Raw genomic sequence first — 107165 nt, forward strand, 5'->3', positions numbered from 1 at the left:
GGTCGGGCCGTAGCAGAGCGCCGGGACCCGGTCGTAGAGGGCGTGCACGCGGGTATCGAGGTAGGAGGGTGACGTGAAGCTCTGCAGCGGCGAACCGATCGCCCGCGCGTGGGCGCGGCCGAGCACGGCCTCGGCCTCGGAGCCCGCCTCCAGCACGTAGCCCTCGACGAAGAAGCCGTTGAAGACCACGCGCGGCGGATTGTTGGCCAGGAACGGGTCGCTACGGGCGAAGCGCGACACCGCCGCCTCGATCTCGGCGGCGGCCTGGGCGGCGGTCACGCCCGGATAGAGCGCGATGCGGCATTGGATCCGGCACCAGGCCGGGACCGAGGAGGCCCAGTCGCCGCCCTCGATCTTGCCGATATTGAGATTGATCGGGTGGTCCTCGTTCTCGAAATGTGGGTGCGCGCTCGTCTCGGCGTTCCAGCGGGCCTCGACCTCCCGGAGCGCGCCGATCACCCGGTAGGTGGCGTCGATGGCGTTGGCGCCCGCCCCCATCTCGCGGACGTGGACCGGCACGCCCCGGACCTCCACGGCGAACCAGAGCACGCCGGTATTGGCGCGCACGAGCTTCTCGTCCTCGGGCTCGGGGATCAGCACGGCGTCGGCCCGGTAGCCGCGCAGATGGGTCATCAGCGCGCCGTTGCCGGTCGATTCCTCCTCGACCACCGACTGCACCGTCACGGAGGCCGCCGGCTGCAGGCCGAGGCGGGCCAGGGCGTCGAGGGCGAACAGGTTCGCGGCGTGTCCCGCCTTCATGTCGCCGGCCCCGCGGCCGTATAGCCAGTCGCCCTCGACTACCGGGTCGAAGGGCCGATGGGTCCAGAGATCGAGCGGGCCGGTCGGCACCACGTCGACATGCGCCTGCAGGATCAGCGAGTGCCCGGTCTCGGTGTTCGGGCGGTGGTGGCAGACGACGATCGGCGCGTCCGAATGGAGGGCGTCATCGATCTTGGAGCCCCCCGGATGCGCCGCGATGGCGGGGCGGTCCATGGCGAAGCGCTCGGTCGCGTAGCCCCGGGCGCGGAATTGCGCGAAGACGTAATCCTGGCAGGCATGCTCCGCGCCCCGCAGGGAGGCGAACCGGACCAGAGCCTGCGTGTGGGCGACCTGATCGGCAAAGCCCTCCGCCACGGACGCTTCGATCTCGGCGGCGAGGGTGGGGTCGAGGGCCATGGGAACTCCGAACCGTCTGTGGCCGAAGGAGGCCCCCGGGCTCGGGCCACTGTCAACCGGCGGTCGGTGAGGCATGGTCCGTGCCGTCAGGCCGGGAAGGCCGCGCGGATCTGCTCGGCAAACCGCATGAACGCCGCGCTCGGCTGGCTGTCCCTGCGGTGGACCAGCAGGGTCTGGGCATGTCCGTCGCCATCCGGAAGCGGATGGACCGATACGCGCCCGGCGCGGCGGGCGGGCTCCGCGACGACGCGCGGGATCAACGTCACGCCCAATCCGGCGGCCACGCAGCCGAGGATGCCGTCGAGGGTCCCGAATTCCATGCGGCGGACATGCACGAGGCCCTGCCGGGCCAGAAAGTCCTCCAGGCGCCTCCGGTACGTGCAGCCGGCCCGGAACACGAGCACCTTCGCCTCCCGCGCGCGGCCCAACCGGTCGAGCAGCGCCGCCGGGTCGCCGACGGCCGGATGCGCCACCAGCACCAGGTCCTCCGTGAGCACCGGGATCGCGACGAGGTCGGCCTGCATGACCGGGCCGGCGACGAAAGCCCCTTCGAGGACCCTGTCGAGAACCCGGGCGATCAGCTGCTCCGTCGGGCCGGTCTCCAGCTCGATGTCCACCTCCGGGTGGCGGGCGGCGAAGGCGGCGAGCGGACCGGGCAGGCGCAGGGCCGCGGTCGTCTCCATGGCGCCGATCCGCAGCGGTCCGCGCGGCTCGCCCTCGGAGAGCAGCGCATGCCGCGCCTCCGACAGCAGCCGCCCGACCTGGATCGCGTAGGGCAGGAGCCGCTCTCCGGCCCGGGTCAGCGTCACCCCACGGCTGCCGCGGTGGAAGAGCGGCACCTGCAGGGCCTGCTCCAGCGCCCGGATCCGCCCGGTGACGTTCGACTGCACGGTGTTGAGCCGGGCCGCCGCGCGCCCGATGCCGCCGGTCTCGGCGACGGCGGCGAAGAACATCAGGTCGGTGCTGTTCATGCCATCTGCTTTCGCGATGACATCCTTCTGAAGGAATCATTTTTTCTGCGTCAAGCGGGTCGATAAGCCTGAGATCCCGTCGGCGGCGCCGCGTGCGCGACCGAGGGTCGAGCCGGATGCGAAGCGGGGAGGGACCATGGCTCTGAGGACACGACTCACCGAGGCCTTCGGGCTGCGCCATCCGGTCGTGCTGGCCCCCATGGACCCGGCATCGGGCGGGGCCCTGGCTGCGGCCGTGAGCGCGGCCGGCGGACTCGGGCTGATCGGCGGCGGCTACGGCGATCACGACCGGCTCCAGCGGGAGTTCGCCGCCGCCGGCAACCAACGGGTCGGCTGCGGCTTCATCACGTGGTCCATGGCCCGGGACCCGTCGCTCCTCGACGCGGCGCTCGCCCGCGCCCCCGCCGCCCTGATGCTCTCCTTCGCCGATCCCGCCCCCTTCGCCGCGCGGATCCGGGCGGCCGGCGTGCCCCTGATCTGCCAGGTTCACACCCTCGCGCATGCCCGGCGCGCCCTGGAGGTCGGTGCGGCCGTCGTGGTCGCCCAGGGGACGGAGGCTGGCGGCCACGGGCTCGCCGCGCGCGGGACGATGGCCTTCGTGCCCGTCGTCGCCGATCTGATCGCCCGGGAGCACCCGGAGACCCTGCTGCTGGCGGCGGGCGGCATCGCCGATGGCCGCGGTCTCGCCGCGGCCCTGGCCCTCGGGGCCGACGGGGTGCTCCTGGGCACGCGGTTCTGGGCGACCCGGGAGGCCCTGATCCACCCGGCCGCGAAGCAGCGGGTGCTCGCCGCGACCGGCGACGACACGGTGCGCACGCGGGTCTACGACATCGCCCGGCAGCGGCCCTGGCCGGCATCCTATACCGGCCGGCTCCTGCGCAACGCCTTCATCGACACCTGGCACGGCCGCGAGGACGCGCTTCACGCGGCCGCCGCCGAGCGGCGACGGGACGTGGAGGAGGCCGACGCGGCGGGCGATTACGATGTCGCCAACGTCACGGTCGGGGAGGCCGTCGGGCTGATCGAGGATCTGCCCGGGGCCGGCGACGTGGTGCGGCGGATCGCCGACGAGGCGGAGGCCGCGATCCGCCGCAGCGCCGGCCTCATGGCGGCGCCGTGACGGCCTCGGCAAAGCGTGACTACGCAGGGCCGGAGCCGGCCGGAACCTCGGCGTTGCCAACGGCTTAGCGTGACGGCAAACCGCCGCGGTTGTTCACGCCGGAGTCGTCCATGCGTATCGGTCTGATCTCGGTCCTGTCCGGCCTGCTCCTGTGGAGCGCGACCCCAGGCGCAGCCCGTGCGGATGTGGTCGTGAACGTCGACAAGACCACCCAGCGCATGGAGGTCTCGGTCAACGGCCAGCCGCGTTATTCCTGGCCCGTTTCCACCGGCGTCGCGAGCTACGACACCCCGTCCGGCTCCTACCGGCCCTTCCGGATGGAGCGGACGCATTTCTCGAAGGAGTGGGACGACGCCCCCATGCCCTTCGCGATGTTCTTCACCACCCAGGGCCACGCCATTCACGGCACCAACCATGTCCGCAGCCTCGGGCGTGCGGCCTCGCATGGCTGCGTGCGCCTGTCGGTGCGCAACGCCGCGACCCTGTTCAACCTCGTCAAGGCCGAGGGCGTGGGCCGGACGCGGGTCGTGATCGAGGGCGCGGACGTCCCGATGGCGGATCGGGGCCAGCGGGGGACGCGCGTCGCCCGCCGCCGCAACCCCTATCAGCCGGACGATCTGCTGGCGGACAACGATCAGATGGGCCGCCGGTCCCTGCCGGCGTATTATCGTCCCGCCGGGTCCGGCTACGCGCCGGCAACCGTCTACGGATACCCGGCCGAGACCGACGGGATGGACGGCTGGTAGCCCGGCCTCGGACGGCATCGTCCAGGCACGATCGTCATGCGCGGCCGCCGCGACCCATTGCCGAGAGCGTGATGCCGGCCTAGCTCCTGCGCGGCCATCAGAGCCCCTCGCGGCCGATGCTGCGATTTCAGACGGACGGAGACACCCCCAAGATGCCCTTCGCTTTCTGCCGCTCCCTCCCCTTTGCCGCCCTGGCGCTCGCGGCGGCCACCGTGCCGGGTTACGCCCTCGAGGTGACGCGCTCGGCCGACATCGCCGCGCCCCCGGCCAAGGTCTGGCAGACCATCGGCGAGTTCTGCGGCATCGGCGACTGGCATCCCGCCATCGAGAAGTGCGTCCTGTCCGATAAGGACGGCATGAAGGTCCGCACCCTCAGCCTGAAGGGCGGCGGCACCATCAAGGAGGAGCAGGTCTCCCGGGACGACAAGGTGATGAGCTACACCTACACGATCCTGGAGAGCCCGCTGCCGGTCTCGGACTACAAGTCCACGCTCTCGGTCGCCCCCGCGGAATCCGGCTCCAAGGTGACCTGGACCGGGACCTTCAACGCCAAGGGCGCGCCGGACACGGTCGCCAAGGACGCGATCCAGGGCATCTACGATTCCGGCCTGAAGGCGATCTCCGAGAAAGCGAAGTAGGCTCCGTCACGATTCAGAGCGCGCTGCCGGACCCGGTCGTCGGCAGCGCGCGCCAACCTCTTCTGAAGACAGCCTGTTTCGCGGTCTCGACCCTGACCGTCCGCCCGCCGCGCCCGATCGGCCTGCGGCCGAGGCGATTGACCCACTGCCAAGCTCGGCTCACAACCCCGGCGGCGCAGCCCGTGCGCCCCAACAGGATGACAGCCGTGCCCGCGTCCCGTCGATCGATGCGTCTCAGCCTCGCCGCCCTCGCCGTCGCGGCGTTGGGCGCCTGTCAGCAGCGCGCTGCGCCCGCGGTCTCCGAGCCCTCGCCCGTCATTCCGGCCCCGATCGTCCTGCCGACGGGCAGCGGCTGCGGCCCTGAGATCGCCCGGACCAAGGCGATCGTCGACAGCGACGTGGCCACCGGCAATCTCAACAAGCCCGTGGGCGACCGCTTCGGCGCCGACCTCGCCCAAGCCGCGGCGGAATGCGCGGCCGGCAAGTCCGGCGAAGCCCTGCACCTGCTCGCCGCCGCCAAGAGCCGGTATGGCTATCGCTGAGCGGACGCGGCCGGTCCGACCCGCTCGCGCAGGATCGGCCGCATCCCCTTGACGGGCTGAGCTTTGCGGCATCCCGAGCGGTTCCGACCCGCCCCCATCCGGAAGCGGCGTAGCGTTGCCGAGCCTGCACGAAGGGCCGTCCAGCCGGCCACGCCGCTTTCTGCAGGCCGCCGTCGCGGCCGTGGATGCGGGTGTGTTCGCACGGGGGTGCGGTCCGGAACGTAAACCGCGCCGGCGCGGATGCCAGAGTCCGGCTAGATCACGAAGAGCAGGTTCAGTCCGGCCCGCCGAAACCCTTCCTCGGCGATCTTCAGATCGAGCCCATAGGACGCGATGTCGTCCGCGACTGGGTCGAGGGTCGGCGCCCGGTGCTGGTGCAGGTGCTTGATGTAGCTGTGGCAGGTCGTGCAGGTCTCGACCTGGACGTCCTTCGAGACCTCGTCGAGGCCGTAATAGCTGACGCCCTCGCCGTCGCCGCAGGCGGTGCAGCGGATCCGGACGTGATTCCAATACGTGCCGCAGAGCGAGCAGCTTAGGTAACGCGCCTTGTCGGCCGGGGTCCAGGCGACGATGACGCTCGCCACAGGCGCGCCGCCGCAGCAGGGGCAGACCCCGTCGGCCACGGGCTTCAGGGTCTTCGTGTCGAGCCGCGCAGCCTGCTCGGCAAGACGGACCTGCAGGGCCGCCGAGACGAACACGCATTCGGCGATCCGGTCCACCGGCAGCGCCCCCTCGAAGACCTGGAGGGCCAGATCGAGGCGATCCTCCCGGGACGCCGCGCGCAGGCTCTCGCGCGCCGCGACCGAGGCCTCAGGCACCGTCGTGAGGTCGAGTTCGGCGAGCAGCGCCAGGAGCCCGTCGTCGAACCCCTGGTCCGCCTCGAGGCTATGCCGCGACAGGGGCGGCATGCCGTGCTCGCTCCGCAGCGCCAGATCGGAGGCCTCTGGAAGCGATGCCGGCGGCCCCTTCGCCTGGATCACGGCCTGAGCCCGGGCGACCTCGGCGACGAACCGGAGATAGGCCTCCATCGGATGCCCGGGGGCCGCCTCGAGAAGGCGCGCGGACCGGTCGGCGAACAGCCGTGCGGGATCGGGCAGGCGGACGAAGGGCACCGACCCGGAGATCCCGATCTTGTCGGGATCGGGCTTCAGCTCGCTGAAATCCCGGCGGCGGGGGCTCGTCGCGGGTGCTGCGGTCGGCGTCTCGTCCGCGGCCGGACCCGCGGATTTCCGCTTGAAGAAACGGGCCAAGGCTCAGGATCCGCGCTTGTCCACCGAACCCCGGCGGCCCGTGCCGCCGGCCATCTGACGGAACCACTTGCGGTGATGGCGGTAGGCCCAGCCGCCCGTGACCGTGCCGCGGACCATCGCCCGGCCGGTGCCGCGGACCCAGATGCCGGCGTAGATGTGCACCACGATGATCGCGATGGCGATCACCGCGGCGAGGGAGTGGGCCAGGAGCGCCCAGCGCTGGGTCTCGATGGAGGTGAGGCCGCCGAAATAGGTGTTCCAGATCACGAGCCCGGTGACGAACATCACGCCGATCAGCGCGGTCTGCCCCCAGAACACGCCCTTCTGTCCGGCATTGTACTTGCCGAGCTCCGGGAGCCGGTCCTCACGGTTGGTGACCACGTCGCCGATATGCTTCGTCCACTCGACATCGTCCTTGTTGGGGATGTTGAGCTTCCAGAAGCGCACGAACAGGAAGAAGAAGCTGACCGCCAGCGCCACGCCGAACCAGGGATGGATCGCCCGGGTCGCCTGCCCGCCGCCGAACAGGCCGGTGAGCGAGAACAGGTAGGGCGTGAACATCGCCAGGCCCGACAGGGTCAGCAGCGTGAACAGGATCGCGGTGATCCAGTGGTTCACGCGCTGCACGCCGGTGTAGCGCGGGACGTACAGCACCTCCGTCGCCTCGGACTTGGCGTGGTGCAGGGGGCGGGGATCGCCGTCCCGGATGTCGCGGTGGATCGTCATCGACCTTCACTCGCCTGATGCGGCGCCGGCCCCGCATCGCGGCGGAGGGGGCTCTCTGAAACTCAAGATAGGGGCTGTCGGCCCCGCCGTCTTCGATTCCCCGATCCCTGCGTCGTCGGAGGGGACCGCGGATCTCCTCGCCCCTTCGGGAGAGGGCGTCCGTCGCGTTGCCCGGGCCGCAGAGCGACCCGGGCTTGGTCTCAGTGCGGCCGGGCCTCGTCGCCGCCGGTCTCCCGGCGCTTGGCCTCGTCGTATTCGACCGCCTCTTCCTCCTCTTCGGGCACGACCTCGTTGGGGCCGGCCGTCACGTAGTGGAAGAAGCCCGCCACCGCGGCGAAGCCCATGGCGGCGAGACCGAACACCTTGGCTCCGCCCTTCCAGAAGGCGACGAGCGGCGAGATCTTCGGGTCGTTCGGCAGACCGGCGTAGAGGCTCGGCTGGTCGGCGTGGTGCAGCACGTACATGACGTGCGTGCCGCCGACGCCGGCCGGGTCGTAGAGGCCGGCATGCGCGAAGCCGCGCGACTTCAGATCCTCGACGCGGTCATGCGCCTGGTCGATCATGGCCTGCTTGGTGCCGAACATGATCGAGCCGGTCGGGCAGGCCTTGGCGCAGGCCGGAGCCTGACCCACCGCCACCCGGTCCGAGCACAGGGTGCACTTGTACGCCTTGTGGTCGGTCTGGCTGATGCGCGGGATGTTGAAGGGGCAACCCTTCACGCAATAGCCGCAGCCGATGCAGTTCTCCTCGATGAAGTCGACGATGCCGTTGGAGTACTGCACGATGGCGCCGGGGGACGGGCAGGCCTTCAGGCAGCCCGGCTCGGTGCAGTGCATGCAGCCGTCCTTGCGGATCAGCCATTCGAGGTTCTGGGTCTCGGGGTTCTCGTACTCGGTGAACCGCATCAGGGTCCACGACTTCGGGGTGAGGTCGTGGGGATTCTGATACGTGCCCGTGTTGACGCCGATATCGTCGCGGAGGTCGTTCCACTCCTCGCAGGCCGATTGGCAGGCCTTGCAGCCGATGCACTTCGACACGTCGATGAGCTTGGCGACCTCCACCTGGCGGCGGATCTCCGGCGGCGTCTCCGTGGAGGCGGAACGCTGGCGGATGTCGAGGGAGCTGTAGTCAGCCATGATTCAGCTCCCCTTACGCGACGGCATCGGACGGAGGCGTGGTCGGCTCGATATTCACGAGCCAAGCCTTGAACTCCGGCGTCTCGGTGTTCGCGTCGCCCACGACCGGCGTGAGCGAGTTCGGGTGCCATCCTTTCTTGGTGTGGCCCATGAAGCCCCAGTGCTGCGGGATGCCGACGACATGGACCGGCTTGCCGTCGCAGATCAGCGGCTTGATGCGCTTCGTCACCACGGCCTTCGCCTTCAGGGAGCCGCGCTTCGACCAGACGCGGACCCAGCCGCCCTTGGCGATGCCCTTCTCCTTGGCGAGTTCCTCCGAGATCTCCACGAAGGCCTCCGGCTGGAGGATCGCGTTGATCCGGGCGTGCTTGGTCCAGCCGTGGAAGTGCTCGGTCAGGCGGTAGCTCGTCGCCGCGTAGGGGAAGTCCTTCGCATCGCCGAGATCGGCCAGGTCGTCCTTGAAGATGCGGGCCGCGGGCGCGCCCTTGATCTTCGGGAAGGCGACGTTCTGCACCGGGGACTCGAAGGGCTCGTAGTGCGTCGGGAACGGCCCGTCGCGCATGAGTCCGCGGGTCCACAGGCGGGCGACGCCCTCCTGGTTGAGGATGAACGGACCGACGCCCTTATCGGGGGCGACGGTGACGCCGTAATCCGGCACGTCGAAGCCGATCCACTGCTTGCCGTTCCACTCGATGAGCTTCTTCTTCTCCGACCACGGACGACCCTCGGGGTCGCACGAGGCGCGGTTGTAGAGCACGCGCCGGTTGGCCGGCCACGCGAAGGCCCAGTTGGGCGCGATGCCGCGATCGCCGGGATCGGTGTTGTCCCGGCGGGCCATCATGTTGCCCTTCTCGGTGTAGCAGCCCGAGTAGATCCAGCAGCCGCAGGCCGTGGTGCCGTCGTCCTTGAGCTGGGCGAAGCCGTCGACCTGCTTGCCCGCCGGGATGACGGTCCCGTTGAGATCCGGCGTCGGCGCGAGCGTGTAGCCGTTGAGCTCGCGGGCGAGCTCCGTGGGCGTCGGCGACTCGGCGATCGCGTAGTCCCACTTCAGATTGACGATCGGGTCGGAGAAGGCCCCGCCGTCCTTCTTGTAGGCTCCGCGGATGCGCAGGAAGATTTCCGACATGATTTCGATGTCGGAGCGGCACTCACCCGGCGCGTCCTGGGCCTGCCAGTGCCATTGCAGCCACCGGCTGGAGTTCGACAGCGAGCCTTCCTCCTCCACGAACAGGGTGGTCGGCAGTTCGAACACCTCGGTCTGGATCTTGGTCGGATCGACGTCGTTGTACTCGCCGTGGTTCTCCCAGAACCGCGCCGTCTCGGTCTTGAGCGGATCCATCACCACCAAGAATTTCATCTTGGAGAAGGCTTCCGTCATCTTGGCGCGGTTCGGGAACGACAGCAGGGGGTTGAAGCCCTGGATGACGTAGCCGGTCATCTTGCCCTGCTTGGCGAGCTCGAACCCACGCAGCACGTCGTAGGTCGGCACGTCGAGCTTGGGCAGGTAGTCGTAGGCCCAGTCGTTCTCTTTCTGGGCCTTGTCGCCCCACATCGCCTTCTGGAACGAGACGAAGAACTTGTTGTAGTTCTGCCAGTAGCTCGTCTGCCCCGGGCGCAGCGGCTTGAACTGCCGCTTGGCGATGTAGCTCCCGTAGTCGGGCTCCTTCTCCACGGGGATGTTCAGATAGCCGGGGATGAGATTGCTCATCAGCCCGATATCGGTCAGCCCCTGGATGTTGGAGTGGCCGCGCAGGGCGTTCATGCCACCGCCCAGCATGCCGATGTTGCCCAGCAGCGTCTGCACGATGCACATCGAGCGGATGTTCTGCGAGCCCTTGGAATGGTGCGTCCAGCCGAGCGCGTAGAGCGACGTCATCACCCGGTCGGGCGCGGCCGTCGTGGCGATCAGCTCGCAGACCTTGAGGAAGGTCTCCTTGGGCGAGCCGCAGATCTTCTCCACCATCTCGGGCGTGTAGAGCGCCACGTGCTTCTTCAGCAGCTGCATGACGCAGCGCGGGTGCTGCAGCGTCTCGTCGACCACAGCGTAGCCGTCGGGACCGATCTCGTAGTCCCAGGTGGTCTTGTCGTAGTCGCGCTTGTCCGCGTCGTAGCCCGCGAACAGACCCTCGCTGAAGTCGTAGCCCTCGCGGACCACGTACCCGGCGTTGGTGTAGGCGGAGACGTAGCGGTGCTGCAGCTTGTCGTTGTCGAGCAGGTACTTGGCCACGCCCGACAGGAACGCGATGTCGGTCCCCTGCCGGATCGGGCAGTAGAGATCGGCCACCGACGCCGTGCGGGTGAAGCGCGGATCGACGACGATCAGCTTGGCGTTGTTATGGGCCTTCGCCTCGACGACCCACTTGAAGCCGCAGGGGTGAGCCTCGGCGGCATTGCCGCCCATCACGGTGATCACGTCCGCGTGCTTGATGTCCATCCAGAGGTTGGTCATCGCACCGCGTCCGAAGGAGGGCGCCAAACTGGCGACCGACGGACCGTGTCAAACCCTGGCCTGATTGTCGAAGACCAGGGCCCCCATGCTTCGGACGGTCTTGTAGGTCAGCCACGCCGTCTCGTTGGTCGTGGCCGAGGCCGCCAGGAATCCGGTCGTGGTCCAGCGGTTGACCGTGAGATCGCCGTTCTTGGCCACGAAGTTCTTGTCGCGGTCCTCCTTCATGAGCTTCGCGATCCGGTCGAGGGCGAAGTCCCAGGAGACGCGCTTGAACTCCGAGGAGCCCGGGGCGCGATGAAGCGGGTACTTGGTCCGGGTCTCGGCGTGCACGAAGTCGAGGAGCGCCGAGCCCTTGGGGCAGAGCGTGCCGCGGTTGATCGGATGATCGGGGTCACCCTCGATGTGCATCACCGAGGAGCGCGCGTTCTTCGAGCGATCGCCCAGGCTGTACAGGATGACGCCACACGCGACCGAGCAATACGGGCACGTGTTGCGGGTCTCGCGCATCTGCGCGAGCTTGAAGGGCCGCACCGCGGCGGCCATAGCGGGCTCGAGTCCCCCGAACCCGAGGGCACCCAGCGAGCCGCCCGCGAGGCCGGCGCCGGCCCCCTTGAGCAGGCCACGCCTTGAGACCTGGACAGTCATCTCCGCCTCACAGAAAAGCGATCTGGTATAATTCCAGGGTGTCCCAAAAAAGCCCGCGCGAGGCAAGTGCGGTTGCGTGACACAGCAAGTCCCTGTGTCTCGGACGAAGCACCACGTTCGTCCGAGCCGGTATCATCCTGCCGAGAAACGATTTCTTTACTTGCTGGGGATCGCCGGATTCATCCCCGAGGGGCTCGCCGTGCGGTGCTCCAGGGGAGCCTGCGGCTCCGTGGCGGACGAGCCGCCGGGATTGGCCTGCGGAACCGGGCGGTTGGCGTTTTCCTTGGTCGATTGGCCGCCCGGGTCGGGCGCATCCTTGGCGGCCGATTGCTCGCGGGGAACCGGCGCCTGGCTCCAGCCGTCCTGGGCGCTGCGGGATTTGTCGCCCATCGCGTCGACACCCTTGATCTCGCCCGGCTTGGTCTGCGCGAGGCACGGGGTGCCGACCGTCACCGCCCCGAGGAGCACCAGCATCATCAGGGGAATCGAGCGAGGCAAGGGACGTCTCCGGGGAACGGGCAGGGGGATGCGCGGGCAACGTGCCCTGCACCGCCCCAGTTCCGGCCTGCGACACCGCCCCTCCGAGAGGCCGCCGGATCGGACGACCCGTCGATGCGCCGGCGTCGGTGACGGCTCCTTAACCACGCCCTGCAACGCTGCGTGCTGGCAGGTGCGAGGATCGCCCCATCATGTCGAAGCCGCATCCGGAGCGCGCCTCCGAACTCGAACAGATTCCAGACGCAGCGCCGCTCCCCCCCGGCGTCCGCCGCCATCTCGGCCAGACGCTGCGCACGCTCTATACCGAGACGCTCTCGGCCCCCGTCGACGAGCGCCTCAAGGCCCTGATCGCCCAGCTCAGCAAGCCGAAGCGCTGACGCGGCCCGCCACCGGCGCGATCGCCGGATATCCGGATGGGGCAGGGCGGTAAAATCGCGCCGCACCGCCCGCGCCTCACGCCTCCCGGGCCGAGGCCCACTCAAGTGCGCCAGCGCACATAAGATTGTTCGTTCTGAGAAACCCGATCCGGCATTGCGATTCTTCTCCTGTCGCGGAGATCCGGAGAAGATCCATGCGTTCTGGCGGCCTACTGCGCTGATCCGCCTTGCATTCCGGCCGACGACGCCGTTCCTGAGCGAGCGATGCCATCCCGCGTGTCCGCGTCCGAGGCTTGACTTCGTTCGGTAAAAAGAACGATTTCCGGCCTCTGGGGATGCAGGTCCCCTGGATCGCAATCGCGCATGGCGGGGGATCGGACGTGATGAAGAACGCTGCAGGTCGCGGCCGGATGGCCCGGGCGATCGGGTTCTCCCTGCTGGCGGGTGCCGGCCTGTGGGCCTGCGTGCTGCCGGCCGCGGCCGAGACCGCGCTCCTCAACGTCTCGTACGATCCGACCCGCGAGCTCTATCGGGAGATCAACGCCGCCTTCGCGGAGGAGTGGAAGGCGAAGACCGGCGAAGCGATCACGATACGGGCCTCGCATGGCGGGTCGGGGGCGCAGGCGCGCACGGTGATCGACGGCGTCGACGCCGACGTGGTCACCCTCGGCATCCCGTCCGACATCGACGCGATCGCCAAGCTCACGCACAAGATCCCGGAAGATTGGCGCAGCAAGCTGCCCAACACCGCCACGCCCTACACCTCGACGGTGGTGTTCCTCGTCCGCAAGGGCAACCCGAAGGGCATCAAGGACTGGGCCGACCTGATCAAGCCCGACGTCAAGGTGATCACCCCGAACCCGAAGACGTCCGCCGGCGGGCGCTGGAACTTCCTCGCCGCCTGGGGCTACGCCTACGGGACCGACAAGGACGCCGCCAAGGCCGACGCCTTCGTCGGGCAGGTCTACAAGAACGTCCCGGTGCTCGACACCGGCGCCCGCGGCTCGACGGTGACCTTCGCCCAGCGCGGGCTCGGCGACGTGCTCCCCACCTGGGAGAACGAGGCCTACCTCGTGCTCCAGGAATTCGGGGCCGACAAGTTCGACATCGTCTCGCCGCCGAGCTCGATCTACGCCGAGCCGCCGGTGGCCCTCGTGGCGGTCAACGCCGAGCGGAAGGGCACCACCAAGGCCGCGCAGGCCTATCTCGACTTCCTCTACACCGACCGCGCCCAGGCGATCTTCGCCAAGCACCATTACCGGCCGATCCGCCGGGAGGCGGCCGCCCAGGCCGACCTCGCACAGCTGCCCGACATCAAGCTGTTCAAGATCGAGGATCTCCAGGGCTCCTGGGACGAGATCCAGAAGCGGAACTTCGATGCCGGAGGTCTGTTCGATCGGCTGAGCCGGGCCGGCCGCTGAAGGGCGCATCATGGTCGAGACGCACCGCCCCCGATGGACATTCCGTCGGCCGAGCGTGATCCCGGGCTTCGGGATCAGCTTCGGCTACACCCTGACCTGCCTTGGGCTGATCGTGCTCCTGCCGCTCGCCGGGCTGGTGGTGAAGGCGTCGGGGCTGGGCCTGTCCGGTATCTGGGACGTCGCCACCGACCCGCGGGTGGCGAGCGCCCTGCGGATCAGCTTCGGCGTCTCGGCGCTCGCGGCCCTCGTGGCCTCGACCTTCGGCTTCCTCGTGGCCTGGGTTCTGACCCGCTACCGCTTCCCCGGCCGCAAGCTGGTCGACGCGGCGGTCGACCTGCCCTTCGCGCTGCCGACCGCGGTCGCCGGTATCGCGCTCGCCTCGCTCTACGCGCCGGACGGGCTGCTCGGCGCGCCCCTCGCACGCCTCGGCATCCAGGCGGCCTACACGCCGTTGGGCATCTTCATCGCCATGGTGTTCATCGGCCTGCCCTTCGCCGTGCGGACCGTCCAGCCGCTGATCGCCGAAATCGACAAGGAGATCGAAGAGGCCTCCGCGACCCTCGGGGCGACGCGGTTCGCCACCCTGACCAGGGTCGTGCTGCCGCCGCTGATTCCGGCCGTGCTCACCGGCTTCGCCCTGGCCTTCGCCCGGGGCGTCGGCGAGTACGGCTCGATCATCTTCATCGCCGGCAACCTGCCCTACGTGTCGGAAATCGCGCCGCTGCTGATCGTCATCAAGCTCTCCGAGTTCGATTACGGGGGCGCGGCGGCCATCGCCACGATCATGCTCGGCATCTCGTTCCTGACGCTGCTGGCCATCAACCTGATCCAGGCCTGGTCACGGAGGCGGTTCGGCTATGTCTGAGATCTTCTCGCCCGCCTTCGTGCCGGCCACCAAGCAGGGTCCGGTCGCCTCCGAGGGAGCCGCGACCCGCACGGTCCTGATCGGGATCGCGGTTGCGTTCCTGGCGCTGTTCCTTGTTCTGCCGCTGTTCGCGGTCTTCATCCAGGCCTTCTCGAAGGGGCTCGGAGCCTTCCTGGACGCGTTCCGCGAGCCCGACGCCTGGAGCGCGATCCGCCTGACGCTCACGGTGGCGGCGATCGCGGTGCCGTTCAACGTGGTGTTCGGGCTGGCGGCCTCCTGGGCGATCGCCAAGTTCGAGTTCCCCGGCAAATCGCTGCTGATCACCCTGATCGACCTGCCGTTCTCGGTCTCGCCAGTGGTCTCGGGGATGATCTACGTGCTGCTGTTCGGCTCGCAGGGCCTGTTCGGCTCCTGGCTGATCGATCACGGCATCCAGATCCTGTTCGCGCTGCCGGGGATCGTGCTCGCCACAGTGTTCGTGACCTTCCCGTTCGTCGCCCGCGAGCTGATCCCGCTGATGCAGGAGCAGGGCACCGCCGAGGAAGAGGCGGCGCTGACGCTCGGCGCCTCGGGCCTGCACGCGTTCCGCACGGTGACGCTGCCCAATATCCGCTGGGGCCTGCTCTACAGCGTGCTCCTCTGCAATGCCCGGGCGATGGGCGAATTCGGCGCGGTGTCGGTGGTGTCGGGCCACATCCGCGGCCTGACCAACACCATCCCACTCCACGTGGAGATCCTCTATAATGAGTACAACTTCGTCGCCGCATTCGCCGTCGCTTCGCTCCTCGCCGTCCTTGCCCTCATCACCCTCGTCCTCAAATCCGTCCTCGAATGGCGCTTCGCGGGGGAGCTCGCGGGCGGCCGGTCTCACTGACCGGCCCTCCACGGCCATCCGGGTCGAGAACGTCTCGAAGACCTTCGACACGGCCGCGGTGCTGCACGACCTCTCCCTCGACGTGCGGGCGGGCGAGCTGATCGGATTGCTGGGCCCCTCGGGCTCGGGCAAGACGACGCTGCTGCGGATCATCGCCGGCCTCGACGCGCCGGACAGAGGACGCATCCTGTTCGGGGACGACGACGCGACCGGGCTCGCCGTGCAGGAGCGCGCGGTGGGCTTCGTGTTCCAGCACTACGCCCTGTTCAAGCACATGAGCGTGGCCGACAACATCGCCTACGGCCTGAACGCGCGCCGCCGGGCCGACCGGCCGGCCAAGGCCGAGATCAAGCGCCGGGTCGGCGACCTCCTCGACCTGATCCGGCTCTCGGGCTTCGGCGACCGCTACCCGTCGCAGCTCTCCGGCGGCCAGCGCCAGCGGGTGGCGCTCGCCCGGGCGCTCGCCGTCGAGCCGCGGGTCCTCCTGCTGGACGAGCCCTTCGGCGCCCTGGATGCCCAGGTCCGCAAGGACCTGCGCCGCTGGCTGCGCGAGATCCACGACCGCACCGGCCAGACCACGATCTTCGTCACACACGACCAGGACGAGGCCCTGGAGCTGTCGGACCGCGTGGCGGTGCTCGACCGCGGGCGGCTGGAGCAGGTGGGCACTCCCGACGAGGTGCAGGAGAACCCGGCCTCCGCCACCGTGATGAAGTTCCTCGGCGATTCCGTCGAGGTGGAGGCCATCGCCGAGGGCGGCCGGGTGCTGGTCCGGGGCCGGGAGACGCCGGTTGCGGCGCCGGCCGGGACCATCGGTCCGGTCAAGCTCTACGTCCGGCCCTGGCAGTTGCAGCTCGCCGAGCCCGAGGCCGCGCATCTCTCCGGCACCGTGCGCAGCTCGTACCGGACGCAAGGGCGTCAGCGGATCGAGGTGGTCGATGCCGAGGGGCGCGTGCTGGCCGTGGAGGATTTCGACGGGGTCCGCTACGCGGCTGGGCACCCGGTGGGCCTGCGGATCAACGGCGGCCACGTGTTCGGGTGACGCTCGCCAGCGGCAACGCAGCATCCTAGGCTCCCGACCATGACCGTACCGAGTCGCGAACCCGCACCCGATGTCCTGGCCGCCATCGGCCAGACACCGCTGATCCGCCTGCGCCGGGCCTCCGAGGCGACCGGCTGCGACATCTACGGCAAGGCCGAGTTCCTCAATCCCGGCCTGTCGGTGAAGGACCGCGCGGCGCTCTCCATCGTGCAGGACGCGGAGGCGAAGGGCCTGATCCGGCCGGGCGGCACCATCGTGGAGGGCACCGCCGGCAATACCGGCATCGGCCTCGCCCTGGTGGCTTCCGTGCGCGGCTATCGGACCCTGATCGTCATCCCGGTCACGCAGTCCGAGGAGAAGAAGCAGACCCTGCGGCTCGCGGGTGCCCGGCTGGTGGAAGTCCCGGCCGTGCCCTTCGCCAATCCGAACAATTACGTCCATGTCGCACGGCGGCTGGCCGAAAAGCTCGCCGCCACCGAGCCGGCGGGCGCCTTCTTCGCCGACCAGTTCGACAACGTCGCCAACCGGCAGGCCCATGTGGAGGGCACCGGCCCGGAAATCTGGGCGCAGACCGGCGGCCGGGTCGACGGCTTCGTCTGCGCGGCCGGGACCGGCGGCACGCTGGCCGGCACCGCGGAGGCTTTGCGCGCTCGCAACCCGCAGGTGCGGATCGCGCTGTCCGATCCGGAGGGTTCGGCCCTCTACGCGCATTACACGACCGGGACCCTGAAGGCCGAGGGCAGCTCGATCACCGAGGGGATCGGCCAGGGGCGCATCACCCGGAACCTCGAAGGCTTCACCCCCGATCACGCCTTCCGGATCCCGGACCGCGAAGCCCTCGACATCGTCTTCGGGCTGATGCGGGAGGAGGGGCTGTCGCTGGGCGGCTCGTCGGGCATCAACGTCGCCGGGGCGATCCGGCTGGCCCGGGAACTCGGGCCCGGCCACACCATCGTGACGATCCTGTGCGACGGGGCGGCCCGTTACGCCTCGAAGCTGTTCAACCCGGCCTTCCTCACCGAGCGCAATCTGCCGGTACCGGGCTGGCTCGACGCCCCGCAGGATCCCCTGCCGGACTGGCACGCCTGAGCCGCGGGACCGCATCCGGACTTTTCCGCATAAAAGCGTAGCTTGGCGTTGAACGGAACGGAATGTCGCAGCGTTTGAACGGTCACGCTCGCACCAGCGCGACCGTCCGGAGAACGCGACCGATGTCCCTCGTCACCATTCTGCTCATCATCCTGATCATCCTGGCCTTCGGCGGCGGCGGCTTCCTCGGCGGCGGTGCGTATCGCGGACCCGGCTTCGGCCTGGGCGGCATCCTCCTGATCGTGCTGATCGTCCTGCTGGCGACCGGGCGGCTGTAAGGCGGCCCTCTCCGCCTGGACGGACGCGCGCCGGCCTGCCGACGCTCCGTCCGCTCAGGCCAGCGGGCGGGCGCAGGTCCGTCAGCCGGCCGGCGGCCGTCCCGGCAGCGCGCCGGCTAGCGGCAGGTGATCGCCACCACCGCCGGCGCGGCCGCGGCCGGTCCGCTCTCCGGCCGCGGTGCGGCCGCGGGAAGACCTTGCGCGGCCAGGAAGGCGGCCACCGCCCGCGCCGGCACCAGCGGCAGGCGCGCGGGCGGGACCACCCCGGCGACGCGGCGCGGCGCCGAGGGATAGCGGGCCACGAGGCCGACGAGCCTGCCCGCGCGGTCGAGCACCGGCGCGCCGCCGGAGCCGGGCTGGAGCGCCGCGATCACATCGTCCCCGCGCGCCTCGCCGGGAGCGGCCAGGATCCCATCGGGACTCGGCGCGAGGGTGATCAGGTTGTCCTCGCCGGCGACGGACTCGGTCCGGATTGCGGGCCGGAACGGGGCGGGGGCGCCTTGTACCTCGAGAAGCGCGAGGCCGGCCGGATCGGTGGCGAGCACACGCGCCGGCGCCGACCCGATCTGGGGCTGTGCGCACCCATCCAGCACGGCGGCGGCGGTCAGCACGCGTCCTGGCGCCACCACGAGGCCAGCGCCCGTAGCCGGAGCGGACGACAGGCTCGCCGGCCTCAGGGGCGCGGGGGCCTGCGGCTGGGGCACCGGATTGCCGGCGGCGCGGGTGGTCCCCACTGGCGTCCCGGGGCTTGCCGGCATCTGCGCGGCGGGCGCTGCGGCGGGGTCCGGAAACGGCACGAAGGCATTCGCCACGGCGATGACGAGCCGGCCGACCTCCGGCGCGAGGGTGCGGTCGTAGCCGAACAGGAAGCCGCGGACTCCCTCCGGACCGGACGCATAGCGGATATAGGACAATCCCGGCCCGGTCTCGGCGGTGACCACCACGGTGTCCGGCCGCCGCAGCTTGTAGGTCACCTTGCGGCCGGGGAGCGGCGCGGTGGCCTTCTCGAAGAGGGAATCCAGGGTCTCGGTCCCGGGCGGGAAGGCGCGGGATTCCAGGGTCACGCGCCCGTCCTGGCTCTGCCAGCGGGTTCCGGAGGGGAGGGCGGTGCGCTTCGCCAGCAGGCGCTCCGGCACCCCCAACAGGGCGCCACTCCCGGAATCGACCGCGACGCGGAAGCGCGCCGCGTTCCGCGCGGCGGCACCGGCGGCCAGCAGCGCGGACCGGCCGTGGGGATCGAGGGCATCGGCTCCCCCGGTCCGGGCGCCGTAGGCGTTGAGCGCCTCGAAGGTCCGGCGCCCGAAGGCTCCCGACACCACGGCGTTGAAGTCGCCGGTCCAGACCAGGGCGTCCTGGACCGCCTTGCGGTCGGCCTCCGGCAGGGCCTCGAAGGTCGCCTTCGCCGCCTCGAAGGCGGGATCGGCGGGAGCCCCGGCAACCGGCGCCGGCCTCGGCGCGGTGCGGGCCGGGACCGGCCGGTCCTGAGCCTGAACCGGCCCAAGGCCGAGGGCGATCAGGATCGCGAGCGGTGTCACGCGCCGGGAGCGGCCGCGCGAGGCGCCCGGGAGCCGACACCGCGACGCATCACCCGAATCCATCGCCGCCCCCCGACCCCCGTCGTCGCGATCCTGGCAGAGGCCGCAGCGGCAGGCCAGACCAATCCGTCTCCGGCCACCGTGCGTCCGGGGCGACGATGCGCTAAAGGGCAGATGTCCGGTCCTGGGCGGCGGCCGGATTCCCGGATCGGTCGTCCGGCCATGCGATGCCGTCACGGTTCGACGCGGAGCCCGGCATGAGCGACACGAACACCACCTTCAAGAAGGCGCCCAAGCGCAAGGCCGCCAAGGGCAAGAGCATCAGCGTCTCTCCGGAGATGCGGCAGGCCTATGCCGACCTGATCCAGGAGCGCGCGGAGAAACAGGAAGTCTATGGCCGCCACCTGCCGCAGGATGAGACGCGCCGCCGGTAGCCGGAGGCCGGCCCAGGAATGCGGCGTCGCCGCGATTCGTCCGGGCGGGCGATAGCGGGGCGTCCGGTTCAGACGCCGGATCCAGGCCGCACCGGCAGCCGCCGACCGACCCGGTAAGGCCGTCCATTCAGCGCTTGCGCACGAATTCGGTGCGCAGGACCAAGCCCTTGATGGTGTCGTGGCGGCAATCGATCTCGTGCGGATCGTCCGTGAGCCGGATCGACCGGATGACCGTGCCCTGCTTGAGGGTCTGGTTCGCGCCCTTGACCTTCAGATCCTTGATCAGCGTGACCGAATCGCCGTCGGCGAGGGCGTTGCCGGCCGCGTCGCGGACCGCCGCCTTCTCGGGGGGCGCGGCCGCGGACCCGGGCGGGAGCCATTCGCCCGTCGCCGCGTCGTAGACGTAGGCCTCGTCGTCGTTCACAGCCGTACCCCGGGTTCGGATCGGGGCCGGGTCCTGTCAGGATCTCGTGGGCCCGTCATCCGCGCGCGTCCCGGCACACCGAACCGGTCGCCGAATCGGCGCGGGACGCCGCGAGCTTAGCCGATCGGGCCGGCCCCGCGCGAGAGCGGCGGGCCGGCCCGACGGAGTGCCTTACCGCTTCAGCGGGCCGGCCTCGATCACGTCCTCGACCGTGCGCAAGCCGGCGCGCGGGGAGTTGACGAGGCAGGCCATGTTGCCCGGCGGGTGCTGGTTCTTCCACATCTTGGTGTGGGCCTGGGGGATCTTGTCCCAGGGGAAGACCTCGCTCATGCACGGGTCGATCCGCTGGTCGAGCACGAACTGGTTCGCCGCCGAAGCCTGCTTGAGGTGGGCGAAGTGCGAGCCCTGGATGCGCTTCTGCCGCATCCAGACGTAGCGGGCGTCGAAGGTGATGTTGAAGCCGGTCGTGCCGGCGCAGAACACCACCATGCCGCCGCGCTTCACCACCAGCGCCGAGACCGGGAAGGTCGCCTCGCCGGGATGCTCGAACACGATGTCGACATCCTGCTTGCCGGTGATGTCCCAGATCGCCTTGCCGAACTTCCGCGCCTCCTTGGTCCAGGCGTGGAACTCGGGGCTGTTCACCTTCGGTAGCTGCCCCCAGCAGTCGAAGTCCTTGCGGTTGATGACGCCCTTGGCGCCGAGGCTCATCACGTAGTCGCGCTTCGACTCGTCCGAGATCACCGCGATGGCGTTGGCGCCCGACGCCGCGCAGAGCTGCACGCCGAACACGCCCAGGCCGCCCGAGGCGCCCCAGATCAGCACGTTCTGGCCCGGCCGGACCGTGTGCGGCGCGTGGCCGAACAGCATGCGGTAGGCGGTGGCCAGCGTGAGCGTGTAGCAGGCCGCCTCCTCCCAGGTGAGGTGCTTCGGCCGGTGCATCAGCTGGCGCGACTGCACCCGGCAGAACTGCGCGAAGGAGCCGTCCCCGGTCTCGTAGCCCCAGATCCGCTGGGTCGGCGAGAACATCGGGTCGCCGCCGTTGCACTCCTCGTCGTCGCCGTCGTCCTGGTTGCAGTGGACGATGACCTCGTCGCCGACCTTCCAGCGCTTCACCTTGGCGCCGACCTTCCAGACGATGCCGGAGGCGTCGGAGCCGGCGATGTGGTACTCGCCCTTGTGCACGTCGAAGGGCGAGATCGGCTCGCCGAGGCCGGCCCAGACGCCGTTGTAGTTCACGCCCGCGGCCATGACGTAGACCAGCACCTCGTCGTCGCCGATCTCCCAGACCGGCAGCACTTCGAGCTGGTGGGACTGTTCCGGCGGCCCGTGCCGCTCGCGCCGGATCGCCCAGGCATACATCTTGGCCGGCACATGACCCAGCGGCGGGATTTCACCCATCTCGTAGAGGTCCTTGACCTCCCCGCCCGTCGGACTGATCGCAGCGCTCGCCGCCATCTCGCTCTCCTCTCGTCCCGCGTGTTTCTCACGGCCGCGGTTCTCCATCGCGCTATAGCGGTGATGCCGGAGGCGTCCAAGTGGGCCGAAAGTCGAAACCCGATGGTTTCCGACACGAAAAAGGCGTCGGCACAGGGCGGGCAGCCACGTATTCAAAATCGGCTTTCCGGCAGACCAAGTATTATTCGCCCCTCGCCATGACGGCGCCGGTCCCGAGACCTTGCGCGGCGGCGCCACCGCGGGCCTGTGCTGCTCCCGGGTGCCCCGCAAGCCTCGCCAGCTCTAAGTCATTGTTCTGACGCGTTCTCTCGCGCCAGACCAAAGGCCGCTCCTGCGAAGAACAGTTCAGGTAGACTTTATACCAGCAGCGACGATGCTGATCGGGATCGGCGCGGGACGCCATCCGTGACCGGATGGGACAGGGTCCTGCGGGGAGATCCCGCGTCGCCGCCTTCAAATCCCGCTGTTCCGGCGGGCAAGTTTTTTCATGGGCCGCGGAGGCCCGCGGGAGGCGTCTTGCACTTCCGTCCCGGATGACGCGTGCCCAAGCCTTCGCTACGGTGTCCGCAAGGCCGCGCCCAGCGCGGATACAAAGATGACACGGAGGCGAGGAATGGGCGCGAGCGTCGCCGAGACCAAGAGCGACAAGTCGAGCCGCGACAAGCCCTGGATCATCCGCACCTATGCGGGGCACTCGACCGCGGCGGAGTCCAACAAGCTCTATCGGGGCAACCTCGCCAAGGGCCAGACCGGCCTGTCGGTGGCCTTCGACCTGCCGACCCAGACCGGCTACGACCCCGACCACGAACTCTCCCGCGGCGAGGTCGGCAAGGTCGGCGTCTCGATCGCGCATCTCGGCGACATGCGGACCCTGTTCCAGGACATCCCGCTCGCCCAGATGAACACCTCGATGACCATCAACGCCACGGCCCCGTGGCTGCTGGCGCTCTACCTCGCGGTGGCCGAGGAGCAGGGGGCGCCGCTCGCCGCCCTCCAGGGCACGACCCAGAACGACATCATCAAGGAATACCTGTCGCGCGGGACCTACGTGTTCCCGCCCGCACCGTCCCTCCGGCTCACCAAGGACGTGATCCTGTTCACGACCAAGAACGTGCCGAAGTGGAACCCGATGAACGTCTGCTCCTACCACCTGCAGGAGGCGGGGGCGACGCCGGTCCAGGAGCTGTCCTACGCGCTGGCCATCGCCATCGCGGTGCTCGACACCGTGCGGGACGATCCCGAATTCGACGCCGCGAGTTTCTCCGATGTCTTCGGACGGATCTCGTTCTTCGTGAATGCAGGGCTCCGGTTCGTCACCGAGATCTGCAAGATGCGGGCGTTCTCGGAACTCTGGGACGAGATCGCCCAGGAGCGCTACGGCATCGACGACCCGAAGAAGCGCATCTTCCGCTACGGCGTGCAGGTGAACTCCCTCGGACTCACCGAGCAGCAGCCGGAGAACAACGTCCACCGCATCCTCATCGAGATGCTGGCGGTGACGCTCTCCAAGCGCGCCCGCGCCCGCGCGGTGCAGCTGCCGGCCTGGAACGAGGCCCTCGGCCTGCCGCGCCCCTGGGACCAGCAATGGTCCATGCGGATGCAGCAGATCCTGGCCTTCGAGACCGACCTGCTGGAATACGACGACATCTTCGACGGCAGCCACGTGATCGAGGCCAAGGTCGAGGCGCTGAAGGCGCAGACCCGGGCCGAGCTGGAGCGGATCGGCGGCATCGGCGGCGCCGTCGCCGCGGTGGAAACCGGGGCGCTCAAGCGCGCGCTGGTCGAATCGAACGCCCGGCGGATCTCGGCCATCGAGGCCGGCGAGCAGATCGTGGTCGGCGTCAACAAGTGGCAGCAGGGCGAGCCCTCGCCGCTCACCGCCGGGGAGGGGGCAATCTTCTCCGTCTCCGAGACCGTGGAGATGGAGGCCCAGACACGCATCCGCGAATGGCGCGGTCGCCGCGACGCGAACGCGGTCGGTCAGGCCCTCGACGCCCTGGAGCAGGCGGCGCGCTCCGGCGCCAACATCATGCCCCCCTCCATCGAGGCCGCGAAGGCCGGCGTGACCACCGGCGAATGGGGCGCGCGCCTGCGGGACGTCTTCGGCGAGTACCGGGCGCCCACCGGCGTCACCCTCGAGACGGTCTCCAGCGGCGCGGCCGAGGACGCCAAGCTCCTGATCGCCGATCTCGGCGAGCGCCTCGGCGAGACGCCCAAGCTCGTCGTCGGCAAGCCCGGCCTCGACGGGCACTCCAACGGCGCCGAGCAGATCGCGCTCCGCGCGCGGGATGTCGGCTTCGACGTCACCTATGACGGCATCCGCCAGACACCGGCCGAGATCGTCGCGAAGGCCAAGGAGACCGGTGCCCACGTGGTCGGCCTGTCGATCCTGTCGGGCTCCCACGTGCCGCTGGTGCGGGAGGTCCGTGCCAAGATGCGCGAGGCAGGGCTCGACCACATCCCGGTGGTGGTCGGCGGCATCATCTCGCCCGAGGATGAGCTGGTTCTCAAGAACATGGGCGTCCGCGCCGTCTACACGCCCAAGGACTACGCCATCGACCAGATCATGGTCGGGCTCGCCAAGGTCGTGGAGAAGGGTCTGGAGCGCCGGGACGGCCCATCGGACCAGCCGCGTGCGGAGGCTCAAGTCTACTGAGACGCGGCGGCATTAAAGTTGAATCAATAGCTGCCATATCTCAAACAAGTTTAACCGTTTCCGCATCATGATGTCCTCGGTCCCCTTTCGGGACCGAGGAAGAAGCGACATGCGCCCTGGCATCTCGATCGCGGCCAAGCTCGGATTCTGCCTCGCCGCACTGGCTGTCCTGATCGCCGCGACGAGCGGCCTCTCCCTGACGGAACTGCGCAGCGTCAACGCCACCGCGGCGGAACTCCGCGACGTGCGCGTGCCGGCGACCGACGCGCTCGGCCGGATCGGCGTCATCATCATGCGGCAGCGGGTCAACGGCGGGCGGTTGATCACCGCCGACACGCCGGAGTTGCGGACCGAGGTCGCGGCCACGATCGCCAAACGCGACGGACAGCTCGCCGCGCAGTTCGCCCGCTACGAGGCGCAGCCGCTCACGCAGACTGAGCGCGACGCCTACGCGGCCCTCCGGCGCCAGCTGGACGCCTACAGGGCGTTGCAGACGGAAGCCCTGGACAAGGCTTCCTCCGGCGACATCGCCGGAGGCCAGCGGATCTACAACACCACGATGTCGACCGGCATCAATGGGGTTCTGGCCGAATGGGACCGGCTGGTCGACCTGAACGCCGCCGGCTCGCAGGCGAGCGGCGCGCGGATCGAGGCGACCTACGCGGCCGCCAACCGAAACATGCTGGTGCTCGCCGCGCTCGCGCTGTTCGTCGCGCTGGGCGCCATGGTGCTGGTGCTGCGCGGCGTCAGCCGGCCGCTGCGGGCGATCGCGGCGGCGACCCAGCGCCTCGCCGCGGGCGACGCGGAAGTGGGGATCCCGGGCCAGGGCCGGCGGGACGAGATCGGAGCCCTGGCCGGCTCCGTGCTGGTGTTCCGCGACAACCTCGTCCGCTCGCGCGCCCTGGAGGCGGAGACGGCGCTGGCCCGCGCGGATGCCGAGACGCAGCGCCGGACCGCGACCCGTGCCATGGCCGACGCCTTCGAGCAGGCGGTGGGCGGCATCGTCGGCGGCGTGTCGGCGGCGGCCACCGAGCTGGAGGCCACCGCCCGGTCGCTGACCGGTAGCGCGTCGGATGCCGCCGGGCAGTCCGGCACCGTCGCGGCCGCCGCCAGCGAGGCCGCCGCCAACGTCAACACCGTCGCGGCGGCCGCCGAGGAACTGGGCTCGTCCGTGCAGGAGATCAGCCGTCAGGTCAGCGGCTCGGCGGAACTGGCGCGGGTCGCCGTCGCGGAGGCGACCAGCACGGTGGCGCTGGTGCACGATCTCAGCGCGGCGGCCGCGAAGGTCGGCGACGTGGTGGCGCTGATCTCCGGGATCGCCGCCCAGACCAACCTTCTGGCGCTCAACGCCACGATCGAGGCCGCCCGGGCCGGCACCGCCGGACGCGGCTTCGCGGTGGTGGCGTCCGAGGTGAAGGCGCTCGCCGAACAGACCGCCCGGGCCACCGAGGAGATCACCGGCCAGATCGGGCGGATCCAGTCCTCCACCGGGCAGGCCGCGTCGGCGATCGACGGGATCGGCCGACGGATCCGCGAGATCGACGACGTGGCCTCGAGCATCGCGGCAGCCGTGGAGCAGCAGGGTGCGGCCACCCAGGAGATCGTCCGCAACGTCGCCGAGGCCGCGGTCGGCACCGGCGCGGTGACCGGGACGATCGCGAGCCTTGCCCACTCCGCCGAAGAGACCGGTGCGGCCGCCGCCCAGGTTCTCGGGGCCGCATGCGAGATGTCGCGTCAGTCTGAGCATCTGGGGGCCGAGGTCGCGCGCTTCCTCGCCACGGTGCGGGCGGCCTAGGGCGCCCCCCTGACGGTTGGGCGGCAGATCGCGTAGGACGGCGCCATGCCGTCCGAAATGCCGTCCGCCCTGCCCACGATCCTGCTGCTGGCGGTTCCCCTTGCCGCCGCCCTCTCGGCGGGCCTGATCCTGCGCCTGCGCCCGCTGCTGCAGCGATACGCCCTGGCCCGGCCGAATGCCCGCTCGAGCCACACCGTGCCGACCCCGCAGGGGGGCGGAATCGCCGTGGTCACGGCGTTCGTCACGATCTCGGGCCTGCTGATCGCGGCGCCGGAGATCGGAGGCCGTCCGGACTGGATCTGGCTTTCCGGCTGCGCCCTGGCCCTGGCGCTCCTCGGTGCGGTGGACGACATCCGGCCGCTGCCGGCCGCGCTGCGGCTCGCCGTGCAGGCTCTGGTGGTCGGCCTGCTGGTCTGGCACGTGGACGGGCGCTTGCTGCCCGGTCTGCCACTCTGGCTGGAGCGCGGCCTCGCGCTGCTGGCGGGCCTGTGGTTCGTCAACCTGACGAACTTCATGGACGGGCTCGACTGGATGACGGTGGCGGAGATCGTCCCGGTGGCGGGCGCGCTCCTACTGTTCGGCCTCGCCGGGCGCCTGCCGCCGCTGCCGACGCTGGTTGCGGCGAGCCTCCTGGGGGCGGTGCTCGGCTTCGCGCCGTTCAACCGGCCGGTCGCAAAGCTCTTCCTCGGGGATGTCGGCTCGCTGCCGATCGGGCTCGTCACCGCCTGGCTGCTGTGCCAGCTGGCCCTGGCGGGCGGCCTCGCCGCGGCCCTGCTGCTGCCGCTCGTCTATCTCGCCGATGCCAGCCTGACCCTCGGCGCCCGGGCGGCGCGGGGCGAGCGGGTCTGGGAAGCCCATCGCGGTCACCATTACCAGCGGGCCACCGTCAACGGGCTCAGCGTCCCCGGCGTGGTGGGCCGGGTGTTTGCGGCCAATCTCGCCCTGGCGGCGCTCGCCGCCGCGACCTTGCTTTGGCCGTCCTGGCCGGTCACGCTCGCCGCCCTGGCAGCCGGGCTCGCCCTGGTCGCCGCCCTGCTCCGCCGCTTCGCCCGCGCCCCGGCGCCGGCCCCAGCCGAAGGTGCCGCTCAGCCGTGACCGGACTCATCGCGCTCACCGGGGCGACCGGCTTCATCGGCCGGCATCTGCTCGCCGACCTCACCGCGCGCGGCTACCGGGTCCGCGTGCTGCTGCGCCGGCCGACGAGCGTGCCGGAGGGCGCCGCGAGCGCGGTGGTCGGCGACCTGACGCGCCCGATCAACATGGCGGCGGCCCTCAGCGGCGTCGACGCGGTGGTGCACTCGGCGGGCCTCGCCCACGCCAACCTCGGCCCGACGCCGTCGGGCGCCCCGGAGGACGATTACCGGACGCTCAACACCGAGGCGACGCGCAAGCTCGCGGAGGCGGCGGCGCGCGCGAAGGTGCGCCGCTTCGTGTTCCTGTCCTCGATCCGCGCCCAGGTCGGGGCGAGCGCACCGGGCGTGGTCGGGGAGGGCGATCCGCCCCGGCCCACCGACGCCTACGGCCGCTCCAAGCTGGAGGCCGAACGAGCGCTCGCCGAGACCGGGCTGGACTGGGTCGCCCTGCGCCCGGTCCTCGTCTACGGGGCGGGCGTGAAGGGCAACATGGCCGCCCTGCTGCGGCTGGCGCGCAGCCCCTATCCGCTGCCGCTGGGCGGCCTCGCGGCGCGGCGCTCGCTGATCTCCCTGGAGAGCCTGTCGGGCGCCGTGGACGCGGCGCTGGCAGCGCCCGGCCCCCTGAACCGCGCCCTCATCGCCGCCGACCCGGATCCGCTCAGCCTGCCCGAGATGATCGCGTCCCTCCGCCAGGGCCTCGGCCGCGGCCCGGGCCTCGTCCCGGTGCCGGCCGGGCTCATCAAGCTGGCCTGCCGGCTGACCGGCCGGGACACGCAGTTCGCCCGCGTCGCCGAGGGGCTCGTCGCCCACGCCGACGGCCTCGCGGCCCTCGGCTGGAGGCCGGCCGGGCCGACCCGCGACGGACTCGCCCGGCTGGCCCGCGACGGCGGCTGACGGCGCGGGCCAAGCTCAGCCGCCCGCGTAGATGTCGGTGATCGTGCCGAGCAGCGACAGGGCGTCCGCCTTCGAGCGCTGGAAGGCGTTGCGGCCCACGATCGAGCCGAAGCCGCCGCCCGCCTGGATGGCGCGGATCTCGTCGAGGAAGGGAGCCTCCTCGGCGTGGGCACCGCCGGAGAAGATCACGATCCGCCGGCCGTTGAAGGCGCATTGCACCACGTGGCGGACGCGCTCGGCCACGGTGCCGATCGGGATGCCGGTGGCTTCGTAGACCTTCTTGGCCGCCGGCTGCTCGATATGGGCGGTGGGCAGCTTCACCTTGATGATGTGCGCGCCGAGCTGCGCGGCGATCTGCGCCGCGTAGCCGATGACGTCGATGGCGGTCTCGCCCGCCTTCGACAGGGCCGAGCCGCGGGCGTAGGACCAGATCACCACGGCGAGCCCGACGCTCTTGGCCTCTTCGGCGATCGCCCGAATCTGACCGTACATGGCGTTGCGGTGGGCGGAGCCCGGATAGATCGTGAAGCCGACGGCGCAGGCACCGAGCCGCAGGGCGTCCGCCACCGAGCCGGTGATCGCCTGCTCGGGATCGTCCTCGTCGGCCAGGAGGTCGTGGTCGTTGAGCTTGAGGATCAAGGGGATGCGCCCGGCATAGTCCCGCGCCCCCGCCTCCAGGAAGCCGAGCGGCGCCGCGTAGGCGTTGCACCCCGCCGCCAGGGCCAACTCGAAATGGTACAGCGGGTCGTAGGCTGGCGGATTCGGGCCGAAGCTGCGGGCGGGGCCGTGCTCGAAACCCTGGTCCACCGGCAGGATCAGCATCTTGCCGGTGCCGCCGAGCTTTCCGTGCTCCAGCATCCGGGCGAGGTTGGCGAGCGTCCCGGGGCTGTCGGCCCCGTACCACGACAGGATCTCGGTGACGCGGTGGGATCGGTCCATCGGGCAGACTCCTGGTCGGGCAGACTCCTGGTCGGAGACCGTCGCGCCGCATGCCGTGCCACGCCGTGCCATGCCGTGCCGTGCGCGGACGGCCCGCCTTCGGAACGGGGCGGGCAAATCCGAGGTTCCCGCACGCGGCGCTTTCGGCTAACCGGATGGGGAGATGGGCGCCAGGAATCCGGTGGCTCAAAGCCCCGGGATCGGCCCAGAGATTCGCATCAGAGGTTCGCTTATGCGCAGGCTGATCCTGTTGCGGCACGCGAAGTCCGACCGTCCGCCGGGCGTGGCGGACCACGAGCGCCCGCTCAATGCCCGCGGCCGGCGGGCGGCCCCGGCGGTGGGCGCCCACCTCGCGCGGGAAGGCCTCTGCCCGGATCTCGCCCTGGTCTCGACCGCTGCACGGACGCGCGAGACCTGGGAGGCGATGGCGGCCACGCTCGGCAATCCCGAGACGCGCTGGCGGCCCGAGATCTACGAGGCGCCGGCGCAGCGGATCCTCGCGGTGATCCGGGAGGCGCCCGACACCGCCGGCACGGTGATCGTCGTCGGCCACAATCCGGGACTCGGCGACCTCGCGGCGGGTCTGGCGGGGGCGGGGCCGCGGGCGGCGCGGGACCGCCTCGCCCTGGAATTCCCGACCGCGGCCTACGCGGTGATCGACTTCGCGGGCGACCTCTGGGCCGAGGTCGCGCCGGGCCGGGGACGCCTGGAGCGGTTCGTGCGCCCGCGGGACATCGACCCGGATCTGGCCGGCTGACGCCTCAGGCGACCGGCACCGCGACTGCGTGCGCCTCGACCTCGGCGTGGCTCGGCAGGGGCGAGCCCGGCACGAAGGCCTCGAAGGCCGCCCAGAAATCCTGCCGGATCGCGTCCCGCTCGGTGAGGATCTCGTGCCGGGAATCCGGCAGGACCAGGATATGGCCGGCCTTCAAACGGGCCGCGAAGCGCTCGGTGTCCGGCGTGCCGCAAACCGGGTCGGCCCCCGCCGCGACGATCAGGGTCGGCAGCGTGATCCGCGGCGCCGCCCGCGGGTCGCGCAGGCGCGCCATCGCGCGGAACGCCTCGGCGAGCCACGCGATCGTCGGATCGCCGACCGCGCCGGCGCCGACCTCCCGGGCCGCCGCGGCATTGCGGGCGTAGCGGACCGGATCCCGCGACAGCCTGTTGCCGGCGAAGGGGTTGGTGGCGATCGAGACCGGCTTGCCGAGCGGGATGTACCGGCTCCCGAGGCCCAGACGGTGCAGGCCCTGCGACAGCAGCGCGGCGCCGGCCGGCCAGCGGATCATCCGGATCGACAGCATCGGGGCCACGGTCACCAGCCGCCGGAACGGCAGCCAGCCGTCCAGGGCGCCCAGGAGAGCGACGCATCCGCCCATGGAATGCGCGAGGCCGACATGGGGCTCGGGCATCAGGGGCACCAGGACGGTCTCGGCCACGGCCCGCAGGTCGAGGCGGTAATCGTCGAACCGGGCGACGTGGCCCTTGTGGGGATTGTCCACCCGCCGGTCCGACTCGCCCTGGCCGCGCCAGTCGAAGGCGACGACCGCGAAGCCCCGCGCCCGCAGCTCGTGGATCGTCTCGTAGTACTTCTCGATGAACTCGGCCCGGCCCTGGAGCAGGCAGACCGTACCCCGGCAGGTGCGCGCCGTCGTCTGCCAGTAGGCCGCCCGCAGGGTGCAATCGTCGCGCGTGCCGACCGCGATCAGCGTGCCGCCCGGCGGGACCGGATTGTCGGGCGTGCTGCGCAGGGTCAGGAGCGGCGGCTCGCGCCCGGTACCACCGTCGAAGCGTCTCACTGGCCTCACCTCAGCGCGTCCGTGCACCGCCCGCTGCACCCGCGGACCGTAGCGAAAAAATTGCGATTCCTGCCATCGCCCGGGGTCTTGAAGGGCGATTTTCCCCCTCCGATATCTCGTCTGTGCCGGCCGTCAGGCGGCACGAAAGACGGGTCCGGCCCATCGGGCGGACCGGAATTGCATGTTGCTCACACGAGGATATGTCATGCGTCAGTTCGATCTCGCTCCCCTGTACCGTTCCACCGTCGGCTTCGACCGCCTGTTTTCCGCCCTCGACCAGTTCGCGAGCGCCGAGGCGGCCCCGACCTATCCGCCTTACAACATCGAGCGGACCGGCGAGAATGCCTACCGCATCACCGTCGCGGTCGCCGGCTTCACCGAGTCCGACCTGTCGATCGAGGTGCGGGAGAACGCCCTCACGCTGAAGGGCGAGCGCAAGGCCGAGGGCAGGGCGGAGTTCCTGCACCAGGGCATCGCGGCCCGCGCCTTCGAGCGCCGGTTCCAGCTCGCCGACCACGTCCAGGTGACGGGTGCGGCGCTCGAGAACGGCCTCCTCCACATCGACCTCGTCCGCGAGGTTCCGGAGGCGAAGAAGCCCCGCCGCATCGAGATCGCCACGGCGGCGCGCCCGAGCGCCCCGGTGATCGAGGGCGATGTCCGCAAGGACGCGGTCCCGCAGGCCGCCTGATCCCGCGCCCGCGCGGAACCGTCAGGTTGATGGAGCGCCCCGGCCCCGGCCGGGGCGCTTTCTTGCGCGGGCTGTCATAATGGCGTGTGCCCTTCGTGCTCTGTGTCGGATTCGACGGTGCACGGACGCGCACCCGGAGTGAACCCGACCATGGTCGCCAATCTCGCCCGCGGAGCCTACAGCGCGCTCGGAACCGGCTGGCACAAGGGCGTGCAATGGGGAGTCGGCGCGCCGATCGCGAAGCTGCGCCGCCGGTCGATGCCGCTCCCGGGCGTCGAGGGGGCGAACGGAATCGCCGATCTCCTCTCGGCCGAGCGGGCTATCCGCCTGCCGGAGCCGTTCGAGGGGCGCAGCCTCGGCCGCATCGGCAGCCTGGAGGTGCGGCTGGCGACGCGGAAATCCGAGATCCGGCGGGCGCAGCGGCTGCGCTACAAGGTCTTCTACGAGGAGATGTCGGCGGTGCCCTCCGGGCTCGCCGCCCTGTCCCGGCGCGACGTCGACAGCTACGACGCGGTCTGCGATCACCTCCTCGTCCTCGACCATGCCGCCCCGAAGCGGAAGAAGCCCTTCGTCGAGCCGCGTCCGAAGGTCGTCGGCACCTACCGGTTGCTGCGCGGCGCGGTGGCCGAGCGGCATACCGGCTTCTATTCCGAGAGCGAGTACGACCTCGCACCGCTGCTGGCCGCCCAGGGGCATCGGCGGCTCCTGGAACTCGGCCGTTCCTGCGTGCTCAAGCCGTACCGGAGCAAGCGCACTGTCGAGCTGCTCTGGCAGGGGATCTACGCCTACGTCCTGCACCACAAGATCGACGCGCTGATCGGCTGCGCCAGCCTGGAGGGCACCGATCCGGACCGGCTGGCCCTGCCGCTCGCCTTCCTGCACCACCATGCCCGCGCGCCGGAGGGCTGGCGGGCCCGGGCGCTGCCGAAGCGTGCCGTGGCGATGGACCGGATGCCGAAGGAGGCCGTGGACACGAAGGCCGCGCTTCACGCCCTGCCGCCGCTGATCAAGGGCTACCTGCGCCTCGGCGCGACCTTCGGCGACGGCGCGGTGATCGACCACCAGTTCGGCACGACGGACGTGTTCGTGACGCTGCCGGTGGAGGTGATCGGCGCGCGCTACCGGGGCCATTTCGCGCCGGCCGGGTGAGGGGCCGGCGCGGCCCGAGGCCGTCATCCAGCCATCCCTCCTCATCCTGAGGTGCGGACGCGCAGCGGCCGCCTCGAAGGAGACGTCCAGCCAGCCGCGCGATCCCTGGAGCCCGCCTTCGGGCCCGCGTCGCGGTCACCTCAGGATGAGGGGAGTTGTCGGGAGCAACGAACCCTTCGGCCCCGTCCCTACAGATCCCCCAGCGCCAGCTGACCCTGGTTGCGCGCCTTCGGCGGCGCGGCCTTACGCTCCTTGGCCCGTGCGGAGGCGGCGCGGGCAACGGGCGGCTTCTTGGGCTTCGGGTCGCCGCGCATCCGGGCGACCGCCTTGTCGCGGGCCACGGCCTCCGGGGCCGTGGGATCGTCGGTCAGCCACTTGCCGCGCTTGATCACCTCGTTCACGCGGCCCTGGTTGACCCCGACCTTGAAGGCGATCTCCTGCTGGGTCATGCCGGTCGTGGCGTGCAGGTCGAGGATCGCCCGGGCGAGCTCCGGGGTCATCTTCTGACCCGTCAGGCGCCGAGCGGGCTTCACCGTCCGGGTCGCGCGGTCGCGCTCGCGCAGGCGCTCCAGAAGCGCCAACGCCATGTTCATGCCGTGCTCGCGCAGGGCCTCTTCGAATTCCTTCAACGTCGCCATCGGCGCCAACCTCCGCCGGGCTCTCGGGCCGGTTACTCGCGGGGGAACGTGCCGGGAACGAAGCGGTTGCGCAAGCCGAGGGGCGAGGGGGGCCGCACCGTGTCGGTGGACGGCGGGTGTCATCCACCGGAAATGCGCGGCCCTGGCCTCCCCCGGCGGCTCGGCGCCCGGGGCCGGGGGTCAGGACGGCCGTCAGTCCGCCGACGATGATCACCCCGATCCGCAGGATCGCCTCCGGCGAGGCGCCCGGCTTCCTCGTCCGGGCGCCGGAGGCGGGGGCGGCGGGCGAGCCGCGGCGCTGGCGGATCGGCGAGGATTTCAGGTCGCTGGCGGAGGGGCTTATGCCGCGGCTGCCGGGCTACGCGCCGCTCAAGGCGCGGCTGCTCGCGGCCCTGCGTGTCACCAAGGCCAAGCGCTCGGGATACGACCACCTGATGCCGCACCTGCACGACGCACTGAAGCGGGACGAGACCTGTCAGGCCGAGTCGCCCCAGGCCGACGTGGACTTCCAACCCGGCGAGACCTGGGGCACTTTCTCGGACCTCGTGATGCACGGGGCCATGGGCGGCCGTTCCATGCTGGAGCAGACCGTCTATCTGCCGGTCTCGGCGCAGGCCGACCCCTCTTCAAGCCCGCATCGCATCCTGGCGGCCAAGCTCGGCCGCGCCCTCCGCACCTGAGACAAGGACATCAGACCATGATCCTCGAGATCGCGCAGATCGAGATCAAGCCCGGCATGGAGGCCGAGTTCGAGGCAGGCATCACCGAAGCCTCGGCGATCTTCAAGGCGGCCAAGGGCTGCCGGGCCTTCGAGGTGCGGCGCTCCGTCGAGCATCCGCAGCGCTACCGGCTTCTGATCCACTGGGACACGCTGGAGGCCCACACCAAGGACTTCACCGGCTCGCAGCCCTGGCAGGAGTATCGCGCCCTGGTCTCCCACTGCTTCGCCGGACCGGTGGCCGTCGAGCATACCGAGCAGGTTCTGAAGGCGTTCTGAGCGCCGCCGCGCTGCGCCCCGGACGGCGCCCGCCAGAGGGGCGACGCGTTGCGGCGCGCGCCTCCGGTGCTAGGCTCCCGCATGAGCGAACCCGAAGCGAATCATCGGGGGCGCGGCAGGCGGGAACCAGGCTGGGGAACAGGCTGATGGCGCGGCTCGGACAGCTCGCGGGTGCCCTGGCGCTCCTCGGATGGATCGCGGGGCCGGCCCTCGCCCAGACCGCGCCGGCGGCCCGCACGACCGCACGGGCGGTGTCGGCCGCATCGGCGTCGTTCGCGAAGAGCTTCGTCCGGGCCGACCTCGCCAGCGCGGCGGTCCGCCTGGAGACCGCGCTGAAGGCGGAAGCCGGCGGACCGCTGCGGCCGGCCGGCCAGTCCCGCGCCGCCGGGCTGGCCCTGCTCACCGCCGACAAGCCGGACGAAGCGCTGGCGCCTCTCGCCGCCGCGGTGGCGGCCGACCCGGCCGACGCGCGCAACTGGCAGGCCTATGCGCGCGGGGCCGCGGCGGCCCTGGGCGCGCTCGAGGACAATGACTATCAGGGCCGGTCGCGCCTGCGCGGTCGGGTGACGGCCGCCGCTTACCGCGCCTACGAGCGCGCCGGCACGGCCGCCGACGCCGCGGCGTCGCTGGCGGCCCTGGGGGCGGCAGAGGCCGAGCAGGAATCCTGGCGCCCGGCGCTGGACGCCTACGCGGCGAGCCTCGCCCTGGCCGAGACCGCTCCGGTCCGGGAGACCTACGAGACCCTGCGGGCGCAGCACGGCTTCCGCATCCTCGACTACAAGGTCGATTCCGACGCGGCCGCCCCGCGGGCCTGCTTCACCTTCTCGGAGGCGATCAAGCCCAAGACCGACTACGCCCCCTTCGTCGCCGTCTCGGGCAGCAGCGCGGCCGCGGTGACCGGGGAGGGCTCCCAGGTCTGCGTCGACGGGCTCAAGCATGGCGGCCGCTACGCCATCGTGGTCCGCCCCGGCCTGCCGTCGGCCGTCGGCGAGAGCCTGCTCAAGGCCGCCGATTACGAGATCTACGTCCGCGACCGCGCCCCGCAGGTGCGCTTCACCGGGCGCAACTACGTCCTGCCCCGGACTGGGCAGGCGGGCGTGCCCCTCGTCTCGGTGAACGCGCCCAAGCTCGACGTCGAGGTGCTGCGCATCGGCGACCGCAGCCTGCTGCCGACCCTGCGGTCGGAGGACTTCCTGGGCCAGCTCAGCGGCTCGACCGCCCGGACGATCGCCTCCGAGAAGGGCCAGCGCGTCTGGAAGGGCACCCTCGACACCGCCAAGGCCGAGATCAATCAGGAGGCCGTCACCGCCTTCCCGGTGCTGCAGGCCGTGGGCAAGCTGGAGCCCGGCCTCTACGTGATGCTGGCCCGCCCCTCGGGCTCGGCCGCCTCCGACGAGGAATACGATACGCAGGCGACCCAGTGGTTCGTGGTCTCCGACCTGGGACTCACCGCCACCAAGGGCCGGGACGGGGTCACCGTGGTCCTGCGCTCGCTGGCCTCCGCGCAGGTGATGGCGGGCGCCGAGATCCGGCTGATCGCCCGCAACAACGAGGTGCTGGGCACGCGGACCACGGATTCGCAGGGGCATGTCGCCTTCGATCCGGGTCTCGCCCGCGGGGAGGGCGGCTTGGCGCCGAGCCTCGTGGTCGCCCAGGCGGGCGGCGATTACGGCTTCCTCGACCTCAACCTCGGCGCCTTCGACCTTACCGACCGCGGCGTGAAGGGGCGGCCCGAGACCGGCGGCCTCGACGCCTACCTGTTCCCGGAGCGCGGGGTCTACCGCACGGGCGAGACCGTCCAGCTCACCGCCCTGCTGCGCGATCCCCGCGGCGCCGCCGTGCCGGACCTGCCGCTGACCCTGGTGGTCAAGCGGCCGGACGGCGTCGAGTACCGGCGCGTCTCGGTGCCCGACCAGGGGCTCGGCGGCCGCGCCCTGCCGCTGCCGCTCCTGTCGGGGGCGATGCACGGGACGTGGCGGGTTTCGGCCTACACGGACCCGAAGGCGCCCGCGATCGGCGAGACCAGCTTCCTCGTGGAGGATTACGTCCCCGAGCGGCTGGAGGTGACCCTCAAGGCCCGGCAGGCGGCCCTGAACCGGGGCGAGGCCGCGCAGGTCGATGTCGCCGCCCGCTACCTCTACGGCGCCCCGGGGGCGGACCTCGACGTGTCGGGCAGCGTGACCGTGCAGGCGGCCGCCACCAGCGGCATCAAGGGGCTCGAGGCCTACGCCATCGGTCTCGACGACGAGGCCGTGGAGCCGGCGACGCAGGAACTGCAGGAGCATGCCACCACGAACGCGCAGGGCGGGGCCACCGTCACGGTGCCGGTGCCCCAGGTCGCGGCCCCGCGCGCCCTGGAGGCGAAGATCACGCTGGCGGTCGGCGAGCCCGGCGGCCGGGCGCTGTCGCGCAGCCTGACCCTGCCGATCCTCCCGGCCGGCCCGGTCCTCGCCCTGCGCAAGGGCTTCACCGACCTGAAGGAGGGCGGGGTCGCGGGCTTCGACGTGGTGTTCGCGCGGCCCGACGGGGCGCTCCTCGCCCGGCCGGGCGTGAGCTGGACCCTGTCGCGGATCGATTCCTCCTACCAGTGGTATCGGGCGGACGGGCGCTGGTCGTTCGAGGCAGTCAAGTCCGCCCGGCGCGTCGCCAGCGGCACCGTCGACCTCACGGCCGCCGGTCCGAGCCGGATCGAGGCGCCGGTCGGCCTCGGCCGCTATCGGCTGGAGGTCTCGGCCGCGGGTGCCCCGGAGGCGACCGCAAGCCTCGGCTTCGAGGTGGGCTGGGGCGGCTCCGAGACCGCGGAGGCGCCCGACCTCCTCAACCTGACCCTCGACAAGGCCGCCTACGCGGCCGGCGACACGCTGCGGGCCAAGCTCAGCCCGACGTTCAAGGGTCAGGCCAGCCTGATGGTCGTCAGCGACCGCGTGCACCAGACCCTGGAGGTCAGCGTGCCGGAGGGCGGCACCACGGTCAGCATCCCGGTGAAGGCCGAGTGGGGCGCCGGCGCCTACCTGGTGGCCACCGCCTACCGGCCCCTCGACCAAGCGGCCAAGCGCCTTCCGGGCCGGGCACTGGGTCTGGCGTGGTTCTCGGTGGACCGGGAGCGGCGCAGCCTCGGGGTCGCCCTGAAGGCGCCGGAGCGGGCGCGCCCGCGCCAGGACCTGACCCTGCCGGTCCAGCTCACGGGCCTGAAATCCGGCGCGCCGGCGCGGATCACCGTGGCCCTCGTTGATGTCGGCATCCTCAACCTGACCCGCTACGCGGCGCCGGATCCGACCCAGTACTTCCTCGGCCAGAAGGCGCTCGGGCCGGAGGTCCGCGATCTCTACGGCTACCTGATCGACGGCATGCAGGGCTCGGCCGGTGCGATCCGCTCCGGCGGCGACGCGGGCGGCGGCGAGCTCGCCGATTCCCCGCCGACCCAGGCGCCGCTGGCGCTCTATTCCGGCGTCGTGACCGTGGGGCCGGACGGCGCGGCCAGCGTCACCTTCCCGATCCCGGCCTTCAACGGCACCGGCCGCGTCATGGTTACCGCCTGGAGCGGCGACCGGGTCGGGCAGGCCCAGGCCGACGTGATCATCCGCGACCCGGTCGTGCTCAGCGCCACGCTGCCGCGCTTCCTCGACACCGGCGACCGCTCGCGCCTGTTCGTGGCCCTCGACAATGTCGAGGGGCAGGGGGGCGAGTACACGGTCGACCTGAGCCCGACCGGACCGGTGGTGGTCGGCGCCAGCGCGCTGCGCCAGACGCTGCGGCTGGAGGCCGGGACCAAGGGCCAGTTCGCGATCCCGCTCACGGCCGCAGGACCGGGCACGGCCCGCCTCGACCTCGCCTTGTCGGGGCCCGGGCTCCCGTCCACCCTGAACCAGAGCTTCGCCCTGGGGATCTCGCCGGGGACCGGCGCGCTGCTGCGCCGCTCGGTGCGCAGCCTCGCCCCCGGGGCGAACCTGACGCTGACGTCGGATCTCCTCGCCGACCTGCAGCCGGGGACCGGCAGCGTCTCGCTCTCGGCCACACCCCTGCCGGGGGTCGATGTGGCGGCGCTGCTCCGGGCTCTCGACCGCTACCCCTACGGCTGCTCCGAGCAGGTGGTGAGCCGGGCGATGCCGCTGCTCTACGTCAACAAGCTTGCGGCCCTGGAGAAGCTCGCCCTCGACAACGGCGCCGACGATCGGGTGCGCGAATCGATCGAGCGCCTGCTCGCCCGCCAGGATTCGAGCGGCGATTTCGGCCTCTGGTCGGCGCAGGGATCGAGCGACCTCTGGCTCGACGCCTACGTGACCGACTTCCTCACCCGCGCCCGCGAGCGCAACTTCGCGGTGCCGCAGAAGGCCTTCGCCCAGGCGTTGGACTACCTGCGCAACGCCGTGGCCAACGCCACCGAGGTGCGCAACGGCGGCGCCGACCTCGCCTACGCGGCTTACGTGCTCGCCCGGAACGGCCGACCGGTGATGGGCGACCTGCGCTACCTCGCCGACACCAAGATCGGCGACTTCTCCTCCGCCCTCGGGCGGGCGCAACTCGCCGCCGCCCTGGCTCTGCTGGGCGACCGCGGACGGGCCGCCAAGACGATGGACTCGGCGCTCACCCTGCTGCGCGCCGACCGCGACAAGGGAGTCTATCGCGCCGATTACGGCTCCCGCCTGCGCGACGGGGCCGGGCTGATCACGCTCGCCGCCGAGAGCGGGCTGGCGCAGGGGGCGCTGGGCCCCGCCGCTTCCGTGCTCGGCGAGGAGCAGCAGGCCGAGCGCTCGACGAGCACGCAGGAGAATGCCTGGATGGTCCTCGCCGCCGAGAGCCTGTCGAACGAGGCGGGCGCCCTGTCGTTCACCGTGGACGGCGCCCCGCAGACCGGAATGCTGGCCCGGGTCTACCGGGAGGCGGCCCTGGCCGACCGGGGCGTTCAGCTCACCAATACCGGCCGCGCGCCTGTGCAGGTGGCCGTGACCGTCAACGGCAGCCCCCTGGTACCGGAGCCGGCGTCGTCGCAGGGCTACACGATCGAGCGCAGCTTCCGCCGCCTCGACGGCAGCACCGTCGACCCGGCGAGCGGCCTGCGCCAGAACGACCGGCTCGTGGTGGTGCTCAAGGTCACGGAGGCCAAGGCGGAGGCGGCGCGGCTCCTGCTGGTCGATCCGCTGCCGGCGGGGCTGGAGATCGACAATCCGAAGCTGCTGGACGCCGACGCGCTCCAGGGGCTCGCCTTCGCCAAGTCGGACGTGCAGCCGGTCCACACCGAGTTCCGGGACGACCGGTTCGTGGCGGCCTACGACCGTGACCCGAGCCAATCGGCCTTCTTCACGGTGGCCTACACGGTGCGGGCGGTCTCCCCGGGGACCTACGTCCATCCGGGTGCCACCGTGGAGGACATGTACCGGCCCGCCCGGTTCGGCCGGACCGCCTCGGGCAGCGTGACGGTCGGGACGGCGAAGTAGGACGGGCGGCGTTCGAGCACTGCGCTGGCGAGGACGTCGGTGCTGAAGCCCTCGTCCGGACCCGCCTCGGACGCGACGGCGCAACCCGCCGGGCCGGGCCGCTGCGTTGCGGCGGGCACATGGTGCGTCGCGGAACCCCCGTAATCGCCCGTCCATTCCCACAGGTCCCGTTCGGAACCCGTGGAGCGATGCCCGATGCCGGACCTCGACGCGCTCGCCGGCTCCGCAGCCCGCGCGCTGGCCTACCTGCCGTGGTGGGCCGAGAGCCTGATCCTCATCGTCGCCTGCTGCGCCGTGGTGATGCCCCTGCACGGGGTCGTCTACCGGGCGATGAAGCGGGCGGTCTCGGGCAAGAGCCTGTTCTGGCGCTCGCTGGTCTCGCGTACCCGCGGGCCGAGCCGCCTCGGCCTGATCGTGGTGGCGATCAGCCTCGCCTCGACCACGGTGCATCTGTCCTGGGAGGTGCGGATCGCCCTCAACCAGATCCTGCTGGTGGCCTTCGTGACGCTGACCGGCTGGTGCTGCGCCACCGCGCTCCACATCGCCACTGTCATCTACCTGCGCCGGTTCAAGCTCGACGCCGAGGACAACCTGCTGGCGCGCAAGCACTTCACCCAGATGCGCATCCTGGAGCGGGCCGGCGTGACGCTGGTGGCGCTGATCACCCTCTCGGTGGCGCTGATGACCTTCGAGCCGGTGCGCCAGTACGGGGTCAGCCTGCTGGCCTCGGCGGGCGCGGCGGGCTTCGTCCTCGGGCTGGCCATGCAGCCGGTCCTGTCGAACCTCGTGGCCGGCATCCAGATCGCCATCACCCAGCCGATCCGGATCGAGGACGCGATCATCGTCGAGAACGAGTGGGGCTGGGTGGAGGAGATCACCGCCACCTACGTGGTGGTCCGCCTCTGGGACTGGCGCCGGCTGGTCCTGCCGCTGACCTACTTCATCCAGAAGCCGTTTCAGAACTGGACCCGCGACGGCGCCTCGCTGATCGGCAGCGTGTTCGTCTACGTCGACCACCGGGCGCCCGTCGCGGCGATGCGCGAGAAGCTCGCCGAGATCGCCAGGGCCACGCCCCTGTGGGACGGCAAGGTGGTGAACCTCCAGGTCTCGGACGCGAAGGAATCGACGATCGAGATCCGGATGCTGGTGAGCGCCCGCAACGCGCCCCAGGCCTGGGACCTGCGCTGCGTGGTCCGCGAAGCGATGATCACGTGGCTCCAGGCCGAGCACCCGGAGGCCCTGCCGCGGCACCGGACGGAATGGGTCGGCGCCGAGGAGCCGGCCCTGCGCCGGGCGGAGGCGCGGCGGTTCGCGGCGTGAGGCACTGCGTTCAGTGTTGCGGGATTCCCAGCCACGCCCTCATCCTGAGGTGCCGAAGCGCAGCGGAGGACTCGAAGGAGGGCTCCAGGAATCGCAGCGGCTTCTGGAGGGCTCCTTCGAGGCGGCTTCGCCGCACCTCAGGATGAGGGCGCGGGTCGGATGTCTTCCGTTGGACCGTCGCTCAGTCGTCGGCGCCGGCGTAAAAACTCTCCACGCCGATGCCCTCCTCCTGCATCAGCCGGGCGCGGGCGCGCAGCTTCTCGGTCTCGCTCTTGAGCTGGCCGCAGGCCGCCAGGATGTCCCGGCCCCGGGGCGTGCGCACCGGCGAGGCGTAGCCGGCGTTGAACACGATCTCGGAGAAGCGCTCGATCCGGTCCCAGTCGGAGCATTCGTAGCGGCTGCCCGGCCAGGGATTGAACGGGATCAAGTTGATCTTGGCCGGGATGCCCTTGAGCAGGCGGACCAGCTCCCGCGCGTCCGCGTCCGAATCGTTGACGCCCTTCAGCATCACGTACTCGAAGGTGATCCGGCGGGCGTTGCTCAGGCCCGGATAGGCCCGGCAGGCGGCGAGCAGCTCGGCGATCGGGTATTTCCGGTTGAGCGGCACCAGCTCGTCGCGCAGGTCGTCGCGCACGGCGTGGAGCGAGATCGCCAGCATGGCGTTGGCCTGCTCGCCGAGGCGCGGGATCTGCGGCACGACCCCCGAGGTCGAGACCGTGATGCGCCGCCGGGACAGGCCGAGCCCCTCCTGGTCCGACATCACCCCCACCGCGTCCACCACGGCGTCGAGATTGTAGAGGGGCTCGCCCATGCCCATGAAAACGATGTTGGTCACGAGCCGGCCGGCCTCGCCGGAGCCGCCGGCGTCGCGGCTCGGCATCTGGCCGGGCCAGTCGCCGAGCTCGTCCCGGGCGGTGACGAGCTGCTGCACGATCTCGGCGGCCGAGAGGTTGCGCACGAGGCGCTGCGTGCCGGTGTGGCAGAACGAGCAGGTCAGGGTGCAGCCGACCTGGGAGGACACGCAGAGCGTGCCCCGGTCCGGGCCGGGAATGTAGACGCACTCGATCTCGGCGCCGCGATTGTGCTCCTGCCGGTTGGTCGGCGCCATGCGGAGCAGCCATTTGCGGGTGCCGTCCCGGGAGACCTGCCGGCTGGCCACCTCGGGCCGCTCCAGGGTGAAGTGCTCGGCGAGCTGCGCCTTCAGCGCCTTGCCGACATTGGTCATCTCGGCGAAGTCGGACGCCCCGCGGAAATTGACCCAGTGCCAGACCTGGCCGGCGCGCATCCGGCTCTCGCGCTCGGGCACGCCCATGCCGACGAGCTGCGCCTTGAGGGCGTCGCGGGTCAGGCCGACCAGCGATGGGCGGCGGCCGGGCAGCGCCTCGGGGAGGAGATCCGGCGCCTTCTCGATCGCGGCATCGGCCGCGCGGGCGCTGTCGAGCGACGGCGTCGCCATGGCGTTCAAACAATCCATACGATTGGAAAGGGTCTGATATAGGCGATCGCGCCGGCGAATGCGAATGCGCGCTGGCGACGGCTGACCCCACGGAGAGCCATGACGACCGACACGCAGGCCGGGCAGGCGATCTACAATCCGCGGACGCTGCAGATCTACGACCTCGTCGTGCTGCGCCTGTCGAACCCGCTGATCTGGCGCTGCCCCACGGCGCGGATCCTGGATCTCTACGACCGGCACGCGGGCTTGGCGCATTGCGACGTCGGGGTCGGGACCGGCTGGTATCTCGACCGCTGCCGCTTCCCCGCGCCTGCGCCGCGCATCGGCCTGATGGACCTCAACGCCGACAGCCTCGCCTTCGCGGCCGACCGGATCGCGCGCTACCGGCCCGAGACCTACCGGGTCGACGTGCTCGGCGCCCCGGCCACCGGCATCGCGCCGTTCGACTCGATCGGGATGACCTACCTGCTCCACTGCCTGCCGGGCGACATCGCCGCCAAGGCGAAGGCCTTCGACACGGTGCGGCCGTGCCTGCGGGACGACGGGGTGGTGTTCGGCGCCACGATCCTGTCGGGGGGCGTCCCGACCACGGCTGCGGCGCGGGCGCTGATGCGAGTCTACAACCGAAAAGGGGTGTTCTCGAACGGCGCCGACACGCTGCCGGCCCTGCGCGCGGCCCTCGATCAGCGGTTCCGGTCGGTGGAGATCACGGTCGTCGGCTGCGTCGCCCTGTTCGTGGCGCGGGAGCCCCGCTGACCCGGCCACCGTCCGCGCACACGAAAAAGGGCGCCCGCAGGCGCCCTGATCCGTTCGGCCAGTCCCAAAAGAATCAGGCGGCTGCGGTCTTCACCGGCACACCCTTCTCGGCCAGGAAGGTCTGCAGCTCGCCCGACTGGAACATCTCGCGGGTGATGTCGCAGCCGCCGACGAACTCGCCCTTCACGTAGATCTGCGGGATGGTCGGCCAGTTCGAGAAGGCCTTGATGCCCTCGCGGATGCCCTGGTCGGCCAGCACGTTCACGCCCTTGAACGGCACGCCGAGGTAGTTGAGGATCTGCACCACCTGTCCCGAGAAGCCGCATTGCGGCATCTGCGGCGTGCCCTTCATGAACACCACCACGTCCTGGGAGGCGATCTCGTTCTGGATGGTCGTGTTGGCGTCGGTCATCGAGTTAGTCCTCGTTCGTCCTGTGACGGTTTATCGTGCAGCAAGCTTATAAGCTTGGCGTATGCTTCCTTGATTCCGCGATTTGCAGCAGTATCGCGTCCATATCAAAGCGTGCCGAAAGAAGCTCGTCCGGATCAACCGGACAGCTATCCGGCAGGTTGGGCAGAAGGCCATCACCGTATGGCGTAAGACCCAAGTTGGCGGTTTCGCCTGCGGATTTCCAGATCCGGTCCCAATCCAAACGCTGCCGCATCGATCGCTCGAACCTGTTGCGCGCGGCGATTTGGAACGTCAGCGTCTCCTCACGCCAGGGGCGGGTGACGGGCAGATCCGGCGCCGATAGGCGCTTCAGCATATGGGCGAGAGCCTGGACCAGCAAACCCTCAACGGCTCGAAGTTGAGACCGTCCTACGCTCTCGATCTCCTCGGCGACATTCTCCCAGTTGACCGCATTCGACAGGTCGCTGCGGGCTCCGAGCGCGCGCAGAGCCGCAGCCTGCTCCTCGGCCGAGGTCACGATGTCGTCGTCGTAGAGGCTCGGTCGATCCATCGGGAGAGCTACCGCGAGAAGGCCTAATCCTGCGGGACGCCCGTGGTCAGCGCAAGGGCGTGGAGGACGCCGCCCATCCGGCCCTGAAGGGCGCCGTAGACCATCTGGTGCTGCGCCACCCGTGACTTGCCCTTGAAGGCCGCCGACAGGACGGTCGCAGCGTAGTGGTCGCCATCGCCCGCGAGGTCGCGGATCTCCACCTGCGCGTCCGGCAGCGCTTCGCGGATCATGCGCTCGATCTCGCCCGCATCCATCGGCATCGGCAAACTCCTGGGCGTAAGGGGGTTCAGGCGGCGGGAGCGGCCGGCTGGCTCGCCATGTAGGCGGGCAGCCAGCCCTCGTGCGCCGTGGACAGGTCGGCCAGCGATATGGTCTCGCCGCCCGGCAGGGTCAAACGGTCGGAGCCGGTGACGCCGACCACCGCCGCGTCGATCCCCTGCGCCGAGGCGCTGTAGAGGAGGTCGCTGGCAGCTTCCGGATCGATCGCCAGCAGGTAGCGGCCCTGGTCCTCGCCGAACAGGTAGGCGTGGGGGGCGAGATCCACCGGCACCTCGGGCAGGGCAGCGCCGATGCCGCCGGCCATCGCCATCTCGGCGAGGGCCACCGCGAGGCCGCCGTCGGAAAGGTCGTGGACCGTGTCGACGGCGCCCGACTGGATCAGGGTGCGGACGAAGTCGCCGTTGCGGCGCTCCAGGGCGAGATCCACCGGCGGCGGCGCGCCCTCCTCGCGGCCCTCGATCACCGACAGGTAGGCGGATTGGCCAAGCCAGCCCTCGCCGGAGCCGATCAGCACCAGCACGTCGCCCTCGCGCTTGAGGGCGATGGTGGCGTGGCGCGCCACGTCGTCGAGCACGCCGACGCCGCCGATGGTCGGGGTCGGCAGGATGCCGACGCCGTTGGTCTCGTTGTAGAGCGAGACGTTGCCGGACACGACCGGGAAGTCCAGCGCCCGGCAGGCCTCGCCGATGCCCTGCAGGCAGCCGACGAGCTGGCCCATCACCTCGGGCTTCTCGGGATTGCCGAAGTTCAGGTTGTCGGTGATGGCGAGCGGCTTGGCCCCGACCGCCGTGATGTTGCGCCACGCCTCGGCCACGGCCTGCCGGCCGCCCTCGACCGGGTCGGCCTCGCAATAGCGCGGGGTGACGTCGCAGGTGAGCGCCAGCCCCTTCGGCCCGTCCTCGACCCGCACGATGGCGGCGTCGCCGCCGGGCTTCTGGAGGGTGTTGCCCAGGATGAAGTGGTCGTACTGCTCGAAGACCCACCGCTTGGACGAGAGGTCCGGGGAGCCGACGAGGCGCTTGAGCGCGTCGGTGAGCGAGGCCGGGGCCGGAACCTCGGAGGCCGCGAGCACCGGCAGGTGCGTGTTGGCGAGGTGCGGCCGGTCGTAGAGCGGCGCCTCGTCGCCGAGCTCCTTGATCGGCAGGTCGGCCACGGTCTCCCCGTGCCACTTGATCACGAAGCGCAGCGTGTCGGTGGTCCGGCCGATCACCGCGAAGTCGAGCCCCCACTTCACGAAGATGGCTTCCGCCTCCGCCTCCATGCCGGGCTTGAGCACCATGAGCATGCGCTCCTGGCTCTCGGAGAGCATCATCTCGTAGGGGGTCATACCCTCTTCGCGGGCCGGCACCTTGTCGATGTCGAGTTCGACGCCGAGGTCGCCCTTGGCGCCCATCTCAACGGCCGAGCAGGTGAGGCCGGCGGCGCCCATGTCCTGGATGGCGATCACCGCCCCCGAGGCCATCAGCTCCAGGCAGGCTTCGAGCAGCAGCTTCTCGGCGAAGGGATCGCCAACCTGCACGGTCGGACGCTTCGACTCGGAGGCCTCGTCGAACTCGGCCGAGGCCATGGTGGCGCCGTGGATGCCGTCGCGGCCGGTCTTGGAGCCGAGATAGACGATCGGGTTCCCGATTCCGGCGGCGGCCGCGTAGAAGATCCCGTCGGTGCGGGCGAGGCCCACCGCCATGGCGTTGACCAGGATGTTGCCGTCGTAGCGCTTGTGGAAACCGGTCAGGCCGCCGACGGTGGGCACGCCGAAGGAGTTGCCGTAGCCGCCCACGCCCGCGACCACGCCGGAGACGAGGCTGCGGGTGCGCGGATGGTCGGGGGAGCCGAAGCGCAGGGCGTTGAGCGCCGCGATCGGCCGAGCGCCCATGGTGAACACGTCGCGCAGGATGCCGCCGACACCGGTCGCCGCGCCCTGATAGGGCTCGATGTAGCTCGGGTGGTTGTGGCTCTCCATCTTGAACACGCAGGCGAGCCCGTCGCCGATGTCGATCACGCCGGCGTTCTCGCCCGGTCCCTGGATCACCCACGGCGCCGAGGTCGGCAGCCCGCGCAGGTGCTTGCGGGAGGACTTGTAGGAACAGTGCTCGTTCCACATGGCCGAGACGATGCCGAGTTCGGTCAGCGTCGGGTCGCGCCCGATCAGGCCGCGAAAGCGCTCGTACTCGTCCGGCGTCAGGCCGTGCTGGGCCACGAGCTCGGGGGTGATCGGAACGTCGTTGCGGAACATGGGGCAGCCTCGACGAGGGCGGTCCGGGAGCCCCGACAGGACCCCCGACCCGTTAAGCGACCCGAACCGGGCAGCGTGCGGCGACGGTGACGGATTAGTGCGTTCTCCCACCGCGTTGCAATACGCCGTCTGACGCCACCGTGGATGAAGGCCGGTCACGCGGCCGGCGGATGGGCCAGGAAATCGGCGATCGCCGCCACGAACTTGTCGCCGTAGGCCTCGCGCTTGCGCTCGCCGACCCCGTGGACCGTGCGCAGAGCCCAGAGGTCGACGGGCTTCTGGCGGGCCATCTCGATCAGCGTTCGATCGGGGAAGACCATGAAGGCCGCGATGCCCTCGGCCCGGGCCAGCGTGGCGCGCAGGCCGCGCAGGTGCTGGAACAGCGCCTCGTCGGCCTCCGAGAGGGCGATCTCGCCGTCCTCGCGGGATGCAGGCCGGCGTCGCTCGCGGGATTCGGCCTTCGGCTCCGGATCCGGGCGGAGCTGGACCGGCTCCCGGCCGAACAAGATCGCCTCGCCCTTCTCGGTCATGGACAGGCCGCCGAAGCCGTCGGCGTTCTCGGCGATCGCCCCGGCCGCGAAGAGCTGGCGCAGGATCGCCCGCCACGCGGCCACCGGCTTGTCGGCGCCGACCCCGAAGGTCTTGAGGCTCGCGTGGCCGTTGCGGCGGATCTGCTCGCTCTCCTTCCCGTGGACCACGTCGCAGATATAGGCCGCGCCGAAGCGCTGGCCGGTGCGCACGACGGCCGAGAGGATCTTCTGCGCCGAGACCGTCCCGTCCACGAGGGTGACGCCGCCGCGGCACAGGTCGCAGCGGCCGCAAGGGCCGCTCGCCTCGCCGAAATAGGCGAGCAGCGACTGGCGGCGGCAGGTGGCGCCCTCGCACAGGGTGATCATCGCCTCGAGCTTGCGCCGCTCCACCCTGCGGCGCTCGTCGGAGATCTCCTTCTCGTCGATCTGGCGGCGGCGCAGCGCCATGTCGTCGAGGCCGTAGAGGGTCAGCGTGTCGGCGGGCAGCCCGTCGCGGCCGGCGCGGCCGATCTCCTGGTAGTAGCCCTCGACGTTGTTGGGCATGTCGGCGTGGCAGACGAAGCGCACGTCGGGCTTGTTGATGCCCATGCCGAAGGCGATGGTGGCGGTCATCACCACCCCGTCCTCCTGCAGGAACCGGTCCTGGTTGCGCATGCGCGTGCCCTGGTCGAGGCCGGCATGGTAGGGCAGGGCGTCGAACCCGTCCTTCTTGAGGGTCTCGGCCAGTTGCTCGACGCGCTTGCGCGAGGAGCAGTAGATGATCCCGCTCTCCGCCCGCCGATGCTTCAGGAACCGCTCGATCTGCCGGGCCGGGTTGTCCTTGGGCTGGAAGGTCAGCCGGATGTTCGGCCGGTCGAAGGAGTGGACGAAGATCTTCGGGGGCCGGTCCTGCGGGAACAGCCGCTCGGCGATCTCCGCGCGGGTCGCGGCATCGGCGGTGGCGGTGAGCGCCAGGGTCTGGATGTTGCCCAGCGCCACCCGGGCCCGGGCGATCTCCCGGTACTCGGGCCGGAAATCGTGGCCCCATTGCGAGACGCAGTGCGCCTCGTCCACCGCGAGCCGCCGGACCCCGGCCCCGCGCAGGGCCTCGATGCAGCCCTCCATCAGCAGGCGCTCGGGGGACACGAACAGGAGACGGAGGTCGCCCGAGCGCAGGGACCGCCAGGTCTCGCGGGACTCCGTCTCCGCCACCGTCGAGTTGAGGGTGGCGGCCTCGATGCCGACGCTCTTCATCTGCTGCACCTGATCGTGCATCAGCGCGATCAGCGGCGAGACCACGACGGTCAGACCGGGCTCGACCAGGGCGGGGAGCTGGTAGGTCATCGACTTGCCGGAGCCGGTGGGCATCACGGCGAACACGTCGGCGCCGTCCAGCACCGCGCCGATCACCTCGTCCTGCCCGGGCCGGAAATCCTCGTAGCCGAAGGTCTTCTTGAGCGCGGCGCGGGCCTCGTCGAGGCGGGTCATCGGGATCCTTGATCGGGGTTCTGGCCGCCCTTGCGGCAGGGGTGTGTAGACACTGGCCTCCGTGCGTCTACACGGGGGCTGCCATGCCGCTCAACATCCGCAGCGAAGAGGTGAATCAGCGCGCCGAGAAGCTGGCATCGCGGACGGGCGTGAGCAAGACCGAGGCGGTGCGACCCGCGCTCAAGAACGGACTGGCGCGGCAGAACGCGGAGCGCGAGACTTTCCTGGAGCCGGTCAAGCCGATCCAGGACAGGTTGGCATCCAACCCGTCGACGGGCCTCAAGGCGGATGAGGCCTTCTACGACAGCCTGAACGCCGCGTGATGTTCGTCGACGCGTCCGCCAGCATGGCGATCGTCGCCGGCGAGCCGGGACATTCTGCGCTGATGGATCGGTTGCGCGACAGTCCCGTGCGGCTCACGAGCGGCGTTGCCGTGTATGAGGCGGTGCTCGCCATCACCCGGCTCCAGGCCGTCTCGCCCGAAGTCGCCAAGAGATCGTGGACGATTTTCTGGCCGCCACAGGCGTCACGCGGGTCCCGATCGCCGAAGCGGAGACGCGCCTCGCCCTCGCGGCCCACGCCCGCCACGGCAAGGGCCGCCACCCGGCGCGCCTGAACCTCGGCGACTGCTTCGCCTGTGCCTGCGCGCGGATGCACGGCGTGCCGCTGCTCTACGTCGGCGACGCCTTTCCGCAGACCGACATCCGCTCCGCCCTGGCCTGACGCCTCAGCCGCCGTGGAACTCGGCCACGTGCTGGGCCACGATCGCGTCGAAGGATTCATCCGCCCGGAAGCCCAGAGCCAGGGCCGCCTCCGGCTCGAAGGCCTCCGGCCAGGAGCCGACGATCCGCGCGATGGTCGCGTCCGGCGCGCGCCGGATCAGCGCCACGGCCTTGTCGCCCGCCGCGCGGCGCAGGGCCTCGATCTCCTCGGCGACCGTGGCGGAGACGCCCGGCATGGTCAGGCTGATCCGGGGCCCGATCGCCGCGAGGTCGAGCCCGGCGGCGTGGACGAGGAAGCCGACCGCCGCGGCGGGGCTGGCGAACCAGTGCCGCACCGTGTCGGGCACCGGCAGGATCGCCTCCTGGCCGGCCAGCGGCTCGCGGATGATGCCGGAGAAGAAGCCCGAGGCCGCCTTGTTGGGCTTGCCCGGCCGCACGCAGATGGTCGGCAGGCGCAGACCGATCCCGTCGAGGAAGCCGCGGCGCGCGTAGTCGGCGAGCATCAGCTCGCCCATGGCCTTCTGCACCCCGTACGAGGAGGCTGGGCGCAGGATGTGGTCGTCCGGGATCACCTTGGGGAAGGGCGGCCCGAACACCGCGAGGGATGAAGTGAAGACGAGCTTCGGACGGTAGCCGTCCGCCGCGTTGGCCGCGCGGATCGCGTCGAGGAGCAGGCGGGTGCCGTCGAGATTGACCCGGTAGCCGAGTTCCAGGTTGGCCTCAGCCTCGCCGGAGACCACCGCGGCGAGGTGGAAGATCACCCCCGGCCGCCCGGCGATGGCGGCCTCGGCGGCACCCGGGGCCGTCAGGTCGGCGGCCTCGGCCCGCACCGGGCCGGAGAAGCCTTCCGGCGCCGCGGGCGGGACCACGTCGAGCAGGGTGAGGGCGCTGAGCGTCTGCCCGCCAACCTGGCCGTCCTTCACCAGGGCGTCCACGAGGCGGCGGCCGATCATGCCGGCGGCACCGAGAATCAGGGCGTGCATGGGAAACCTCTCGTCGGAGTATGCGGCCTCAGGCCATCATGTCGAGGGCGCGGCCGAAGAAGTCCGGGCCGCCGAAATTGCCGGATTTGAGGGCGAGCAGCATCGGCTCCGGTCGCCCTGCGGTCCGCAGCACCGGTACGCCCGCGGCGATCTCCGGCCCGAGCAGGAAGGCGGTGAGGCCCAGCCGGTCGACCACCGACCCCGAGGTTTCGCCGCCGGCGACCACGAGCCGGCGCACGCCGCGGGCGACGAGGCCCTCGGCGATGGCGGCCAGCGCCGCCTCGATGGCATGGCCAGCCGCGTCGACCCCATGCGCGGCCTGGAGGGCGCGCACCGCCTCGGGGGGTGCCGAGGACGCGATCAGCACCGGGCCTGCGGCGAGCCGTTCCGCCGCGAAGGCCAGGGCCTCGGCCACCACGTCGGCGCCGGCGAGCAGCCGGGCCGGGTCGAGGCGCATCACCGGCATGATCTTCTCCGCCGCGGCGACCTGCTGGAGGGTCGCCTGCGAGCAGCTGCCGGCGAGGCAGGCGGCGGCCCCGCCCACCGGCTCGCCCACGGCGGCCCCGGCGGCATCCTGCGTGCCGCGCCCGTCGGCCACCAGCGCCCGGGCGAGCCCGAGCCCGAGGCCGGACGCACCCACGGAGAATTTCTCGGCGATGATCGCCCGCCCGAGGGTTTCAAGATCGCTGTCGAAGATCGCGTCCGCGATGGCGGCGCCCTTGCCCTCGGCCGCCAGGGCCTGGAGGCGGGCCGCCACGGCCTCCGCACCCCGGGCCACCGTGGCGGTGTCGACCAGGCCGACCGGGCTGGCGCTCTGGCGCCCCAGCACGCGCACGAGGTTGGCGTCGCGCATGGGGTTGAGCGGATGGTCCTTCAGGGGACTCTCGTTCAGCGGCACGGATCCGACGAACAGGTTGCCCTGGTAGACGCTGCGCCCGGTCTCCGGGAACGCCGGGGTCACGAGCGCGATGGCCGCGCCGGCCTCGGCCCGCAGGGCGTCCATCACCGGGCCGATATTGCCCGCATCCGTCGAATCGAAGGTCGAGCAGACCTTGAACATCACGTGGGCCGCGCCCCGGGCCCGCAGCCAGGCTTCCGCCTCGCGGGAGCGGGCCACGGCCTGGTCGGCCGGGATCGAGCGGCTTTTCAGCGCCACCACCACCGCGTCGGCCTCCGGCAGGGCGCGGCCCTCTTCAGGCACCCCGATGGTCTGGATCGTGCGCAGGCCCGCCTTGGTCAGGGTGTTGGCGAGGTCCGAGGCGCCCGTGTAGTCGTCGGCGACGCATCCCAGCGCGAGGCTCATCGGGCGCTCCCCTTGTAGGCGGCGAGCCAGCCGAGGCCCGCGACGGTGTCGGCGGCCGGGATGTACTCGCAGCCGACGAAGCCGCGGTAGCCGAGCCGGTCCAGCTCGTCGAACAGGAAGAAGTCGTTCATCTCGCCGGTTCCGGGCTCGTGGCGCTCGGGCACGCTCGCCGTCTGGACGTGGCCGATGATCGGCATCAGGGCGCGCAGCCGCATGGTCACGTCGCCGTGCAGGATCTGGCAATGGTAGAGGTCGAACTGCAGCTTCAGGTTCGGCAAAGCCAGCTCACGGATCAGGTCCGCGGCGCGGCCGAAATCGTTGAGGAAGTAGCCCGGCATGTTCCGGCCGTTGATCGGCTCCAGGACGAGGTCGAGGCCGGCGTGGGCGAGCCGCTCGGCCGTCCAGGTCACGGCCCGACGGTAGGATTCGGCGGCCTTGGGATCGTCCCAGGGGGCGAGGCCCGCCATGAGGTGGAGCCGGCCCACGCCCGTCGCCTCGGCGTAGCGGAGCGCCGTCTCGACACCCGCCTTCAGCTCGTCGAACCGCTCGGGGAAGGCGGCGATCCCGCGCTCGCCCCCGGCGAAGTCGCCCGGCGGCAGGTTGAACAGCGCCTGGGTCAGGCCGTTCGCCCGGAGCCGCGCGCCGATGGCCTCGGGCGGATGCTCGTAGGGGAACAGGAACTCCACGGCGTCGAACCCGGCGCGGGCCGCAGCCTGGAACCGGTCGAGGAACGGCACCTCATTGAACATCAGGCTGAGGTTGGCGGCAAAGCGCGGCATTCTTTTGGGACTCCCTGCCCGATCCTTAGAAACGCGACGATCCGCTCAGCGGACCACGATCCAACCCAATCCCCGCATCCTGAGGTGCCGGAGCGCAGCGGAGGCCGCGAAGGCGGCGCGCTGGCGCGGGCACCTCAGGATGAGGAAGCGGGTGGGATCAGGCCTCCTCAGGCCGTCCCCGGCAGCTTCGCCCCCGAGACCTGCGCGTAGAGCCGCGCCACGGAGGCGTCGTCGTCGCGGCCCATGCCGGCGCCGGACGCCATCAGGAACATCTGGAGCGCCGCGGCCGCCACCGGGACCGGGTACTTCTCCGCCCGGGCCATGTCCTGCACGATGCCGAGATCCTTGACGAAGATGTCGACCGCGCTCTTCGGGCTGTAATCCGCGTCCAGGATGTGGGGCACCCGATTCTCGAACATCCAGGAATTGCCGGCCGACTTGGTGATCACCTCGTACACGCGCCGGAGATCGAGGCCCTGCTTGGCCGCGAAGGCCATCGCCTCGCAGGCGGCGGCGATATGCACCCCGGCCAGCAGCTGGTTGATCATCTTGAAGGCCGCGCCCTGGCCGGCCGCGTCGCCGAGCTCGTAGAGCGTGCCCGCCATGGCATCGAGGGCGGGCCGCGCCTTCGCGAAGGCCGCCGCCGAGCCCGAGGCCAGGAAGGTCAGGCCGCCCTCGGCCGCGCGGGCGGCGCCCCCGCTCATCGGGGCGTCGAGATAGTGGCGGCCGGTGGCCTCCAGCCGGGCGGCGAGCGCGCGCGCGACGGCCGGATCCATGGTGGCGGAGGAGACGAACACCGCGCCCTCGGGCATCGCGGCAGCGGCCCCGTTCTCGCCGAACAGCACCGCCTCGGTCTGGGCGGCGTTGACCACCACGCTCACCACCACGTCGGCGTCCCGGGCCGCCTCGGCGGGGTTCGCGGCGCCCCGGCCGCCGGCGGCGGCGAAGCGCGCCACCGCCTCCGGGTTCACGTCGCAGGCGGCGACCGAGAAGCCCGCCCGCAGGAGCGAGCCGGCCATGCCGGAGCCCATGGAGCCCAGGCCGATCACCGCGGCGCGGTGTGTTGCTTTGGTCATCGGGGGCGGCTCCTGCATGGACTGGGAAGGGGGTTCGTTACGTCGCGTAGGGTGCATCCGGAGCCGCGCGTCTCCCTCCCCCCTCTGCGGGGGAGGGTGGCCCCCGAAGGGGGTCGGGAGAGGGGAGCGACGGTGCAGAAGGGAGCGTCAGCCTCCGTGAAGGTCGCACCCTTTCCTGAAACCGGGTTCCCCTCTCCCGACCCCTGCTGACGCACGGGCCACCCTCCCCCGCAGAGGGGGGAGGGAGACCGGCGCGCTCGGCTCGAAGCCTCAGCGGTTGACCATCCGGGCCGGCGTGACGAACACGCAGACCGAGCCGACCACCAGCATCGCGGCGAGCGCGTACATGCCGGCGGCGGTGCTGCCGGTGGCGTCGCGCAGCGCCCCGATCACGTAGGGGCTGACGAAGCCGGCAAGATTGCCCACCGAGTTGATCAGGGCGATGCCGGCCGCCGCGCCGGCGCCGCTGAGGAACGCCGTGGGCAGCGACCAGAACAGGGGCGAGCAGGTCAGCACGCCGGCCGCCGCCACCGAGAGGGCCGCCACCGCGATGGTGGTCGAGCCCGCGCTCGCCGAGACCACGAAGCCGACGGCGCCGAGCAGGGCCGGGACGATCAGGTGCCAACGGCGCTCGCGCATCCGGTCGGCGCTGAGCCCGAACAGGACCATCACGATGGCCGCGCACAGGAACGGGATCGCGCTGATCAGGCCGATGTTGAGATTGCCCTGCACGCCCGACGCCTTGACGATCGTGGGCATCCAGAAGGTGAGGCCGTACTGCCCGGTCACGAATGCGAAGTAGATGAGGCTCATGAACCACACGCGGCCGTTGCGGAACACGGTGGCGATGGAGTGCGGGCTCGATTCCTTGCCCCGGTTGTCGGCGGCGATGTCGCGCTCCAGGAGCTCCTTCTCGGCGTCGCTCAGCCACTTCGCCTCGGCCGGGCGGTTGTCGAGGTAGAAGAACACGGCGAGTCCGATGAGCACCGCCGGCACCGCCTCGATCAGGAACATCCACTGCCAGCCGGACAGGCCCTGGGCGCCGTTGAACGCGTCCATGATCCAGCCGGAGAGCGGGTTGCCGAAGATCCCCGAGATCGGGATCGCCGCCATGAACACCGCGATCACCTTGGCGCGGCGATGGGCCGGGAACCACGACGTCGTGTAGAGGATCACGCCCGGATAGAAGCCGGCCTCGGCCAGCCCGAGCAGGAAGCGCATCCCGTAGAAGCTCCACTCGGAGTTCACGAACAGGAAGGCGCCGGAGATGATTCCCCAGGTGATCATGATCCGGGCGATCCACACCCGCGCGCCGACCCGGTGCAGGATCACGTTCGAGGGCACCTCGAACAGGAAGTAGCCGAGGAAGAAGATCCCAGCACCGAGGCCATAGACCGTCTCGGAGAACTTCAGCTCCTGGGACATCTGGAGCTTGGCGAAGCCGACATTCACCCGGTCGAGATACGCCACCACGTAGCAGAGCATCAGGAACGGCACGAGGCGCCAGAACACCTTCGCGTAGGTGCGGTCGGCGAAGGACTTTTCGTCCGCGGGCGCGGTGGCGCCCCCCAGCGGAGCGGCTTGGACCGGCATGGCGTTCTCCCTCGCCCATACGCTCGCGCGGATGGGCGGATCATGGTCTTCACCGCTCGTCGGGCGGCGCTGGGGCGGTGCCATATCGCCTTTTGGCAGCGCTGCCAATCCGGTTGTGCGACATAATGCAGGCCGCTATGTCAGGGGTCGGATCGCTGAGGACGGTCTTCCCAATTGCACCCTCATCCCGCGGTGGCGCAGCGCAGCGGAGGCCTCGAAGGAGCCCTCCAGGGAGCGCCGCGCCCTCTAAGGACCTTGTCCTTCGGGGCCCGGTCGCGCGGGCATCACGCGATGAGGGTGCGGATGGGCGATGCGACGGACGTCATCAGAGACCGCGCCGGGAGAAGCGGGGCCATGGACGAATTCCAGCCGCCGGGGCGGCTCGTGACGCTCACCGACGTGGCCCGTGAGGCCGGGGTCGGCGAGAGCACGGTCTCGCGGGTCCTGCGCAACCACGGCTCCTATTCCAAGCGCGCCGGCGCGCGGGTGGCTGAGGCGGTGGCCCGGCTCGGCTACGTGCCGAACCGCCTCGCCGGCAGCCTCGCCGGCCAGGGCGCGAGCGCGCGGCTCGTGGGCGTCGTCATCCCGTCGCTCGCCAACGTGGTCTTTCCCGACCTGCTGCGCGGCCTGACATCGGCGCTCGACGCCGAGGGCATCCCCTGCGTGATCGGGGTGAGCGAGTACGATCCGGACCGGGAGGAGGCGCTGGCCGCCGCGCTCCTGTCGTGGCGCCCGGCGGCGCTGCTGCTCACCGGGCTGGAGCACAATCCCGGGACGGTGGCCCTCGCCAGGGCCGGGGGCGTGCGCGTCGTCGAGATGATCGACACGGATGGCGACGGGATCGACACGGTGGTCGGGTTCTCCAACCGGGCCGTGGGGGCGGCGAGCGCCCGCCACCTCGTCGCGCGGGGCTACCGCCGCATCGCCTATCTCGGCCACGACTTGCGCATAGACGTGCGGGCGGGCAAGCGGCTGGCCGGGTTCGAGGAAGCCCTGGCGGAGGCTGGGCTGGCGCTCCAGGCCCAGGAGATCCGGTCGGGGCCGTCCTCGCCGGCCTCGGGGCGGGCGGGGCTGGAGGCGCTGCTGGCGCGCCACCCGGATCTCGATGCCGTCTACTTCTCCAACGACGACATGGCGCTCGGCGGCTACTTCGCCTGCCTGGCGGCGGGGCTCGCGGTCCCGGGACGGATCGCGCTGTTCGGCTTCAACGGGCTCGACTTCGCGGCGGCGATGCCCCAGCCCCTCTCGACGGTGCGCACGCCGCGCCTGGAGATCGGCCGGCGGGCCGCCGCCTGCCTGACCGATCAGAGTCCAAAGAAAATCGATCTCGGGTTCGAGCTGATCGAGGGAGCGACCGCATGAGCGACGAGAGCCGGCTGCGCGAAGACATCTGCCGCTACGGCCGCTCGCTGTTCGAGCGCGGCCTGACGCCGGGCTCGTCCGGCAACATCTCGCTGCGCCTGCCCGACGGCGGCTGGCTGGTGACGCCGACCAACGCGTCCCTCGGCTTCCTCGACCCGGCGCGGATCTCCCGGCTGGACCAGCAGGGGCGCCTCGTCTCGGGCGACAAGCCCACCAAGGAGATCCCGCTGCACAGCGCGCTCTACGAGAGCCGCAGCGAAGCGAAGGCGATCGTCCACCTGCACTCCACTCACGCGGTGGCGGTCTCGATGCTGCCGGAGATCGACCCGCGTCAGGTCCTGCCGCCGCTGACGCCCTACTACCTGATGCGCACCGGCGGCACGGCGCTGGTGCCCTATTACCGACCCGGCGACCCGGCGGTCGCGGACGCGATCCGGGGGCTCGCCGGCCGGTACAGTTCGGTGCTGCTCGCCAATCACGGCCCGGTGGTGGCCGGGGACAGCCTGGAGGGCGCGGTCTTCGCCACCGAGGAGCTCGAGGAGACCGCCAAGCTCTACCTGCTGCTCCGCAACCTCAACCCGCGGCAGCTGAGCCCCGGGCAGGTGGCCGATCTGGTGAGCCATTTCGGCCTGACCCTGCCGGAGCCGGGGGACCATGCCGGGCACGATCACGGGTGAGGGTGGCCCTCAGTGGTCTGTGCGAAGGCGCAACGCGCCCCCTCTCCCATGCGGGAGAGGGTCGGGGTGAGGGATCGGGTCTTTCCGGTGAGGTCGCACCCCTCACCCTGTCCCTCTCCCGCACGGGCGAGGGGACCCGCGCTCCGTTCAGATGGCGATTGTCCGCGGGGAAGGCTCCGCCTCACCCCTCGATCTTCGCGAACTCCGCCACCTCCCGCGTCGCGGCGCGCAGGGCGTTGAGCAGAGCCAAGCGGTTCTCGCGGAGCTTCGGATCGGGCGCGTTGACGGTGACGTCTTGGAAGAAGGCGTCCACCGGCGCGCGGAGCGTGGAGAGCGCCTGCATGGCCCCGGCGAAATCCTCGCGGGCGACCGCCGCCGAGGCGGTCGCCCGGGCCTTCGCCAGCGCCTCGGCCAGCGCCCGCTCGGCCGGCTCGCCCGCGGCGGCGAGGGCGGCGTCGGGCGCGGCATCGTAGGCGCGGCCGTCCTTCTTCTCCTCGATGCGCAGGATGTTGGCCGCGCGCTTGTAGCCGGCCAGCAGGTTCTTCCCGTCCTCGGTGTCGAGGAACTGTCCGAGCGCCTCGACGCGGCGCACGACCATCAGCAGGTCGTCCTGGCCGGGCAAAGCGAAGACGGCGTCGATGAGGTCGTGGCGGGCGCCCTGGTCGCGGAGGTAGACCTTGAGGCGGTCCGCGAAGAAGCCGAGGAGATCCCCGGCATCCGCACCGGCCCGCCCGGCGAGGCCGCGATCCGCCGCGCCGACCTGCTCGAGGAGGCGCAGGCGCAGGCCGCGGTCGAGGATCAGCCGAATCACGCCCAGAGCCGCCCGGCGCAGGGCGAACGGGTCCTTGCTCCCCGTGGGCTTCTCGTCGATCGCCCAGAACCCCACCAGCGTGTCGAGCTTGTCGGCGAGCGCCACCGCGATGGAGACCGGATCGCTCGGCACCCGGTCGGAGGGGCCGAGCGGCTTGTAATGCTCCTCGATGGCCGCGCAGACGCTGTCGTGCTCGCCCTGGAGCGCCGCGTATTTGCGGCCCATCAGGCCCTGGAGCTCGGGGAACTCGCCGACCATCTCGGTGACGAGGTCGGCCTTGGCGAGACGGGCGGCGCGCTCGGCGAGCGCCGGATCGGCCCCGACCAGAGTCGCGAGGTCCTTCGCGAGCGCGGCGATGCGGGCGATCCGCTCGCCCTGCGTGCCGAGCTTCTCGTGGAAGACGATGCTGTCGAGCTTCGGCAGCCGATCCCCCAAGCGAATCGCCTTGTCGGTTTCCCAGAAAAACTTCGCGTCCGACAGGCGCGCCCGGACCACCCGCTCGTTGCCGGCTGTGATCGCCCGGCCGCCGTCGCTGGCGACGAGGTTCGAGACCAGGATGAAGGCCGGCGCCAGGTCCTCCGACCCGCTCTTGCGCAGGACGAAGCACTTCTGGTTCGCCCGGATGGTCGCCCGGATCGCCTCGGCGGGGATGTCGAGGAAGGCCTCGTCGAAGGAGCCCATCAGCACCACCGGCCATTCCACGAGGCCCGACACCTCCTCCAGCAGCCCCTCGTCCTCGACGAGGTCGAGGCCGCGGGCGAAGGCGAGGTCGCGGGCATCGTGCAGGATCACGTCCTTGCGCCGGTCGGCGTCGAGGATGACCTTCGCCCGCTCCAGGGCCTGGATGTAGTCGTCGAACCGGCGCACCTCGATCGCCTCCGGGGCGAGGAAGCGGTGGCCGTAGGTCACCGTGCCGGCCGCGATCCCGCCGACCGCGAACGGCACGACCTCGGGGCTCTCGGTCTCCGGCCCGAAGGTCGCGACGATCGATTGCAGCGGGCGCACCCAGCGGAGGGACCCCGGCTCCGCCGAGGCCGCACCCCAGCGCATGGATTTCGGCCAGGGGAAGTTCTTGACGATCTCGGGCAGGAGCTCGGCCAGGACGTCCAGCGTCTCGCGGCCGGGCCGCTCGATCACCGCAAGGTAGAATTCGCCCTTCTTGGGATCGGTGACGGTCGTGGCCTGATCGAGGCTCGTCAGTCCCGCGCCCTTCAGGAAGCCCTGGACGGCCGCCTCGGGGGCGCCGACCCGCGGGCCGCGGCGCTCCTCACGCACGGCCTCGCCCCGGGCGGGGAGGCCGGCGATGTGCAGCGCCAGCCGGCGCGGCGTCGAGAACGCCTTGGCGCCCTCGTACAGGAAACCGCGCGCCACCAGGGCGTCGGTGACGAGCTTTTTCAGATCCTCCGCCGCGCGCCGCTGCATGCGGGCGGGGATCTCTTCCGAGCGGAGTTCGAGCAGGAAGTCGGGCATGGCGCGGCCATATCGCCGCGCCGCACCCCTGTCGAGGGTCGACGGCCCAGGCTCAGCGCGCCTCGCCCTTGAGGATGGTCGTGAGCTGCCACTTGCGGTCGCCGATCGCGTGGGCGTCGGAGACCTTCCAGCCGCCATCCTCGCGCACGAGGTCGTAGACGATCGCCTTCGAGCCGTCGCCGCCCTTGCGCTCCACCGTGACCTTCGCCTGGTCCTTGCCCTCGGTGGCCTCCTTGAAGGTCAGGTTCTTCACCGTGTCGGGCTTCAGGGGCTCGCCGTTGAGGCGGTAGTCGAAGTCGAGGTTGCCGGTGGCACCGTTGGCCTGCTTCGCGTCGGCGTCGAACAGGCCCTGCAGGCGCTTCGAGTACACGGAGGAGTGATTCGGGTGCGGCTCGGCGTAGAGCTTCTTGACCGTGGCCTCAGGCCCGGGATCGGCCGCCAGCGCGGGGGCGAGGCCGAATCCGAGGAGGCTGAGGGCGAGGATCGTCTTCTTCATCACGAGGTTCCCGCGTCTGCGGACGCGCCGGAGCGCGCCGGTTGGCGGGGGTTGCAACGCGCGAAGGCTCAAGGGGCTCCGCCGGCCGCGGTCTTCAGCCACGCGGCCCCGCAGGCCTTGGCGAGTTCCCGCACCCGCAGGATGTAGCTCTGGCGCTCCGTCACCGAGATCACGCCGCGCGCGTCGAGGAGGTTGAAGACGTGGCTGGCCTTGATGCACTGGTCGTAGGCCGGCTGCGCCATCCGGTGGCGCTCGCCCTCCGCGGCGGGCGCGCCCGCCGCGAGGTAGGACCGGCAGGCCGCCTCCGCGTCGGTGAACTGGCGGAACAGCATCGTCGTGTCGGCGGACTCGAAATTGTGGCGGGAATATTCCTGCTCGGCCTGCAGGAACACGTCCCCGTAGGTGATCCGGTCCGCACCCTCGGCGCCGTTGAAGTCGAGGTCGTAGACGTTCTCGACGCCCTGGACGTACATGGCGAGCCGCTCCAGCCCGTAGGTCAGCTCGCCCGCCACCGGCGCGCACTCGAAGCCCGCGACCTGCTGGAAATAGGTGAACTGGCTGACCTCCATCCCGTCGCACCAGCATTCCCAGCCCAGGCCCCAGGCGCCGAGCGTCGGGCTCTCCCAATCGTCCTCGACGAAGCGGATGTCGTGGAGCTTGAGGTCGACGCCGATGGCCGCGAGCGAGGCGAGGTAAAGCTCCTGCAGGTTGGGCGGGTTCGGCTTCAGGATCACCTGGAACTGGTAATAGTGCTGGAGCCGGTTGGGGTTCTCGCCGTAGCGGCCGTCCTTGGGCCGGCGCGACGGCTGGACATAGGCCGCCTTCCAGGGTTTCGGGCCGAGCGCCCGCAGGGTCGTGGCCGGATGGAAGGTGCCGGCGCCGACCTCCATGTCGTAGGGCTGGAGGATCACGCAGCCCTGCGCCGCCCAGAATTCCTGAAGCGTCAGGATCAGACCCTGGAAGGATTTCTTTTGGGACATGGGTGTCGGAGGCTCGGGCTCGCGCGGCGGCTCGGGCCGCTGGCGGGCCGGTTTAGGTGCGGGCGGGCAGGGGTGCAAGGCGCGGGTGTCGGGTGAAGGCGATCGGGTGACGGGTCTTCGGCGCCGGCGGCCCGGGTTGCCTGTCCGGGCCGGATGAGGTCCGATCCGTCCGGACCAGCGGAGAGAATCATGGACAGCAGCCTCGCGATCCGCCGGATCGGCGCCGGCGACCGGGATGCTTGGCTGCCGCTCTGGCGGGGCTACCAGGCGTTCTACAAGGTCGACCTGTCGGACGCCGTCACGGAGACGACCTGGCGGCGCCTCAACGACCCGGCCGAGCCGGTCGACGGAGCCCTGGCGTGGCGCGGCACGGAGGCGATCGGCCTCGTCCACCACATCCGCCACCGCTCGGCCTGGACGGTCGGGGATTACTGCTACCTCCAGGACCTGTTCGTGGCGGACGGCGCCCGGAATCTCGGGATCGGGCGGCGGCTGATCGAGCACGTCTGCGAGGCCGCGAAAGCCGCCGGCTGCTCCCGCGTCCACTGGCTGACGCACGAGACCAACACCGACGCGATGCAGCTCTACGACCGGATCGCCGAGAAATCCGGCTTCGTGCAGTACCGCAAGATCCTCTGAGGGCCCGCGCCCCAGGTGCGGCGGGACACGCAAGCGTGGCGGTTTTTGGGCAATACCGGGAACCGCCAAGCCAACGGCCAAGTTATCGCTGCAACAGGGGATCTCGGCACCTCAGCGCTGCCGAACGCAATACGACGGACCACTCGTCATGTTCAATGCTCGCACCCGCAACACCTTCGGCCGCAAGAACATCGCCGTCTTCGCCGCGCTCGCCATCTCGTCGCTGGCCGCGACGCCCGTCGTGATGAGCGCCAGCCGCGCGCTCGCCACCTCCGAGGACCAGCCGGTGGCCGCGACCCTGCGGGTCGAGCCGGTGGACGTCGCGCCCGTGGCGGTGGCGCCGAAGTCCGAGGGGACCTGCCTGCGCAAGGTGCGGGTCGTCTACAGCGGCTACGGCCAGCCGGCGGACGGCTGCGCCGCCCATTGAGGAGCCGCACCCCGGCCGGGCACGGCTCCAGGCCCCTGCTTCGACGCGCTCTCCGACGCCGGACGGGATCCCACTTCGGCGGAGAGCGTCCTAGCCATGGGCCGGCGCGGTCCCGGCCAGACGCTTGAGATGGAGCTCTTCCAGATCGATCTCCGTTTCCAGCTGACGCAGCACCGAGCTGTGGACCCGGTTCTGCCGGTGCAGGTCGATCAGCGCCGACCGGCCTGACCGCACGGCGAGCAGCGCGGCGGCGAAGTGCTCGTTCTTCTCGGCTTCGAGCGCCGTCCGCTCGTCCCGGTCCCGCGAGGAGGCCCGGACCCGGCGACGATACTCCTCCACGAGGCGCGGGTGCTGCAGCGCCCCGGTCTCGGGGAACACCAATCCCTCCAGGGCGGCGAGTCCCGCCTCGTTGACGACGACGCGGGCCATGGGCGCGTCGAGATGGCCGTCGGGCAGGTGCGCCACGGGATCGAGGCGGAGCCGGCGGATCAGCGGCCCCAGGGTCGTGCCCTGCACCAGCACGGTGAATAGGATCACCACGAAGGCCGCGACCAGGATGGCGTCACGGCCGGGGAAGTCCACCGGCAGCGCCAGGGCCGCCGCGAGGGTCACGACCCCGCGCATCCCGGCCCATCCGACGATCAGCGGCACGGCCGGGTTCGGGGAGGGTTCCCGCGCGCGCAACCGCGGCGACAGGAGCCGCCGCAGGTAGACGGCGGGAAACACCCAGAGCAGGCGGGCGACGACGCAGGTGGCGGTGACGGCGAGCGCCAGGGGCAGCCCCGCCGAGAGCGACCCGTACTCGCCGCCGGTCCGGGCCAGCACGCCGCGCAGCGCCAGGCCGATCAGCACGAAGACCAGGGCCTCCAGCACGAACACCACGAATGCCCACACCGCCACGGAATGGCGGCGGGCATGGGCGTCGAAGGTCTCGTGCTCCCGGCCGCCCATCATCAGGCCGCAGGCCACAACCGCGAGAACGCCGGAGGCGTGGACCTCCTCGGCCGCGAGGTAGGCGACGTAGGCGGCGAGGAAGCTCAGCACCGTGATGGCGTTTGCGTCGTGCAGCCGCCGCATCCCGGCGTTCACCGCCAGACCGCAGGCGAGCCCGACCGCGACGCCCGCCACCGCGAGCCACGCGAAGCTGCCGGCCGCCGCCCAGGCGCTGAAGCTCCCCGTCAGCGCGGCCGCCACGGCGAAGCGGTAGAGCACGAGGCCCGAGGCGTCGTTGACGAGGCTCTCGCCCTCCAGGACCGTGATCATCCGGCGGGGCAGGGCGACCCGGGCCAGCACCGCCTTGGCGGCGACCGCGTCCGGCGGCGAGACGATGGCGCCCAGGGCGAAACAGGCGGCCCAGGGCAGGGCCGGCACCACCGCGTGGGCGACGAGCCCGACGATCAGGGTCGTGAACAGGACCGCCCCGAGCGAGAGCGACAGGATCGGGCCGAGGCTCGCCCGGAAGTCGCGCCAGACGGTGAAGTAGGCGGATTCGAGCAGGAGCGGCGGCAGGAACAGGACCATGATCAGGTCCGGGTCGAGCGTGAAGGCCGGCAGGCCCGGCACCACCGCCAGCGCCATGCCGCCGATGACCAGGGCCGCGGCCGGCGGGAAGCCCAGGCGCCCGGCCGCCAGCGACAGCAGCAGGGCCGCGCCGAGGAGGCCGAGGATCAGCTCGAACAGGGCGACGGAGGTCATCGATGAATCGGGCTCGGCGCTGGATCGGCGGGAAGCGCGGCCGTTCTACGCAGATTTCAATCGTCGGTGGAATACCAGTGCAGACGTACCAGACCGAACCCCGCCGTCCATCGCCAATCGGTCGTCTGCGCGATCAGCCGCCCTGCGCGGCCTGCCAATCCAGCGTGGATGTCCTTTTCGCAGATGGCGCATCGCTCGTTCCCGCGATCCTCGGGAACCGGTGGGAGGCCGCCCTGCGGTTCATGACGCGATCGAACGTATCCGAGTCCGCGCATCGTCCGCGCCTCGACCACGTTCGGCGAGACAGCTGCCGCTCGCGTCGCCGAAAGCTGCTCGGCCACCGCCGACGCGACGGATGGGTCCAGCGTCGTTCAGCCGTCCCGGGCGGTCCGTCGCGTCGGCGCGAATCCGGCCGCCGGCCGTATCCTACAGCGCCCCCTCCCGCACCGCGCCCGGATCGGCGAGCGCGTGGAGGATGCGCGCGGCGCTGTGGGCGAAGCGGAGCGTCACGGCCTTGCGCCGGGCGCCGTTCAGCGGATGCTCGGGCGCCGCACGCAGGATTCCGGCCCCGTAGGCATCCGCGACGATCAGGCCGCATTCCTCCGGGATCAGGGATTCGGGCACGTCCTCGGGGATCGCGAAGTAGAACCGGTCGCAGAAGTCGCGGTAATCCGGCCATTTCCGGTCGGCGCGGAAATCCGCCACGCTCGACTTGATCTCCACGATGGTGAGCTTCCCGGCGCCGCACAGGGCGATCACGTCGGCGCGGCGGCCGTTGACGAGGGAGAATTCCGGCAGGGTGACGCAGCCCATCTCGGAGAACAGCCGCCGCACGCCGCGCTGGATGCGCAGCGCCGTCGGCGACTGCCGCCGGTCGGGCGGCAGGAGCGCCTCGGCCACCGGGGGCGGAGAAGCGGAATCGGAAACGCCGATGGAAGCGGACATCAATCTCGGGGAATGCGCCTGTGCCGAATCGGGACATCCTGCCAATCCGGGCGCCGTCCGTCACCTGCGGCGCGGCATCGCCCCGGGGCAATCATCCAAGGCGGTCACCCGAGGCGGTCATCCGAGGCAGGCCCGGATCGCGTCGAACCCGTCGGTGAGCGCGGCCGGGCCGGGCTGCAGGATCAGCGGCGACTTGATCTCGTGGATGCGCCCGTCGCGCACGGCCGGGATCGCCGCCCAGCCGGGTCGGGACCGGATGCGGTCGACATGGACCCGCTTGCCGCACCACGAGGCGAGGATCACGTCGGGCGCGGCTTCGATCACCTGTTCGGGCGTGACGATCCGGTCCTGCGCGGCCGGCTGCCGGCTCAAGGCCGGGAACACGTCCCGGCCGCCCGCGAGGCCGATCAGATCCGAGACCCAGCCGATGCCGGAGATCATCGGCGCGTCCCATTCCTCGAAGTAGACGCGCAGGGTCGGCCGGTCCCGCACCGTCGCGGCGGCCTCCGCCAGCCGCGCCTCGAAGCCGGCCGCCAAAGCCTCGGCCCGTTCGGGCAGACCGACGAGGGCGCCGAGGGTGCGGACCATGGCAAGGCAGCCCGCCACGTCGCGCTGGTTGAACAGGTGCACCGCCACGCCGGCCCGGGCGAGGTCGGCGACGATGCCGGCCTGGAGGTCCGAGAAGGCCAGGACGAGGTCCGGCGCCAGCGCCAGGATCTTCGGGATGTCCGCGCTGGTGAAGGCCGAGACGCGCGGCTTCTCCTTCCGGACCCGGGGCGGGCGCACCGCGTAGCCCGAGACGCCGACGATCCGGTCCTCCGCACCCAGCAGGTACAGAGTCTCGACGGTCTCCTCGGTGAGGCAGACGATCCGCTCGGGCGGGAAGCGCCGCATCAGCGATGGAACCACGTGAGCAGCCCGGCCCCGGGGGCCAGCAGCACGAAGGCCCAGACCAGGGCGGAGGCGACGTTGGCCAGCTGGAACGGCAGCCGCGCCAAGCCGAGGATGCCGGCGAAGAGCGGCACCAGGGCCCTGGCCGGCCCGAAGAACCGCCCCAGCGCCACCGCGGCGATGCCCCAGCGCCCGATGAAGGCCTCGGCCTTGGCCATGAGCTCGGGGTAGCGCCGCAGCGGCCACTTGGTCTTGGCCCCCGGTCCGAGCCAGCGCCCGGCCTCGTAGGAGATCCAGTCGCCGAGCGCGGCGCCCACCGCCGCGGCGATCACCACCGGCCAGAACGGGATGTCGGCGCCGCCGACGAGGGCGCCGATGCCGACCAGGATCACGGTCGCCGGCACGAACAGCGACAGGACCGCGATCGATTCGCAGAAGGCGAGGCCGCCGGCGATGAACGGCGTCCAGGCCTTGTGCGCCTCCACGAAGGCGAGGGTCGTGGTGCGCAGCGCTTCGATGTCCATGGGGCTCTGAACGGGGCTCGGCGGGTGGGAGGAGGGTCGGTCCCATCTGAGGCGCGCGGGGGAGGGCGGCAAGGGATAGGGGTGCAGGCGGCGCGGGAACCGGCTAACCGTAGCGGGACAACGAGCGAGTCCCGCGTTGAACGTCCTGTCGATCCAGTCCCATGTCGCCTACGGCCATGTCGGCAACGCCTCGGCGGTGTTTCCGATGCAGCGGCTCGGGGTCGAGGTCTGGCCCGTGCATACGGTGCAGTTCTCCAACCACACCGGTTACGGCGCGTGGCGCGGCCCCGTCTTCGACGCGGCGATGATCCGCGAGGTGGTGCGCGGCATCGGCGAGCGCGGCGTGCTCTCCACCTGCGACGCGGTGCTGTCGGGCTACATGGGGTCGGCCGAGATCGGCGCCGCGATCCTGGAAGCGGTGGACGCCGTGCGGGCGGCGAACCCCCAAGCGCTCTACTGCTGCGACCCGGTGATCGGCGACGTCGAGGAGGGCGTCTACGTGCGGCCCGGCATCGAGGCGTTCCTGCGCGAGCGCGCGGTCCCGGCCGCCGACATCCTCACCCCCAACCAGTTCGAACTCGGCCTCCTCACCGGCCTGCCGAGCCGCACCCTGGCGGAGGCCGCAGCCGCGATCGCGGCGCTCCAGGCGCGGGGGCCGCGGGTGGTCCTGGTCACCTCGGCGCTCTGCGCCGACACGCCCGCCGACAGCATCGACCTGCTCGCGGGCGCGGAGGGGCGGGTGTTCCGGGTCCGCACCCCGCGGCTCGCCATCGCGGTGAACGGGGCGGGAGACTGCATCGCGGCCCTGTTCCTGGTGCACTATGCCCGGACCGGCTCGGCCGAGGCGGCGCTCGGCGCGGCGGCGGCCTCGATCTACGGGCTGCTCAAGCGCACCGCCGAGGCAGGATCGCGGGAGATCCTGACGGTGGCCGCGCAGGAGGAATACGTGAACCCGAGCGCGCGGTTTCCGGTCGAGGCGGTGTGAGGGCACGCCCTTCGGCCGGGCCCGGCGAGAGCAAGAAGGATGGACACGATGGCGCGCCGCTTCGTCACCCTCGACGTGTTCACCGAGCAGAGGCTCGCCGGCAATCCGCTGGCCGTGGTGCTCGACGCGGAGGGGCTCGACACCGCCGCCATGCAGGCCATCGCGCAGGAGTTCAACCTGTCGGAGACGGTGTTCGTCCTGCCGCCCACGGAGGCCCGGCACCGGGCGTCCTTGCGCATCTTCACCCCCGGCCGGGAGCTGCCCTTCGCCGGCCACCCGACGGTGGGCACCGCCGTGCTGCTGGCGCTGCAGGATCCGTCCCGGGGCGATGCCCGGGCCTTCGGCCTGGAGGAGCGGATCGGAATCGTCCCCTGCGTGGTCGAAACGCTGGCGGACGGCAGCGGCGGACGGGCGCGGTTCCGGCTGCCGATCCTGCCGGAATACCTCGGTCCCGGCCCCGAGCCCGCCTTGCTGGCCCCGCTCCTCGGCCTCAAGCCCGCCGACATCGGCACCGGCCGGCACGCGCCGAGCCGCCACGGCGTCGGGCCGAGCTTCACCTGCGTGCCCGTGGGCTCGGTGACGGCCCTCGACGCCGCCCGGCCGGCCCAGGCGCCCGACCCGAACGACGGGCTCTACCTCTACACACCCGACCCCGAGGGCACCGGCCAGAGCTGGCGGGTCCGCATGTTCGCGCCGAATTTCGGCGTCACGGAGGATCCCGCCACCGGCTCGGCGGCCTCCGCCTTCGCGGGGGTGCTGATGCAGTTCGAGGCCCTGGGCGACGGCACGCACGACGTGGCGATCCGCCAGGGTGAGGCGATGGGGCGGCCGAGCGAGATCGCGCTCCAGCTCACCATCGAGGCGGGGGCCCTGCGGAGCGTCGAGATCGGCGGGGCCGCGGTGATCGTGGCCGACGGCACCCTGCATGTCTGACGGCTTCCGGATCACACAGCTTGCCGCCGTGACGGCGCGGTTCGTGACCTACGACTGGGCCTTCCCCCGGGAGAATGCCGACGCCATCGCGGCGCATTGGCAGACCCGGATCGCCCGCGCGCCCGGCATGTTCGACGGCACCGTCCTGCTGTGCTGCGATCACGCGGTCGCGGACCGGGCCGCCCGCCTGGACCTGTTCGCGACGCGCTACGCCACCTTCACCTACTACCGGGACACCCGGCACGCCGACGCCCGCATCGCAGACGCCCGCATCGCCAATGCCTTCGCGGCGATCGTGCCCTGGACCTCGGACGGCGCCGTCCTGCTCGGCGAGATGGGGGCCCGCACGGCCAATGCCGGCCAGCTCTACTTCCCCTGCGGCACTCCGGATCCGGACGACATACAGGGCGCGCGGGTCGATCTCGCCGGCAGCGCCGCCCGGGAACTCGCCGAGGAGACCGGCCTGGCGCTGCCGGACGAGGCCGAAACGGATTGGGTGCTGCTGGAGGGGGAGGGCCAGCTCGCGTTCCTGCGGCCGGTGCGCTTCCCGGAGACGGCCGCGCGGCTCGTGGCGCGGATCGCCGACCATCTCGGCGCCGAGGCCGAGCCGGAACTCGCCGGGATGCACGTGGTGCGGGGCCGCGACGACATCGATGCCGCGCGGATGCCGGGCTTCGTGCGGGCCTACCTGGCGGACGCGTTCCCGCCCGCCCGCTGATCGGCGCGGCGCGGGGAAAGACGTTCGTCTCCCCGCGGGGGCGGCCGGATGTCATCTCTAGCATCAATCGCGGGCAATACAGATTTTCGTTTCATTGACCGCCCTCGCGGCAAGCATAAGCTCGGCCTTCCACAGAACAGCCCCGCACAACGCGGGCAGCGGATCGCGGCAGGCCCCATGCTCATCGGATCTCACGCGCGTCCCGGCGTCCGCCGGTTCGCCGGCGCGCTGCTCGCCGCCGCACTGACGCTGGCCACGACGACGCTGGTCACGACGACGCTAGCCGCGGTGGCCGCCCGCGCGGAGGAGGTCGTCCTGCGGGTCGGCGACCAGAAGGGCGGGAACCGGTCACTCCTCGAGAGCGCCGGCTCCGCGAAGGATCTGCCCTACCGGATCGAATGGTCGGAATTCCCCGCCGCCGCGCCGATCCTGGAGGCGCTCAACGCCGGCGCCCTCGATGTCGGCTACACCGGCGACCTCTCCTTCCTCACGGTCGTCGCGGCCGGGGCACCGATCAAGGCGATCGGCGGCACTAAGTCGGATCCGCGGACGCAGACGATCCTGGTCCGCGCGGATTCGCCGATCCGCTCGGCCGCCGACCTCAAGGGAAAGCGACTCGCCGGCACCCGCGGCGGCTGGGGCCAGTTCCTGATCAGCGCGACGCTGGAGAAGGCCGGGATCGCGCCATCCGAGGCCACCTTCGCGCCGCTCAACCCGGTCGACGCCAAGGTCGCGCTGATGGCCGGCTCGGTGGATGCCTGGGCGGTCTGGGAGCCCTACGTCTCGTTCGCGACGCTCAGGGACAAGGCCCGGCCGATCGCGGACGGCGCGGGCCTCACGCCGACCATCACCTTCATCGTCGCCTCGGACAGCGCCATCGCCACCAAGCGGGCCGCCCTGCAGGACTTCCTGAGCCGCCTGGACAGGGCGCGGCTCTGGTCGCTGGACCATCTCGACGCCTACGCCCGGAACACGGCCGCGCTGACCAGGCTGCCGGAGGACGTCCTGCGCGCGGCCTACACGGCGCAGCGGACGCGGCCGATCGCGCTCGACGACGGTGTCGTGACGGAGGTCCAGGAGGCCTCGGACCGGGCGACGCGGTACGGGATCCTGTCGAGGACGCTGGACGTCGGGCGGGCCATGGACCGGAGCTTCACCGCCGCGGCCTCGAACTGAGCGCGGCGCGCAGACGGGAGGAGTCTTTCGTCTTCAAGCACCCGTCATGCATGGGAAGCGCGGCCCGTCCGAGGAGCGCGGGTTGCGCGCGTCTCCGCGGTGCGCCAGGATCACGCCATGTCCTTCGAGACGATGCACACGTTGCGCAAGGCGCCGGAGGTCACGCCGCTCTTTCCCGAGCTGAGCGTGGTCATGATCCTGCGCGACGCCGTCACGGACGACGGCCTGCCCGTGCCAGCCGGTGCCCGCGGGACCATCGTGGAGGTCTACGCCGATGGCGAGGCCTACGAGGTCGAGTTCGCGAGCCCGGTTGCGGGCACGGCGACGATCCTGGCCGAAGCCCTCGCGGCTGCCTGACCTTAATGTCACGTTTCGGCGGGCGTGTGCCGGTGCCCTGCATCCCGGACGCGAAGATCGGCGGCTATCTGCTCGACGACCGGCATGCCGAGGGAGGCCCGAAAGCCGCGTTCTTTCTGTCGCGCGGCTTCACCCGCGAGGATCCCCGCAGCTTCATCGCCGCCCTGCTCGAGCATGGATGCAGCGATAATCTCGTCGCCAGCGTCGAGAACAGATTTGTCATCAAGTACATCTGCGAAGGTCCGATGCAGATGCCCGACGGATCGCGTCATCCCGTCAGATCCGTCTGGAAGCAGATCGACGACGGCGCGCTCATGGCGCTGGTCACGGCTTACCCGATCACTCCACCATCCGCGCGATGACTTCGGCATTGCCGCGCCTAAGCCCGGACGCGGCGGTCGCCACCCCGACGTGGGGCGGATCGACGTCCGACCTTCCCCTCCCCTGAAGCCGCCCGGTCCTCCCCACCGGGAACGCCGTCGCCCGGTCGCTGAGGTGTCCCGGCCTCACCGCGCAGCACCCCCGCGATTTTTGCGGCACCGCGGGAGCTTCGCTGTTTCCGGCACGTTCACCCGACGCTCCCCGCGGCGGCACGTGGCCGGGCGGGTCGCGTTCCGGAGTGTCCATGTCCTCTACTCGTCGTCCCGCATCGCAGTCCCGCGCGGCCCGCACGCGCATCCAGGAAGGCCAACCCTACCCCCTGGGCGCCACCTGGGACGGGCTCGGCGTCAACTTCGCCCTGTTTTCCGCCCACGCCACCAAGGTCGAACTCTGCCTGTTCGACGATGCCGGCGAGCAGGAGATCGAGCGGATCGAGCTGCCCGAGTACACGGACGAGATCTGGCACGGCTACCTGCCCGACGCCCGCCCCGGCACGATCTACGGCTACCGGGTCCACGGCCCCTACGAGCCGAAGGCCGGCCACCGGTTCAACCCCAACAAGCTGCTGATCGACCCCTACGCCAAGGGGCTCGTCGGCTCGATCACCTGGAACCCGGCCCTATTCGGCTACAAGATGGAGACCGGCGACGACCTGACCTTCGACGAGCGGGACAGCGCCCCCTACACCCGCCGCTCCCGGGTGATCGACCCGGCCTTCACCTGGGGCCGGCACCAGAAGCCGCTGGTGCCCTGGGACAAGACCATCGTGTACGAGGCCCACGTCAAGGGCATGACCAAGCTCGACCCGCGGGTGCCGGAAAAGCTACGCGGCACCTATGCCGGCCTCGGGACCCGGGACGTGCTCGACTACATCAAGAGCCTTGGCGTGACCTCGGTGGAGCTGCTGCCGGTCCATTCCTTCGTGCAGGACGACTACCTGCAGGAGAAGGGGCTGGTGAATTACTGGGGCTACAACACGATCTCGTTCTTCACCCCAGCCCGGCGCTACGCGGCGGTGCCGGACTTCGCGTTCTCCGAGTTCAAGGAGATGGTCTCGCGCTTCCACGGCGCCGGCCTCGAGGTGATCCTCGACGTAGTCTACAACCACACCGCCGAGGGCAACGAGAAGGGCCCGACCCTGTCGTTCAAGGGGGTCGACAATGCCTCCTATTACCGGCTCCTGCCCAACGAGCCGCGCTACTACATCAACGACACCGGCACCGGGAACACCTTCAACCTGTCGCATCCGCGGGTGCTGCAGCTCGTGACCGATTCCCTGCGCTACTGGGCGCAGGAGATGCAGGTGGACGGGTTCCGCTTCGATCTCGCCACGATCCTGGGCCGCGAGCCCTACGGGTTCGACGAGGGCGGCGGCTTCCTCGACACCTGCCGCCAGGATCCGGTGCTCAACAACGTCAAGCTCATCGCCGAGCCGTGGGATTGCGGCCCCGGGGGCTACCAGGTCGGCGGCTTCCCGCCCGGCTGGGCCGAGTGGAACGACCGGTTCCGCGACGACGTCCGCGCCTACTGGAAGGGCGATGGCGGGCTGCTGCCGGATCTGGCGGCGCGGATCGCGGGCTCGGCCGACAAGTTCAACAAGCGCGGGCGCAAGCCCTGGGCCTCGGTGAACTTCCTCACCGCCCATGACGGCTTCACCCTGCACGACACGGTCTCGTACAACGACAAGCACAACGACGCGAACGGCGAGGGCAACCGCGACGGCCACTCGCACAACCTCTCGTACAATTACGGGGTGGAGGGCCCCACCGACGACCCGGAGATCCGGGCGGTGCGCCTGCGCCAGATGCGCAACATGCTGGCGACGCTGTTCCTGTCCCGCGGCACGCCGATGCTGCTCGCCGGCGACGAGTTCGCCCGGACCCAGAACGGCAACAACAACGCCTACTGCCAGGACAACGAAGTCTCCTGGCTGGACTGGGATGCGATCGGCGACGAGGAGCGGGATCTCGCGGAGTTCACCCAGCGCCTGATCATCCTGCGCAACGCCCTGCCCATCCTGAGCCGCGGGCGGTTCCTCACCGGTCAGTACGACGAGGAGTTCGGCGTCAAGGACGTGACGTGGCTGCGGCCGGACGGGAGCGAGATGGAGGGCGAGAACTGGTCGGACGGCGAGGCCCGCGCCTTCGCGGTCCAGCTCGACGGGCGCGCCCAGGCCACCGGCCTGCACCGCCGCGGCGGGGACGCCACGCTGCTGATCATGTTCAACGCCTACCACGACCTCGTGACATTCACGCTGCCCGAATCCGTGGGAGGCGTGGCCTGGACGCGGCTCCTCGATACGAACCTGCCCGACAGCCAGGACGTGGAGAGCTTCAAGTTCGGCTCCGGCTACGACGTGACCGGGCGCTCGCTCCTGATGTTCGTGCTGAAGCCTGAGGACAGCCCCGGGACGGAGGACAACGCCATGGAGCGCTCCTACCAGCACGTCATGCAGGCCTTCGAGCGGGCGAACGTGGAGCATGTCCGCTTCCACCTCGACGACGCCCAGGGGTGAGGGACGCGGCCGGGCGGTTTTCGCATCGCCCGGCCGACTGCGCCTTGCGCCGGACGGCGCACCCGGCTAACAGCACGGCACCGCGCGGCCCTGGCCGCGCCCGGCGCGCCGCGTGTGCGCCCGGGCGCTCGGTTCGCGGACGGAGGGGTGGCCGAGTGGTTGAAGGCGCACGCCTGGAAAGTGTGTATACCGGAAACGGTATCGCGGGTTCGAATCCCGCTCCCTCCGCCACCACAAGCGCCGAAACGCGGTCTCTTCGAGCCTTCTGCGGCTGAGCGCCGACACAGCGGCTGTCGCGCGGTCACGGACCGTCGAGTTCGGCCCTCGACGTGGCGCCCCGGTGATGCGTGGCAGCGCCGATCCGTCCGGCAGGCTTGCCCCCCCGCACTCCGATCACCCGGCACGACATCCCTGAACGACCCGGCGGTCGGTGGACCGCGCGGGGCTCGCGGGCCGGGAGACGCGCCGAACCATCAGGCTTGGCCAGCAGCCGCATCGGCACCCATCCAACCGCAGCAGAGGCCGTCTAGCGCGCAGGATTGCGCATCACGTCCTCGCGCGCATGCCCGGCAGAGACATCGCGGTAACCATTCAGGCGCATTGCCCGCTGCAGCAGCCGCCGGAGCCCTTATGCCCAGCCCCCGATCGACGATGCCCCGCCCGTTGACGGCGACGCCCCGCACCCTCGAGACGACGGTTCTCGCCGATCGGATCAAGGCGCTCACGGCCTGGGATGCCGGCGCGGCGATGGCCCGAACCGCCAAGGCTGCGGATAGCGACCCGCCGGTGATCAGGCTGCCGCTGGCCGCCTAGCATCGACACGGCCCGTCTGCGCGGACCCGCCCGGCTCGCCGCGGCGGGCCTTGTCGTGCGCGCGGCGTCCAGCCGGGAAGGACGCATCATTTTCCAGCGCGGGCCGGATTATCGCCCCGCATCGGACGTCAACACTCCGACATGCCAAGTTTGGAAGCATTCTCAGATCCGCCGTTCGCCCGTCCCGCCGCCCGGGGACGCGCCCCGCGGATGCGCGCGAGCGGGCCACCGATCCGAGGCCTGCCGAGACGTGCCGAGAGCAAACCGCGGAACCGGGCATGACATCCGAAATTGTTTGATGCATCGTTCAATATAATCTGCACGCCTGCGCAGATTTTTTCCCTTGCATCGAAGAATTTTTCTGTCAGAAACGCAAAGCTTATCTGATCAATTCGGGGTCTATACATGCGTATGCTTGCACTCGGCGCCGTCCTCGCCGTCGTCATGCCCCTCGCGGCGCAGGCCCAGGAGGCCGGGGATGCGGCCGCCGGCGAGAAGGCGTTCGCTCCCTGCAAGGCGTGCCACAATTTCCAGAAGAACGGCGTGGGTCCTGACCTGAAGGGTGTCGTCGGCCGCAAGGCGGGCACCTACGAGGGCTACAACTACTCCGCCGCCCTGAAGAATTCCGGCATCACCTGGGACGAGGCCAACCTGCACGAGTGGCTGAAGAACCCGAAGGCGAAGGTCCCGGGCAACAAGATGATCTTCCAGGGCATCACGGACGACAAGAAGATCAACGACGTCATCGCCTATCTGAAGACTCAGTCGTAAGGCCGATCCGCCTTCGGAGCGGCGACACGAGCGATCGGCGCTCTGGATTCACTGATTTCACCCCGTCCGGCCGAGCCGGACGGGGATTTATTCGTCAATCTACAGTATTGAAGAAATAATCTGCCGGATTTGTCATCGCGAGAGCTTCACATCGCGAGCAATGATGGTATTCTAAAACCAGTCGCCCGACGTAACGCACCGGGCGTCCTCAACCTTCAGCCCCGCCGGCACCCGCCGCGCGGGGCTTTTTCGTGGCTCAGCGTCCGCTGCCGGAGGACAAGCTCGACCCGACGCTTCCGGAGAGCTGGCTCGGCGTTCCCAGCTGGGTGCCGTTCGGATTGGTGTCCAGGCTGAGATCGGGCGACACGAGGCCGCCTGGCGCGGGGTTCGTCGACTGGGCCGGCTCGAAGGCCTGCCGGGCGCCGGCGAGCGGAATGATGACCCGGTCCGGTCGGATCGTGGTCTCGCAGAGCCCCTGGCAGATCGGAATCGTGAGGTCCGTCTCCTGGCAGATCGCCTTCATCTCGCCCCGGACGCACGTGCAGCGGCACAGCGCCGAGGCCGGGACGGGCAGGGCCAGCAGGGCGGCGGCGAGCATGATCGTGCGCATGATGATCGACCTCAGGGCCCGCGACAGGGCGATCGGGGCTCATAGCACGTTGCGCCCCGGAGCCCGAACGCGCCGGCACCCCCGGCATCCCGCGTCGCAGCGAAGCCGGGCGAGGCTGACGCGGTCCTGAACCGCCCCGGGGAATCAGGAGACCGGCGCGCCGGTCTCCCGGATGATGCGGACGGGCCGAAAGGCGCGCGCGGACACCTCGGCCTCGACCCAGGCGCGGGCCGCGTCGGCCGCGGGATGATCGGCGAAGGCGGCCGGGCGCGGCGGCCATTCCGATCCGGACTGGACGACGTAGCCACGCATGCCCGCGGCGCACGGGCCGACATAGCCGAAAACCTTGCCGGTGCCGTCTACGAGGTCGGTGCAGTGGACCGGCCCCTCGGTCCAGCGGAGGTCAGGCATCGTCTCGCCTCATGCGCGCCCCGGGCTCGATCGGTCTCTGCCCGTCGGTCAGGTGGTCTTGGTGCGCCGCGACCGGTCGGCGACGCGCCGCGCGGGCCGAAGCGAGTCGACGCGGGCCCGGGCCGCCCCTATACGCGCCCGGCGGCCGGACCGTCATCGGCGCCTTCCGAGCCCGCAGAGGGATCCGGCGTGGCGGACAGCTCGGCAGACAGCGTGGCGATCGTCGGCCTGGGCTATGTCGGGCTCCCGCTCGCCCTGGCGTTCGGCCGGGCGCGGATCACGATCGGCTACGAGCGCGCCGCCGACAAGGTGGCGGCCTACCGGGCCGGACACGACCCGGCGGGAGAGATCGACGCGGCGGCGTTCCGGGCGGCCGGGCACCTCGCGATCACCGACGACCCGGCCGCCCTGAGCGCGGCGGACGTGATCATCGTCACGGTCCCGACCCCGGTGGACGCGGCCCAGAGCCCCGATTTCACCCTGCTGATCCGGGCCTCGGACCTCGTCGGGCGGCACATGCGGCCGGGCGCGACCGTGGTGTTCGAATCCACCGTCTATCCCGGCGCCACCGAAGAGGTCTGCATCCCCGTCCTCGAGCAATCCTCCGGCCTGCGCTGGAAGACGGATTTCTTCGTCGGCTACTCGCCGGAGCGGATCAATCCGGGCGACCGGGAGCACAGCCTCGCCAAGGTGGTGAAGATCGTCGCCGGCGACACGCCCGCGACGCTGGAGCGGCTGAAGGCCCTCTACGGGTCGATCATCGAGGCGGGCCTCCACGCCGCCTCGTCCATCCGGGTGGCCGAGGCCGCCAAGGTCATCGAGAACACCCAGCGCGACCTGAACATCGCGCTCATGAACGAGCTGTCGCTGATCTTCGACAAGCTCGACCTCGACACGCAGGAGGTCCTCGCGGCGGCGGGGACCAAGTGGAACTTCCTGCCGTTCCGTCCCGGGCTGGTCGGCGGCCACTGCATCGGCGTGGACCCGTACTACCTCACCCACAAGGCCGCGATGATCGGCCATCATCCCCAGGTGATCCTGGCGGGGCGCCGGATCAACGACAGCATGGCCGCCCACGTGGCGCGCAGCACGGTGAAGCGGATCGTCCGGCGCGGCGGCCATGCCGGGCGGGCGCGGGTCATCGTCCTCGGCCTGACCTTCAAGGAAAACTGCGCGGACCTGCGCAACTCGAAGGTCGCCGACCTCGTGCGGGAGCTGGAGGAATTCGGCTGCGCCGTGTCGGTCCACGATCCCCGCGCCGGATCGGCGGAGGCCCGGGCCGAGTATGGCATCACCCTCGTCGACTGGGCCGACCTGCCCGCCGACGCGGACGCGGCCGTGATCGCGGTCCCGCACCGGGATTATGCCCGGCTCGGGCCGGAGGCGATCGCCGCCCGGGTGAAGCCCGGGGGCCTGATCGTGGACGTGAAGGCGCTGTACGAGCGCGCGGCGTTCGCACGGCTGGGCTACGAGGTCTGGCGGCTGTGACCGTTGCCGGGCCGCCGGCAAGCATTGCGATCATCCGGACGACGAGGGGACATGCCATGGACGAGACCGGCCACGATCACCGGCAGCCCGCGCCCGGCGACATGGCGGCGCTCGCGGAGCGCCACGCCCGCTACCCCGACGCGCAGATCCGCGCCCTCCTGAACACCACGCGCACGATCGCGCTGGTCGGGGCCTCGGCGAACCCGGCGCGCCCGAGCTGGATCGTGCTGAAATACCTGCTCGACCGCGGCTACGCGGTGACGCCGGTCAATCCCGGCCTCGCCGGCCAGGACCTGCTCGGGCGCCGGGTGGCGGCCTCCCTGGCCGAGGTCCAGGCCAGCCTGGGCGACCAGCCGATCGACATGGTGGAGATCTTCCGCAATTCCGCCGCCGCCGGGCCGCTGGTCGACGAGGCGCTGGCGCTCAGCCCGCCGCCGAAGGTGATCTGGATGCAGCTCGGCGTGCGCGACGACGCGGCCGCCGCCCGGGCCGAGGCGCGCGGCCTCACGGTGATCATGAACCGCTGCCCCAAGATCGAGTACGGCCGGCTCTCGGGCGAGATCGGCTGGACCGGCGTGAATTCCCGGATCCTCAGCGCCCGGAAACCGGTGCTGGCGGCCAAGGGCGTCCAGAAGCTCACCATCGCGGAGCGGAGCCGGCGGGGCGACTGAATCCGATCCTCATACGGTCCGAGACAGCGCCCCGTGGCCAGCGCCCCATTCGCAGCGCCGCGTCCGATCGCGTTGCGACGGGCTGGAAGGAAGGCGACTCCGGTCGAGACAGCCGCGCCATGCTCCCTCTCCCGTTCGGGAGAGGGTCGGGGTGAGGGACACGACGCTTCGCGGTCGAGCGCACCATCACGGCTCGGGCAGGCGAGCCTCGTCCGGACGAACCTGATCCCTCACCCTGTCCCGCTCCCGCACGAGAGAGGGGACCCGCGCATCGCGTGGAACGGGCTCGGCTATCGCCCCCGTCTCAGCGCGATCGGGAACGATTCCCGCCGGATCGGGTCAGCCCACCCAACACCCTGATTCCGAGGCGTGAGCGCAGCGAGCCTTGAAGGAGGCCTCCGCCGCTCTGCGGCCCCTCACGATGCGGCGGTGACGGGAAGAGCCGAGCCGGCCCTCTGCGGCCCCGTGCCCGCCATGATGTGGTATTCTGATACCTTAACCGCCAAACCTCTCTGATTGCTCGCCTTTTCGCGATTTCCGATTTCGCTGTTGACCCGGCATCCGGGCCCGTCTATGCACTGGCCACCGCCGCCGCGTGTGCCCCACGCGGCGGCTCGTTTTTCGGCACCCCGATGTTCTCGGATCCCGACGCGTCGGGGCCCTGGTCCGTCGGAACCCCTGGGATTTGGCTATGAAGACCACCTCGCTGAAGCCCGCCGAGGTCGACAAGAAGTGGATCGTGATCGACGCGGAGGGCCTCGTCGTCGGCCGCCTCGCGTCGATCGTGGCGATGCGCCTGCGCGGCAAGCACAAGGCCGCCTACACGCCCCACGTCGATTGCGGCGACCATGTCATCGTCGTCAACGCGGACAAGGTGAAGTTCACCGGCCGCAAGTACGTCCAGAAGCGCTACTACTACCACACCGGCTATCCGGGCGGGATCAAGGAGCGCACGGCCAAGTTCATCCTCGAGGGGCGCTTCCCCGAGCGCGTGGTGGAGAAGGCCGTCGAGCGCATGCTGCCCCGCGGCCCGCTCTTCCGTCAGATCCTCGGCAACCTCCGCGTCTACAAGGGCTCCGAGCACCCGCATGAGGCCCAGCAGCCGCAGGCGCTCGACGTCGGCGCCCTCAACCGCAAGAACGTGAGCGCTTGATCATGGCGACCCTGCAGTCCCTCGCCGACCTCAACCGGTCGAACACCGGCGCGGTCGATCCGGCCAACGAAGCGCCCATCCACGTCCAGAAGCTGGACGCCCAGGGCCGGGCCTATGCCACCGGCAAGCGTAAGGACGCGGTCGCCCGCGTCTGGATCAAGCCCGGCAACGGCACGGTCACGGTCAACAAGCGCCCGGTGGAGACCTACTTCGCCCGTCCGGTGCTGCGCATGATCCTGCGCCAGCCGCTGGAGATCGCCGGTCGCGTCGACCAGTACGACATCACCGTCACGGTGGCGGGCGGCGGCCTCTCCGGTCAGGCCGGCGCGGTGCGCCACGGCCTGTCGAAGGCCCTGACCTACTACGAGCCGGAGCTGCGTGCCCCGCTGAAGCGCGAAGGCTTCCTCACCCGCGACGCCCGCGTGGTCGAGCGTAAGAAGTACGGCCGCAAGAAGGCCCGCCGCAGCTTCCAGTTCTCCAAGCGCTGATATCCGGTCACACCGGTGTCACGGAGAGGGCGGTTCCTGCGGGAGCCGCCCTTTCGCGTTTCGGGGTCGCGGCGCGGCCGTTGACAGGCTGCCGCACCGCGCTCACCAGTTTCCCGGCCGCGATGGCCGACTCGGGCGGCACTGCCTTTCGGAGAGAGCGAGACGGACGATGGCTGGCGACGGCGTACAGAAGCCCACCGTGTTCATCGACGGCGAGGCCGGCACCACCGGCCTCGGCATCCGCGAGCGCCTGGAGCGCGACGGGCGGGTCGCCCTGCGCAGCATCGCGCCGGAGCACCGCAAGGATCCGGAAGCCAAGCGGGCGCTCCTCGCCGAGGTCGATCTCGTGGTGCTCTGCCTGCCGGACGAGGCCGCCAAGGAGACCGTGGCGCTCGCCGACAGCCTGCCCGGTGGCGGTCCGCGCGTCCTCGACGCCAGCACGGCCCATCGGGTCGCGGAGGGCTGGACCTACGGCTTCCCCGAGCTGACCCGGGAGCAGGGGGCCGCGGTGGCCCGCGCCCGGCGGGTGGCCAATCCCGGCTGCTACCCGACCGGCGGCGTCGCGCTCCTGCGCCCGCTCGTGGAAGGCGGCCTGATCCCGGCCGATCACCCGATCAGCATCAACGCGGTCAGCGGCTACAGCGGCGGCGGCAAGAGCATGATCGAGGCCTACGCGCAGGGCACGGCGCCGCCGTTCCAGCTCTACGGCCTCGGCTTCGCCCACAAGCACCTGCCGGAGCTGCAGCGCTACAGCGGGCTGACCCGCCGGCCGATCTTCGTGCCGGCCGTGGGCAACTTCCGGCAGGGCATGCTGGTGAGCGTGCCGCTCCATCTCGACGCGCTGCCGGGCCGGCCGGCGGCCGCCGACCTGGAGGCCGCCCTGCGCGACTGGTACGCCGGTCAGCCGCTGGTGCAGGTCGTGCCGGGCGCCGCCACCGGCGCGCACCGCGAGAAGATCGAGCCGGAGGACCTCAACGACACCGACCGGCTGGAGTTGCGGGTGTTCGGCTCGTCCGAGCACGGGCAGGCGGTGCTGGTGGCGCGGCTCGACAATCTCGGCAAGGGCGCCTCCGGGGCGGCCGTGCAGAATCTCGGGCTGATGCTCGGGCTCGCCGGCTAGCCGGCGGCGGCAGACGCATCGCCCCGGCATTGCGCGCGGAGCGAAGGAATCGAGGGCCGCGCGCCGTTTGGCGGCGTGCCGCGTCCCGTTCGAGTCGCCCCGCGGGCAAGACGTCGAGGACCGTGTCGGGCTCCGCGTGAGCACGACACGGCAACGAGAGCCTCAGGCCCTCCTCGACAGAGGGGACGCCGCCGGCGAAGAGAGGGCCGTGAGGCAAGGCCCTCGAACCGCTCCCTTCGCACCGCGAGAGGCGATGAACGGCGACCTGATCGATGTGGCGTTCGGCCGGCCCTGGCGCAGCAGGGACGCTGCGGCGGACGAGACCGCCCTGCCGCGCGGCACCCTGGGCTTGCAGGTCGATCTCGGCTTTCGATGTCCGATTCGACGCGTCGAGATCGGATCCGCTTGTGCCGCGCGGCCGAGCCTCGCCCTGTCCGATGACGGACAGGTCTGGCGCACGCCCGACCTCGACGCCTCCCAGAGCGGGGCGGAGGCCGCCACCCTGATCCTCGGAGCCGGGGAGGGCGCCTGGGCGCGCCATGTCCGCGTCACCCTGGACGCGCCCGCCGGAAGCGGCCTGCCTGCGGTACAGGTCCTGTGCGCGCAGGCCGATTTCGACCTCATTGTCCTGCGGCGCGTGCTGGACGTGCCCTTCGACATGGCCGACGAGCGGCCCGGCGCGAACCCTTACGTCTCCTACCGCCTCGTCAGCGCCGAGCGGCCGCGTTCGCGCGCCCTGGTGGGGCTGGCGCTCTACGAATGCGGCGCTTTCGGCAACTGCCTGATCCAGTTGCTGCTCGCCATCGGCATCGCCCGCAACCTGAACCTGAAATACATCAAGCTCCCGGCCGCAGACCGCAGCGAAGTGATCGGGCTGACCGGCCCGCTGACCTGCGGCGGGATCACCTTCATCCCCGGCTCCGCGCCCCTGCCGGACGACGGCGCCTTCCTGTCGGGGATGTATTTCGATCTCGGGATCCAGCAGCTCGCCGGCCCCCTCGGCCCCGCCGAGACCCGGGACATCGTCCGAACCTGCATCCGGCCGCTGTTCAGCCGGCTGCCGCCGACCATCCCCGCCAAGCCCGACGACGCGCTGCTGATCCACATCCGCTCGGGGGACATCTTCAGCACCTGGGTGGCGCCGACCTACCCGCAGCCGCCGCTCGCCTTCTACCAGATGGTCATCCGGCGGCTCCTGTCGGAGGGCCGCATCCGTCGGATCACGATGGTGTTCGAGAACCGGCTCAACCCGGTGATCCCGGTTCTGGAAGCCTGGATCGCGGATCTCGGCGTCCCCCTGACGACGCAGAGCGGGACCCTCGTCGACGACGTCGCCGCGCTGATGAACGGGCGCTACCTCGTCTTCGGGCTCGGCACCTTCGGACCGGGCGTCTGCCAGCTCTCCGAGCATGTCGAGCAGGTCTTCTACTTCGCCTCCGGCTGGCCGCAGCACTTCAAGAGCATCCCGACCATCGGGCGCGTCGTCGAGGTGCTGGACGTGGCCGGCGCCTACACGAAGGTGGGCGAATGGGACAACTCCCCCGAGCGGCGCGCCCTGATGCTCGACTACCCGGCCGGAAACCTCGCCTTCGACGACGCCTGAACCCGCCGGGACTACCTTGCCGAAGCCGGCAAAACCGGTGACAAGCGCCCGGCTCATCCGTCGGAGGACAGATTTGGCCAGCGCTGACCAGCCATCGGAAGCCCTGCGCATCAACGCCTTCGACATGCACCGCGCCGAGGTCTTGATGCTGCAGCGGCGTCGGCTCCGGCCGCGCCATGCCACCCTGGTCAGCTTCGCCGCCAAGTATCACTACGTCGAGAGCCAGCGCCGGCTGGTCGCGGCGGCCGCCGCCACGGGCGATTTCGACACGATCGAGAGCTGGTCCCCCGACCGGCTGCGCGAGACGCCGTTCTACCGCGCGCACCGGGGGATCCTCGACCGGTCCCGGGGCGCCGGGAACTGGGCCTGGAAGCCCTACGTCATCGCCGAGGCGCTGGCGCAGCGCCGCGACGGCGACTTCATCGTCTTCAGCGACACCGGCATGCAGGCGGTGGGCGACGATCCGCTGCCGCCGGTGGCGCCGCTGCTCACGTGGCTCGACGGCTCGGAGCGCCGGGTCGCGGTGGGTGTGCTCCACGGACGGCCGCAGCGGGCCTGGACCAAGCGCGACTGCTTCGTACTGATGGACTGCGACGCGGAACGCTACTGGGAGGCCGACCAGATCCAGGCCTCCTGGATCGCCTTCATGGTGAGCCCCGCCACCCGCCACCTCGTCGCCGAATGGCTGCGCTACGCGGGCGATCCACGCATCGTCACCGACAGCCCCAACGCGATGGGCCTGCCGGATCTCGATGGCTTCATCGACCACCGCTTCGACCAGAGCATCCTGTCGAACCTGATCTACAAGCTCGACCTGGAGATCCCGCCGCTGCGGCAACCGTCCAAGCAGATCCGGACCCTGATCGAGGAGCTGGAGACGGACACGCTGGTGACGGCGCGTCCCTCGGAGAACATCGCGCTGGGCAAGACCTGGCGGGCGAGCTCCGCCTCTGCCTGGTCGGGGACGACCGGCACCTACGGTGAGCGCACCACCGGCGACCCGTCCTTCTTCTTTCACACCGGGCTCGACCGGAACCCCTGGTTCGTCCTCGATCTCGGCGCGGTCGAGCGGGTCTCGGAGATCCGAATCTACAATCGCTGGGGGCAGCTCAGCGAACGGGCGCAATTCATGCGCGTCTGGCTGGGCGAGACCGAGACCGATTACCGTCTCGTCTTCGATGCCGTGGACGCCCATTGCCATCCGGGCCTGCCCCTCCACCTGCGATTCGACAATGCCCGGTTCCGCTACCTGAAGATCGATCTCGACGAGGAGCAGTACCTGCACCTCGACGGGGTCGAGATCTTCGCGGCGCGCTGAGACGACAGAGCCATCAGTCCCGCATGAGCGCCCCGGCACAGGACAAACCGCTGTTTCCGTTCGGGCCGATCCTGTTCTTCGGCGATTCGGTGACGGCGGATCTGACGGCCGAGACGCCGCCGCTCTTCTCCGGCCCTCAGACGGTCGCGCGGGGGATCGGCGGGCAGTCGACCCGGGACATGGTGCGGCGGCTTCGCTCCGACATCGCGCTTTACGGCGCGCGGGGCCTCCACCTCATCGGCGGCCGCGACGATATCCTGAGCCGCGATCGGGCGCCGTCGCTGGACCGCATCGTGGCCGATATCGCGGCCATGCTGCAGGACGCACGCGACCTCTACGTGCGGACCTGGGTCGGCTCGATCCCGCCGGTGGATCCGGACGCGCCGGGCGCGGCCGGATTGCCGGTCTCGCTCATCGGGGACGTCAACGCGTGGCTGCGCGACCACGTGGGGACCTACGGGGCGCAGTTCATCGACTACGACGCCGTCCTGGCCACCGAGACGGGCGCGCTCAGGCCTGGATTCAGCGACGACGGACTCCGGCTCAACGCCGCCGGCTATGCGGCGCTCCGGGACGCGATGATGGCGGCCCTGACGGCCCCGGGTGTCGAGCAGATCTGGGCCCCGCCGGAGAGCGAGGACGCCGTACGCCGGCGCAAGTTCCTGCACCATTTCGGCTATCTCGATTCGAACACGCGCTATCCGAGCCCGTTCATCCAGTTTGCCGGCAAACCGGGTGCCAGCCATTACGGCGTGCCGTTCGACGCCGACGGCTTCCTCAACGCCGCCCCCATCGTGGAGCGCAAGCCGCAAGGCGAGACCCGGATCCTGGTCGTCGGCGATTCGACCACCATCGACGGCGGCGACATCGCCAACACCCTTCCCGGCCGCCTCGAACGGATCCTGCGGGCGGAGGGGCTCGACAGCGCGAAGGTCTACAATTTCGGGGTCATGTCGAGCTGCCTCACGCAGATGACGCACCTGATCTGGTCGCGTCTCGTGACCTACGCTCCCGACGCGATCCTCGTGCTCAGCGGCAGCACCGACCTGTTCCAGCCCTGGACCTACGATCCCCGGCCGGGCCATCCCTACAACGCCTTCATCACCCAGCGGCTCTACGACCATTTCTTCGACACGCACGATCCCCGGGCCCGCGAGGACGGCCTGTCCTACGAGGCGCTGATCACGCTGATCTACGAGGAGCTGAAGCGGCTGCGCGCCGAGGTGGGCTGGCAGAGCCCCGGCTGGGAGGATGCCATCATCCACCATTACGCGCTCGCGGCCCACCGGCTGACCAAGCTGTCGCACGACCACCAGGTGCCGATCGTCAGCGTCCTGCAGCCGACGATCCTGCGCAAGCGGCACCTCACCGAAGCGGAGCGCGGCGTCGCCTCGGGGGCGTTCCTGGCCTATCTCGACCGGCAATACGCCAAGCTGGAGGCCTTCACCGCGCAGCTCGCCGCGCGGCGCCCTTACCGGCGCACCTTCACGGCCCTCGACCTCAGCGGGATTTTTCGCGACCGGGAAGAGGGGACCTTCTACGACATCGTCCACTACGACGATCCCGCCCGCGAGATCGTCGCGACGCGGCTGGCTGTCGAAGTGCGGCGGCTGCTCGCGCAACCCCGCTCCCCCATGACGCGGGTCCGCCGCTTCCTGACGGGCGGCCGCAGGCGATAGGGCCGCCGCGGCTCCGTCTCAGCCGGCGCTCAGCCGTTGAGCGGATGACGGAGAGCCCGGTTCCCGGGGCGGGCAAACGAGGCCCCGCTCCCGTCGCCGCGGCGAACGGACATCGCCGAAATCTGCGAAGCGCAGGACATGCCACCGGCTTCCGGGCCCTGGTCGTCGGCAGGGCGGCCAGCCCTCCGAGGCCGGCAACTTCTGGATGCCGTATCTCAATTTTTTTCGCCCATTCGGAGAGTGTTTACGTTTTGCTGAGGATGGTCGATCTTCTCTAGGTTGTCGCAGTCCGAGAGGAAATCGTTCCGATGATCAGCTCCGCGGATCGGGCGGCCAAGTTCGAGCGCTTCAGACATATCCTTGAGGAGCCGTGGCACCAGTCGAAGGCAGGAACATTTCCGCTCTTCACCACCGATCGCTCCTACGATCTTGAGAATTACCAGAGCGAGAGCCAGGGCAATCTCCCCGAAATCTTCACCCACTTCGTCGAAGTCCAGCCGGACAAGCTGTTTATGGACCTCGGATGCGGATATCGAGGCGACATCCTTTTCCACAATGTTCTGAATGTGGAAGTCTACCCGAGCCGCTCGGCAGATCTCATCGTCGATCCGACCCGCCCGTACCCGATCCGATCCGAAACTCTGGATGGCATCGGCTGCTTCGCCGTCCTCGAACACACCCGACAGCCTTGGGTTGTCGTCCGGGAGATGCGGCGCATGCTGCGCAAGGGTGGGACGGTCTTCATCGACTGGCCCTTCCTGCAACCCGTTCACGGCTACCCGAGCCACTATTTCAACGCGACGCGGGAGGGGCTCAAGACCATCTTCGAGGACGAAGGGTTCGAGGTCGAGCTGTGCGACACGTTCGTCAACCAGACGGTCGCCTACACGGTCTCCTGGGTGCTGGGCGCCTTGAACCACCATCTGCCCGCCGAGATCCGGCCGGAACTGCTCAACATGACGGTCGGAGAGCTGATGGCCCTCGACGTTCAAGGGGAGCAGTGGCGCAGGTGGCTTGAGGCCTTGCCCGCAACCGCCCGGGAGGAGCTGGCCTGCGGAAACTCACTGGTGGCCAAGAAGGCAGCCTGAGCGAAGAAGGCAGCCTGAGCGAGAAGGCAGCCTGAGGCGGCCGGACCGCCGTCGGCTCGGGGGACGGGCTCTACCCCTGTTGACCCGACCGCTTGACCCGGTGGGTGAAGATCACCGAGAGCCAGGGCACCACCGTGTGCTCGACCTCGATCGAGATCAGCACCTCGAGGTGGAGGGCGTAGGGTAGGGTGAAGCGGAAGCCGCAGCGGGCCTCCTCCATGGTGGTGGGGATGTCGCCGAGCACCGCTGCGATCACGTCCGGCCGGTGGACGTCCACGGGGATGCGCTGGACCTCGCCGTCCACCTCCACGACCAGGGTCGCCTTGGCGCGGCTCGCCGACACGACCCAGCCGGCCAGCACCACCTGCCCGTCCTGGATCTCGGCCCAGACCCGATCCTGGGGGGCTTCGAGGTTGGCGCGGGCGAAGGAATCCGGCAATTCGCCGTCGAGCTCGGCCACGGTGCAGCCGACCTCGTACTTCTCGAAGCCGCGCCCCTCGCCGAAGATCCCGGCGAATTCCTTCTGGTACTGGGCGATCCGGGCGTTCTTGATGTCCTCCGGCAGGCCCGACCACTGGCCCTTGGCCTGGACCGTGTAGACCGAGAGCAATTCGCGCAGGAACGCGATGCGCCCCTTGTCGGCGACGTAGAGGTTCATCAGCCAGTCGGCCGCCGACGCGTTCTCGTAATAGGCCTCCGGCACCCGGCGCAGGGCCTCGGCGCGGTAGAAGCAGCAGGAGAAATTGGCGGTGAGCGGCGAATTGGCCAGCACCGGGAAGCTGATCGTACCGGTCGGGTAGCGGCCCTGCTCGTCGTGCGGCAGGTAGGAGCCGGTGGCCGGGTAGTGGAGCAGCACCCAGTTGAAGCACATGTCGAGGCTGCGGTCGTTGCGCAGCATGCGCATCTGCATGGCGACCTTGCGGTCGGACAGCCAGTAATCGTCCGCCTCGCAGAAGGCGACGTACCGGCCCGTGCAGGCGGAGAGGCAGTCCTGCATGTTGCGCAGCATGCCGAGGTTCTGCGGACGGGGCCTGACGACGATCCGCTCCGGGTGGCGCGCCCGGTAGCTCTCGACGATCTCGGCCGTCCCGTCGGTGGACGTGTCGTCACCGATCACGACCTGCATCCGGAACAGCCCGCGCTGTCCCAGCACCGCGTCGAGGCAGCGGCCGATCTCGGCGGCGTGGTTGTAGGCCGTGACGATGACGCTGACGGTGAGTTGCTTCATCAGCCACGCGCGCAAGGCGTCCGGCTCACCGGACAGCGCATCGGGCGCGTCGAGGCCCATGTCGTGCAAGGCCGCGCGGGCGATGTCGGGATTGGCCTCGATCAGCCGTCCGAGGCTCGGGACGTCCTCCTCGTCGAGATAGGCCTCGGCCAGCCGGCGGAAGATCGATTTCTGCGCGGCCTCGTAGCCTGCCGCGTAGCGGCCGCCGAAATGGCCGCGCAGCTTGCGGAAGAACGCGATCTCGGAATTGCCGAGCTTCTTGTGACGGGCGAGTTCGGTGGCGTAGGTCGCCCACATCCCGGCGGCGTGCTTGCGGTAGACCGCCATCACCTCCGGCAGGAAGCCGATGCGCCCGACCTCGGCATGCATCAGGTGGACGTACCAGTCGCCCGGGGCGATGCCCTCGTCGAACGCGAACGCCTCGGCACCGTGGTAGCGCCAGCGATAGAGCACGCTGTTGGTCTGGACGAAGTTGTGGGCCACGAGGTCGGACAGCGACGGCTGCGGGCTGCACTGCTTCGGGTACAGCTCCTCGACCCCCGGCATGTCCTCGTAGACCACCCGCACCCGATGGAAGCAGAGGGTGAATTCCGGGCGTGCCCGCAGGAAGTCGACCTGGCGCTGGAGCTTGCGCGGGTCGGTCCAGTAATCGTCGCCTTCGCAGATCGCCACGAACTCGCCGCGGCAGCGTTCCGTGAGGTCGGCGAAGTTCCTATTCGGGCCGAGGTTCTCGCTGCGCAGGACCGCCACGAGGTTGGGATGGCGCGCGGCGTACTCGGCGACGATCTCGGCGGTCCCGTCGGTGGAGCGGTCGTCGCCGACCAGCAGCTCGAAGGGGAAGTCCGTGGCCTGGCCGAGGATGCTGTCCAGGGTCTGCCGGATGAAGGCCGCCTGGTTGTAGGTGATGCACAGGACCGAGACGACCGGCCGGTTCCAGGCCGGTGCGGGCTGGGTCTCGGCGCGGGCCCGGATCCAGGCCGCGAAGGGATTGACGAAGCTGCCGTCGAAGGTCTCGTCCGGCGGCGCGGTGAAGTCGGCCCGGGGCCGGCGCCCGAGCCGGGCACCGTACTTCACGTAATGTTCGAGGGGCGACAGGTCGGTGAGACCCACGTCGGGATAGCGCGTCGCGTAGCCGATATGGTCGAACAGGCCGCTGGCGTAGATCGTCGCGAAATCGTCCTGCCACGGCTCGAGCGCCGGCGCGGCCTCTCCTGCACCGTCCTGCATCGATCAGATCCCTCGAACGCGCGTCAGCGGGCCGCTTCCCCAGACCGGACCCTCAGAGGGTGCTGGGGAGGCGCCCTTCCTCGGAGCCGTGATTGTAATAGTGCTGCGTCGGATCGGCGCCGGCATTCGCGACGTCGTCGTTGCACGCGAGGTAGTACTGGCGGTCGAACAACCCGGAGGTTTCGAGCCATCCGAGCATCGTCGCCTCGGGTACGACGGGGGCACGATCGGGCGTGGCAGCGGCAGCCTCGCGGTAGAGATGCGCGAACCGGGCGATCCGGGCGGCCACCTCCTTGGCGGCCGGCCTGCGGACCGAGGAAGCGACGACGCTCGACTGCTCACCGGGGCGCCGGCGCTGGAGGTCGGCCTCGGCCAGACGCACCAGACGGGCGAGTTCGCCCTGGGCCTCCTTGAGCCGTGCCTGGGTCTCGGCGAGCTCGGCCCGCAGCGCTTCCACGTCCTCGCCCACGGTCGGCTCCGTCTCAGTCGCGACGCTCTCAGGAGCTGGCGCGCATGGGCGCGGCGTGAACGGCCGGGGACCGGCGCGACAGCGCGCTCCTGTCGGGTGAGGCGGGGTGATACGATTGCCCCCCAGACCGGTCAACCCTGAGGCATCGGCGCGCCCGGCCGCGTGTCAGCGCGGCATCAGCAAACCGACGACGCGGCGCAGCGCCAGGGCGTCCTGCACGGGGGAGGGGGCGGTGCGGAAGCCGCCCGCCGCCCCGGCCTCCGTCGACAGCCAGGCGGGCTGCGTCTCCGGGTCCGGAAAGAGCTGCCGGGCGACGGTTTCGATCGGCTCGCCGGTGAACCAGGGCGCATAGGTCGCGGTGAAGAACCGGAAGTAGACCGGCCAGTTCTCGGGCGTCGGTGCCAGCCGGTTGTCCGTCGCCCCCCGGGCGATCAGCGACAGATAGGTCTTCAGCGCCGCCGATCCCTCGCCGTGCATCAGGTCGCCGGTGGATTTGAGCGTGTTGGTCGCATGGGTCCGGTAACGGAGGTGCGGGGTCGGCACGAAGACCGGCTCCACGTGGACCATGCAGCGGATGAGGAAGTCCCAGTCGTGGCACATGCGGTAGGCCGCGAAGGGGCCGACCGTCTCGTAGAGCCCGCGCGAGAAGACGAGGTTGCCGCTCGTCACCGCGATGTTGTGGCGGAGGAGCGCGAAGCCGACGGTCGGGCAGGCCCCCGCCTGGCCCAGGACGTCACGGTACCACGTGCGGACCGGGTCGTCCTCGGCGAGCCGGGCACCCGAATCGTCCATGAAGTCGACACCCGTAAAGGCGATGAAATCACCCTCCGGCGGCAGCGCGTCGCAGATCACCCGGAACCGGTCGGGGCCATAGGCATCGTCTGAGTTCAGGATGGTGAGCGCGTCGCCGCTGGCCTTGGACAGGCCGAGCGCGATCGCCGCATGCGCCCCACCGTTGCGGTCGAGCAGCGCGCACTGGATCCGGACCGGTCCGGCATAGCCCTCGATCGTCCGGGCGATGACGGCCCGCGACTCGTCGGTCGAGCAATCGTCGACGATGATCAACTCGTCGACCGGGCGGTCCTGATCCAGGACGGAGCGGATCGCCTGCGCGATGTAGGGCGCGTGGTTGTAGGATGGGATGACGACCGAGATCCGCCGCGCCGTCGGCGGGCGGGCTTCGGGCCGCGGGCGCGCGGACTTGGTCAGGAACCGCAACATCGGCGCGTGCACCTATCTCTGCGCGATCCGCCGGGCCGCGCCTCTACGCGGCATCGAGCTGTCCCCGAAGCAGGTCGAGGCGCGGCCGCATCTGCCGCTCGAAGCTGTATTCCCGCAGGATGGCGAGCCGGCCGGCCTCGCCGAGCCGCCGGAGCGCCTCCCGGTCTCCGGCGTAGAACTCGATCCGGGCGGCGATCCCGTCGGCGTCGCGCGTGATCAGCTCGAATTCTTCGCCGGGCAGCATGGCGGGGGTCCCGTCGAGCCGGCGGTTCAGGGCAAGGGAATCGGAGAGGAACATCGCCACGCCGCGCAGGCCCGCCTCGACGCAGGATGTGGTCGGGAAGCCGTCGAAGGATCCGCGGCCGCCGTCGCGCTCCATCGGCGACTGGTTGGGCGAGATGACGATGTCCATGCCGGGATAGAAGTCCTGGAAGAACGAGGCCGGCTGCACGCCGTGGAAACGGACACGGTCGATCCGCGTGAGGCCGAGCAGGTCCGGCGTCCAGTCGCCGACATAGTGCCACTCGAAGCGCGGATCGTCCGCGTAGCGGCGGACGAGGTCGGTGAAGACGTCGCAGCCCTTCTCGATGCCGAACTCCGTATAGCGCTGCGCCACGAAGCAGATCCGGATCGTGTCCTGCAGCGGACGCCCGATCCGCGAGCAACGCGCGCTCGCCGCGACATCCCAGCAATCGGGCGAGACGGCGCCGAAGACGAAGGCGATCTGATCCGGATCGCACCAGCCCCGGTCGAGCAGGTAGTCGCGCTGCAGGGTATGGGTCGTGAGCACCTTGGCGAAGCGGCGATCGCCGAGCACACGCCGGAGCTTGGCATCCGACACGGGATCGTTCGGCATGAAGCCGCCCCCCGGATAGAGGGTGAAGACGAAGCGCTCGGCGCGCAGGTCCGGGTTCGAGGCCAGCAGCACGGCGGCGTTGTGCAGGAAGGTCGTGTGCAGGACCTTGGCGCTGAGATCGTGGCCGGTGTTCAAGGCGCGCACCCGGCCGGCCAGGGTCGGATGCTCCGCCTCGAACTGCCGCACTTCGTCGAGGAAGGTCCGGTCCGGCCGGTAGCGGTCGATGTCGCGCAGCGACGAGGCGGCCCGGCTGTCCGGGATGGCGGACAGATAGGTGAGCAGCTCGCCGTAGCGGAACGCCGAGAACCGGGACGGGAAGCTCGAATCGACGAGGAGGAGGCCGGTTCCTCGGAGCCGGGCCGGCCGGATCGGACCCGTCACCTGCGGGTGGGCGGCCCAGGCCTGGTTGGCCGCCTGCCACGCTTGCGGCGCGAAATCCGGAACGGCACGGCTCTCGGCATGGAGCCGCTCGGCCTGGGTCCGGTCGCGGGCGAGGAGGTCGTGGAGGGCTCGGGTATGGGGGCTGGCATCGCCGAGTTCGAGGGCGAGGCGCGCCTGCTCCTCGGATTCCACGAGCCGGCCCCAGGTCCGGAAGATGACCGCGAGGCGGAACCGGAACAGGGCCGGATCCTCGCAGCCCACCGCCAGGGCGATCTCGTAGGCCGCCGCTGCGGTCCCCAGCCGGCCCAGCGTCTCGGCCTGGTAGGCGGCCAGACCGCACCGGGCGATCAGGCTGGCGCCCTCGACCTCCGCGGCTGCGCGGGCAGCCTCGAGCGCCCCGTCGCGCCGCCCCAGGGCGAGCAGCGCTCCGACGCGCACGAGGAGCGCCTGAAGGCCGGCGACCGGGCCGCCCGCCAGCAGCGCGAGCGCCGCCGCGGGATCGTTGGCGTGCAGCCGCTCTGACGCGGCCTGGACCCGTGCATAGGGGTTTTCTGGATCGTGGGTCAGCGCCGCCGCACTGGCCTCGGCAAGGGCGCGGCCTTCCAGGAGGTTGGGCAGCCGACCTTCCGGGGCCCCGTAATGGAGGTAGTGGCCCAGCGGATTGACCCCGGCTGCGGCGATATCGGGATAGAGGGTCAGATAGGTGCGGGTGCTGAACAGCGGACCGGGATCGAGCCCGATCGCGGCGCCATGGACGCAGTAATGCTCGGCCGGGCTGAGGCTGGCGGCCTCCGCGGCCGACACCTGCGCCCGGTAGAAGGCCGAATCGAAGAGGGGATTCGGATCGCGTTCGGAGCACCAGCCCTCGGCCGCGTAGGCTTCCGGCGTCGCGACGCCGCGGTGACCGTAGCGGCGGGTCACCGAATCCGCGTCGAACAATCCAGCCAGATCCGGATGCATGCCGTCGTCCGTTTCTCTCGGCGCGCCCGCACGGGCCGGCTCCGGACGGAGGGACGTCTGACCGTCCGGCCGGCGCGCTCACGTCCCGCCGAGCCGTTGCGCGGGGGCTTCTCGCATAGCGGGTCCCGTGTGCCTACCCTGCCCGACGGCGGAGGAGGGGCCTGAGGCGCGGGCCCGCTCCATCAGGCCAACGCGCCGGCGGTCCCCTCTGCGGTGTCGGGCGCGGCGCCCTGGCCCGTCAGACGCCAGCCGATGACGATCAGGAGAACGACCGGCACGACGAGGATCAGCGCGGCGCCGAGGATCCCGACATGCCCGACGAGGCGTCCGTAGAAGCCACCGGTCACGCCATCATGCCACGAGACCAGCGTCATCCCGACGGCCGACGCGACGATGAGGGCGGGGATCTTGAACCACAGGGGCAGGGCGCGTCGGCGCGGCGGCACGATCGCATCGAGGCCGGTCTCGCTCCGGCCGGCTTCCCGCTGGGTCAGGAGTGCTTCGACCTGGTCGGCGAAATCCGCCTGGATCCGGTCGCGCCGCGCGGCGTCGTCGTCGCGCGCAAGCGGCGCCGCCTGCGGCGCGGTCCCGTCCGGCCCCTCGGCCAGCGGCCCCGGGATCGCCGCCTCGGCGGCGACCATCAGGCGCGCCTCGTGCCGGCGCATGAACAGCCAGAGTGCGACGGCGCCCATCAGGACGAAGGCCAGCAGCCCGAGGCCGACCGGCCCCATGACGTTCTCGATGGAGCGCCCGCAGAGATACGCGCCGAAGCCCATGATCGAGGCCCAGGCGACGCCGCCCAGCGCATTGAAGGCGAAGAAGCGGCGGGCGTCGAGCTTGTTCACGCCGGCAAGCACCGCCGCATAGGCGCGCAGCATCGCGGTGAAGCGGCCGAAGAACACGATCTTCCCGCCGTGCCGGCGGAACAGGTATTGGCCGAGCTTGAGCCGGCCGTGATCGAGGCCGATCAGGTGCCCCTTGCGCAGGAGCAGGGGCAGACCCCAGCGGCGGCCGACCCAGTAGCCGGCATTGTCGCCCAGGATGGCCGCGGTTGCCGCGATGGCCACCACCACGGCGATGTTGATGTTGCCGGTGCTGCCGGCATAGGCCGCCGAGGTCAGCAGGACCGTCTCGCCCGGCAGGGGCAGGCCGGCGCTCTCCAGCGTGATGATGACGAAGATCGCCAGGTAGCCATAGTGCGCGATCAGGTCGGCGATCGGCAAATCGTGCAGGAAGGACATGCGGTCTCCGTGCGGCTCGCAGGTCGCGCTGTCGACGACAAACGTGGCCGCTCCGGGGCGGAGTGACGATCAAGACCGCCGCACAGGCGCCGTCCCGCCGTCGGCCGCGACGGCGGTCACGGGCGCTTCATCCCTCACGGGCGGGGTGCGGCGCCGCAGCGCCCGCTCCGATCTCGGCGAGATGGGCGCGCATCCACGCGATGGTGCTGATGAGCCCCTCGCGCAGGGCGACGCGCGGTTGCCAGTCGAGCTCGGACCGGATCAGCGCGGTGTCGAGGACGTTGGCGGGCACGTCGGCGGCGCGGCTCGGCTTGTGGATGCAGGGCAGGCGATCCCCGCCGAAGGCCACCTCCAGCTCGGCGATGATCTGGTTGACGCTCAGGCCCCTGCCGCTCCCGACATTCAGCACCTTGTGCGGCCCGTCATAGGACACCGCGGCGAGGAACGCGTCGCTGACATCGTCGACGTGCAGGAAGTCGCGCACCACCTCCCCGGTCCCCCAGACCTCCAGCGGCAGGCCCAAGAGAACACGGTGGATGTAGCTGCCGATCAGGCCCTGGTGCTTGGTGCCGAGCTGGAACCGGCCGTACGGGTTCGCGATCCGGAGGATCTGGTAGTCGATCCCGTGGAGATGCCGGTACAGGTGAAGCGACTTCTCGATCATCAGCTTGCTGATGCCGTAGGCCGAGATCGGGTCGGTCGGCGCCTGCTCGGGGATCGGGATGGCCCGGGGAATGCCGTAGATCGCGCCGCCGGAGGACGAGAACACGAGCTTCCTGATCCGGGCCGAGCGGCAGATCTCGAGCAGATGCAGGGTGGCGATCGGCGCGGCGGCGAGTTCCGCGGACGGATCCCGGTTCGAACTTTCCGGGATCGAGCCGGCGATCAGGTGGAAGACGACGTCCTGACGCTCGACGGCGTTGGCGATCGCGAGGCGGTCGGCGAACTGGCCGGTGACCCGGGCGACACGTCGGTCGAGCACCTCGGACTGGATGTGGCTGCGGCTGAAGCAGGTGACTTCGGCCCCCGCCGCCGCGAGGCGGTTGCACAGGTTCAGCCCGAGGAAGCCGCCGCCGCCCAGCACGAGGCAGCGGAGCCCCGCCATGGACGGCGCGGGCTGACCGGATCCGGCGGGATCGAGCGGCTGCGGGCCCTGCCGGGTGTCACTCATGGCCGACATTCAGCGCCGTCTTGGATCGGCGTGGGGGCCGGAAGGGCATCTTCCGGCCGCAGGCCCGGATCGGCGGGATCGGGCTCACGGGCCTCGATCATGCGCTCGACCAGTGTCAGGGCCGAGCGCTGAAGCGCCTGCCGCGTCGGTTCGAGGGGCGCCTTCCCGCAGGCGCGGGCCGCCGCGTAGGCGGCCGCGTAGGCCGCGTCCCAGCCGGCGGCGAGGACTGATGGGCCCGCGGCCTCCAATGCGTCCCGAACGGTGCCCCAGGCCGCTTGATGGGCCGCGTTCCAGGCCGCGGCCCGAACGGCCGAGCCGGTCTGCCGCAGGGTCAGGTTGGCGACGGCCGCCCGCTTGCGCGCGCGCTTGAGGTGATCGCACAGGAAGACGAGTTGGGCGACGTCCTCGACCTCGGGCAGGTCGGCCAGTTCGTCCCCCTCCACGTTCAGCTTGGCGAGGCGGAACCACGCCGGCAGGTGGGTGCGGATCAGCCAATCGGCCACCAGGGCGACCCGCCGGCGCTCCAGGGCCTCCGAGCCCCGGGTGCCGACCAAGCGCGGAACGAGCGGCAGGATCAGGGCATCGCGCGCATCCTGCGGCAGGCGATCGCTCCAGGTTCGGACAAAGGCGGCGATGCTGGGCGACGCGCAGGCGGGTTCATCCGAATGCGGCTCGCCGGCGACGTAGGCCACCGCCTCCAGGGCGCACAGGCCTGCCTCCGCGCCCGCATGGGGGCCGGCCGCGAGCGTCCTGACCCGCGCAAGCCGGTCTGGGTCGACGCGCGCGGGCCCGACGGTCCGCTTGTCCTGCAGCCGGGAGGCACCGCGATCCGGCACACGGATCGGCCGATCGTCCGCAGCCGTGATCGAAAAGCCGGCCGGTGCCCCGGTGGCGACCTCGGCCTCGAGTGCGGCCACGGCGGCCACGACCCGCCCCGGGTCGACCGTATAGCTCACGTGGAAGGCGTGCACGCCGGGGCGCGGGAGGGTTCGGCCGCGCAGGAACAGGATCCGCGCGCCCCCGGCCTCGATGAAGCTGGCATAGCCCCGGAAGTTGAAGGACAGCTCCTCGTGGATCAGGCCGAGGATCCGGCACCCGGGTCGGCAAAACAGGGCGTTGCTGAGCGCCGAACTCGATGAGCCGACCACCAGTTCGGCGGAATGGAAGGCCTCGACCTGTTCGAGGAAGGACAGCGTCTCCGGATAGATCACCTCGAAGCCCAGGGGGCGCAGCCGTTCGGCGATCTCCGCCTCGTTGACGAGGGCGCGTTGGGTGAAGGCCTTGCGCGAGATGAACAGGCGCCGGTCGGTCCGGCCGGAGAGGGCTCCGCGCGCGCGGGCGCGGTCGAGGATCTGCTGGCGGATCGCCCCGAAGACGTCGGCCGGCCAGACCGTGTCGTAGAAGGGGCGGCCGGGCTTCATGTCGAAGGGGAAGAAGGCCGGCACCGGCGCCATCCCGAGGAGCCCGAACGCGACGGGCCTGGGCGGCATCGCGATCACGGGCCGGTCGCGCGTGTCGAGAAGGCCCAGGATCTCCGCGTGCGCCCCCGGCATGTGGTCGTCGATGCAGAGCGGGATCCCGTCGGGGCAGCGCGGGTCGTTGTAGCAGAGCATCCGCGGCACGAACTCGCAGAACCAGTGCCCGTAGTTCCGGCTCTGCAGGCCGAACATCATGAGGCCGGCCGCGATCGTGTGCTCGGCCTCGGGCACCTCGACGAGGGCCCGCGTGGCCCCGAAGGCGGCGGTCATGATCTGGTCGGGGTTGAGGCCGTCCTGCAGCAGGATGTCCGGGCGCCGCGGATGGGCGGCGAGGTCGTAGACGAGCTTGCCGCCGGCGATGACGACGTTGCTGCGCGGGAAGGCGCGCGCGCCCTCCAGGAAAGCGAGGTACTGGGCCGGGATGTCCAGGGTGCCGGCCTCCGACCGGAGGGCCGGGGGCGGTTCCCAGAAGCGCAGATCGGGCGCGGCGATGCGGCGCTCCGGGAGCACCGTGATGACGCGGGCGCCGCCGGCCGCCGCCAGGGCCTGGACGGAGACGATGTCGTAAGCCTCCAGGGGCCCGGAGCCGGTGACGTGGCGCGTCGCCGCGTGGAGCGCGATCGCCGCGTCGAAGCGCCCGTCCTCCAGCAGGGTATCGAGGAGCAGGCGGCGCAGGTTCTTGACCTTGGTGCTGAGCCGGTCTCCGTCCTCCGTCGTCACGCCCGCGTCGCCGCCATTGAGGTCGTAGGCGAGGCGGTAACAATGGAGGCACGGCTCGGGCTGGTTCCGGCACTCGTACGCCCATCCGAGCCGCAGCAGGGTCGCAAGCCCGTCCTGGATCAGCACGGGCGCCTCGGCGTCGGCGCGCAGGCCCGCGATGTAAGCCTCGGCCTCGGCGAACCGGCCGCGCTCGCACAGGTCGCGCAGGCGCGCCGTGGCGGCGGCCCTCGTCCAGCGCGCCCGGGGGCCGGGGACCAGGGCGGCGATCAGGTCATAGGTCTCGGCGGCGGCGCCGAGCCGTTCGTCACCCTCGAGCCGGAACGCGAGGGTTTCGAGGTGCCGGCACAGCGCGCCGCGCCGGACCGGCTCGCGCTCCTCGGCGGCAAGGGTGCGGATCTGCGCGAGGACGTCCGGCGCGTTGTCGCGATGGACCGTCCGGATCAGGTCGATGAAGGTCTGCGTCGGCCTCATGTCGGTTGCGCGCCTGATCGACCCTGCCCGTCCGCGCGCCGGTCGAACGGCGCGCCCTCGCGGGCGGTGTACTGGAACCGGCGTGCCGTGACGAGATATCCGAATGCCCCTCGCCTGGGAGGGCCGGCGGACGCGGCGCTGGAGGGCGCACGCGGTCTCGTGTAGGGCAGGGCACCGGGCAGACAGGGATCCCCGCGCATGGACGACGACCGGAACGACACGCTGCATTCGGGCCGCGGACGGATCCGATCCCGGATCCGGGCACGATGACCGTCCGCCTCGTCCTGTACGGCGCCGGCGCGCTCGCCCGCGAGATTGTCGACGCCCTGCAGCGCCTCAACGCGCACGGGACCGCGATCGAGCTGCAAGCCAGCATCGTCGATCCCGGTATCGATGCGCCGGAGACGTTTCGGGGCCGGCCCGTGATTCGGGATGTGCGCAGCCTGGCGGGCGACGCGAGCCTGCGCTTCGTCGTCGCCCTCGGCGAGCCCGGGCCCCGGGCCCGGGCGGTCGCGCATCTTCGGGCGGAGATCGGCGCCCAGTTCACCTCGATCATCGATCCGGGGGTGCTGATCGGAGCGAGCAGCCGGATCGGCGCGGGTGCCGTGATCCTCGGCCATTCCTCCATCACGACGGATGCGCGCCTCGGGGAGCACGTCCTCGTCAACCCGGGCTGCACCGTCGCCCACGACGACGTGCTCGAGGATTTCGCCACGCTGAGCCCTGGGGTCCACCTGGCCGGGCATGTCCGCGTCGAGGAGGGCGCGTTCCTGGGCACCGGGGCCTGCGTGATCCCGCGGATGCGGATCGGCGCGCACGCCGTGGTCGGCGCCGGCGCCGTCGTGATCCGGAACGTGGCGCCGGGCCAGACGGTGTTCGGCAATCCGGCGCGGTCCCTGCGGCGCGCCTAGGCGGGGAGGGGCCGGCATCCGGATCGCCGCCTTCCGCGGTCCTGTCCGGCCATGTATAGCGGGCGCGTCACCTTAGCATGCGCGTGAGGATGGTGGCGGCCGACAGTCAGGACGTGTCTCGACGATGATCCCCGTGCTCATTCCAAGCCTGCCGGAGACGGATGCCATCGTCCCGTATCTGCGCCGGATCGATCAGTCGCACATCTACAGCAATTACGGTCCGCTCTCCCGGGCGTTCACCGAGACGCTCTGCCGCTTCGTCTCGGAGCGCGCCGACGGCGCGCCGGTGGCGGCGACGATCACCGGCAGCGGGACGACGGCCATCGAGCTCGCCCTGCGCTACCGGATCGCCGGCCGGAAGGGCCGGCTCTGCCTGATGCCCGCCTACACCTTCGTCGCCACCGCGCATGCGGCGGTCAATGTCGGCCTGGAGCCGTTCTTCGCGGATGTCGATCCCGAGACGCTGGCGCTGACGCCGGCCATTGCCGCCCGGGCCCTGGCGGCGGCCGGGGACGAGGTCGCCGCCGTGGTGGTGGTCAGCCCCTACGGCGCGCCGATCGACGTCGCCGCCTGGGAAGCGTTCGAAGCGGCGCACGGCATCCCGGTGGTGTTCGACGCCGCCGCCGCCACGCTCAACCTGCACCGCGTGGGCGCGCAGCCGATCTGCGTGAGCCTGCACGCCACCAAGGCGCTCGGGATCGGGGAGGGTGGGGCGATCCTCACCACCGACACCGATCTGGTGGCCCAGACCACCGCCATGACGGGCTTCGGCTTCTCGGCGAGCAGCCGCGTCTCGGAGGTGCGGGGCGGCAATTACCGGATTTCGGAATACGCCGCCGCGGTCGGACTGGCGGTGTTCGACGGGCTCGAGGCGCGCATCCAGCAATTGCGGGACGCATCCCTCGCCTATGTCGCGGGCTTCGAGCGGATCGGCGTGCGCATGCAGCCGGGCTTCGGCAGGGACTGGCTGACCATGACGATCACCGCCCTGTTCGAGCCCGGCACCGCCGATGCGGTGACGGCAGGCTTCGACGCAGACGGGATCCAGTGGCGGCGCTGGTACGGGACCGGCTGTCAGGCGCACCCCGCCTTCGCGACCTGCCGGCACGACGGGCTGGCGGGGACCGCCGCGGCGGCCGCGAGCGCCATCGGGGTGCCATTCTTCCCGGCGATCACGCCGGCGCAGATCGATGCGGTCTGCGGCAGCGTGGAGCGGTCTCTGGCGGCCCGCTGAGCGGCGACGGTGAGCCCGGGCCGAGAGGAACGGTCGAGGACGATGCAAGGCGATTTTCGGCGTATCCTGAGTCAGGCCGATCCCTCGAACGGCGCCGCTGCGCTCGACGCGATCGAGGACGGCCTGTCCGCACTCACGAACAGCCGACCGGCGGTCGCTGCGCAGCACCTCGCCACGCTGGCTTTCCGGTTCATGGGCGAGAACCGGCTCGACCTCGCGGCGCGTGCCTACGACCTCGCGGCCCGGGTGACGCCTGCACCCGCAGCGGCCTATCGGCTCGCCGCCATCCGAACCCGCATCCTCGATCTCTGCCGCCGCAAGGCGTTCGATCCGGTGGAAGGGTTGCTCCAGGAGTTGCGCGCGGCGAAGGCGGCCGCCGGGGATCACGGGCAGAACGACCCGTCGCTCATCCACATCGCCTGGAACTACGAACTCGCCGGGGACGCCGAAGGCGCGGTGCGCAGCTACCTGCTCGCGCGGATCGCGCGGGACCAGCTGGACGGCCAGACGCTGACGATCGACGGCGACACCCTCGAGCGCAAGATCCGGAACCTGCGCATCCTGCAGATGAACGCCCTGGCCGAGGCGGGCCGGCACGAGGAGGCGCAGACGCTCCACGAACGAACGCGGCACGTCCTGGGGCTCGGGCCGCTGCGGATCTACGACATTGTTTCCGCCCGCCAAGCGGCCGCGGACGGGCAAGGCGAATACCGGGAGCTGCTCGGGGGCCGCCGGATTGCCGAGCCGGAGATCGCCTTTCTCGAAGGGCCGGTGGCGCTGACCTCAGCGTGCGGATCCCTCGACGCGCCGCCGCAATACATCGCGCGGTTCAAGGATTGCCTGACCTTCCCGCGCAGCAATCTCGTGCTTCAAGGCAACCGCCTGGTCTACGATCTCGCCGCCCACCCGCTCAGCGGCATCGCCGACATCAAGGACGGGGTGAACCCCGACCAGATCATGACGGCCGTCTACGGCGCGAAGCGGGCCCTGGTCGAGGAGCCGGCCGAGACGCGCACGCTCGATGCCGGGCTGATGATGTTCGGGCTCCAGAGCAAGAATTATGGCCACTGGCTGCTCGAGTTCGTGCCGCGCATGCTCTGGTTCAACGATCCCGCCTGCCCCGCGGACTTCCCGATCTGCATCGACGACCACATGCCGGAGACGCATCGGCAGATCGTCGAGTTGCTCGACGAGCGCGATCGGCCGATCCTGCCGCTGTCGGCACAGGCGACGCGGTTCCGCGAGCTCGGCGTCGCCCCGGTGCCGACCTTCTTCCCGTTCGATTCACGGCCCGGCATGCCGGTCTACGACGCGATCTGGCCGAAGGATGTCCTGGCGGGCATGCGGCGCGCAGTGCTGGAGCGGCTTGCCGCGCGCGGCGTCGATCTGCGGCCTTCAGGCCGCAAGATCGTGCTCTCACGACAAGGATTCGCGCAGCGGCAGCTTCTCAACGAGGCTGAGATCATCGATGTGCTGAAGCGGCAGGGCTTCGAGGTCGTCTACCCCGAGAAGCTGTCCTTCGCCGAACAGGTTGCGCTATATCACACGGCCGACACGATCGTCGGATCAGCGAGTTCCGCACTCACGAATTGCATTTTCTGCAATCCGGCTTCCCGCGTCATCGCGCTAATCCACGAGAATCTGTCATTCAATTTCCGCGGGTACACGAGTATGATTAGGTCGAGTGGAGCCGATCTGGTCTTTATTCGCGGCAAGACCGTCGCTGGCGCAGCGGTCCACGCCTTTCACGCCAATTACACGGTTGCTCCCGCTCTCGTCATGCGCGGCCTCGAAGCTGGTTCCGGGAGAGGCTGATCCGCGGCGGTGATGCCGCTTCCGACTTCCCCGAGGAGCATGACGCCCATCCATGAGTTTGCACATGACCGACGATCAAAGGTGGCGCGGCTTCATCGACTACATCGACGAGCCCCTCCTCACCGGGTGGGCCTTCGATACACACTATCCCGATCTGCCTCTTCTCGTTCAGGTCAGCGCGGCCAGCGGCAAGACGGAGATCGTGAGAGCCAACATCTTCCGGCAAGATCTTAAGGACCACGGTATCGGCGACGGACGGCACGGTTTCGTGGCCGACCTGCAGAACTTCTCGACCCTGGACGGTGCCATCGAAATCTCGATCCTGGGCGGCGATTGCGTCTTGGCCGAAAACATTCACCTAGAGACTCTGAATCTCCGCAATGCCGTTCCGCCAGTCCCAGGAACGTTTCTCGCTTTGATGAGGCTGACAGCTGCTGAATCCCGGATCACAGCAGTTTCCGCGGCACAGAGCGGAGCCGGACAACCTTGTTCCTTCGAGGAAGCTCAACCCCCGTTCAGCGGTAGGTCGCTCGCGGTCATCCTTATGGATACCGCTTCTCCCGAGCGCGACCCCGAAGGACTGATCTCGAAATTCCTTCGCTTTGAAGTCATCCGATCGGGCGGGAAACACCTTAAGGCCAAGCTTTCTGGGACGACGAAAGACCGCCTGAACGTCCTACTGTGGTACATCGGAGAGTATACGCTGAGATGGGGCCGATCGTTGAGCATCCCCCTCTCCCCGAGCCAGATCCGGTTCCTCAACGCACCGCTGCCGGTAGACGAGTTCCCGGAAAGTATCAGCGTGGCTCTCTGGAACCTACTCCGGCGCGACCGCCCGGACCTTCTCGACATCACTAAACCAGTGGTTGAACACGAAGCTCTTTACTGGTGGTGCATTGAGAAGACACCGCAGCTAAATTTGGAACGAAGACTTGTGACACCCGAACAGGCCGCCGTACTCCGGAGGGTCGAAAAAGGGCCTTATACCAGATTTCCACTCAGCATATTCATGCGGCTACACATTGCGAAGCACCGTGAACTGCAGTGCCTGAATCTACACAGCGCCGCTGGCCGACTCGCGGCGCTGCATTATTTCATTTTGCTGAGCCTCAAACATCCCCACATTATCGATTTTCTTCCGATACAATCCTTGCAATTACTCTTCGCGACTCAAGCAGACGGCATCGACCCGTTCACAGACAATTTGTCATTTCTTCTCCAATCTGCCTCTGACGCCCGCGATCTCGCGAACCAAGCGCGACGGCGCGGGGCGGCGAGCGCCGCCGCGCCAAACCTGAGATCAACCCCGGGCGCAGGACGCTATGCAACGTCGATAGCTGGCACACACCAGGCAGCAGAGGGCGTGACCGTCATCGGTCCCATCGAGAAGACCTCAGGCCTAGGACAGGCGACGCGCCTCTCGTATCAAATCCTTCAAGATAAGATCGCGCCGTCCCTATCGGCGATACCTTTTAATGTCGAGAACCCAGCACTCATTGGTTTTTCAACTAAAATTGATTTTCAGCCATATGTTCGACCGCATCGCATCAACTTGTTTCACCTTAATGCCGAATCAATTCCACTCGCTTTCTCCCTTCTACCCGGAACGACGTTCGAAAACAGTTTTAATATAGGATATTTTTTCTGGGAACTTAACAAAATGCCGGAATCGCACTCTCTCGCGCTTGACCTTTTGGATGAAATCTGGGTATCATCAGAATATGTGCGGTCTATTTACACATCGAGGACTGACAAGCCTGTCGTGAATGTCGGCATGGCCGTTGAGGATTTGCCCCCCGGTCTCCGGCCGCATCCCTCCTTCCTTCAGGATGAGGTGTTCACCTTCCTGACAACCTTCGATTCCTTCTCTTTCGCTGAGCGCAAGAACCCACTCGCGGTCGTTCGTGCCTTCCAAGCGGCCTTTCACAAAGAAGACCGCGAGGTCGCCCTTATCATCAAGACTTGGAACAGGAGTCGAGTCTCGGACGCTTATCAGGTCAGCGTCTGGCTCGCGATAGACGATCTCGTCCGTGACGACCCAAGGGTTCGAATAATTGACGAGACTTTTACGTACGAACAGATTCTTTCTCTGAAGCTCGCCTGCGACTGCTATGTGTCGTTGCATCGTGCAGAGGGCTTCGGTTTTGGAATGCTAGAGGCGATGCAACTCGGTCGTCCCGTGATCGCAACCGCGTATTCCGGGAACATGGATTTTTGCACGCCTGAGAACAGCTACCTTGTTGACTACGATCTCGTCCCGGTCGCGCATGACGAGTACCCGGCTGTCGAAAGAGGAAGTGTCTGGGCGGATCCGAACCTCGCGAGCGCTGCAGCAGCGATGCGTCAGGCCGTGTCGAACCGCGATGAGGCAAAAGAGAGGGGTCTGAGGGCGGCGCAGTTTGTCAGGAGCAATTTCAGCATCCAAGCGATCGCCGATCGGTACGGCCGTCGGCTGAACGAGATAGATGTGAGACTTCGCGGGCAATAACCTGACCGGGGGGCTTTGGATCGGGCTGATTAGAAGAATCAGCTAGAGGCGGTTATGGACCTGGGTGGGTCTGATGCTCAGATGGGTGGGGATGAGCCCTGCCCGCAAGCCGTATCCGTCCGACGTTTCCGATGAGGAGTGGGCGCTGGTCGCGCCCTGCCTGACGCTGCTGCGCGAGGATGCCGGTCAGCGCGAGCATGCGTTGCGGGAGGTGTTCAACGGGCTGCGCTACGTCGTCAGGAGTGGCTGCCCGTGGCGGCTGATGCCGCATGATCTGCCGCCCTGGTTTGTCGTGTATCAGCAGGCCCAGCGCTGGTTATCAGCTGGCTGCTTCGAGCAACTGGCCGAGGATCTGCGCGCGGTGCTGCGCCTCGCCGCGGGTCGGGCGCCGGAGCCGACGGCGGGCTGTGCTCGACAGAAGGACTTTGCGCTCCTCGCCCGAGAGCGGCGAGCGGGCCGGCTACGGTGGGGCCAAGCGCAAGAAGGGCTCAAAGCTGCACATGGCGGTGGACACCCTCGGCCATCTCCTGGCGCTGCACGTCACGCCCGCCGATGCCGATGTCACCGGGCCTGCGAGCTGGGACAAGGGTTTCTTCGACATAGCCGCGGAAGCGCGCGCCCGTCATCGGTCCATCGAAGATTGCGGTGGCTGTCAGACCGGTGGTGCGCAGGCCGGCGGCGACGGTGATGGTCCTCCAGTGCGCAAATGACACCGCAACTTGGCAGCGTTCTCCGCGTGGGGCCCGCCCGAAACGGCGGACCATCCTCGTGTTGGCGGCAGTTTCGTCGAGGAACACGAGCCTGTCCGAGTCGAGATCGAGCTGGCGCTCGAACCAGGACAAGCGTACTGCCTTCACGTCCCCCCGCTCCTGCTCGGCGGCGTCGCCGGTGTCTTTTTGCGCGTGATGCCGTGCCGCTTGTAGAAGCAGGACAGGCTGCTCACTCCTACTCGCAGGCCTCGTTCGGCCAGACGGTCGCGCAACTCATGCAAGAACAACTCGGGCTGCGCTTCATAGGTCTGCCGGATCAGGTCGTCCTGAGCCTCGATGGTGTGCGAGCGTTGATCGCCGCCCATCGGCTTGGCCTGCGTCCGCCCCTCCTGCAAAGAGGTCCCGTGCCAGCGCACGACGCTGGCCGGGCTGACCTCGAAGCGCCGCGCCGCTTCCCGGCGCGAGGCCCCCGCTTCGATTGCGACCACGACGCGCTCGCGCAGATCAACGGACAGGGCATACGCCATCAGCTCTCTTCCTCGGAAAGCCGCACATCGAATCACACCGCCGTCCGCGCCGAAACTCCAGACGATCCAATCTCGTCGGTGCCTGCTTTAGGTCAGATGACGGGTGCGGAGCAGGTGGTGTTGAAGCTGCGCCAGATCGACGTTCAGATGGCACAGGGTGAGTGCTTAGCCCTCGCATGCAAGGAGGCAGAGATCTTCGAGCAAAGCTATTTTTGCTAGCGCAAGGTATACGGGGGTCGCGCCAACCGACCAGGCATGCCGAATAAAGGATCTGGATCGTGAGAACGCACGATTGCGCCGGCTCGCAGCGGACACTTCGTCGGAAAAGCAGGTGCTTACGGACGTCGCCTCGGGAAGCTTGTAGCCCGGAGCGACGCCGGCTGGCAGTCGACGGCATCAAAGGGAGGTATGGTCTCTCAGAACGCCATGCCTGCCGTATCGTTGGCCAGGCACGAAAGGCCGCTCACAAGATGGTCGCTCGAATGGATTTCAGATATAGACCAAGGGCTCTGCTGTCATGTTGCGGTTCCTGCCCCGGCAACTTTGGTCTCGGAATGCTGAAAGTCAATTCGATCAGCCCGTCTACGACTTTGTAAAGGCGCCCGATATTCGCGACTGGGCCCAAGGCAGTTGCGGCTTCGACGCAGACAATCTCCAGATCGCCAGAATTTACCGCGATTCCAAATACAAAATCATGCGATTCAAATACATAACCTGTGAAGGAGATGTCGATCCAAACATTTTCGACCGGCCTCGCACCTCTAAGTTTGAATACGACTCGAGCGCGCGTGCCGCAGGACCACGCGCCCCACTCCTCGGCCGGATAGAAGCCGCCGCGCAAGACATGGGGCAGTAGCTTCGCGCCCGACATCCCAATGAACTCGTTGGAATTTACGATATACGGCAACGTGGGGTAGGTAGCTAGTAGAGCGCTTACGTCAGTTGTTGCCCATGCATCAAGAAGCCCGCCCATTCGCTCCGAAATGCGCGCCTCTTGCTCGGGTGCCAGACGGGATGTCTCACCGGTTCCAACGCTCGGCTCAATGAGATTTGAAAAACCGGCAGACACAGATAAGAAGTCCGAGATGCGCCTCATCTGACCATCAAAGTTCGACCTCAGATCCTCATATTTTAGTATTAGTGTTTTATGATCATTCGAGTTACTGATCCTCGCCGCGAACTCCCAGTTCCTGACCCACTCGTCGAGAGCTTCATCGAACGTCCCAATGTGCCAAGCATCCCGCTTGTCTCGTGCCGCTGCGGCCCGAACGAGCGACGATTTAATTGTCCGCCGTCAGCACCCCTGAGACAGATTGAGGCTCTTCACGAACAGAGGATGGCTGGTTCATCGTAGCCCCCAGGAGCGAAGATGAAACAGACATCCGGGCCGGCGCGGAAGCCGGCAGAAGCCGTGATCAAGGACATCCGCCGGGCCACACGTCGGCAGTTCTCGTCCGAGGAGAAGATCCGCATCGTGCTGGAGGGCCTGCGCGGTGAGGACAGCATCGCCGAGCTGTGCCGGCGCGAGGGCATCGCGTCCTCAATGTACTACGGCTGGTCCAAGGAGTTTCTGGAAGCTGGCAAGAAGC

The 107165-nt window shown here is 70.1% G+C and carries 92 protein-coding genes, 1 tRNA gene and 5 pseudogenes (1 of these 98 only partly in view); 56 read left to right on the top strand and 42 right to left on the bottom strand.

From position 1 onward, the window contains the following. Together BM396_RS18915 and BM396_RS18920 are read right to left on the bottom strand one after the other, a co-directional pair. A protein-coding gene (locus BM396_RS18915) for an ArgE/DapE family deacylase (protein WP_043383466.1) crosses the window boundary here: on the bottom strand, nucleotides 1-1176 show its 5' portion. Its footprint begins 117 nt before the window's first position; 1176 of the gene's 1293 nt are visible here — the first part of the coding sequence; its start codon is at nucleotides 1174-1176; its stop codon lies off the left edge, out of view. Between the two features lie 86 nt (nucleotides 1177-1262). After that, nucleotides 1263-2147: a LysR family transcriptional regulator gene (locus BM396_RS18920; RefSeq protein WP_043383468.1), complete on the bottom strand. Its 885-nt coding sequence runs from the start codon at nucleotides 2145-2147 to the stop codon at nucleotides 1263-1265. Nucleotides 2148-2283: 136 nt separating this feature from the next. Here BM396_RS18920 and BM396_RS18925 point away from each other — a divergent pair, with 136 nt between their 5' ends. From BM396_RS18925 to BM396_RS18940, 4 genes are all read left to right on the top strand, one after another. Continuing rightward, nucleotides 2284-3267: an NAD(P)H-dependent flavin oxidoreductase gene (locus BM396_RS18925; RefSeq protein WP_043383471.1), complete on the top strand. Its 984-nt coding sequence runs from the start codon at nucleotides 2284-2286 to the stop codon at nucleotides 3265-3267. Between the two features lie 110 nt (nucleotides 3268-3377). Then, a complete protein-coding gene (locus tag BM396_RS18930) occupies nucleotides 3378-4013 on the top strand; it encodes a L,D-transpeptidase (protein ID WP_043383475.1) in 636 nt (211 codons plus the stop codon). A gap of 152 nt (nucleotides 4014-4165) precedes the next feature. Further along, the gene (locus BM396_RS18935) at nucleotides 4166-4651 is read left to right on the top strand and encodes an SRPBCC family protein (protein ID WP_043347923.1); all 486 of its coding nucleotides are present in this window, start codon (nucleotides 4166-4168) and stop codon (nucleotides 4649-4651) included. Nucleotides 4652-4848: 197 nt separating this feature from the next. After that, nucleotides 4849-5193: a hypothetical protein gene (locus tag BM396_RS18940; protein ID WP_081948680.1), complete on the top strand. Its 345-nt coding sequence runs from the start codon at nucleotides 4849-4851 to the stop codon at nucleotides 5191-5193. Nucleotides 5194-5447: 254 nt separating this feature from the next. Here BM396_RS18940 and fdhE read toward each other — a convergent pair whose 3' ends face one another. The 5 genes from fdhE to BM396_RS18965 form a co-directional block, all read right to left on the bottom strand. Further along, the gene (fdhE, locus tag BM396_RS18945) at nucleotides 5448-6443 is read right to left on the bottom strand and encodes a formate dehydrogenase accessory protein FdhE (protein ID WP_051976097.1); all 996 of its coding nucleotides are present in this window, start codon (nucleotides 6441-6443) and stop codon (nucleotides 5448-5450) included. 3 nt (nucleotides 6444-6446) lie between these two features. After that, entirely contained in the window at nucleotides 6447-7169 is a 723-nt protein-coding gene (locus BM396_RS18950) for a formate dehydrogenase subunit gamma (RefSeq protein ID WP_075379820.1), read from the bottom strand. Nucleotides 7170-7369: 200 nt separating this feature from the next. Further along, on the bottom strand, nucleotides 7370-8305 hold the full coding sequence (fdxH, locus tag BM396_RS18955; protein WP_043347900.1) for a formate dehydrogenase subunit beta: 936 nt from the start codon (nucleotides 8303-8305) through the stop codon (nucleotides 7370-7372). A 13-nt stretch (nucleotides 8306-8318) separates the two neighbouring features. Beyond that, nucleotides 8319-11399, bottom strand: a complete 3081-nt coding sequence (gene fdnG / locus BM396_RS18960; RefSeq protein WP_081948681.1) for a formate dehydrogenase-N subunit alpha — start codon at nucleotides 11397-11399, stop codon at nucleotides 8319-8321. Nucleotides 11400-11555: 156 nt separating this feature from the next. Beyond that, entirely contained in the window at nucleotides 11556-11897 is a 342-nt protein-coding gene (locus BM396_RS18965; RefSeq protein WP_043347895.1) for a hypothetical protein, read from the bottom strand. A 191-nt stretch (nucleotides 11898-12088) separates the two neighbouring features. On the opposite strand from BM396_RS18965, the gene BM396_RS18970 reads away from it, so the two are divergent. The 7 genes from BM396_RS18970 (at nucleotide 12089) to BM396_RS19000 (ending at nucleotide 17843) form a co-directional block, all read left to right on the top strand. Beyond that, on the top strand, nucleotides 12089-12274 hold the full coding sequence (locus BM396_RS18970; protein WP_043383481.1) for a NepR family anti-sigma factor: 186 nt from the start codon (nucleotides 12089-12091) through the stop codon (nucleotides 12272-12274). Nucleotides 12275-12657: 383 nt separating this feature from the next. Next, nucleotides 12658-13695: a sulfate ABC transporter substrate-binding protein gene (locus BM396_RS18975; protein WP_043347916.1), complete on the top strand. Its 1038-nt coding sequence runs from the start codon at nucleotides 12658-12660 to the stop codon at nucleotides 13693-13695. A gap of 10 nt (nucleotides 13696-13705) precedes the next feature. Further along, nucleotides 13706-14560: a sulfate ABC transporter permease subunit CysT gene (gene cysT, locus BM396_RS18980; protein WP_043347891.1), complete on the top strand. Its 855-nt coding sequence runs from the start codon at nucleotides 13706-13708 to the stop codon at nucleotides 14558-14560. Further along, entirely contained in the window at nucleotides 14553-15434 is an 882-nt protein-coding gene (cysW, locus tag BM396_RS18985; RefSeq protein WP_043347889.1) for a sulfate ABC transporter permease subunit CysW, read from the top strand. Before cysT ends, cysW begins: the two co-directional genes overlap by 8 nt. Before the next feature lie 16 nt (nucleotides 15435-15450). Further along, a complete protein-coding gene (locus BM396_RS18990; protein WP_075381859.1) occupies nucleotides 15451-16476 on the top strand; it encodes a sulfate/molybdate ABC transporter ATP-binding protein in 1026 nt (341 codons plus the stop codon). Between the two features lie 39 nt (nucleotides 16477-16515). Then, entirely contained in the window at nucleotides 16516-17565 is a 1050-nt protein-coding gene (locus BM396_RS18995) for a cysteine synthase A (RefSeq protein WP_043383484.1), read from the top strand. Nucleotides 17566-17687: 122 nt separating this feature from the next. Further along, nucleotides 17688-17843 (top strand): DUF3309 domain-containing protein, encoded by a 156-nt coding sequence (locus tag BM396_RS19000; RefSeq protein WP_085987623.1) that lies wholly within the window; start codon nucleotides 17688-17690, stop codon nucleotides 17841-17843. 116 nt (nucleotides 17844-17959) lie between these two features. On the opposite strand, the gene BM396_RS19005 is transcribed toward BM396_RS19000, so the two are convergent. Continuing rightward, a complete protein-coding gene (locus BM396_RS19005; RefSeq protein ID WP_244538907.1) occupies nucleotides 17960-19378 on the bottom strand; it encodes a S1 family peptidase in 1419 nt (472 codons plus the stop codon). Nucleotides 19379-19635: 257 nt separating this feature from the next. On the opposite strand from BM396_RS19005, the gene BM396_RS32850 reads away from it, so the two are divergent. Next, nucleotides 19636-19812 carry a hypothetical protein gene (locus tag BM396_RS32850; RefSeq protein ID WP_167380409.1) on the top strand — a complete coding sequence of 59 codons (177 nt, stop codon included), beginning with the start codon at nucleotides 19636-19638 and terminating at the stop codon, nucleotides 19810-19812. A 127-nt stretch (nucleotides 19813-19939) separates the two neighbouring features. Here the strand turns inward: BM396_RS32850 and BM396_RS19015 are convergent, their stop codons facing one another. Then, nucleotides 19940-20236, bottom strand: a complete 297-nt coding sequence (locus tag BM396_RS19015; RefSeq protein ID WP_043347877.1) for an alkylphosphonate utilization protein — start codon at nucleotides 20234-20236, stop codon at nucleotides 19940-19942. Nucleotides 20237-20407: 171 nt separating this feature from the next. Next, entirely contained in the window at nucleotides 20408-21694 is a 1287-nt protein-coding gene (ccrA, locus tag BM396_RS19020; RefSeq protein WP_043347875.1) for a crotonyl-CoA carboxylase/reductase, read from the bottom strand. A gap of 613 nt (nucleotides 21695-22307) precedes the next feature. Here ccrA and BM396_RS19025 point away from each other — a divergent pair. The 4 genes from BM396_RS19025 (at nucleotide 22308) to BM396_RS19040 (ending at nucleotide 28172) form a co-directional block, all read left to right on the top strand. After that, on the top strand, nucleotides 22308-24350 hold the full coding sequence (locus BM396_RS19025; RefSeq protein ID WP_043383488.1) for a protein meaA: 2043 nt from the start codon (nucleotides 22308-22310) through the stop codon (nucleotides 24348-24350). A 109-nt stretch (nucleotides 24351-24459) separates the two neighbouring features. Further along, a complete protein-coding gene (locus tag BM396_RS19030; RefSeq protein ID WP_043383490.1) occupies nucleotides 24460-26145 on the top strand; it encodes a methyl-accepting chemotaxis protein in 1686 nt (561 codons plus the stop codon). A 57-nt stretch (nucleotides 26146-26202) separates the two neighbouring features. Further along, nucleotides 26203-27240: an MraY family glycosyltransferase gene (locus tag BM396_RS19035; RefSeq protein WP_043347861.1), complete on the top strand. Its 1038-nt coding sequence runs from the start codon at nucleotides 26203-26205 to the stop codon at nucleotides 27238-27240. Then, the gene (locus BM396_RS19040) at nucleotides 27237-28172 is read left to right on the top strand and encodes an NAD-dependent epimerase/dehydratase family protein (RefSeq protein WP_043383492.1); all 936 of its coding nucleotides are present in this window, start codon (nucleotides 27237-27239) and stop codon (nucleotides 28170-28172) included. The genes BM396_RS19035 and BM396_RS19040 overlap by 4 nt, the downstream gene beginning before the upstream one ends. 15 nt (nucleotides 28173-28187) lie before the next feature. Here the strand turns inward: BM396_RS19040 and BM396_RS19045 are convergent, their stop codons facing one another. Further along, nucleotides 28188-29111 (bottom strand): class I fructose-bisphosphate aldolase, encoded by a 924-nt coding sequence (locus tag BM396_RS19045; RefSeq protein ID WP_043383495.1) that lies wholly within the window; start codon nucleotides 29109-29111, stop codon nucleotides 28188-28190. A gap of 232 nt (nucleotides 29112-29343) precedes the next feature. Here BM396_RS19045 and BM396_RS19050 point away from each other — a divergent pair, with 232 nt between their 5' ends. Next, the gene (locus BM396_RS19050) at nucleotides 29344-29868 is read left to right on the top strand and encodes a SixA phosphatase family protein (protein ID WP_043347854.1); all 525 of its coding nucleotides are present in this window, start codon (nucleotides 29344-29346) and stop codon (nucleotides 29866-29868) included. Between the two features lie 4 nt (nucleotides 29869-29872). Here the strand turns inward: BM396_RS19050 and BM396_RS19055 are convergent, their stop codons facing one another. Beyond that, entirely contained in the window at nucleotides 29873-30907 is a 1035-nt protein-coding gene (locus BM396_RS19055; RefSeq protein ID WP_051044692.1) for an alpha/beta fold hydrolase, read from the bottom strand. Between the two features lie 205 nt (nucleotides 30908-31112). Between BM396_RS19055 and BM396_RS19060 the strand changes: the two genes are divergently transcribed. Next, on the top strand, nucleotides 31113-31595 hold the full coding sequence (locus tag BM396_RS19060) for an Hsp20 family protein (protein ID WP_043383498.1): 483 nt from the start codon (nucleotides 31113-31115) through the stop codon (nucleotides 31593-31595). A gap of 150 nt (nucleotides 31596-31745) precedes the next feature. Then, the gene (locus BM396_RS19065) at nucleotides 31746-32744 is read left to right on the top strand and encodes a l-ornithine N(alpha)-acyltransferase (protein ID WP_043383548.1); all 999 of its coding nucleotides are present in this window, start codon (nucleotides 31746-31748) and stop codon (nucleotides 32742-32744) included. A 188-nt stretch (nucleotides 32745-32932) separates the two neighbouring features. Here BM396_RS19065 and BM396_RS19070 read toward each other — a convergent pair whose 3' ends face one another. Then, complete coding sequence (locus BM396_RS19070; RefSeq protein ID WP_043347847.1) at nucleotides 32933-33382, bottom strand: DNA-directed RNA polymerase sigma-70 factor; 450 nt, start codon at nucleotides 33380-33382, stop codon at nucleotides 32933-32935. A 278-nt stretch (nucleotides 33383-33660) separates the two neighbouring features. Between BM396_RS19070 and BM396_RS19075 the strand changes: the two are divergent. The 4 genes and pseudogenes from BM396_RS19075 to BM396_RS19090 all read left to right on the top strand — a co-directional run. Next, nucleotides 33661-34062, top strand: a pseudogene (locus BM396_RS19075) (Kdo hydroxylase family protein); the annotation flags it as partial. Nucleotides 34063-34079: 17 nt separating this feature from the next. After that, nucleotides 34080-34379, top strand: a complete 300-nt coding sequence (locus tag BM396_RS19080; protein WP_043347845.1) for an antibiotic biosynthesis monooxygenase family protein — start codon at nucleotides 34080-34082, stop codon at nucleotides 34377-34379. Nucleotides 34380-34525: 146 nt separating this feature from the next. Continuing rightward, nucleotides 34526-39814, top strand: a complete 5289-nt coding sequence (locus BM396_RS19085; protein WP_043383501.1) for an alpha-2-macroglobulin family protein — start codon at nucleotides 34526-34528, stop codon at nucleotides 39812-39814. A gap of 195 nt (nucleotides 39815-40009) precedes the next feature. Then, a complete protein-coding gene (locus BM396_RS19090) occupies nucleotides 40010-41134 on the top strand; it encodes a mechanosensitive ion channel family protein (RefSeq protein ID WP_043383504.1) in 1125 nt (374 codons plus the stop codon). A 181-nt stretch (nucleotides 41135-41315) separates the two neighbouring features. Here BM396_RS19090 and rlmN read toward each other — a convergent pair whose 3' ends face one another. Further along, nucleotides 41316-42590, bottom strand: coding sequence for a dual-specificity RNA methyltransferase RlmN (rlmN, locus tag BM396_RS19095; protein ID WP_043383507.1), 1275 nt, complete (start codon nucleotides 42588-42590; stop codon nucleotides 41316-41318). A 99-nt stretch (nucleotides 42591-42689) separates the two neighbouring features. Here rlmN and BM396_RS19100 point away from each other — a divergent pair, with 99 nt between their 5' ends. Continuing rightward, entirely contained in the window at nucleotides 42690-43346 is a 657-nt protein-coding gene (locus BM396_RS19100) for a class I SAM-dependent methyltransferase (RefSeq protein ID WP_043383510.1), read from the top strand. 73 nt (nucleotides 43347-43419) lie between these two features. Here BM396_RS19100 and grxD read toward each other — a convergent pair whose 3' ends face one another. The 5 genes from grxD to recQ all read right to left on the bottom strand — a co-directional run bounded on the left by grxD (nucleotide 43420) and on the right by recQ (nucleotide 48817). Beyond that, nucleotides 43420-43758, bottom strand: coding sequence for a Grx4 family monothiol glutaredoxin (gene grxD, locus BM396_RS19105; protein WP_043347809.1), 339 nt, complete (start codon nucleotides 43756-43758; stop codon nucleotides 43420-43422). Nucleotides 43759-43804: 46 nt separating this feature from the next. After that, on the bottom strand, nucleotides 43805-44308 hold the full coding sequence (locus tag BM396_RS19110; protein ID WP_081948682.1) for a DUF29 family protein: 504 nt from the start codon (nucleotides 44306-44308) through the stop codon (nucleotides 43805-43807). A 23-nt stretch (nucleotides 44309-44331) separates the two neighbouring features. After that, complete coding sequence (locus BM396_RS19115; protein WP_043383516.1) at nucleotides 44332-44568, bottom strand: BolA family protein; 237 nt, start codon at nucleotides 44566-44568, stop codon at nucleotides 44332-44334. A gap of 26 nt (nucleotides 44569-44594) precedes the next feature. Then, complete coding sequence (gene purL / locus BM396_RS19120) at nucleotides 44595-46820, bottom strand: phosphoribosylformylglycinamidine synthase subunit PurL (RefSeq protein WP_043383518.1); 2226 nt, start codon at nucleotides 46818-46820, stop codon at nucleotides 44595-44597. Between the two features lie 155 nt (nucleotides 46821-46975). After that, nucleotides 46976-48817, bottom strand: coding sequence for a DNA helicase RecQ (gene recQ / locus BM396_RS19125; RefSeq protein WP_043347801.1), 1842 nt, complete (start codon nucleotides 48815-48817; stop codon nucleotides 46976-46978). 83 nt (nucleotides 48818-48900) lie between these two features. Between recQ and BM396_RS19130 the strand changes: the two genes are divergently transcribed. Further along, nucleotides 48901-49140: a type II toxin-antitoxin system VapB family antitoxin gene (locus BM396_RS19130; protein WP_043383521.1), complete on the top strand. Its 240-nt coding sequence runs from the start codon at nucleotides 48901-48903 to the stop codon at nucleotides 49138-49140. 175 nt (nucleotides 49141-49315) lie between these two features. Continuing rightward, complete coding sequence (locus BM396_RS33405; protein ID WP_236961524.1) at nucleotides 49316-49540, top strand: type II toxin-antitoxin system VapC family toxin; 225 nt, start codon at nucleotides 49316-49318, stop codon at nucleotides 49538-49540. 4 nt (nucleotides 49541-49544) lie between these two features. Here the strand turns inward: BM396_RS33405 and denD are convergent, their stop codons facing one another. The 5 genes from denD to BM396_RS19160 all read right to left on the bottom strand — a co-directional run bounded on the left by denD (nucleotide 49545) and on the right by BM396_RS19160 (nucleotide 55273). Next, nucleotides 49545-50522 (bottom strand): D-erythronate dehydrogenase, encoded by a 978-nt coding sequence (denD, locus tag BM396_RS19140; RefSeq protein WP_043383522.1) that lies wholly within the window; start codon nucleotides 50520-50522, stop codon nucleotides 49545-49547. 28 nt (nucleotides 50523-50550) lie between these two features. After that, nucleotides 50551-51825 carry a 3-oxo-tetronate kinase gene (gene otnK, locus BM396_RS19145; RefSeq protein ID WP_043383525.1) on the bottom strand — a complete coding sequence of 425 codons (1275 nt, stop codon included), beginning with the start codon at nucleotides 51823-51825 and terminating at the stop codon, nucleotides 50551-50553. Next, on the bottom strand, nucleotides 51822-52604 hold the full coding sequence (gene otnI / locus BM396_RS19150; RefSeq protein WP_043383527.1) for a 2-oxo-tetronate isomerase: 783 nt from the start codon (nucleotides 52602-52604) through the stop codon (nucleotides 51822-51824). Before otnI ends, otnK begins: the two co-directional genes overlap by 4 nt. 167 nt (nucleotides 52605-52771) lie before the next feature. Further along, a complete protein-coding gene (gene ltnD, locus BM396_RS19155) occupies nucleotides 52772-53680 on the bottom strand; it encodes an L-threonate dehydrogenase (RefSeq protein ID WP_043383555.1) in 909 nt (302 codons plus the stop codon). A gap of 270 nt (nucleotides 53681-53950) precedes the next feature. Further along, nucleotides 53951-55273, bottom strand: coding sequence for an MFS transporter (locus BM396_RS19160; protein WP_043389484.1), 1323 nt, complete (start codon nucleotides 55271-55273; stop codon nucleotides 53951-53953). A 354-nt stretch (nucleotides 55274-55627) separates the two neighbouring features. On the opposite strand from BM396_RS19160, the gene BM396_RS19165 reads away from it, so the two are divergent. Beyond that, entirely contained in the window at nucleotides 55628-56635 is a 1008-nt protein-coding gene (locus tag BM396_RS19165; protein WP_043347788.1) for a LacI family DNA-binding transcriptional regulator, read from the top strand. Next, on the top strand, nucleotides 56632-57312 hold the full coding sequence (locus BM396_RS19170) for a 3-oxo-tetronate 4-phosphate decarboxylase (protein WP_043389486.1): 681 nt from the start codon (nucleotides 56632-56634) through the stop codon (nucleotides 57310-57312). The genes BM396_RS19165 and BM396_RS19170 overlap by 4 nt, the downstream gene beginning before the upstream one ends. A 181-nt stretch (nucleotides 57313-57493) precedes the next feature. Here the strand turns inward: BM396_RS19170 and glyS are convergent, their stop codons facing one another. From glyS to BM396_RS19190, 3 genes are all read right to left on the bottom strand, one after another. Then, nucleotides 57494-59593 carry a glycine--tRNA ligase subunit beta gene (gene glyS, locus BM396_RS19180; protein WP_043389489.1) on the bottom strand — a complete coding sequence of 700 codons (2100 nt, stop codon included), beginning with the start codon at nucleotides 59591-59593 and terminating at the stop codon, nucleotides 57494-57496. 52 nt (nucleotides 59594-59645) lie between these two features. Continuing rightward, nucleotides 59646-60089 (bottom strand): DUF3828 domain-containing protein, encoded by a 444-nt coding sequence (locus tag BM396_RS19185; RefSeq protein WP_043347783.1) that lies wholly within the window; start codon nucleotides 60087-60089, stop codon nucleotides 59646-59648. A gap of 68 nt (nucleotides 60090-60157) precedes the next feature. Further along, nucleotides 60158-61069: a glycine--tRNA ligase subunit alpha gene (locus BM396_RS19190; protein WP_043347781.1), complete on the bottom strand. Its 912-nt coding sequence runs from the start codon at nucleotides 61067-61069 to the stop codon at nucleotides 60158-60160. 189 nt (nucleotides 61070-61258) lie between these two features. Here BM396_RS19190 and BM396_RS19195 point away from each other — a divergent pair, with 189 nt between their 5' ends. Both BM396_RS19195 and BM396_RS19200 read left to right on the top strand, forming a co-directional pair. Continuing rightward, nucleotides 61259-61708 (top strand): GNAT family N-acetyltransferase, encoded by a 450-nt coding sequence (locus tag BM396_RS19195; protein WP_043389491.1) that lies wholly within the window; start codon nucleotides 61259-61261, stop codon nucleotides 61706-61708. 148 nt (nucleotides 61709-61856) lie between these two features. Beyond that, the gene (locus tag BM396_RS19200) at nucleotides 61857-62135 is read left to right on the top strand and encodes a hypothetical protein (protein ID WP_051044690.1); all 279 of its coding nucleotides are present in this window, start codon (nucleotides 61857-61859) and stop codon (nucleotides 62133-62135) included. A 90-nt stretch (nucleotides 62136-62225) separates the two neighbouring features. Here the strand turns inward: BM396_RS19200 and BM396_RS19205 are convergent, their stop codons facing one another. The 4 genes from BM396_RS19205 to BM396_RS19220 form a co-directional block, all read right to left on the bottom strand. Further along, nucleotides 62226-63830 (bottom strand): Na+/H+ antiporter, encoded by a 1605-nt coding sequence (locus BM396_RS19205; protein WP_043389493.1) that lies wholly within the window; start codon nucleotides 63828-63830, stop codon nucleotides 62226-62228. 426 nt (nucleotides 63831-64256) lie between these two features. Further along, complete coding sequence (locus BM396_RS19210; protein WP_051976369.1) at nucleotides 64257-64775, bottom strand: MmcB family DNA repair protein; 519 nt, start codon at nucleotides 64773-64775, stop codon at nucleotides 64257-64259. A 117-nt stretch (nucleotides 64776-64892) separates the two neighbouring features. Then, the gene (locus BM396_RS19215) at nucleotides 64893-65669 is read right to left on the bottom strand and encodes a cobalamin-binding protein (RefSeq protein ID WP_043389495.1); all 777 of its coding nucleotides are present in this window, start codon (nucleotides 65667-65669) and stop codon (nucleotides 64893-64895) included. Beyond that, nucleotides 65669-66190 (bottom strand): DedA family protein, encoded by a 522-nt coding sequence (locus tag BM396_RS19220; RefSeq protein ID WP_043347771.1) that lies wholly within the window; start codon nucleotides 66188-66190, stop codon nucleotides 65669-65671. The genes BM396_RS19215 and BM396_RS19220 overlap by 1 nt, the downstream gene beginning before the upstream one ends. Before the next feature lie 136 nt (nucleotides 66191-66326). On the opposite strand from BM396_RS19220, the gene pdxY reads away from it, so the two are divergent. From pdxY to BM396_RS19270, 10 genes are all read left to right on the top strand, one after another. Next, complete coding sequence (pdxY, locus tag BM396_RS19225) at nucleotides 66327-67175, top strand: pyridoxal kinase PdxY (RefSeq protein ID WP_043347770.1); 849 nt, start codon at nucleotides 66327-66329, stop codon at nucleotides 67173-67175. 48 nt (nucleotides 67176-67223) lie between these two features. Beyond that, nucleotides 67224-68108 (top strand): PhzF family phenazine biosynthesis protein, encoded by an 885-nt coding sequence (locus BM396_RS19230; protein ID WP_043389498.1) that lies wholly within the window; start codon nucleotides 67224-67226, stop codon nucleotides 68106-68108. After that, nucleotides 68101-68826 carry an NUDIX hydrolase gene (locus BM396_RS19235; RefSeq protein WP_043389501.1) on the top strand — a complete coding sequence of 242 codons (726 nt, stop codon included), beginning with the start codon at nucleotides 68101-68103 and terminating at the stop codon, nucleotides 68824-68826. Before BM396_RS19230 ends, BM396_RS19235 begins: the two co-directional genes overlap by 8 nt. Before the next feature lie 177 nt (nucleotides 68827-69003). Continuing rightward, nucleotides 69004-70002 (top strand): ABC transporter substrate-binding protein, encoded by a 999-nt coding sequence (locus BM396_RS19240; RefSeq protein ID WP_043389503.1) that lies wholly within the window; start codon nucleotides 69004-69006, stop codon nucleotides 70000-70002. Between the two features lie 117 nt (nucleotides 70003-70119). Further along, complete coding sequence (locus tag BM396_RS19245) at nucleotides 70120-70359, top strand: DUF4926 domain-containing protein (protein WP_043389506.1); 240 nt, start codon at nucleotides 70120-70122, stop codon at nucleotides 70357-70359. Nucleotides 70360-70364: 5 nt separating this feature from the next. Then, the gene (locus tag BM396_RS19250; RefSeq protein ID WP_043389507.1) at nucleotides 70365-70721 is read left to right on the top strand and encodes a DUF6883 domain-containing protein; all 357 of its coding nucleotides are present in this window, start codon (nucleotides 70365-70367) and stop codon (nucleotides 70719-70721) included. A gap of 263 nt (nucleotides 70722-70984) precedes the next feature. Further along, nucleotides 70985-73255: a glycogen debranching protein GlgX gene (glgX, locus tag BM396_RS19255; protein ID WP_043389508.1), complete on the top strand. Its 2271-nt coding sequence runs from the start codon at nucleotides 70985-70987 to the stop codon at nucleotides 73253-73255. A 141-nt stretch (nucleotides 73256-73396) separates the two neighbouring features. After that, nucleotides 73397-73486 (top strand) — tRNA-Ser (locus BM396_RS19260). A 420-nt stretch (nucleotides 73487-73906) separates the two neighbouring features. Then, the gene (locus BM396_RS19265; protein WP_236952879.1) at nucleotides 73907-74068 is read left to right on the top strand and encodes a hypothetical protein; all 162 of its coding nucleotides are present in this window, start codon (nucleotides 73907-73909) and stop codon (nucleotides 74066-74068) included. A 405-nt stretch (nucleotides 74069-74473) separates the two neighbouring features. Further along, nucleotides 74474-74839, top strand: coding sequence for a c-type cytochrome (locus BM396_RS19270; RefSeq protein ID WP_043357149.1), 366 nt, complete (start codon nucleotides 74474-74476; stop codon nucleotides 74837-74839). 256 nt (nucleotides 74840-75095) lie between these two features. Here the strand turns inward: BM396_RS19270 and BM396_RS19275 are convergent, their stop codons facing one another. Together BM396_RS19275 and BM396_RS19280 are read right to left on the bottom strand one after the other, a co-directional pair. Further along, a complete protein-coding gene (locus BM396_RS19275) occupies nucleotides 75096-75449 on the bottom strand; it encodes a hypothetical protein (protein ID WP_236952880.1) in 354 nt (117 codons plus the stop codon). A gap of 144 nt (nucleotides 75450-75593) precedes the next feature. Continuing rightward, nucleotides 75594-75860 carry a hypothetical protein gene (locus BM396_RS19280; RefSeq protein WP_043356855.1) on the bottom strand — a complete coding sequence of 89 codons (267 nt, stop codon included), beginning with the start codon at nucleotides 75858-75860 and terminating at the stop codon, nucleotides 75594-75596. Between the two features lie 189 nt (nucleotides 75861-76049). On the opposite strand from BM396_RS19280, the gene BM396_RS19285 reads away from it, so the two are divergent. The 9 genes from BM396_RS19285 to BM396_RS19325 all read left to right on the top strand — a co-directional run bounded on the left by BM396_RS19285 (nucleotide 76050) and on the right by BM396_RS19325 (nucleotide 86468). Continuing rightward, nucleotides 76050-77348 carry a nucleotide sugar dehydrogenase gene (locus tag BM396_RS19285; RefSeq protein ID WP_043389510.1) on the top strand — a complete coding sequence of 433 codons (1299 nt, stop codon included), beginning with the start codon at nucleotides 76050-76052 and terminating at the stop codon, nucleotides 77346-77348. Between the two features lie 101 nt (nucleotides 77349-77449). Continuing rightward, nucleotides 77450-78019 carry a CoA-binding protein gene (locus BM396_RS19290; RefSeq protein WP_043389529.1) on the top strand — a complete coding sequence of 190 codons (570 nt, stop codon included), beginning with the start codon at nucleotides 77450-77452 and terminating at the stop codon, nucleotides 78017-78019. A gap of 691 nt (nucleotides 78020-78710) precedes the next feature. After that, the gene (rplM, locus tag BM396_RS19295; protein WP_043356851.1) at nucleotides 78711-79172 is read left to right on the top strand and encodes a 50S ribosomal protein L13; all 462 of its coding nucleotides are present in this window, start codon (nucleotides 78711-78713) and stop codon (nucleotides 79170-79172) included. Between the two features lie 2 nt (nucleotides 79173-79174). Further along, a complete protein-coding gene (gene rpsI, locus BM396_RS19300) occupies nucleotides 79175-79660 on the top strand; it encodes a 30S ribosomal protein S9 (RefSeq protein ID WP_043356850.1) in 486 nt (161 codons plus the stop codon). Nucleotides 79661-79829: 169 nt separating this feature from the next. Further along, the gene (gene argC / locus BM396_RS19305; RefSeq protein WP_043389512.1) at nucleotides 79830-80780 is read left to right on the top strand and encodes an N-acetyl-gamma-glutamyl-phosphate reductase; all 951 of its coding nucleotides are present in this window, start codon (nucleotides 79830-79832) and stop codon (nucleotides 80778-80780) included. A 253-nt stretch (nucleotides 80781-81033) separates the two neighbouring features. Further along, on the top strand, nucleotides 81034-82383 hold the full coding sequence (locus BM396_RS19310) for a hypothetical protein (protein WP_043389515.1): 1350 nt from the start codon (nucleotides 81034-81036) through the stop codon (nucleotides 82381-82383). 73 nt (nucleotides 82384-82456) lie between these two features. Continuing rightward, on the top strand, nucleotides 82457-83701 hold the full coding sequence (locus BM396_RS19315) for a discoidin/SUN/FTP domain-containing protein (RefSeq protein ID WP_043356761.1): 1245 nt from the start codon (nucleotides 82457-82459) through the stop codon (nucleotides 83699-83701). Between the two features lie 23 nt (nucleotides 83702-83724). Further along, complete coding sequence (locus BM396_RS19320) at nucleotides 83725-85380, top strand: GDSL-type esterase/lipase family protein (RefSeq protein WP_043389518.1); 1656 nt, start codon at nucleotides 83725-83727, stop codon at nucleotides 85378-85380. Nucleotides 85381-85688: 308 nt separating this feature from the next. Beyond that, a complete protein-coding gene (locus tag BM396_RS19325) occupies nucleotides 85689-86468 on the top strand; it encodes a class I SAM-dependent methyltransferase (protein ID WP_051976371.1) in 780 nt (259 codons plus the stop codon). 70 nt (nucleotides 86469-86538) lie between these two features. Here the strand turns inward: BM396_RS19325 and BM396_RS19330 are convergent, their stop codons facing one another. The 7 genes and pseudogenes from BM396_RS19330 to BM396_RS19365 form a co-directional block, all read right to left on the bottom strand. Next, nucleotides 86539-88923, bottom strand: coding sequence for a glycosyltransferase family 2 protein (locus BM396_RS19330; RefSeq protein ID WP_043346794.1), 2385 nt, complete (start codon nucleotides 88921-88923; stop codon nucleotides 86539-86541). Nucleotides 88924-88975: 52 nt separating this feature from the next. Continuing rightward, nucleotides 88976-89392 (bottom strand): hypothetical protein, encoded by a 417-nt coding sequence (locus BM396_RS19335; RefSeq protein ID WP_043346792.1) that lies wholly within the window; start codon nucleotides 89390-89392, stop codon nucleotides 88976-88978. A gap of 165 nt (nucleotides 89393-89557) precedes the next feature. Continuing rightward, complete coding sequence (locus BM396_RS19340; protein ID WP_051976372.1) at nucleotides 89558-90613, bottom strand: glycosyltransferase family 2 protein; 1056 nt, start codon at nucleotides 90611-90613, stop codon at nucleotides 89558-89560. Between the two features lie 43 nt (nucleotides 90614-90656). Next, complete coding sequence (locus BM396_RS19345) at nucleotides 90657-92810, bottom strand: glycosyltransferase family protein (RefSeq protein ID WP_091994915.1); 2154 nt, start codon at nucleotides 92808-92810, stop codon at nucleotides 90657-90659. Between the two features lie 605 nt (nucleotides 92811-93415). Further along, a pseudogene (locus BM396_RS33805) lies at nucleotides 93416-94051 on the bottom strand (DedA family protein); the annotation flags it as partial. 127 nt (nucleotides 94052-94178) lie between these two features. Beyond that, the gene (locus tag BM396_RS19355; RefSeq protein WP_051976375.1) at nucleotides 94179-95222 is read right to left on the bottom strand and encodes an NAD-dependent epimerase/dehydratase family protein; all 1044 of its coding nucleotides are present in this window, start codon (nucleotides 95220-95222) and stop codon (nucleotides 94179-94181) included. Next, nucleotides 95219-97891 carry a glycosyltransferase family 61 protein gene (locus BM396_RS19365; protein WP_244538908.1) on the bottom strand — a complete coding sequence of 891 codons (2673 nt, stop codon included), beginning with the start codon at nucleotides 97889-97891 and terminating at the stop codon, nucleotides 95219-95221. Before BM396_RS19365 ends, BM396_RS19355 begins: the two co-directional genes overlap by 4 nt. A 266-nt stretch (nucleotides 97892-98157) precedes the next feature. On the opposite strand from BM396_RS19365, the gene BM396_RS19370 reads away from it, so the two are divergent. The 5 genes and pseudogenes from BM396_RS19370 to BM396_RS19390 form a co-directional block, all read left to right on the top strand. Beyond that, nucleotides 98158-98802, top strand: a complete 645-nt coding sequence (locus BM396_RS19370) for a NeuD/PglB/VioB family sugar acetyltransferase (RefSeq protein ID WP_051976374.1) — start codon at nucleotides 98158-98160, stop codon at nucleotides 98800-98802. Between the two features lie 124 nt (nucleotides 98803-98926). After that, nucleotides 98927-100036 carry an aminotransferase class I/II-fold pyridoxal phosphate-dependent enzyme gene (locus BM396_RS19375; RefSeq protein WP_043389521.1) on the top strand — a complete coding sequence of 370 codons (1110 nt, stop codon included), beginning with the start codon at nucleotides 98927-98929 and terminating at the stop codon, nucleotides 100034-100036. A 42-nt stretch (nucleotides 100037-100078) separates the two neighbouring features. Next, complete coding sequence (locus BM396_RS19380; protein ID WP_053610220.1) at nucleotides 100079-101851, top strand: glycosyltransferase family 61 protein; 1773 nt, start codon at nucleotides 100079-100081, stop codon at nucleotides 101849-101851. Nucleotides 101852-101915: 64 nt separating this feature from the next. Then, nucleotides 101916-104339, top strand: a complete 2424-nt coding sequence (locus BM396_RS19385) for a glycosyltransferase (RefSeq protein ID WP_158713333.1) — start codon at nucleotides 101916-101918, stop codon at nucleotides 104337-104339. 91 nt (nucleotides 104340-104430) lie between these two features. Further along, nucleotides 104431-104893, top strand: a pseudogene (locus BM396_RS19390) (IS5 family transposase); the annotation flags it as partial. Nucleotides 104894-104914: 21 nt separating this feature from the next. Here the strand turns inward: BM396_RS19390 and BM396_RS19395 are convergent. Then, nucleotides 104915-105576: pseudogene (locus BM396_RS19395) on the bottom strand (IS630 family transposase); the annotation flags it as partial. Between the two features lie 96 nt (nucleotides 105577-105672). On the opposite strand from BM396_RS19395, the pseudogene BM396_RS19400 reads away from it, so the two are divergent. Beyond that, nucleotides 105673-106031: pseudogene (locus tag BM396_RS19400) on the top strand (IS3 family transposase); the annotation flags it as partial. 8 nt (nucleotides 106032-106039) lie between these two features. On the opposite strand, the gene BM396_RS32855 reads toward BM396_RS19400, so the two are convergent. After that, nucleotides 106040-106672 carry a hypothetical protein gene (locus tag BM396_RS32855; protein WP_170867488.1) on the bottom strand — a complete coding sequence of 211 codons (633 nt, stop codon included), beginning with the start codon at nucleotides 106670-106672 and terminating at the stop codon, nucleotides 106040-106042. A gap of 273 nt (nucleotides 106673-106945) precedes the next feature. Here BM396_RS32855 and BM396_RS19405 point away from each other — a divergent pair. Further along, nucleotides 106946-107165 (top strand): transposase (locus BM396_RS19405; protein WP_139239519.1); only part of this gene is annotated, 220 nt, incomplete at its 3' end.

Source organism: Methylobacterium sp. UNCCL125 (assembly GCF_900116795.1).
GTDB classification, from domain to species: domain Bacteria; phylum Pseudomonadota; class Alphaproteobacteria; order Rhizobiales; family Beijerinckiaceae; genus Methylobacterium; species Methylobacterium fujisawaense.

Coding starts and splice junctions, on each gene's coding strand:
- BM396_RS18920 (WP_043383468.1), bottom strand. CDS start 2,147: ATGAACAGCACCGACCTGATGTTCTTCGCCGCCGTCGCCGAGACCGGC.
- BM396_RS18925 (WP_043383471.1), top strand. CDS start 2,284: ATGGCTCTGAGGACACGACTCACCGAGGCCTTCGGGCTGCGCCATCCG.
- BM396_RS18930 (WP_043383475.1), top strand. CDS start 3,378: ATGCGTATCGGTCTGATCTCGGTCCTGTCCGGCCTGCTCCTGTGGAGC.
- BM396_RS18935 (WP_043347923.1), top strand. CDS start 4,166: ATGCCCTTCGCTTTCTGCCGCTCCCTCCCCTTTGCCGCCCTGGCGCTC.
- BM396_RS18940 (WP_081948680.1), top strand. CDS start 4,849: ATGACAGCCGTGCCCGCGTCCCGTCGATCGATGCGTCTCAGCCTCGCC.
- BM396_RS18950 (WP_075379820.1), bottom strand. CDS start 7,169: ATGACGATCCACCGCGACATCCGGGACGGCGATCCCCGCCCCCTGCAC.
- fdxH (WP_043347900.1), bottom strand. CDS start 8,305: ATGGCTGACTACAGCTCCCTCGACATCCGCCAGCGTTCCGCCTCCACG.
- BM396_RS18970 (WP_043383481.1), top strand. CDS start 12,089: ATGTCGAAGCCGCATCCGGAGCGCGCCTCCGAACTCGAACAGATTCCA.
- BM396_RS18975 (WP_043347916.1), top strand. CDS start 12,658: ATGAAGAACGCTGCAGGTCGCGGCCGGATGGCCCGGGCGATCGGGTTC.
- cysT (WP_043347891.1), top strand. CDS start 13,706: ATGGTCGAGACGCACCGCCCCCGATGGACATTCCGTCGGCCGAGCGTG.
- cysW (WP_043347889.1), top strand. CDS start 14,553: ATGTCTGAGATCTTCTCGCCCGCCTTCGTGCCGGCCACCAAGCAGGGT.
- BM396_RS18995 (WP_043383484.1), top strand. CDS start 16,516: ATGACCGTACCGAGTCGCGAACCCGCACCCGATGTCCTGGCCGCCATC.
- BM396_RS19000 (WP_085987623.1), top strand. CDS start 17,688: ATGTCCCTCGTCACCATTCTGCTCATCATCCTGATCATCCTGGCCTTC.
- BM396_RS32850 (WP_167380409.1), top strand. CDS start 19,636: ATGAGCGACACGAACACCACCTTCAAGAAGGCGCCCAAGCGCAAGGCC.
- ccrA (WP_043347875.1), bottom strand. CDS start 21,694: ATGGCGGCGAGCGCTGCGATCAGTCCGACGGGCGGGGAGGTCAAGGAC.
- BM396_RS19025 (WP_043383488.1), top strand. CDS start 22,308: ATGGGCGCGAGCGTCGCCGAGACCAAGAGCGACAAGTCGAGCCGCGAC.
- BM396_RS19030 (WP_043383490.1), top strand. CDS start 24,460: ATGCGCCCTGGCATCTCGATCGCGGCCAAGCTCGGATTCTGCCTCGCC.
- BM396_RS19035 (WP_043347861.1), top strand. CDS start 26,203: ATGCCGTCCGCCCTGCCCACGATCCTGCTGCTGGCGGTTCCCCTTGCC.
- BM396_RS19045 (WP_043383495.1), bottom strand. CDS start 29,111: ATGGACCGATCCCACCGCGTCACCGAGATCCTGTCGTGGTACGGGGCC.
- BM396_RS19050 (WP_043347854.1), top strand. CDS start 29,344: ATGCGCAGGCTGATCCTGTTGCGGCACGCGAAGTCCGACCGTCCGCCG.
- BM396_RS19060 (WP_043383498.1), top strand. CDS start 31,113: ATGCGTCAGTTCGATCTCGCTCCCCTGTACCGTTCCACCGTCGGCTTC.
- BM396_RS19065 (WP_043383548.1), top strand. CDS start 31,746: ATGGTCGCCAATCTCGCCCGCGGAGCCTACAGCGCGCTCGGAACCGGC.
- BM396_RS19070 (WP_043347847.1), bottom strand. CDS start 33,382: ATGGCGACGTTGAAGGAATTCGAAGAGGCCCTGCGCGAGCACGGCATG.
- BM396_RS19080 (WP_043347845.1), top strand. CDS start 34,080: ATGATCCTCGAGATCGCGCAGATCGAGATCAAGCCCGGCATGGAGGCC.
- BM396_RS19085 (WP_043383501.1), top strand. CDS start 34,526: ATGGCGCGGCTCGGACAGCTCGCGGGTGCCCTGGCGCTCCTCGGATGG.
- BM396_RS19090 (WP_043383504.1), top strand. CDS start 40,010: ATGCCGGACCTCGACGCGCTCGCCGGCTCCGCAGCCCGCGCGCTGGCC.
- rlmN (WP_043383507.1), bottom strand. CDS start 42,590: ATGGCGACGCCGTCGCTCGACAGCGCCCGCGCGGCCGATGCCGCGATC.
- BM396_RS19100 (WP_043383510.1), top strand. CDS start 42,690: ATGACGACCGACACGCAGGCCGGGCAGGCGATCTACAATCCGCGGACG.
- grxD (WP_043347809.1), bottom strand. CDS start 43,758: ATGACCGACGCCAACACGACCATCCAGAACGAGATCGCCTCCCAGGAC.
- BM396_RS19110 (WP_081948682.1), bottom strand. CDS start 44,308: ATGGATCGACCGAGCCTCTACGACGACGACATCGTGACCTCGGCCGAG.
- BM396_RS19115 (WP_043383516.1), bottom strand. CDS start 44,568: ATGCCGATGGATGCGGGCGAGATCGAGCGCATGATCCGCGAAGCGCTG.
- purL (WP_043383518.1), bottom strand. CDS start 46,820: ATGTTCCGCAACGACGTTCCGATCACCCCCGAGCTCGTGGCCCAGCAC.
- recQ (WP_043347801.1), bottom strand. CDS start 48,817: ATGACCCGCCTCGACGAGGCCCGCGCCGCGCTCAAGAAGACCTTCGGC.
- BM396_RS19130 (WP_043383521.1), top strand. CDS start 48,901: ATGCCGCTCAACATCCGCAGCGAAGAGGTGAATCAGCGCGCCGAGAAG.
- denD (WP_043383522.1), bottom strand. CDS start 50,522: ATGCACGCCCTGATTCTCGGTGCCGCCGGCATGATCGGCCGCCGCCTC.
- otnK (WP_043383525.1), bottom strand. CDS start 51,825: ATGAGCCTCGCGCTGGGATGCGTCGCCGACGACTACACGGGCGCCTCG.
- otnI (WP_043383527.1), bottom strand. CDS start 52,604: ATGCCGCGCTTTGCCGCCAACCTCAGCCTGATGTTCAATGAGGTGCCG.
- ltnD (WP_043383555.1), bottom strand. CDS start 53,680: ATGACCAAAGCAACACACCGCGCCGCGGTGATCGGCCTGGGCTCCATG.
- BM396_RS19160 (WP_043389484.1), bottom strand. CDS start 55,273: ATGCCGGTCCAAGCCGCTCCGCTGGGGGGCGCCACCGCGCCCGCGGAC.
- BM396_RS19165 (WP_043347788.1), top strand. CDS start 55,628: ATGGACGAATTCCAGCCGCCGGGGCGGCTCGTGACGCTCACCGACGTG.
- BM396_RS19170 (WP_043389486.1), top strand. CDS start 56,632: ATGAGCGACGAGAGCCGGCTGCGCGAAGACATCTGCCGCTACGGCCGC.
- glyS (WP_043389489.1), bottom strand. CDS start 59,593: ATGCCCGACTTCCTGCTCGAACTCCGCTCGGAAGAGATCCCCGCCCGC.
- BM396_RS19185 (WP_043347783.1), bottom strand. CDS start 60,089: ATGAAGAAGACGATCCTCGCCCTCAGCCTCCTCGGATTCGGCCTCGCC.
- BM396_RS19190 (WP_043347781.1), bottom strand. CDS start 61,069: ATGTCCCAAAAGAAATCCTTCCAGGGTCTGATCCTGACGCTTCAGGAA.
- BM396_RS19195 (WP_043389491.1), top strand. CDS start 61,259: ATGGACAGCAGCCTCGCGATCCGCCGGATCGGCGCCGGCGACCGGGAT.
- BM396_RS19200 (WP_051044690.1), top strand. CDS start 61,857: ATGTTCAATGCTCGCACCCGCAACACCTTCGGCCGCAAGAACATCGCC.
- BM396_RS19205 (WP_043389493.1), bottom strand. CDS start 63,830: ATGACCTCCGTCGCCCTGTTCGAGCTGATCCTCGGCCTCCTCGGCGCG.
- BM396_RS19210 (WP_051976369.1), bottom strand. CDS start 64,775: ATGTCCGCTTCCATCGGCGTTTCCGATTCCGCTTCTCCGCCCCCGGTG.
- BM396_RS19215 (WP_043389495.1), bottom strand. CDS start 65,669: ATGCGGCGCTTCCCGCCCGAGCGGATCGTCTGCCTCACCGAGGAGACC.
- BM396_RS19220 (WP_043347771.1), bottom strand. CDS start 66,190: ATGGACATCGAAGCGCTGCGCACCACGACCCTCGCCTTCGTGGAGGCG.
- BM396_RS19230 (WP_043389498.1), top strand. CDS start 67,224: ATGGCGCGCCGCTTCGTCACCCTCGACGTGTTCACCGAGCAGAGGCTC.
- BM396_RS19235 (WP_043389501.1), top strand. CDS start 68,101: ATGTCTGACGGCTTCCGGATCACACAGCTTGCCGCCGTGACGGCGCGG.
- BM396_RS19240 (WP_043389503.1), top strand. CDS start 69,004: ATGCTCATCGGATCTCACGCGCGTCCCGGCGTCCGCCGGTTCGCCGGC.
- BM396_RS19245 (WP_043389506.1), top strand. CDS start 70,120: ATGTCCTTCGAGACGATGCACACGTTGCGCAAGGCGCCGGAGGTCACG.
- BM396_RS19250 (WP_043389507.1), top strand. CDS start 70,365: ATGTCACGTTTCGGCGGGCGTGTGCCGGTGCCCTGCATCCCGGACGCG.
- glgX (WP_043389508.1), top strand. CDS start 70,985: ATGTCCTCTACTCGTCGTCCCGCATCGCAGTCCCGCGCGGCCCGCACG.
- BM396_RS19265 (WP_236952879.1), top strand. CDS start 73,907: ATGCCCCGCCCGTTGACGGCGACGCCCCGCACCCTCGAGACGACGGTT.
- BM396_RS19270 (WP_043357149.1), top strand. CDS start 74,474: ATGCGTATGCTTGCACTCGGCGCCGTCCTCGCCGTCGTCATGCCCCTC.
- BM396_RS19275 (WP_236952880.1), bottom strand. CDS start 75,449: ATGCGCACGATCATGCTCGCCGCCGCCCTGCTGGCCCTGCCCGTCCCG.
- BM396_RS19280 (WP_043356855.1), bottom strand. CDS start 75,860: ATGCCTGACCTCCGCTGGACCGAGGGGCCGGTCCACTGCACCGACCTC.
- BM396_RS19290 (WP_043389529.1), top strand. CDS start 77,450: ATGGCGGCGCTCGCGGAGCGCCACGCCCGCTACCCCGACGCGCAGATC.
- rplM (WP_043356851.1), top strand. CDS start 78,711: ATGAAGACCACCTCGCTGAAGCCCGCCGAGGTCGACAAGAAGTGGATC.
- rpsI (WP_043356850.1), top strand. CDS start 79,175: ATGGCGACCCTGCAGTCCCTCGCCGACCTCAACCGGTCGAACACCGGC.
- argC (WP_043389512.1), top strand. CDS start 79,830: ATGGCTGGCGACGGCGTACAGAAGCCCACCGTGTTCATCGACGGCGAG.
- BM396_RS19310 (WP_043389515.1), top strand. CDS start 81,034: ATGAACGGCGACCTGATCGATGTGGCGTTCGGCCGGCCCTGGCGCAGC.
- BM396_RS19320 (WP_043389518.1), top strand. CDS start 83,725: ATGAGCGCCCCGGCACAGGACAAACCGCTGTTTCCGTTCGGGCCGATC.
- BM396_RS19325 (WP_051976371.1), top strand. CDS start 85,689: ATGATCAGCTCCGCGGATCGGGCGGCCAAGTTCGAGCGCTTCAGACAT.
- BM396_RS19330 (WP_043346794.1), bottom strand. CDS start 88,923: ATGCAGGACGGTGCAGGAGAGGCCGCGCCGGCGCTCGAGCCGTGGCAG.
- BM396_RS19340 (WP_051976372.1), bottom strand. CDS start 90,613: ATGTTGCGGTTCCTGACCAAGTCCGCGCGCCCGCGGCCCGAAGCCCGC.
- BM396_RS19345 (WP_091994915.1), bottom strand. CDS start 92,810: ATGCATCCGGATCTGGCTGGATTGTTCGACGCGGATTCGGTGACCCGC.
- BM396_RS19355 (WP_051976375.1), bottom strand. CDS start 95,222: ATGAGTGACACCCGGCAGGGCCCGCAGCCGCTCGATCCCGCCGGATCC.
- BM396_RS19365 (WP_244538908.1), bottom strand. CDS start 97,891: ATGAGGCCGACGCAGACCTTCATCGACCTGATCCGGACGGTCCATCGC.
- BM396_RS19370 (WP_051976374.1), top strand. CDS start 98,158: ATGACCGTCCGCCTCGTCCTGTACGGCGCCGGCGCGCTCGCCCGCGAG.
- BM396_RS19375 (WP_043389521.1), top strand. CDS start 98,927: ATGATCCCCGTGCTCATTCCAAGCCTGCCGGAGACGGATGCCATCGTC.
- BM396_RS19380 (WP_053610220.1), top strand. CDS start 100,079: ATGCAAGGCGATTTTCGGCGTATCCTGAGTCAGGCCGATCCCTCGAAC.
- BM396_RS19385 (WP_158713333.1), top strand. CDS start 101,916: ATGACCGACGATCAAAGGTGGCGCGGCTTCATCGACTACATCGACGAG.
- BM396_RS32855 (WP_170867488.1), bottom strand. CDS start 106,672: ATGAGGCGCATCTCGGACTTCTTATCTGTGTCTGCCGGTTTTTCAAAT.